Origin of the sequence: Burkholderia sp. S171 (genome assembly GCF_009766085.1) — a bacterium.
GTDB lineage: Bacteria > Pseudomonadota > Gammaproteobacteria > Burkholderiales > Burkholderiaceae > Caballeronia.
Genome location: NZ_LMUF01000015.1, coordinates 1 through 115343 on the forward strand (window position 1 = coordinate 1; position 115343 = coordinate 115343).

Here is a 115343-nt window from a genome sequence, read left to right on the forward strand (position 1 = left end):
TTTGTCCAAAGCGACAAAGAAACGAAGCAAAGAAAACGCTTTCACCGCTCTACCCTAAGTGTCCACAGCGTGCAGTTTTGATTCATAGGTGCCCCAAAAGCACGGTGCTCGCCAGAGCGCAGGATGTTTGAAGCCCTCCTTCTCGCGAATCCTGACATAGACACGCTTCGCCACCAGTGCTCTCGGGCAAGCACGAGTTGCTACGTACCAGCACGGCCTCACGCGCAGTTGAGGCTTCTTTTTAGTCAGTTGGCTGAACCGTGGCGTGGTCGGCGTGCGGCATACGGCTGAACGTATATTTACAGCTTAATTTTTGAGTGAATCGGCTGCTCGGCGTGCATGGTCGTTTTCATGGAATCCGGCTCACGCATGCTTGCGGCTTCGTTGCTTAGTCGCTAAGTGGGTTGGCGATGTGGTTCGTCATGCGTACTGATTTGGTGGGTGGTTCACGCGGATAGCGCGGGGTGAACCTTGGGCAGGTTCAATCACTGGTGGCGAAGCGTGTCAGAACCTGAGTTCGGAGAAGGAGGGTTTCACACATCCTTCGCTCTGGCCAGCACCGTGCTTTTGGGGCACCCATGAATCAAAACTGCACGCTGTGGACACTTAGGGTAGAGCGCTTAAAGCGTTTTCTTTGCTTCGTTTCTTTGTCGCTTTGGACAAAGAAATGACGTGCCGCCACGCACAGTGGCTAACAGCGATAAAGAGAAAATCCGACTCACGCGAACCACTAACACTGAAAGCAGCAACCCGGCATAAACTCCGACCGCTAACCCCGGAACCTAGCACCCCGGCATTGACCCCGACCGCTAACGCTGGGATTAGCACCCCGGCATCAACCCCAACCGCTAACCCCAAACCCCGCAACGCCCCAAACCCCGCACCGCCCCAAACCCCGTCCACTACCTCAGGGGCCTCGACGCTGCATCCCCCGCATCCTGCCGCCGCGCGCCCTTTCTCGACCTCGCGCTCGCCGATGCGCCGAACTCGCTCAAAATCTGCGTCCGTGCCCGGCTGGCAAACACCAGAACCCCAAACCCATTGGCTTCATACCAATAGCCACCATTTTCGAGCCCGTCGAGTGGCTGCTCCAGCGCGTTCGTAATACATTCAATGCACCGACGATGCAACTCGTCCACCGCCGGATACGGCGGTTGCGCGCCACGAACGCTGCAAAGAAGCACATCAAGACCTGGCAACACGTGCGCATACAACACCGGCTCATCCTGTGCACGAGCCCGCGCAATCTTGGTGTCAAGTTGACCGAACGGCTTGAAATGCCTCAGCACGGCGAGGAAAGACTCGTCGCCGTCGACCTTTGCGCGTCTACGCTTTTTCGGGAAGGACATAAAAATTCGCCTGAAAAAGAATTGCAAAAAACGCAGCGTCCTCATGCGGCCACTCCCGTCTGGCGGGCCGCTCGTTTGTCTGGACACGTCGATCTTTTATAGCACATCGAAGTGGTGGATTCACGGCGATTCAGTTTAGGACACCGCACGCCGGTCAGGCTCGACCGGCCTAGCGGTGGCGCACGAATCATGCCGATAACCCTGCTGCGGCTCGCATGGCATTCAGTCTCAATAATAGACCTACGAAACCCCGCTGCGATGAAAATTCACCAGGAAAATTCAAACGCGTGTCATGACGACCACCAACCCCCGGATTGCACCCAAAAATGAAAAAGCCCGCGATGTCCGTCGCGGGCTTTTCTGAATCGCTGCTGCCTCGCTGCTCACTTAGCGCCTCAGGTCAGACCCTAAGCTTCATCTCTCAGGTCAGACGCGCGGCGCAGTCTTCAGCGAATCTCGGATCTCACGCAGCAAAAGCACGTCTTCCGGCGTTACGACGGGCGGCGGTGCCGGCTCCTCGGCCTTGCGCAACTTGTTGATGAACTTGACCATCAGGAAAATGATGAACGCCAGGATGATGAAGTTGATCAGTACGGTAATGAACGAGCCATATCCGAACACAGCGACACCCGCCGTCTGCAAGTCCTTGTACGAGTCGGGATTTCCCTTGAAGGTGGGCGGGATGTTGCCGAGCTTGATGAACATGTTGGAAAAATCAAGCCCGCCCGTGACCAGCCCGACAATCGGCATGATCAGATCCTTGACGATCGAATTGACGATGGTCGAAAACGCGCCGCCGATAATCACACCGACAGCCAGATCCATCACGTTGCCCTTGAGGGCGAAGCTCTTGAACTCTTCGATCATGCTCATGCGTTGCTTCCTCCATTAAAGATCATAAGAATCGGCAGCAAGGGATGTGCCAATCGATGACGTCCGCAGTGCCTCGCGGTGCCTCATTTCCAACCGCCGTCCCGGCTTTGCGTATCTGTTCAGGCTCTGACTGTTTTTAAGCGGATAACGACAATGATAGCGAATCGGTAGCATTTGCGTCCCGGGTTTTTTGACGTCGTCGGCCGATCGGATAGGGTTTGGCGGATCGATTCTGCTCCTTCGCGCTCTCGTAAGCCCCATCGCACTGCTACGCTTTCTCGGGCGGTGCAGCGATCACGCGCCCTTGAGCGATCGCCTGGACGAACGCGGCGTGGTCGGCCACGGTCTGCGTACCATAGCTTTCGGCCCATCGTGCGTAGGCTGCGTCCAGGCGATCCGAGTTGCCGCAATAACCGGCGAGCAGCGCGGCATCGCCGGTTCGCGCATGAGCGCGCGCGAGCAGCAAGCCGAGGCACCAGGCGTAAAAATCGAAGGTCGCGCCGTGCAGCCAGTCGACCGGGATCGAGCCGCGTATGTTCTTCATCTGCCGGACGTAGAAGTCGCGGCCCGAAATGGTCGTCCAGCCGAGCAACGGGTCGGACGAGCTTTGCAACAGGCGCTGGCCGTGTACCACGCGCCGCCCCTGGTGGCTGAACGGTTCAGCGAGCGACGGCACGAACGGCGCGGCGGCCGGCACAATGCCCTCCTTGACCTGCATGAATAGCGGATCGGCATGCGCCCGTCCGAGCAGCAATAACAGATACGCGCGCGTCCCGACACTGCCCACACCGACCACGCGATGTGCGACATCGACTACATCGTAGCGTTCGAGCATCGTCCGCCACTCGCCCGCGATGGTCTGCAAGTAGCCGCGCAGCCCCTCTATCACGTGATTTTTCTGCGCTGCGTCAAGACGGGTGAGAATCGGCGGCTCGTTGCGAAAACGCCAGCTTTTGCCATCCGGCTCGGCGACACGTGCCAGCATCGTCGCGTGACTGCGCTTGGTCGAGCGTTCGACGGCCTTGGCAATGGTCGCCTTCTCCACAGCGTCGAGCGTGACCGGCGCTTCGATATGCAACACGCTCGCGTACGAGCGCATTTGCCACAACTCGTAGGCAGGAACCTGCGCCAGTGTCGACATCGTGGTCCGGTAGGCCGTGCAGGCGGAGCGCACGGCGCGCTCACGGCCGGCGGGGTCGACTCCGTTTTCGCGCGCCGCCACGTTGATACTGGCGGTGAGCCGCTTCAAATCCCATTCCCACGGAGCGACCAGCGTTTCATCGAAGTCGTTCAGGTCGAAGACCACATCCTGCCGAGGCGTGCGGAACAGGCCGAAATTGTTGAGATGCGCGTCGCCATCGATCATTACGTGATGACCAATGGACGGCGTGTGCGCGAGATCCCAGGCCATTACGCTCGCCGCACCGCGCAGGAACGTGAACGGCGACGCAGCCATGCGTGACATCCGCAGCGGGATCAGCCGCTCTTGCCGGCCTGCGTTGTTGGCGAGCACCCGCGCCACGGCGTCCGGTCGATCGTTTTCCGGCTGCCAGGTGGCGTGAGAGTCGAAGGGGACGGAATTTCGCAGCGATCGGCCAAGCACACGGCTTTCCTCAGCGCTGCCGATGGACGTACCGGACAGGCTGGTCGGCGAATTTGCAAATCCAGCGGGTTGGGTAGGCAAGACAGATGTCCTCGGTTAATCGATAACGATGCGGTGTGAGCGATCCCACGAACGCACCAGCTCGCAGAAGTAGGACGGTCGAGCAATGTAGTGACGCAAGAGCACGATGCACGCCAGCAGCGATTTCGTACAGTCTCAGGTTTCGCCAGAAGAGGCGGCCGGTTCTTTATCAGCAGGGAGCACGGGGCCGCGTCGTCATGCCGATACCGCATCCGCTGCAGCGGTCAGAAGCTGTCCGAAAAGGACGCCCGGCGATGGGCACGAAATCTGCTCTTTCCTTTCTTCTGCCCGTGGGCTCCGGACGACGTTGCACTCATGCGCCAAGAAGCTGTCGTCCGATCCCGGCCAACGAACCATCGATTCAACGACGAACGAATAACGATTGACCCGCAAATCCGCTAGCGGCTCGGCGGGTTGAAGCATCATTACATGCTGATTGAAGCATCCAACACCTGGACACACGCATACATGGCACACGATATCCGCATTGCCGAAGGTTCGCCGTTTCCCCTGGGCGCGACGTGGGACGGCGAGGGCGTCAACTTCGCCTTGTTCACCGCGCACGCCACGAAAGTCGAACTGTGCCTCTTCGATGACCTCGGCGAGAAGGAACTCGAACGCATCGAATTGCCTGAATACACCGACGAAGTCTTCCACGTTTATCTATTCGGTTTGAAACCGGGCGCGGTCTATGGGTACCGCGTGCATGGTCCTTATGAGCCGGAAAACGGGCATCGTTTCAATCCGAACAAGCTTTTGCTCGACCCGTACGCGAAGGCGCACGTGGGCGAGTTGAAGTGGGACCCGGCCGTGTTCGGCTACACGCTGAACGCGGACGGCGACGACCTCACGTTCGACGAGCGCGACAGCGCGCCGTTCATGCAAAAGTGCCAGGTCGTCGACCAGAGCTTTTCATGGGTCCACCCGACGCGCGTTCGCGTGCCTTGGGAACAGACCATCTTCTACGAAACCCATGTGCGCGGTTACACGAAACGCCACCCGGCTGTACCCGAGCATTTGCGCGGCACCTTCGAGGGATTGGGTACGAAGGAAGTGATCGAGCACATCAAGAGCCTGGGGGTGACATCGGTTGAATTGCTGCCCATCCAGGCGTTCGTGAATGACAGCCATCTCACCGACAAAGGTCTCACCAACTACTGGGGCTACAACACGATCGGCTTTTTCGCCGCCGATCCGCGTTTCTTCGCGCAAGGGCCGGGCGCGGTTGCGGAACTCAAGCAGATGATCGACCGCTTCCACGAAGCCGGCCTCGAGATCATTCTCGACGTGGTCTACAACCACACCGCCGAAGGCAATGAACGCGGGCCGACGTTGTCGTTCAAGGGTATCGATAACGCTTCGTACTATCGGCTGCCCGACGACAAGCGTTATTACATCAACGATACCGGCACGGGCAACACGCTCAACCTGTCGCATCCGCGCGTGCTGCAGATGGTCACTGACAGCCTGCGCTACTGGGTCACCGAGATGAATGTGGATGGTTTCCGCTTTGATCTTGCGACCATTCTCGGTCGCGAAACCTACGGCTTTGACGAGGGCGGCGGGTTCCTCGACAGTTGCCGCCAGGACCCGATTCTCTCCAGCGTGAAGCTGATCGCCGAGCCTTGGGATTGCGGTCCAGGCGGCTATCAGGTCGGTGGTTTTCCGCCGGGCTGGGCCGAGTGGAACGACAAATTCCGCGATACCGTACGTGAGTTCTGGAAAGGCGAGGAGGGCGTGGCGGCAGAGTTGGCGACGCGTATCACCGGTTCCGGCGACAAATTCAACCATCGGGGCCGCCGTCCGTGGGCGAGCGTGAACTTCATCACCGCGCACGACGGCTTCACGTTGAACGATCTCGTCTCGTACAACGAGAAGCACAATGAGGCGAACGGTGAGGACAATAACGACGGCAGTTCGGACAACCGCTCGTGGAATTGCGGTGCGGAAGGTCCGACCGACGACCCTGAAATCCGCGCACTGCGTGAACGCCAGAAACGCAACATGCTGGCGACGCTGCTGTTCTCGCAGGGCACGCCGATGATCCTTGCTGGCGACGAATTCGGCCGCACGCAGCAGGGCAATAACAACGCGTATTGTCAGGACGACGACATTAGTTGGGTCAACTGGGATATCGACGATGACGGCCGCGCGCTGAACGACTTCGTGCGCAAGCTCACGACCTTGCGGCACACGTTGCCGGTGCTGCGTCGCGGACGTTTCCTGACGGGCGAGTTCCACGAAGACCTGCAACTCTGCGACGTGAAGTGGCTGAGCCCATCGGGTCATGAATTGACGCCCGAACAATGGGACGATCCGGCGATGCGCTGCTTTGGGCTCGTGATTGACGGTCGCGCTCAAGCAACGGGCATTCGCCGCCCCGCATCGGACGCCACGTTGCTGATCGTGATCAATGCGCATCACGATGTGGTGGACCTGACGTTGCCCGAGATTCCCGGCAGCGATCAGTGGAGTTGCCTGATCGACACCAATGCGCCGATCCGCGAAGAGCTGGAAGACTTTGATTCGGGCGCGACCTACCAGGTGACCGGACGGTCGCTGCTGCTGTTCGCACTGCATGCGCGAGGGGCGACCAAGCGGATTTTCAAGCGGCTGGAAGAAGCGCTGACTGACGAAGTCGAACCGGAAGGCGGTAACGCGGGGTAAGGGGCGTTATCTACGGCAGTGATTTGCAACGGCTATCATGCGGGTCATGAACCTTGACCCGCTGCTTTGCTTACATTGCCCCTGTCCGTTTTTATCCGCGTCGCAGCCTTTCTTGCAGTGCACCCAGTCGACATGATCTTCGAGGCACTCATGCGTGTCGCGAACTGGGATCAACTCGAACGCATCTGGGAGTTTGTAGTGGGATTCTTCAAATTCCTCTGGGCGTTGCTGCGCTTTCTCGGGGGCGGATGAAGGCTGTATCGAGTTGAATAGACGCTGGATTTGCCGCCAATAAAAAAGCTCCGAACGAATCAATCAGATTCGTTCGGAGCTTTTTAACATCCAGCCGGCAGTCGGTTCAGGAACTCAGCTTCAGGAATTATCCCAGTTGCCGGAATCGTTGCTGCCCAAGTCGACGCCGCCACCGTTGTCGCTCCAGTCGTTCGAGCCGTTGCCGAAGTCCAGACCGCCGCCGTTGCTGCCGTCGTTACCACGACGACGGCGCAATTCGTCGTCATCGACCGGCACTTCGCGTTCAATGACCCGCTCGCGGTTTCCGCCGGACATTGCTTCACCCAGCAGCACGCCCGTCAGCAACCCGCCCATGCCGCCACCAAAACCACCCCCTTGTTGCACGATAACCGGTGGCTGTTGTTGCGGCGGATAAGGCGAATAGGGCGGCTGACCTTGCGGATTGCGCCCGAAGCGCTCGGCTTCCTGCGCATAAACTGACTGGCCGTCGGCACTTGCCGGCGCTGCTGCAGCAGTGCGTGGATCAGGCCGGCCTTCCGAGCGTGCCCGTACGCTCTCTATCTGATTCGCCAGATCTTCGATCGCGTAGGGAGGTACGGGATTCTTCGAGTTGGACAACGCTTCGACCATCTGGCGCAGTTGCGTCTCGATGCCTTCGACTTCCTGCAGCATCGCTTCGTGACCCGGTTGCGTCGATAACCGCACGTCGAGCTTCAGCGACCGGACGTCGTTGAGCAGTTCGGTCGCGCGCTTGAGCTGCGTGCGGCGATCGGCATCGGCCTGACCGTCGTCGTTCGAACGCGCGCGCTTCAGACCCCAGCGCAGAACCAGTGCAATGCCGACGAACAGGACTGCGAGCAATACCCACATGCCTATTGAAGGCCCGTGTCTTTCAGGCGCCGCGACGGCGCCCTGATTGAACGGGTTGCGGGTAACCGCGGTAGACGTCGAGTTAGACGTATTAGTCGATGAATTCACCCGGTTCGCGTCCGAGCGGATGCGCGCTTCCATGGCGTTGAAGCGCGATGGGTCGGTAAATTTGATGGCGGGGTCGAGTGTGCGTGCTTGCTGAACCTGAGCAAGCGCGTCAGATGAACGGCCCTCGCGGTCGAGCACTTGCGCGTACAAATAATGCGCCTTGGCGTTGTTTGGATGCGCCTGCAGCACTTCTTGCAACTGGGCGTCGGCCTGAGTCCAGTTGCCTTGCGTCATCGACTGCTCGATCTGGCCGGCGGTTGGCACAGCAGCAAAGGCCGTTGCCGAAACCAGCATCAGCGATGCAACTACAGCCATCACATATTTTTTCATCTGCGGACCGGGGCGTTCGCACCCGTCTCCATTCCATGCGACATTTCGATGCAATACCCCAATGCTGCCCGCAGCGAACCGCGCTATTGCGCCGTTCGCTGCGCCTTCGACCGCGCACAGACTTGAGGTTGCCCTCATTGCCGGTTCACGCTGTCAGGCGTTCGCCCCGAAGGGCGCAAGCCTTGGTCCCGCTCTTGATCCTGCTTAATCATCGGCCGGCGCGAAATCTCCGCGCCGGCTTAAAAACCAAGCGTCAGCCGGCACGTTACTGCGTCGGCGTATTGATCTGCTTCTTGAGCGCTTCCAAACGATCTTCGACAGACGGGCCACTCGTGAGCGCCGCGAGTTTGTCTTCGAGCGCCTTGCCGCTCTTCTGATCGGCCGAGTTCAGCCGTGCGTCCGAGCGGGCATTCGATAGCTGGACCTTGTCTTCCAGCTTCTGAAAGTCTTCCGACAGGTTCTTCCCGCCAATACCCCCCAGCGCTGTTGCCGCGACATCTTTCGCCGTTGCAATCTGCTGCTTGGCCTGAAGGATGTTCGAACGCGAGTTGAGCTCGTTGCGGCGCTGGCGCATGTCGTTGATCTGCTGCTTCAAATGATCCACCGACGGCACCAGCGTCACCAGTTCGCCAGCCAGTGCGTCGCGTTCTGTTTCGGCATTTGCCTGCGCACCCAGCGCTTCGCGGGCAAGCGCTTCGTCGCCGCTTTGCAGCGCGCGCTTGGCGCCGTCTTCATACTTCTTTGCTTTTTCTGCAGCAACATCGCGTTTGCTTTGTTGCGTAGCGACCTGCGCCTCGATTTCGATCAGCGAGTTCTCGGCCTTTGCGATGCTGTCGTCGAGTTCGCGCACGATCTGGCGAGCGTCCCGCGACGGGTCCTGCACGGTGTCGGCGGCGTCATTCAGCAAGCCCTTGACGGTGCGCGAGATGGAATCCAAAAGCGACATGAGTTTCCTCCTGGAAATGAAGTCGGCTGCCAGGCAGCAACGTTCGATGAACATTCTGTGAACGTTCGCCAACGTTTGATTAAGCGTGGCGCCCACGGCGTCACGCGTCGGATAAATCGGGCCGGGCGCACGGATTGCAAGCTCGCCGATACACTTTGTTGCGAAGCGGGAATCCGCGCATTGAAAGCAGGTTTAGCCGGCAGTGCACGAACGCTGTTCCGCCGACTTTCGTGCGCGCCGCGTCCAGATTTTGCCCGGGGTATTAAACCATGCAACGGCTTAAACCGGGCTTAATCGCTTTATCTTAACGGTACACCATGCGTTTGATTTAGCGAGCGCTCCTGCGGAAACGCACGTTTTTTTAACGAAATAAGAACGGATCAACCATGTCGAAAATGTTTGTCGTTGCGTTTGCCGTTACGGCCGTGGTTTTTCTGATCCTCGACGCCATCTGGCTCGGCGTGATTTCGCGGAATTTATATCAGCGGGAAATTGGCGAGCTATTGCTGCCCAAACCCAATTTCGTTGCGGCGGCGGCTTTCTATGTGATCTACATAGTGGGGCTGGTGTATTTCTGCGTCGTGCCGGGCGTCATCGGGCAGAGCGCCGTGCGCGGACTGGTGAACGGAGCGGTGTTCGGGATCGTCGCGTATGCCACGTATGACCTCACCAATCTCGCCACACTGAAAGGCTGGAGTACAACGCTCGTCTTCATAGACGTGGCGTGGGGCGCGGTAGCAAGCGCGATCGCGTCGGCCGTTGCGGTCGCCATTACTACGCGTGTGGTCCCGCTTGAGTGAACACGCGCGCCGGCCTATTGGAATGCCTTTCAAGCGCGCCCGGAAAACGACGCGTCTTCGTCCGATTTATCCGATGCCCCGAGGTCGTCCCCAGAATCGCAGGTTTGCGGCAGGACGTCGTCGGTTTCCGGATCAAGCGGAGCCGACGGTTTAGGTCCTTCTGCAGCCAATGTGCGCTTGCTGGCCACCCTGGCGACCTGTGCCGCGTCCCGCGCCTCGCGTGCGGCGGCCCGTTCGGCAACTTGCCGCAGCGCGACATTCAGTGGGTCGGGGGTTTTCGGCGCGCGCAAACGGTCGACGAGACTTGCCGCCTTCACCTGTTCGCTGGTCGCGTTGAAGCTCAATATGGCGCGTCGCATGAGCTCGCTGACACTGACGCCAAGAGTGTCAGCGGTGCTGGTGATCGCAAGTTTCTGCGCAGGAGTGACAAAAACAACGATGCGTTCGCTGGGTTTGGTAGTCATGAGCGCCTCGCTAAGCAGGGCTGGGCAAGTCCGACCGGCCGATATTCGGCACGGGCAACGCCATTTGATGCGCTTTTGGTACGCGCGGCGGTACGGCAAACCGCGCAACCAACGTTTCCATCATATCGGTTTGCCAACTTCTCGTGCGCGCGGACACGCTCCTCAAACGTTGCCTTGGACGCTACCCGCATCAACCGCTTGCAATATTGAGATAGTGGTGCTAAAGCCACCTCCGCGATAGCGTCCCGACGGACCGCCTTGACAGACATATCCGCCCATTTAGCCTATTACACGGGATTTACTTACAAAAAAATCGTGTCACTGCCGGTGCTCGGCGCTCGAATTCTTTAAAATGCGCTGTTATTCTGCGCGGGCCGCCAGTGTTGCAGTTTTTCTTACAATGCGATAACGGCCCATTCGCGGGAACGCGCAGCCAGTCCGGGGGGCAACGGCACGCGACGCAGCAGTCTGGAACGATTTCCATGGAAGTGCTTATTTGAGCGCCGCCATGTTTCTATCAGGTTGCTGCGCGACACATCGGCTACACGGCTTTCGCTCACCCCAACATTTATCGTTACGCGGTTTCATGGCGTTGCGCACCGGGCGCCTAAAGGGCGCGCCGTTCAATCCAAGTCATGCCAATCATCAAACGACCGAACTCCTCGAACGCTCCACGCGATGACCGGGATCAAGATGGTCCCAATCGTTACCGTCAAACTACCGCGAAGTCTTCAGCCGGACCGTCGATCGCATTGCGCATCGTGTTGTGGTTCGTCGGGCTGTTCGCCGTCGCGGCAATCATCGGCGCGCTGATCATTGGTTATGCGCTGGTCGTGATGGGGCCGAATCTGCCCTCGCTCGATGCAATCACGGACTATCAGCCGAAAGTGCCGTTGCGGATCTACACCGCGGATCACGTGCTGATCGGCGAATTCGGTGAGGAGCGGCGGCGGATCGCGCGCTTCGATGAGATTCCCGACCAGATGAAGAAGGCCGTCCTCGCGATCGAGGATTACCGCTTCTACGAGCACGGCGGTGTCGATTTCATCGGCATTGCGCGGGCAGGGTTGAGCGACATCATGCATGGCGGTGCGTCGCAAGGTGCCAGTACGATCACCATGCAGGTCGCGCGTAACTTCTTCCTGTCGAGCGAGAAGACCTACACGCGCAAGATCTACGAAATGCTGCTCGCGTACAAGATCGAACGCGCGCTGACCAAGGATCAGATTCTCGAGCTGTACATGAACCAGATTTATCTGGGCGAGCGGTCGTATGGGTTTGCATCGGCGGCGCGGGTGTATTTCGGCAAGGACCTCAAGGACCTGACGCTCGCCGAATGCGCGATGCTTGCGGGTTTGCCGAAAGCACCGTCGGCTTATAACCCTGTCGTCAATCCGAAACGCGCGAAGATTCGGCAGCAATACATCCTGAAGCGCATGCTTGAGCTGAACTTCATCACGCAAGCGCAATTCGACCAGGCCTGCGCCGAAGAAATACACGCACGCGTGTCGGGCACGGAATACAGCGTGCACGCCGAATATGTAGCGGAAATGGTGCGACAGATGATGTACGCGCAATACCGCGATGAGACGTACACGCGGGGCTTTTCGGTGACGACGACCATCGATTCCGCCGATCAGGAAGCGGCGTATGACGCCGTGCGCAAGGGCGTGATGGATTACGAGCGGCGCCATGGGTATCGCGGACCGGAAGGGTTCGTCAATCTGCCGACGACGGGCCAGGATGACCGCGACGAGGCAATTGACGACGCGCTCGCCGATCACCCCGATAACGGCGACCTGATCGCGGGCGTGGTGACATCGGTGAATGCGAAGCAGGTGGTCGTGACGTTCGTGAACGCTGACCCGGCGACCATTACCGGCGACGGCTTGCGTTTTGTCGCAGCCGGTTTGCGCAGCAATGCGTCGGCAGCGGTGCGGATCAAGCCGGGTTCCATCGTGCGCGTGATGCAGGACGCGAAGGGCAACTGGAGTATCACGCAGTTGCCGCAAGTCGAGGGCGCGCTGGTGTCTCTCGTGCCGCAGGACGGGGCGATCCGCTCGCTGGTCGGTGGCTTCGATTACAACAAGAACAAGTTCAATCACGTCACGCAGGCGTGGCGTCAGCCGGGATCGAGCTTCAAGCCGTTCATCTATTCGGCATCGCTGGAAAAGGGGCTTGGACCGGCAACGATCATCAACGACGCACCGCTGTATTTCCCGCCGACTTCACCGGGCGGTCAGGCATGGGAACCAAAGGACGACGATCAACCTGATGGTCCCATGTCGATGCGCACGGCCTTGCAGAAGTCGAAGAACCTTGTGTCGATCCGGATCCTTTCGTATATAGGCACGAAGTACGCACAGGATTACGTCACGAAGAACTTCGGTTTCGATGTCGATAAAACGCCGCCTTATTTGCCGCTCGCGCTCGGTGCAGGTCTCGTCACGCCGCTGCAATTGGCGGGTGGATATTCGGTGTTCGCCAACGGTGGTTCGCGGATCAATCCGTATCTGATCGGCGAAGTAGCCGATGCACACGGCACCGTGATCTCGCGTGCGAATCCGCTGATTGCCGGCAGCAACGCACCGCAAACGCTTGAGCCACGCAACGCGTACGTCATGAATAGCTTGCTGCATTCAGTCGCGACCGGTGGCACGGGCGCCGGCACCAATGTGCTCAAGCGTAACGACCTGCAGGGCAAGACCGGCACGACCAATGACGCAAAGGACGGCTGGTTCGCCGGTTACCAGCATCAACTCGTGGCGATCGCGTGGATGGGTTACGACCAGCCGAAGTCGCTCGGCAGCCGTGAGTTCGGTGCACAACTTGCGTTGCCGATCTGGGTCGAGTACATGCAACGGGCGCTCGCCAAGATCCCGCAGCAGCAAATGGTGATGCCGGATGGCTTGACGACCATCGATGGCGAGTTGTTTTTCGCCGATAAGACGCCGGGCACTGGGTTTGTCGCCAGCATCGGCGTGGATTCAGCGAATCCGCTTGAAGGTGCAAGCGACGCGGTGGGCGGTGTCGGTCCGGGCGGAATGACGCCTCCGAGCGTTCCGCCGCCCAACGTGAACCCGGCCGAGCGCCAGGAGATCATGGATCTCTTCAAGGGGCATTGATCGGGGTTTGGGATGTGCGACGCACTTGGCGCACGCATCAACTGCAACGGGCGCGTAATGTGCGCAACACCGTCCGTCTCGTTTGATCGCACGGTTAAGCGCAGTGCCATTCAACTGCGGCGCGCAGGGGCATCAGTTTCCGGTGCTCTTGCGCGCGCCTTTGCGACAAGATAACCGGTACTCGCGTTCATTATGATTGGAGGAAAAGCACGCTATGACGAAGACAAGCATCAAGTCCGTCGGCATCGCTGCGGATCATGGCAAGCCCAATTTGTCGAAAGGGCAAAAGGCTTTCAACGCGCTGATCAAGCAGATTGAAAAACGACGCGCACGGCTAAGTGCCTGGGAAGCTGTCGTTCCGACTTTCCACCAAAAATTTGCCGGCGAATATGCTCCACTCGAGCGGACCTTAACGGATTTGCAGATCCGGTTAGCGCACCGTCTCGATCAGGCGTGCGACCAGAAGGGCCTTACCAAAACAGAACGCGGCACGGCTTCGGGCCTGGTTGCCGAGATGGCCAGCGACCTTTTTGCGCAACGCGACGATGCAGAACTGAAGGCGCTATACAACAAGCACAGCGGATCCGACTACGACCGTGAGGCGGCCTCCGAACTGGAGGACATGAAATGGGTGCTGGAAGACATGCTTGGTGTAGAGCTGGGCGACGATCTTGATATGAGCTCGCCTGAAGCTGTGTATGAGCGTGTGCAGGCGGAGATGGAGCAGCGTCAGGCGGAGGATTTCGCTGAAAGCCAAGCGCGAGAAGAATATCGCGCCAAGCGGAAAAAGACGGCCAAGCAAATCGCAGCGGAGGCGCAAGCGGAGGCCGAGCAGGCGCAGCTCAGTCAATCTATTCGCGAGGTGTATCGCAAACTGGCTAGCGCGCTGCATCCCGATCGTGAGCCCGATCCGCAGGAACGCGACCGGAAAACCTCGCTCATGCAGCGTGTGAACCAGGCCTATGCAAACAACAATCTGCTGCAGTTGCTGGAGTTGCAGTTAGAACTGGAACACATTGATCAGAACGCGATCAATAACATCAGCGAAGACCGGCTAAAGCACTACAACACGATTTTGAAGGAACAAGTCGGCGAGTTGGATCAAGAGATCATGCACGTTGAATCCGCGTTCAAGAACAGCTATGGAATTGCGCCGTTTGCTATCGTCTCTCCGGGCACCATCGAGCGTAATCTGGCCAGTGATATTGCATCGGTGAGGAAGAGCATACGCGCGCTCGAAAAGGACCTGCTGGCGTTTGAGGATATCAAGCAACTCAAGCTTTGGCTAAGGCGCTTGCAGCATGAAGCGGCAATGAATCCTTTCGACGACATGTCGTTCTGATCATTCAATGCATTGGCTTACGGGCTTACGGGCTTACGGGCTTACGCTGCGGCGCGGAGAAATGAGCGTTTTCATTCACGAATCCAGTGGGCTCGCTTGTGCGAATTGTGAGGTGCTTTTGACGAGTGCAAGAAAAAAAGCGCGTCGCAATCTTGATTGCGGCGCGCCTTTTTTATTGCTGCGAGATTGACGAGCTTACTTACCGAGCGTAGACGCCGGCTGCACCATGCATGTCGTCTCGATGCTCGACTGATCCGCGAACGTCAGCTTCAACGGGACCGTTGACCCCACCTTCACCGGCTTGGGCGCGTCTTCGAGCATCAAATGGTAACCGCTGGGCGCGAACGCGAGCGTGCCGTGCGCGGGCACCTCGGCGGACTCGACCATCGACATGGTTGATGTGCTGCCATTACTCGTCGATTTATGCAGCATGGCCATGCCGAATGCGGGTGTTTCAGCGCCGGTCAGGGTAGCGGGTTTATCGCCGTTATTCGATATCACGAAGTAGCCCGAAGACGGCAGGTTTGCCGGCATCGAACGGATCCAGCAATCGTGCGCATCGAGCGTTGCGGCTTGTGCGCCGGACGCCACGAAGGCGCATAAGGAAAGCAAACCGGCGTGAATCAGTGTGTTGGTTTTCATAGTCAGCTCACTTTACGTTGAACAGGTAATGGCCTTGCGTGCGATGGCCGTCGTCGGCCACGGCAGTCCATTCCACTTGATAGGTGCCCGTCTTGAGATCGCCGAGCGCGACGCTCATATGCTTCTTGTTGTTCGCATCGACGGCCGATTTCGCGCTGTTGACCTGCGTGCCTGCTGCATCGATCACAGTCAGCGTGCTGAATGCCGGTTCGAGACCTTCCGTGAAATCGATAGCCACTTCATGCGGCGCTTCGACGGTTGCATCGGGCGCGGGCGTTTGCTGAGTCGGATGCGCATGCGCAAAAGCAAGTTGCGCCGTGGCGAGAAGCAGGGCGCTCAGGCCGCCATGCTTTGCCATGTTTATGAAGAACGTGTTCATGCTGATCCTGTTTGATCTGGGTGACGCGAATGATGAGTGCGAGCCATGCAACCGGCGATAGTGCGAAGAAGAGTCAGGCGAAGACTGGCGGTGCACGAGGCTGTGCAGCGAAGACCGGCGCATGAGGCGGGAAGGGCTGGGCAAGGGTGTTATCGGCTAACGGGTCCGAAGTAACACGCGCTTGATATGCGATTGCGCACGGTGGTGCCGCGGGTGAGTGCGCGGCGAGATTGCAGTAACCGCATGCGTCCCAATGACCCGCCGCCGAGTGCTGCGAACGAATGGGTTTCTCAGCACCGGTCTGTGCGCTCTGTGGGGTATGTGAGGTGGGTGCTCCCGCCGAACAGAACGCGCTCAGGATCGCGTCGGGCTGCGCGCTAGAGACAAGCGCTTGCGACACCGCCGGAGCGAGCGCGGTCATCAGGATCGCAAGCAATCCGATGAGGCTGCCGAACTTGCGGACGAGGCGACGGCGCATGAGACTGACGTTGACTTCCAAAGCGATCGAGTCGTCGATTATGCCATGCGTAGACAGGGGAATTTGTGCCCTTGCGTTGCAACCGCTGCGACCCATTGCGGCACATGAAAATAGCCTGCAGGGCACTGGATATGTACGCGGGGCATTACGCGTATCACGCTTCAGGCCCGCTAAAACAACATGCGCGCCTGAAAAGTTAAAAGCCCGGATAACCGGGCTTTTAACTTTTAATCTCTGGTTGCGGGGGTAGGATTTGAACCTACGACCTTCGGGTTATGAGCCCGACGAGCTGCCAGACTGCTCCACCCCGCGAAAAAGATTATAGGGCAACGGTGAATGCAGTGCAACATGTTTGTCATGTTTCACTGCTCGGGTGATTGGGTCGAGCGCACTTTAAGTTGATGGGTAACTTGATGAGTGGCGTCAACGCCGTTTGCGCTCACGTGTCTTAAGGTGCTGAAACGAACGCGCGAAGCGCCCGAGAGTACTTGCACCGTATTAATCCGCACATGAAAACACGGCCGCAAATCTCAATAGAGGTTTGCGGCCGTGTGTTTCAACTATGCTTTCAAGCTGCTCATACGCTCCTTAGAACCCGAATGCGAAACCTGCGCCGCCGGTGCTTTCTTCGCCGGTCGTCGAACCACCGACCGTGATGACCATGTTGGTGCCGAAGCGCTTCTGGAAGCCGACCGCAATAGCGGCCTTGTTACGATACACGCCCGTGCCTGCCGCGAAGCGATTGTCCTTATCGGCGACCGCCGCCGCGCTGCCTGCCATCATCGCCATTGCGCTGCTCATCGCGCCGACGCTGTTGATGTGGTTGTTGGCAAGCGAGAGGCCCGTGTCCATGTCGGAGCGCAGGGCGTCGGTATAGCCCTTAGCCGACTTCACACCCGTGTTCACCGATTGCTGCATCTGGTTCACGTTGACGGCGTCCGTCCCGTCCGTGCCCGCTGCAACGTTCGTGATTTGACGCTGCCCGCCTGCCGATGTCGTACCCACCGATACCGCGTTGGCGCGATCCGATACCGATCCTGCGCCCAACGCAACCGAGTTGCTCGCCGTCGCCGATGCATTCGCACCAACGGCAACCGCATTGTTCGCCGTAGCCGATGTGTTCGATCCCAACGCAACCGCATTCGCCCCGCTAGCCACCGATGTCGCGCCGGACGCCACCGCATTCACACCCGATGCCACCGCGTTCGCGCCCGATGCGACCGAGTGCGTGCCGGAGGACGTCGCGATTTCCGTGTCGCGATTGCCGTCGGCGGAGAACAGCGGGTTGTATGCGCCGTTCGCGAGGTTGGTGACCTGGCCCATCATGTCGTTCAACTGGCCGAGGTTGACCGCATCCATGTTGCCCGTGCCCGCGGCGACGTTATGCAGCGCGGTGCCCGTGGTGTTGCCGTTGCCGAGCGTTGCGTTGGCATAGTCCGGCGCGCCGTCAGCGTTGGTGTCGTACTTGATCGCGCTGGCGCCAAGCGTCGTCACGGTATTCGATACCGCGTTGAGTTGCCCGACGTTGACTGCATCCGTAGCCGCTGTACCCGCTGCCACGTTGGTCACTTGGCGCTCGCTGCCAACCGCGCCGACCGACACCGTATTGTCCCGATCAGCCACTGAGTTCGCACCGAGCGCCACTGAGTTCTTACCCGACGACAATGCCGCGCCGCCGATAGCCACCGAATCCGTGCCCGTTGCCGATGAATCGACAAGCGTGGAGTTGGAGTGGAAGTACTTGATGCCGCCGCCGTTGTTGACGTTGTTCGTGAAGCCTTGAAGCGCAGCGACATTCTGGTTCGTTGCATAAAGCTGCGATCCGTTGACGGCCTCCGTGCTGTCTGCTGCCAACTTTCCGTTGGCAACGTTCGTCAACAACGTAGGTTTCATAGCGCCCGCGCCGCCAAGCGTGATCTGCTCGTAGTTCGGCGTGCCGTCAGCGTTTGCGTCGTACTTGACCGCGGAACTGGAGAGCGTGTTCACGCTATTCGATACAGCGGTCAGTTGGCCGACATTGACCGCGTCGGTGGACTGCGTGCCTGCTGCCACGTTGGTGATCTGACGTTCCTTGCCGGCTGCACCGACGGACACGGAGTTGGGACGATCAGCAAGCGTGTTCGATCCAAGCGCAACCGAGTTGCTCGCCGATGCCACGGCAGCGCCACCGATTGCCACCGAGTCCGCACCCGTCGCCGATGAATCGGCAATCGTTGAGTTTGCGTGAAAATACTTGATGCCGCCGCCGTTGTTGATGTTGCCTTCGAACGTTTCGAGCGAGCCAACGCGCTGGTTCGTCGAATACAACTGCGAGCCGTTGATGGCATCAGTGCTGGTCGGAGACAGGTCGCCAATTTGCAGATTGGTGAGCTTGGTCGGCTGGGTTGCGCCCGCAGCGCCAAGTGTGGCGCTTTGATAGTTCGGCGTACCGTCGGCGTTCGCGTCGTACTTGACCGCAAAGTTGCCGAGCGCATTAGTGCTATTCGTTGCCGCGGTGAGTTGTCCGAGGTTGACCGCATCCGTTGACGCGGTGCCCGCTGCCACGTTGGTGATCTGACGTTCCTTGCCTGCTGCGCCAACGGACACGGAGTTGTCACGGTCCGCGACCGAGTTCGAACCTAGCGCCACGGCGTTCTTACCCGATGCGACTGCCGCGCCACCAATAGCCACCGAATCCGCACCCGTCGCCGATGAATCGGCAAGCGTCGAATTCGTATGGAAGAACTTGATGCCGCCGCCGTTGTTGATGTTGGTGGCGAACGTTTGAAGCGTGGAGACGTTCTGGTTCGTGGCATTCAACTGTGACCCATTGACTGCGTCGGTGCTAGTCGGCGTCAAATCAGCCGCTTTCACGTTCGTGAGTTTGACCGGAGCCGTAGCGGCCGTGCCACCGAGCGTCACTTGAGAATGGTCGACCGAGTCGTACGCTACCTTGCTGATCAATGCCGTGTCGATCTTGGTGACGGCATCTCCCACGGTATTGGCGGTTGCGCCTGCGACAGTGTAGGCGGGTGCGGTGACTGTGCCGTCGGCGTTCACTTTAGCGCCGCCGCCAAGCAACGTGGTGACGTTCTGAAGCTGAGTTACGTTGACGGCGTCGTTGGCGTCTGTCCCTGCGGCTACGCCTATTAGTTTGTTCGCCGTTCCAAACGTCGTGCCGTCGCTGAAGAGGCTGAGGCCGCCGTGGATATAGGCCGCTGGCGATCCAGCAGCTACGTTCGAGCCGAAAACTTCAAGACCGCCGTTGATGAACGCGCCGCTTTGATTGGAAATAAGGTTGGTTCCATTGGTCCCCGATCCACCGCCGTTCAGGCCGATGGACGTCGCGGATCCGGCGTTCCCCAAGCTCGGATTACAGGCGGCCCCGGTGTAAAGGCTAGTGCCGTGCATGGTGTCGCCGTCGTAGATCGCCGTGCAAGAACCGTCGGTGAAGTCATTAAAAAGGGCGGCTCGGTTCTCGCCGGCAAGAGTAGCCGTGGACGGCAATCCAAGGCTGGCACCCGCTAAGGCTATCGCGGAGAGGCCCAAGGGGGTGCGGGCTCTTCCTGTTGACTTTTTGCCACGCGCAGCGGCGGTTTCCGACACCGCAACCCAAGCACCGATGGATTCATTCCAGACCGACTTATAAACCTTATTCATTTTGCATTCCTGCATAGAGTTGACTCGGATCCTTGACGCCAACACGCAGATGGATGAAACGCGATCTGCATGTCGAGTCAGCGCCGTGTCGAATCCGGTTGGACCCGCCGATGGCTGCGTGGACAGGTTTCGAACTCTACGTAGCGAAACGAAATGCTCTAATGAGAAAGCTCCTAATTGGTTGGTGATTTGTAATAGAAACAACATATCAGCTACCCGAACTAATTTAATAGGCGCAGAGAATTAAGACAAACCAAGAATAATTAGGGTGGTGGACGATAAGTAAATCGACTTATGTCGACCCACTTAAACAACACACGCCCGTCGTCGCAGAGCAGTTAAATGACGCGCTTACGCAAGCCCCTTCGCCGAGGCATGTCACAATTTGTGTAATTCGCGTCGGGTGTCGAAAGACTTTATGATCGCGTCGCCCGGACTTGTTACTTGCCAGGAAATCATCGCTATGAACATTGCTCAAGACCTTCAGACCATCGTCCATCAGGAACAGACGCTTGTCTTCCCGCACTTCGATTCGGATCGCGCGTGGCAGATCGGCTCGCAGCTCCGCGAGATGGCGGTGGCGCGCGGCGCGGCCATGGTGATAGAAGTACGCACCTTCGGCCAGCCGCTATTTTTTGCCGCGCTCGACGGCACCACGCCAGACAACGTCCGCTGGGTGCAGCGCAAGGCGCGCACAGTCGAGCATTTTCGCCGCAGTTCCTATGCGATCGGTTTGAGCTTGCAGCAGGCATCCGCCACTCTCGCCGATAAATACAGTCTCTGCGCCACCGAATTCGCCTCGCATGGCGGCGCGTTTCCATTGACGGTAAAAGGCGCTGGCGTGATTGGCGTGGTGACGGCGTCGGGGTTGCCGCAACGCCAGGATCATGAATTCGTGGTGGAAGGGCTGTGCGCAGTGCTCGGCCACGACGCAAGCGCGCTCGCGTTTGCATCGGACAAGGCGTAATCCATGCGTTCATCCGCTTATGCGCTGCTTGCGGTCGCGATCGTTGCCGAAGTTGTGGCGACATCAGCCCTGCGGGCATCGGAGGGATTCTCGCGGCTCGTGCCTTCCGTCATTGTGGTGATCGGCTACAGCATCTCGTTCTACTTGCTCTCGCTGACGCTGAAGTCGCTGCCCGTCGGCATTGTGTACGCCGTGTGGTCAGGCGCGGGCATTGTCCTCATCACGCTCGTGGCCGCGTTGCTGTTCAAGCAGATTCCCGACCTGCCCGCCGTGCTCGGCATGGGCCTGATCGTGGCGGGCGTGGTCGTGCTGAACGTGTTTTCGAAGGTCAGCCCGCACTAGTGTTGCAGAGGGCTGGCGGGCGTTAGTTACACCGTATGACCATGGAGCGGTTTTTTACATTCGCCGATACCACGTTCGTGATGCTGCCGCCCGACGGTCCGCCTTCCTCATTGTCCTTCGATACGATCGTGTAGCCCGTCGCTCCGCATTTATCCCCGGCCATGACATAGCAGCTCGCCCATGTCGTGCTCGCATCGGCGCCGCTGCAGTTGATGGCGTAACCGCTCTGGCCGTCGGGAAGATGGATCAGCGATGCATCGGTCGACGATGCACATCCGCCGAGGCTTAAAACACCCGCGGCCGCCAAGATGAGGCCCGTGGCCTGTAGCGCCCGCGCCATGCGAAACGGGGAAGGGGTCGGCAAGCGCCGTGCAATTTTCTTCATCGTGTTCCTCTGGTGACAAACGCCGGATAACGCCGTTGAAGATCGGGCAGAACGCGCGGACGCTGTTCTCAACCCCGCCTCTTCAACCTACGTCTCCAACGTGTTTCGTGGCGGTATTTTCCCACACGCCGGTGAGCGCAGGAAAAAGCAGGCTTTTTGATCCAAATCAAACCCGCTCAATAAATGCGCCGTTAGCCACAGCTCTGGCGCGCGCCTTGCAATACCTTGCAAGCGGGCCGTCTTCGCGCGCCCCTGACCGCCCCAATTCCGGAAGAAAATGCAACAGGTTGCAACGGCCGAGAACTAATTGCCGGCGTTCAAACCTTACAGAGGCGTGGGTGACACACGAACACTTATAAAACATCGGAGAGAAACCATGGCAGAACGCGTTAGCGGACCGTATCGCGGTTATTACATCAGCGCGACGGCGCGCCTTACCCAGACTCCCGATCAGGCCGACGGAGAGCCGAATGCGCCCATCTACGTAGGCACCGTCAGCCTGGCCGAAGGCGGTCCGGACAACGTCCGCCGCTTCGAAGCACTGGTCGATGTCGGCGCTCAACAGCGCTTTGCGACCGAGGACGAGCGCTGGTCAATGTGGAGCAGGCGGCGCGCGCCTATATCGACAGATTGCTGCAAAATAGTTGATGCGCACGCTCAACATCCGTCACCCGGCGATGCGTTGCGTTGCCGAGGCGCTGCTCGATTTGTTCCCGAGCGGCGCGGATATCAGCGAGATCGGCACGGATCAGAAGCCGTGCCTGTTCGTAAGTTGGCGCACGAGCGGCATGGCCATTCATCCGGGCAATATTGCTTGGGGCGTGCACTACCGGTTCGAGGCAGAGGCATTGAGTCTTTTCGATCTCGCCACGGATCCGGTGCAGCAGCAATTTTGCGAACGGGTCAGGCACATGAGCCGGCATCTGAAGTTCGATTACGCCGATCCGGACGCGGTGTCCTTGCTGATTGTCGACGTGCCTGCCGGGCTGGTCCGGCTTAGCATGGAAGCAGCCGGATGACCGAGCTGGGTAGAGCGGATCGAGGTGCCGCGAGTAGGATCGTGCGTTACGCCCATTTCCTTGCTATCCGAGGCCGCCATGAACATCCTTTTTCCCGCCGATGCGCCGGCGTACCGCGACGCGAATCTCACGGTGGTATTTGCTGCGCTGGTCGATGGTGAGCGCGTTCCGTGTGCGATCTCGGTGGAAGCGCTGGAGGATCATTTTGGCGTGGAGAGCTGCGACAGCATCGGCTGGATACGTGCATTCGACGCTGCGCGCCCGAGAATTGAAGCGGTTGCGAGGGAGCATTTGCACATCAATAAGGGTGAGCCCGTGCTGTTGAAAAGCGGTCATTTTCCGCCGGGAATGGCGAGCTGATAGCGGGCATTAACAAGGCGGTCACGTTCAACGCTATTCAGTTTTGCATTGACTTGGCGGGTGTCATCCGGAAAATGCGCCGGATGGCAGGCTCAAAACTACATCTTTCAAATCAGCCCTTACTGCGCATCCAGATCCTGGATGCGGCGCGCGTGATTGTCGTGCGGGAAGGTTTTGACGCATTGTCAATGCGCAAGATTGCAGGGGTCGTCGGTTATTCGCCCGCTTCGCTATACCTGCACTTCGCCAGCCGCGATGCCATCGCCCAAGCGCTGTGCGCCGAGGGCCACGCGCAGTTGCTCGAGTCGCTGCACGCTCACGATGGCGCGGCGGAACCGGTTGAGCGGCTGAGGGCCATGGCGCATGCCTATGTCGCGTTCGGGCAGACACATCCCGCGGTGTATCGGCTGATTTTCATGCAGAATCCCGCTTATACCGATGCCGCTTTTAAGGACGCCGCGTCGGCCGGTGAGACGGTGCTTTCCATACTGACCCGGACGCTGGCCTTGGTTCATCACCCTGCAGCCCGCGCCGAGACGTTGTGGGCAGCGTTGCACGGTATCGTGTCGTTGAGCCTGACGGCCCCGGCCGTTTTTACCGTGTCAACCGATACGCTAATAGATGAAATGCTAGATCTGTATTTGCCCGCTGTCATCAAGAAAAAACCTGCTCGTCGACGGCCGTTTGCAAGCGCCGGTTGACATGCTTTCCGGTTCCATTTTCCACTCACACGAATAGAAACCTGCATTGCATATGACTGAATCCATCGATGAAATTCGTATCGAACGCGCGCAGGGTATTGGCTTCATTGCGCTAAATCGTCCGAAGGCGTTGAACGCGCTGTCCACGCCCATGCTGCACGCCATTCATCGGGCGCTGAATGCCTGGCGCGACGACCCTTTGGTGCATGCGGTGGTTATCTACAGTCCGCATCCGCGCGCGTTCTGCGCGGGCGGCGATATCCGGTTTTTATATCAATCGGCGAAGGAAGGCGAACACGCGGTCATCGAAGAATTTTTCACCGATGAATACCGCCTGAATCACGCGATTTTCACGTATCCGAAGCCGTATATCGCGTTGTTGAACGGCGTGGTGATGGGCGGCGGAATGGGCATTTCGCAAGGCGCGCGGCATACGGGCGGCGTGAGGGTGGTTACCGGTTCGACAAAGATGGCGATGCCCGAGACGCGTATCGGCTTGTTTCCGGACGTGGGCGTGAGCTGGTTCCTCGCGCGCACGCCGGGTGCGATCGGGCGTTATCTCGCAGCGACGGGCGCGACAATCGATGCCGCCGATGCACTCTACGCCGGCCTCGCCGACGCGTACATGGACGACGATGCGCTGCCCGCGCTGATCGATACGCTGAAGGAGAAGCCGTTCGCTACCGGCGCGGAGGTGGTGCGGTTTATCGAAACACAGTCGCGCTCGCTGGGCGGGAAGGCGAGCGAACTCGAGAAGGAACGCGGTTTTATCGACAAGCATTTTGCTACGGGCAATGGCGCGGCGTGCCTGAAGTCGCTGGAAAGCGTAACGAGTGATGAGGAGAGCGATTGGGCTGTCCGCACGGCGGCTGAGTTGCGTGAGCGTTCGCCGTTATCCGTCGATGTGTCGCTGGAACTGATTGACCGGGCCAAAACGTCGAGCATGGCCGAGACATTGCGGCGCGACCTCGGGCTCACGCGCGCAACGTTCGATCATGGCGATGTGATGGAAGGCATCCGGGCGCGCATTGTCGACAAGGACAATCAGCCGGTGTGGAAAGTGGCGCGAATGGAAGACGTGACGCGTGATGCAGTCGTGCGGATGTACGACAGTCCGTGGGCTGAGCGCGACCATCCGCTGGCCGCCCTGGCGGATTAGTCCGCGTCGCTGCCGGCCGTGAAGGCGCGCAGGAATACGAGCGCGCCCCAGCCCCACATTGCATTCGATGCAAAACCGAGCGCCAGCCGGGGCAGCATGTTGCCGCTCGGCCAGATACCGCGCAGCGGATCGACCACGAATACGCTCGCGGCCGTCAGCACGATGCCGCCGAACACCAGCGCGCCAACCCACGGCGCGGTGCGGTCGGGCGAGACGCGCAACAGCCACGCCATGAGGATGCCGAAAACCGCGCTCCATAAAGCGTTGCCGATGAATTCGGGAATGCCCAGCGGCAGGAATGGAACAGTCGAATAGCCGGCCGGATCAGCCACGCCGGCTGCGTGCAGCATCGCAATGGTCGCTTCACGAAAAAACAGGGCGGCGAGAAAACCCGCGACGAACGGCAGAATGACTTTTTGCATTGAAAACCACCGCTTGGGACGCGAGCCGCGGCTGCGCAAATATTTAAGGTGGCGTCATTATAGGGTCGGGTATGTCGCATTATGGTGCAATCGGGCGGGGCTTTGCGGTCTATGCAACGGGGTACTGGCTAATGCGCTAATCGGCTTGCGGTTTCGCGGCGTTGTTGGTTTCGATTGGGTTTGCAGGAGTTGTTGAAGAGGGTGCGCGGGGTGGTATCGCGGCTATGGTGGGGATCCGTTCCTTGCGTCAGGTGTGACGTGTCTTGATCGATCGGAAGGCGAATCAGCGGCGAATCCATGGCACGACCGGATTTCGCCGCTGATGCACATCGCAACGACATGATTTGCCGCCGCGGTTAGTTGTCCGGATTCCGCGAATGTGCTGTACAGCGGGCTCGCCGGTGCTATTTCGCAATCGCGTCGCTGGCCGGATTGTTGCGCAGCATGCGGTTGCTGTTGGGCGGCAGAGCGGGGCGCTTAGTTGGCATGTTGTCCGGATTGGCGGCTCGCGCGCCTCCTGCGTCCGGGGCGCTCGGCGAAACCGGCGGTTTAACCATCGACCCAGATTCGGCCGGTGCCGCGGTCTGGGCTTGCGCCCTTGTTTCCAATCCGATGCCGAGCAAGGCTGTCACGAAGGCAAGGGCGATGACGGTGCCGGCAAGCGTTTCAATCGCACGGGGTTTCATAGGTTTCTCCGGATCGGCAGCGCTTTTGGATTAAACCCAGCGAAGCGCTGTCATTTAGTTTTGTGACACCGGAGCGCGCTGAAAATTCGTTTTTTTGACGGTTGCCGGGTTTATGGCCGGGTGCGTGTTTATTTATTGCCGTCAAGGTGAGCTGGAACCGGCCTGAGAACAGTGATGCTGACATCGACCGACGGCGGCACGGAACGAAGAAAATACCGCGTGGCATCGATTCCCAACGCAGGCCGCTGATTTCACCGTAAAACCGATCGCAAGCGCCCAGTCCGTGGTTTTTCGAGCGTTACGGTAAAATTGCACATTGCCGCCCGAAAAGGCGCCCCACGCTCACAATCTGCAGTTCTTCATGTCGACAGCTTTAAAACCTAGCCCGCGCCGCGTCAGCGTTGCTCCAATGATGGACTGGACCGATAGGCATTGCCGGTCGTTTCATCGGATCTTGACGAAACACACGTGGCTTTATACCGAGATGGTCACGACCGGCGCGCTGCTGCACGGCGACGTCGCGCGGCATCTCGCATTCACTCCGGCCGAATCGCCCGTCGCGTTGCAGTTGGGCGGCAGCGAACCGGCTGATCTCGCCAAGAGCGCGAAGCTTGGCGAGCAATGGGGCTACGACGAGATCAACCTGAATTGCGGCTGCCCGTCCGAGCGCGTGCAACGCGGCGCGTTCGGCGCGTGCCTGATGAACGAACCGCAACTGGTCGCGGACGGCGTGAAAGCCATGCGCGATGCGGTATCGATTCCGGTCACGGTCAAACATCGGATCGGCGTGGACGCGGTTGAGGACTACGCCTACGTGCGCGACTTCGTTGGCACGGTCGCAGATGCCGGCTGTGAAGTCTTTATCGTCCACGCGCGCAATGCGATCCTGAAAGGCTTGAGCCCGAAGGAGAATCGCGAGATCCCGCCACTCAAGTACGAATATGCGTACCAGTTGAAGCGCGATTTTCCGCATCTGGAGATATCGATCAATGGCGGCATCACGACGCTCGACGAAGTGGAAGAGCATTTGGAACATGTCGATGGCGTGATGCTCGGCCGTGAGGCTTATCACAATCCTTACGTGCTGGCGGCCGTCGATTCACGTTTCTACGGCGCGGCCACGCCGGTGTTGTCGCGCGAGGAGGCTGAGGCCGGCTTGATCGACTACGCGCGTGAGGAGGTGGCGCGCGGGACGTCTCTAGGCGGCATTACGCGGCATGCGCTGGGTTTGTATCGAGGAGAGGCGGGTGCGCGTGGCTGGCGTCGTGTGCTCTCGGATAGCCGCCGTCTCGCTACGGGCGATATGGCCGTTTTCGATGAAGCACGCACTCATCTGCGTCAAGCCGCCGAATTCATCGAATAAGGGGCTAGGCAAAGCTAATCTTTGTTCGTATAATCTCGTTTCTCGATTCAGTAAGCCGGTTCCTGGCGAGCTAGAGAGGCAGTAAGAAGTAAGACAGTGGTGGCTGTAGCTCAGTTGGTAGAGTCCAGGATTGTGATTCCTGTTGTCGTGGGTTCGAGCCCCATCAGCCACCCCAAAAGATTCAAGCAAAAAGCCCGACTTTCAGAAGTCGGGCTTTTTGCTTTCTGGAATTCGCTTTGTCGCGTTGTCTTTGGATAAACAGGGTAGATAGCTTTTCCGGACTTCTCCTGATCCTCAGGCTCACCTTACCCCTTCCTTCCATGCCCACTCACCTGCGCGCCCGCATCGCGATGCAGGCTGAACAGATCCGCCACGCCCAGCAATCCCACCGCCCCCACGATCAAAAACGCGATACTGAAATCGGCCGGTACGACCGTCTGCGCGCCATGACCATGCATCCATTCCGCGAGCCTCAAAGCGATCGCTCCCAGCGCGACGCCGATCCCCATCGTCAACTGGAACAACGTGCTCGACAACGCCGATGCGCCGCTCATCTGCGCCTTCGGGACATCGGCGAAACTGAGTGTGTTCAGCGCCGTGAACTGCAGCGAGCGCGACAGCCCGCTCGCAAACAATACGGCGACGATGATCCAGGTCGGCGTCGTGGGCGATATCAAGCTCATCACCGCCAGCGATAAAGCCGCCAGGATCCCGTTCACGATCAGCACCGGACGAAAGCCGAAGCGCCGCATGACCGGTGTGGTGACGAGTTTCATCGATAAATTGCCGGCGAAGACCGACAACGTCAGCAGCCCGGATTCGAACGCGTTCAGCCCGAAGCCGATCTGGAACATCAGTGGCAGCAGGAACGGCGCCGCGCTGATGGCGATGCGAAACAGCGAGCCGCCGCCCATCGCTACCCTGAAGGTCTTGATCCGCAGCGCGTTGAGATCGAGCACCGGCTCGGCCGCGCGCCGCACATGCCACCACGCGCCCACGCCCGCGAGCACGCCGACCGCGATCAGCCCGCTGGCGAGAACCCAGGGCGTGTCGTTGCGGCCAATGAGTTCCATTGCGTAGAGCAGGGTCGTGCAGGCGAGGCCGCACAGCACGAAACCCATGAAATCGAAGCGGCGGCTGGCGTGCTCGCGGGTGTTATCGAGGTAACGGAGCGCCACCACCAGGCCGATCAAGCCGAGCGGCAAATTCAGATAAAAGATCCAGCGCCACGACGAATACGTGGTGATAAATCCGCCCAGCGGCGGCCCGATCACGGGCGCGACAAGACCGGGCCACGTGATGATCGAGATAGCGCGCATCAAGCCCTCTTTGGGCGTCGCGCGTAATACGGCAAGCCGTCCGACGGGGACCATCATCGCGCCGCCAATACCCTGCAGCACACGCGCCGCCGTGAACGTGGGCAGCGTCGACGTCATGCCGCACAGCACGGACGCAACCGTGAACAGGCCGATTGCGCTGCCGAACACGGTGCGCAGGCCGAAGCGATCGGCAGCCCAGCCGCTAATGGGGATGAATACGGCAAGCGTCAGCAGATACGACGTAATACCGAGGCTCAGGTCGACGGGATGAAGCCCGAAGGAGCGCGCCATCTGCGGCAGGGCCGTGGCGATGATCGTGCCGTCGAGGTTCTCCATGAAGAAGGTCGCCGCGACCAGCATCACGATAACGGAGGAACCGCGTGGGTTCGCCGCGCCGGACGTGGTGCGGGTGAGGTCGGGGGCCTGCATCGAAGACGTCTCTCTTGTTTGGATCTGAATGAACGCAGCGATATTGAAAAGCGAATGAAAGGCAGATCTCGCCGTATGCCGACAGCTTATCGGACTGGAGCGGCGCCGTGGCGATGGGCATCGATGCAGCATGGCCGGGGCTATGGTAGCTTCGGCACTCGGCTAGCGCCTTTAAAACCTGAACACGAACATGGGGAAGCAATCGATGGAGTACCGGAAACTCGGTGGAACGGATGTCAATGTCAGCCTGATCGGACTGGGGACGATGACCTGGGGCGAGCAGAACACAGAAGCCGATGCGCACGCGCAACTCAACGCCGCTCTCGATGCCGGCATCAACCTGGTCGACGCCGCCGAGATGTATCCGGTGCCGCCGCGCCCCGAGACGCAAGGGCGCACGGAGGCGTATATCGGCACGTGGCTGGCAGCGAACCCGGGTGTACGCGAGAAGATCGTGCTCGCGACCAAGATCGCGGGGCCGGCTCGCCAGCCGCATAACCCGCGGCATATTCGCGGCGCGGGCAACCAGTTCGACCGGAAAAACCTGACCGAAGCCGTCAATACCAGCCTCGCTCGGCTGCAGACGGGTTACATCGATTTATACCAGCTCCATTGGCCCGATCGCAGCACGATGACGTTCGGACGCGCGAATTATCCGTGGATAAAGGACGAATACACGGTGCCCATTGACGAGACGCTGGCGGTGCTCGGCGATCTCGTGAAGGCGGGCAAGATCCGCTACGTCGGGGTATCGAATGAAACGCCTTGGGGTGTCGCGCAATTCTTGCAGGCTGCCGACAAATTCGGCCTGCCGCGGATCGTGAGCATCCAGAATCCGTACAGCCTGGTGAACCGCACGTTCGAAGCGGGTCTCTCGGAATTCACGCATAAGGAAGACGTTGGCCTTTTGGCGTATTCGCCGCTGGCTTTCGGCTGGCTGTCCGGCAAGTACGAGGGCGGCGCGCGTCCGGAGGGCGCTCGCATCACGCTGTTCGAGCGATTTGCCCGTTACAGCAAGCCGCACACGGTCAAGGCCGTCAGCGGCTACGTGGAACTGGCGCGGCGTCACGGCCTGAGCCCGGCGCAACTCGCGCTCGCGTTCGTGAACAGCAGGCCGTTCACGACCAGCACGCTGATCGGCGCTACGTCGCTCGAACAATTGCACGAGAATATCGGCAGCGTGGACGTGAAATTGTCCGATGAGATCCTCGCCGAAATCGAGGCGCTTCACGAAGCCCAGCCGAACCCGGCGCCCTGATCGTTTCGCTGAAAACTGTCATGCGCTACCGTTACGCTAATCGAAAACAGCCACGATTTTTTACCCATTGCGTTCGTTTTTGCATGGTTTCAAGCGTAAAGTTGTTGTCTCGGTTGATGTCGTAATCGTCTGTCATAAGCCGCGCCGTGCTTGGTTGGCGCGCGCTTCGCTGCTCTTTGGTGACGCGCCAGTTGTCATGGCACTACACTTGCTCGAAGGTCCCGGTTGCCGCTGTGGTGCCTCTCGTGCCTCAGCGCGCCCTACGCAAAGGAGTCGTCGCTCATGCCGCAATCCCCCTCGAAGTCCTCTTCCGATCTCGACACCCTCGCCATCAACACCATCCGCACGCTGTCCATGGACGCGGTGCAAAAAGCCAATTCCGGTCACCCGGGTACGCCCATGGCGCTCGCACCGGTCGGCTTCCATCTGTGGCAAAACCACCTGCGCTACGACCCGACCGAGCCGCTGTGGCCGAATCGCGACCGCTTCGTGCTGTCGGTCGGCCATGCGTCCATGCTGCTGTATTCGCTGCTGCACCTGACCGGTGTGAAAGCCGTCGATCACGCCGGTAAGCCAACGGGTGGTCCGGCAGTGTCGTTGGATGACATCAAGCATTTTCGGCAGCTCGACAGCAAGACGCCGGGCCACCCGGAATACCGCATGACAACCGGCGTTGAAACTACCACCGGTCCGCTCGGGCAGGGGCTGGGAAATAGCGTCGGCATGGCGATGGCCGGGCGCTGGTATGAGTCGCACTTCAACAAGCCGGATGCACAGATTTTCGACTATCACGTGTATGCGCTGTGCGGCGATGGCGACATGATGGAAGGTATCTCGCATGAAGCTGCGTCGATGGCGGGGCACTTGAAGTTGTCGAATCTGACCTGGATCTACGACAGCAACCGCGTGACCATTGAAGGTCACACGGATCTCGCGTACAGCGACGACGTGGAAACGCGCTTCAAGGGCTACCACTGGAACACGTTGCACGTTGACGACGCCAATGACGCCGGCGCGCTCGAAGCCGCGCTGAACCAGGCGAAGGCCAACACCGACGGTCCTACATTGATTGTGGTGAAGAGCATTATCGGCTGGGGTGCGCCGCATAAGCAGGACACCTCCGCGGCGCATGGCGAGCCGCTGGGCGTTGACGAAATCAAGCTCGCGAAGAAGTTCTACGGCTGGCCGGAAGACTCGAGTTTCCTCGTGCCGGACGGCGTGTATGAGCACTTCAACGAGGGCATCGGTGCGCGTGGCAGGTCGGCCCGAGAAGCGTGGCAAAAGAGTTTCGATGACTACGCGAAGAAGTATCCGGACCTGGCGAAAGAATTTGCGCAGATCGAAGCGCATGAGTTGCCGGAAGGTTGGGACTCGGCCATTCCTACCTTCGATGCCGATGCCAAGGGCATGGCGTCACGGGAATCGTCGGGCAAGGTGCTGAACGCCATTGCGCAGCATTTCCCCTGGATGATCGGCGGTTCGGCGGATCTGTCGCCATCGACGAAAACCGATATGAAGTTCGAAGGTGCGGGCAGTTTCGAGTTCGATAACTACGCCGGCCGCAACCTGCACTTTGGCATCCGCGAGCATGTGATGGGCGCCATTTGCAATGGCCTCGCGTTGTCGAACCTGCGGCCTTACGGCTCCACGTTCCTGATTTTCAGCGACTACATGAAGCCGCCTATCCGACTCTCGGCCATCATGGAAGTGCCGGTGATCTACGTGTTTACGCACGATTCCATCGGCGTGGGCGAAGACGGTCCAACGCATCAGCCGATCGAACAATTGGCTTCGTTGCGTGGCGTGCCGGGTCTCAGCACGTATCGTCCGGGCGATGCGAACGAGGTGTCCGAATCTTGGCGTGCCGCGTTGGCCGAGCCGCAACGGCCGGCGTGCATCGTGGTGTCGCGTCAGCCTATGCCGACTTTTGACCGGACAAAATATGCGTCGGCGAAGGGCGTTCACAAGGGCGCGTATGTTCTCGCCGATGCTGAAGGTGGCAAGAAGCCGGAAGTCATCCTGATGGGGACGGGCACGGAAGTGTCGGTATGCGTTGATACTTATGAGAAGCTCAAGAGCGAAGGGATTGCGGCGCGGGTTGTGTCCATGCCGTCATGGGATCTGTTCGAACGGCAGGACGCAGCCTACAAGGATTCCGTGTTTCCGCCGGATGTCGACGCGCGTGTTTGCGTGGAGCAGGCCGGCACGCTCGGCTGGGATCGCTACGTCGGTCGTCTCGGTTCGCAGATCGTGATGCATACGTTTGGGGCGTCGGCTCCGCTTTCCGACCTGAAGAAGAAATTCGGCTTCACGCCGGAACACGTCTACGACGAAGCTAAAAAGCAAATCGAACGCGTCAAAACCAGCCACAAGGAGTAAGCCATCATGCAGATCGGAATCGTGGGACTAGGCCGTATGGGCGCGAACATTGCACGCCGGTTGATGCGCGGCGAGCAGACGTGCGTGGTGTACGACCACGCGCCCGAAGCGACGCAGGCGGTCGTGGCCGACGGCGCAACCGGCGCGAGCGACTTGGGCGATCTGGTTAAGAAGCTTGCAGCGCCGCGCTCGGTCTGGCTGATGTTGCCGGCAGGCAAGATCACGGAAGACTCGCTGAACGATCTCTACGAGATCCTGGAAGCGGGCGACACGATCATCGACGGCGGCAATAGCTTCTACAAGGACGACATCGTCCACGCGGCGAAGCTGAAAGAGAAGGGCATCCATTTCATCGATGTCGGCACCTCAGGCGGCGTGTGGGGACTCGAGCGCGGCTATTGCATGATGATCGGCGGCGAAAAGGACGTGGTGCAGCGGCATGATCCGATCTTGTCCGTACTGGCACCCGGACGCGGCGATATTCCCGCCACGCCGAACCGCGAGGGCCGCGATACACGCGTGGAAAACGGCTATATGCATGTGGGACCGGTGGGGTCGGGTCACTTCGTGAAGATGGTGCATAACGGGATCGAATACGGCTTGATGCAGGCGTATGCGGAAGGGTTCGACATCTTGAAGCACAAGTCGTCGACGGATCTGCCCGAGGCGCAACGCTACGATTTGGATATAGCAGACGTTGCCGAGGTGTGGCGTCGGGGCAGCGTGGTGTCGTCGTGGTTGCTGGATCTGACCGCGGGTGCGCTGGCCGGTAACAGCACGCTCGATAAATACTCCGCAGAAGTGGCCGACAGCGGCGAAGGGCGCTGGACTATCGAAGCGGCGCTCGAGGAGGCGGTGCCGGCGCAAGTGTTATCGGCTGCGCTGTATGCGCGGTTCCGGTCGCGAGAGGAGAATTCGTTCGCTGACCGGATGCTGTCGGCAATGCGCTTCGGGTTTGGTGGGCACAAGGAGTTCAGCCCTGGTTTGAAGTGAGCTGAATTTCCGCTGAGTTTTACGCAGCGAGCGGATTGAAGGACGTTAAAAAGCCCGTTTCAACTCACGGTGGAACGGGCTTTTTTGAGTACAACGGGTTCGAGCGGTCTATATCTCAGTCCTTTCACTTAACGCATCATCCGTCGACGGAACAACACCGCGCAGATGAAAAACGGCACGATGGCATACGCCGCGAGCACGGCCACATGCAACACCACATGTTCCGCCGGCCGGTCGAGCATCGCGGGCCGGATTAGCGCGACCGCGTGCGACAGCGGCAACAACAGCGAGACGTTTTGCGCCACTGCCGGTAACTGCGTGAGCGGGAAAAACACGCCGGAGAGCAGCAACATGGGCGTGAGGGCGAGCGTCTGGTAGAACATAAAGAAGTCGTAGCTCGGCGCCACTGCGGTCACGATCATCGCCGTGCTCGAAAACGCCAATCCAGTCAGGATAATCACGGGCAACGCATAAAGCATTGTCGGAAAACTCGCGTAGCCGAGCACGCCGGCCACCAGCATGATCGCGACGCCGGAGAGCATTGATTTGCTCGCGGCCCATACAATTTCTGCGAGCACAATATCGCCCAGCGTGAGCGGCGTATGCATGATCGCTTCCCACGTGCGCTGCACATGCATGCGCGAGAAGCCGGAGTACATGGCCTCGAAACTCGCCGACATCATCACGCTCGACGCCACCGTTCCTGCGGCGAGAAACGCGATGTACGAGACGCCATCCACGTGGCCGACCATCAGGCCAAGCCCGAGGCCCAGGCCGAATAGATAGATCATGGGGTCGGCGAGGTTGCCGAACATCGACGCAATCGCGAGCTTTTTCCAGACGAGATAATTTCGCCGCCAGACCGACATCCAGTTCGATGCGTTCGCGGGCATCGCACTCAGGAAAGGCTCGTGATAAGGCTTGCGTCGCGGCTTGAGTTGAGGCTTGAGTTGAGACTCACCCACCGTGCCGGTTGCGCGCGGCGGCGTAGTCGGGGACTCCGGGGACTCAACGGTGTTCACATTCGGTTCACTCGACATGGATCAGTCCACCATCTCGCGCCCGGTCAGGCGCAAAAACACATCTTCCAGATTCGCCGGCCGGTGCAGATAACGCACGCCAGGCCGTCCCTTTACCCGCGCATGCACGGGGGCGGGGTCATCGACATAACAAAACAGCGTCTCGCCGCTGATCTCCATGCGACCGACGAACGGCAAAAGCTCGTCACGAAGCGCTTGCGGATCGGGACCGTAGATCTCGATCACATCGCATCCGATGACCCGCTGGATCAGTTCGTCGGGCTTGCCTTCGGCCACCTTGCGGCCTTCCTCGATCACGCACAGCCGATCGCAAAGCCGTTCGGCCTCCTCCATGAAATGCGTGGTGAGCAGGATCGTCTTGCCGCGTGCAAGCAGCGAACGCAGCCGTTCCCAGATCAGATGCCGCGCTTGCGGGTCAAGCCCGGTGGTCGGTTCGTCCATGACCAGCACGTCGGGATCGTTGACCAGTGCGCGCGCGAGCGTCAGCCGCCGCTTCATGCCGCCCGACAACTCGCCGACCCGCGCGTTCGCCTTGCTTTCCAGTCGCGCAAATTCGAGCAGCGACGGCACCACGGCTTCAATCTCGCTGCCGCTCATGCCGAAATACCGGCCGAATACGAGCAGGTTTTCGCGGACCGTGAAGTCCGGGTCGAGGTTGTCGAATTGCGGCACCACGCCTACACGGCGCCGGGCGTAACGAGCACGCGAGGGGATCGGTTCATCGACGAGACGGATCGTGCCCGCATCCGGCGCGGTCAGGCCGAGCAGCATCTTGAGCGTGGTCGTTTTGCCCGCGCCGTTGGGCCCAAGCAGGCCGAAACACTCGCCGGGCTGGACATGGAACGACAGGCCGTTCACGACCGTCTTGTCACCGTAGTGTTTTTCGACGTCGATAAACTCGATCGCCGGATTTCCCGGCGCGGGGGTCGTGCGGGTCGTATCGCTGGATAGCACTGCTGAATCTGACATGCGCAAACTCGGGTGTTGGGTCGGTAGTGGGTCCGACGTTGGGTCTGACGACAAGCTAACTAGTTTAATCGATTGCACCAACGAGGCGCGTCCCGCACCGTGACCTGCACTGCGGGCGCGCATGCAGGCTATTTTGCGGTCACCGGACGCCTTCGCGGCGCTCGGATTAACCGCTAGAAAGCCCGCCCATCAAGGGATTTACGTTCCTGGCACGGTGTCCGCTTGGCGTTTCGCGAGCGACCGCGCCGCATTAGCGTTTTCCATCGTTGCCACCGGTTCAGCGACGCACCATGATGAAGGCAACGCGGCCCGGGTTTTGTCGCCCGCCCGGCCCACGGGGCAGAATCTGCACGACTATGACGACCGTTTTTTTGATTGCCCTTTGCTGCCCTCGTGCAGCGCGGAGAACCACCATGGCGAGCTACCGAAAAATCCTGTTGTGTTACGACGGCTCCCGCGAAGGGCGTAAGGCGTTACGGGACGGCGCGAATCTGGCGCTCGACCTGAAAGCCGAAACGCATGTGCTTGCCGTTGTCGACATGCGTTCCAGTATTGCTCAAAGTGCAGGCCTTCTCACCGATATGGCGTGCGGCCGTTTCGAAGACGCCGCCCGGGACATCCTGCGCGAAGGCGTGGAATGGCTGACCGAGCGAGGCGTGCCGGCGCAGGGCCACTTTGCATTCGGCCATCCTATCGATGAAATTGCCGGGCTCGCTCAAAGCTTGCAGGTGGATCTGGTGGTGGTGGGACATCGGTGCCGCACGGGTCTTGCGCGCTGGTGGATGGGTGCGGGCAACACGCCGCTGATGGATCGCGTGTCTTGCAGTATTTTGGTGGCGGTGTCGCCGACGGGTACATCGGCTGAGCAGGAAGACGCCGCGCATGCGGCGATGCCAGCGAAAGCCGAGGCCAGTGTTTGATAGGGACTCAGGTTTGCCAAGAGGTTCGATGCGGCGACGCGGGGCTGCTGATAGCGGCGGCCGGCTAAGCGGGTGCTGGTGAGTGTCGCTATCAGCCAGCCAGCAAGCAAGGCAGCAAGCCAGAAGCAACTGGTCGGACAGCCCCTTTGCTGTAGGAAAACCCACGCCTCCCTTATCCGTCGTTCAACTCCACAGCGACCAGCTTCCACGAGAACAACCCGTAGCGCCGGAGAATGGCTGAATAGCGTGCATCGCCGGTGCCATGCTGATAATTCACCGCGAAAGTATCGAAACTTCGATACCCCGCCGTGGTTTGCGGCGGCGGTTTCGGTGCTGACGGCGAAGCGACGGCAGACGCCGGTTCGGCGGGAGCGATCGGTTGGGGCGGTTGGGGCGCTTGCACGGCTCCCGGAGCCGCGACAACGGCGCCGCTTGCCTCGGGCGGAACCGGCGGTTTCTCGCCCGGATTACCCTTTGGCGGTATGCCATTGAGAATAGCCGCCACGCCGTCGGGCGTTGCATACGAATCGACCAATGGGCCGATTAGCGCCGCGCCAATCATGGCGCCGATCATCGCTAACGGATTGCCGCTCTTCTGTATGTCGATCTTTCGGGTCAGCAACTGCCCCACCTGGTCTTTCAGGCTTTCACGCAGCAGCGGAAAGTCGACGTACTGGTTCACGGTTTGAGCGTCGCGAGCGTCGGCGGCGCGTTTCAACCGGTCGAGCGCGATATACGGCGATGCATAGATCACACCGAGCAAAGCCACGACAACAACAATCAACAACGCAATGACAACGGATCTGCTGGTACGGGACATACGCTAAGGCGCCTTTGGGCTGATAAGGTAAATGCGGCTCGAATTCGAGAGTTGATGCCATGTGCGAAGACCGGAAACACAACGGCCAGAAACACGGCGACCAGACACGACTCAACTCTTAAATGGACCGCAACGGCGCCAGAATTATCCCCGCGTTATCCCTGTAAATTTCATTGCTTCTTAAAATCAGGCGAGCAATCCGCCTTCAACGCCTGCCCGCTCCTCGTCGATGCATCGGTCGATCATGCGCGACACAGCCTCAATATTGCCGACCATGATGACCCGCGACTCACTGCGATAAACCCTCACCGGCGCGCGTTGCTCGGCCCGCGCATGCACCGATGCGCTCAGCGATACCCGCGCGAACGCTGGCTGCCGCGAGGGCAGGACGGGTAGATCTTTGAAGAGATCGGGGGTGTCAGCGGGCTTCGGTGTCTTGCAGGAGATCAGCGAGCGCAGATGCCGCAAACGGCCAAATTCGCGGAATTGCCGAAACGAAAGCGGCGCGCGTGCAGTCGGCGCGAACGATGCGGATAAAAATGAAGCAGAAAACAGCCGGGCGAATCGTTCCATGATGTTTCTCCGATGACCGATGACAATAGGACGCGCACCGGTTCATCACGGTTGCGATGTCCGTCACGCTTTATAGGGCCGGAATTCAAGCGCAGTGCGGCTGGAGGCAGAAGTACCCGGAACGCCCGGGATCACTTACCGCCGCGCTGCAAATCAGAAATCAACAAACAGAAATCAAAGCTCGCCGGAACGAATCAATCCGACCGCGATACCTTCCAGTGCAAAGTCGTCGCTGCCTGACGCGACGAAGATGTTTTCGTAATCAGGATTTTCAGCGATCAGTTCAACACCATCTGGGCGACGCTTCCAGCGTTTCACCGTGACGTCGTCGCCGATTCGCGCCACGACGATCTGCCCGTCCTTAGCCTCGTTTTTCTTCTGCACGGCGAGCAGATCGCCGTCGAAGATGCCTGCGTCGCGCATGGAGAGACCGCGCACCTTCAACAGATAGTCCGGTTTGCTGGAGAACAGCGCCGGGTCGCAGGCGTAATGCTGGGAGATGTGTTCCTGCGCGAGGATCGGGCTACCCGCCGCCACGCGCCCGACCAGCGGCAATTGCATGATGCTGGCGTGCGGCAGCGTGAACTGATGCGGCCCTTCGTCCATGCTGCCGTTGGTCAGCAAGCGAATGCCACGCGATGAACCGGCCGCCAGTTCAATCACCCCCTTACGCGCCAGCGCCCGAAGATGCTCTTCGGCGGAGTTAGCAGAGCTAAAACCAAGCTCGGCTGCGATCTCGGCGCGCGTGGGCGGAAACCCCGTGCGTTCGATCGCGCGCTGGATCAGTTCGAAAACTTCTTGCTGCCGCGCAGTCAGTTTGCTCATTTTGGTCACGTGCTTTTGCCCCTTGTATGGCTGGTCGTCCACTGTATGGATGAACAGATGCCTGTAGTTTTATACAGTATTCGGCGCTTTTCAAGCTTTACTTTAAGTTCGACGTCGTCAGAACCACACAGAGGCCACAAACGCGGTGCTCCAGCGGCTGTTTGATGGCCGCAACGCCGCTTGCAGCCGTCATTAGCACTTTTTGATCTAAAAGAATGAATAACAATTATTTTTAATAATGAAAGCTCGTCGATAGACTCGGCTGCTCAAACACAAAAGACGGGGAACGGGGCAATGCTGAGTCGGAATTCGGGGTGGGGCGCACGTGCAAGGAAGCTATTTGCCACGGCAGTGATCGGGGCAGCGTCAGTGACTGGAATGACCGCGGGAATGATCGCGCAAGCGCGCGCCGATACGTCGTTCCTGAACGTGTCATACGACCCGACGCGTGAGCTGTACCAGGAATTCAATCAGGCTTTCGGCAAGAAATGGAAGGCCGAAACCGGAGAGACCATCACGTTCAAGCAATCGCACGGCGGCTCGGGTGGTCAGGCGCGCTCGGTCCTCGACGGCTTGCAAGCAGATGTGGTGACGCTGGCGCTGGCTTACGACATTGATGCGCTGGCAGGCAAAGGACTGGTCGCCCAGGATTGGCAGAAGCGCTTGCCGGACAACGCGTCGCCGTACACATCGACCATCGTGTTCCTCGTGCGCAAAGGCAACCCGAAGCAGATCAAGGACTGGCCGGATCTGCTCAAGCCGGGCGTGTCTATCGTGACGCCGAATCCGAAGACGTCTGGCGGCGCGCGCTGGAATTACCTCGCGGCGTGGGCCTACGCAGAACATCTGCCAGGCGGCAACGCAACGACTGCCAAGGACTTCGTGACCAAGCTCTATAAGAATGCCGGCGTGCTGGATTCGGGCGCACGCGGCGCCACCACCAGTTTCGTGCAGCGCGGACAGGGCGACGTGCTGATTGCGTGGGAAAACGAGGCGTTCCTGTCGTTGAAGGAATTCGGTTCGGACAAGTTCGAGATCGTGGTGCCGTCGGTGAGCATCCTGGCAGAGCCGCCGGTCGCGGTGGTCGACAAGGTCGTGGATCGTCATGGCACGCGCAAGCTGGCTGAGGCGTACCTCAAGTATTTGTATAGCGAGGAAGGCCAGGAGATCGCGGCACGCAACTTCTATCGGCCGCGTTCCACAGCAGTTCCGGCTGCGCTGACGAAGCAGTTTCCAAAGATCAAGCTCTACACCATCGACGATTCGTTCGGTGGCTGGACCAACGCACAAAAGACGCATTTCGCCGATGGCGGCGTGTTCGATTCGATCTATCAGCCGCAGTGAGCCGGGCAGTACGTAGAGCAACAAGCAGGGCGGCATGAAGAGCAGCATCGCCGGCGCTTATGCGCTCGCGGTGCTGTAGTCGTAAAGAAGCTTGAAACAACACTACGGCCGCATAGACGGCCATGAAACCAACCCGAAGCTCGACCCCGAAGCGCCGTCCCCGCGGCGCGACGGAACTGGATGATTCACGCATGACGACTTTCACTTTCCGCAAGCCCAGCGCACTGCCGGGCTTCGGCCTGACGCTTGGCATCACGGTGGCGTATTTGAGCCTCGTGGTGCTGATTCCGCTCGCCGCGACCTTCGCCAAGACGGCTACGCTCGACTGGGCGACGTTCGTGCGCGCGGTCACGTCGCCGCGCGTGCTGGCGTCGTATCGGCTGACGTTTACGGCGGCTCTCGGTGGCGCGCTGATCAACGCCGTGTTTGGTTTCCTCGTGGCGTGGGTGCTCGTGCGTTATACGTTCCCGTTCAAGCGTGTGGTGGATGCCGTCGTCGATCTGCCGTTTGCGTTGCCGACGTCCGTTGCGGGCATCGCGCTGGCCGCGGTGTATGCGCCGAATGGGTGGATCGGCCAGTTCCTCGCGCCGCTTGGGATCAAGGTGGCGTTCACGCCCTTGGGCGTGCTCGTGGCGTTGACGTTTATCGGTTTGCCGTTCGTCGTGCGCACCGTGCAGCCCGTGCTGGAAGATTTCGAGCGCGAGCAGGAAGAAGCGGCTGCGTGCCTGGGCGCTACCCGCTGGCTAACGTTTCGCCGCGTGGTGCTGCCGTCACTGTTTCCCGCGATCCTGACCGGTTTCGCGCTCGCGTTTGCGCGTGCGCTCGGCGAATACGGGTCCGTGATTTTCATCGCGGGTAATGTGCCGATGAAGTCCGAAATCACGTCGCTGCTGATCATCACGAAGCTCGAACAATACGACTATGCCGGGGCGACCGCGATCGCCGTGGTGATGTTGTGCGTTTCGTTCCTGATGCTGCTGCTGATCAACACGCTGCAATGGTTCCTGCAACGACGCACGAGCCGCGGTGGTTCGGGTCCTGCGCCCGCTTCGGCCGGTGCATTGCATATTGACGGGGCGAAAGCATGAGCGCCGTCAACCAGAAAACTGAGGATGTCACCACGGCCCGCGTGACTGAGCACAGGCTTGATCCTGTTACCGAACCCCGTGTCGTGCGCTGGGTCCTGACGGCCATTGCGTTGATTTTCCTGGCGCTGTTTCTTGTCGTGCCGCTCGTTGCCGTGTTTGCACAAGCGTTTGCGAAGGGCGTGGACTATTACTTCGATTCGCTGAAAGACCCCGACGCGTGGTCGGCCATCAAGCTCACGCTGATTGTTGCCGCGATTGCGGTGCCGCTGAACGTGGTGTTCGGGTTGACCGCGTCCTGGTCCATCGCGAAGTTCGAATTCCGCGGCAAAGCCTTCCTCACGACGCTGATCGATTTGCCGTTTTCGGTGTCACCGGTCGTCTCGGGCCTGATCTATGTGCTGATGTTCGGCGCGCAAGGCTGGTTCGGTCCCTGGCTCATCGACCACAACGTGCAGATCATCTTCGCGGTGCCCGGCATTGTGCTCGCCACTGTCTTCGTCACATTCCCGTTCGTTGCACGCGAGTTGATCCCGCTGATGCAGGCGCAAGGCAACGACGAAGAAGAAGCCGCGCACGTACTTGGCGCGTCGGGCTGGCAGATCTTTCGACGCGTGACCTTGCCGAACGTGAGATGGGGTTTGCTGTACGGCGTGATTCTTTGTAATGCACGTGCGATGGGTGAGTTCGGCGCGGTATCGGTGGTATCGGGCCATATCCGCGGACAGACCGACACCATGCCGCTTCATGTAGAGATTCTCTACAACGAATACAACTTTTCGGCGGCGTTCGCCGTGGCGTCGCTGCTTGCGCTGCTCGCGCTCGTCACACTCGGCCTGAAGCTGCTCGCTGAGCGCCGCATGTCGCAATCGATTGAAGCAGTGCAGGCACGACCCGCCGATGTGCAGGCTGCGTCAGTGTCAATCCAGAACTAGAAGGCGAAAATCACCATGAGCATCATCGTTCGCAATTTGCAGAAGCGCTTTGGCGATTTCGTCGCACTGGATAACGTCTCGCTCGACTTTCCGTCGGGCGAACTCGTCGCGTTGCTCGGACCGTCGGGCTGTGGCAAGACCACGCTGCTGCGCGTGATCGCGGGGCTGGAATACGCGGACGCCGGCTCGGTCGTGTTGAACGGCGAGGATGTGGCGGCCGTGGGCGCGCGCGAGCGGCAGGTCGGCTTCGTGTTCCAGCATTACGCACTGTTCCGCCATATGACCGTGTTCGAGAACGTGGCGTTCGGCCTGCGCGTGAAACCGCGCAAGGAGCGGCCGTCGGAAGCGGTCATCCGCGAGAAAGTGCATGAATTACTGAAGCTGGTGCAGCTCGACTGGCTGGCACAAAGGTTCCCCTCTGAGCTTTCAGGTGGGCAGCGGCAACGGATCGCGCTGGCCCGCGCGCTTGCAGTTGAACCGAAGGTGCTGCTGCTCGACGAACCGTTCGGCGCACTCGACGCCAAGGTCCGCAAGGAACTCCGTAGCTGGCTGCGGCGTCTGCACGATGACCTGCATATCTCGACTATTTTCGTCACGCACGATCAGGAAGAGGCGCTTGAGGTTGCGGACCGGATCGTGGTGTTGAATCGTGGGCATGTGGAGCAGGTCGGCAGTCCGCAAGACGTCTATGATCATCCGCAGACATCGTTTGTGTACGAGTTCCTTGGCGCTGCAAACCGGCTCAAGGGCAGCGTGGATGCGAACGGTTTTGTGGCGCAGGGCGCCGCGCAGCCGATCGCCACGGAAGCGAATTTCACGGGGCCGGCGTTCGCGTACGTGCGGCCTCACGACCTGACGCTGTTCCCGACCGCTTCGGGTCATCGCGATGGCATCGTAGTCGATGTCCGCCGTGTCGTGACGCTGGGCGGTTCGGTGCGCGTGGATCTGGAAGGCGCTGAAGGCAACGTGCTGGAAGCGGAACTGGATCGCGAAACGTGGCGTGGATTGAATCTGAATATCGGCGACGGCGTGACCGCCGTGCCGCGTGTTCTGCGCGTGTTCCCGGCGCATTGAGCTTACTGAACGAGCTTACTGAGCAAGCATACTGAAAAGAGAGGCTGACATGAACTTCCAGCAATTGCGTTTCGTACGTGAAGCCGTCCGGCAGAACATGAATCTGACCGAGGTAGCGAACGTGCTCTATACGTCCCAATCGGGTGTATCGAAGCAGATCAAGGATCTCGAGGACGAACTTGGCGTCGATATCTTCATTCGACGCGGCAAGCGTCTCACGGGCCTCACCGAGCCGGGCAAGGAAGTGCATCAGGTGATCGAGCGCATGCTGCTCGATGCCGAGAATCTGCGCCGCGTGGCTCGCCAATTTGCCGATCAGGACAACGGCCATCTGGTGGTGGCAACCACGCACACGCAGGCGCGTTACGCGCTGCCCAAGGTGATCCGCCAGTTCACCGAGGTATTCCCGAAGGTCCATCTCGCACTGCGTCAGGGCAGTCCGCAACAGATCGCGCAGATGATCATCAACGGCGAGGCGGACATCGGCATTTCGACGGAAGCGCTCGACAGGTACCCGGATATCGTCACGTTCCCGTGCTATTCGTGGCATCACACGGTGGTGGTGCCAAAGGGGCATCCGCTGGTCGGCCGCGAGAACATCACGCTCGACGAGATCGCCGAATATCCGATCGTCACGTATGACCATGATTTCACCGGCCGCTCGCATGTGGATCAGGCGTTTGCGAAAGCGGGCGCGCTGCCGGACGTGGTGCTGACCGCTATCGATGCCGACGTCATCAAGACGTACGTGGAACTGGGCATGGGCATCGGCATTGTGGCGGCAATGGCCTTCGACGAAAAACGCGATACCGAACTCGTCGCGCTCGACACGCAGCATCTGTTCGAAGCGAGCACCACGCGCGTGGGTTTGAGGAAGGGTGCTTTCCTGCGGGCGTATGCGTACAGGTTGATCGAGATGTTCGCGCCGCAACTGGATGAAGCGCAGATCGCGGCGCAATTGCGGGAAGCTGCATAGAGCTTACAAAATCAGCCGGTCACCGCTCCGCTACAATTACGGCCATGAACTCATCACACATTTCATTGCCGCGGATCGCGGTGCTGGCCACCGGCGGGACCATTGCGGGCGAGGCCGGCGATGCCTCGAAAACCTCGGGTTACAAGGCCGGCGTGGTCGGCGTCGATAAACTGCTCGGCGCCGTGCCTTCGCTCTCGCAAGTCGCGCAGATCCAGGCCGAGCAAGTAGCGAGCATCGACAGCAAGGACATGACACCTGCGCTGTGGGCCACGCTTTGCACGCGGGTGAATGCGTTGCTGGCGCAGGACGATATCGACGGCATCGTCATCACGCATGGCACGGACACCCTTGAGGAAACTGCCTACCTGCTGCATCTCACTGTTAAAAGCGAAAAACCGGTCGTGCTCACGGCGGCCATGCGGCCCGCGACGGCTTTATCCGCCGATGGCCCGCTGAACCTCCTCAACGCGGTAACGGTAGCGGCGAGCCGGGCATCGTGGAAGCAGGGCGTGCTGGTCGCGTTCAACAACCAGATCCACTGTGCCCGCGACGTGACCAAGACAAGCACCTATGCCGTCGATGCGTTCCGTTCGCCCGAAGGTGGTGCGCTCGGCTGGGTGCAGGACGGGCAGGTAGAATTCCAGCGTTCAGTGGTTAGGCCGCATACGCTGCATAGCCCGTTCCAGATGCCCGCCGAACTGCCCGCGGTCGAGATCGTGACGAGTTACGCGGGGGCGTCGCGAGCGGCTATCGATGCACTCGTTGCCACGGGTGTCAAAGGGCTCGTGATGGCAGGGACGGGCAACGGCTCGATTCATTCGACGCTGCAACAGGCGGTTGCCGATGCCATCAAACAAGGCGTTGCGGTGGTCCGGTCGTCGCGGGTTGGGGCGGGGCATGTAATGCGTAATGGCGCTGCGCCCGACGATGCGCTCGGCTCGATCACAGCAGGCGCTTTGAACCCGTACAAGGCGCGCGTGCTGCTGATGCTGGCGCTGGCGGCGGGCACTGCGTCGGCAGATTTGCAACGCGTCTTCGATACATATTGACGCTAGATAAACGCCGGATCTCCGGCGTTAGAGTTCTATCCGCCCAGCATCTTCCGATACTGCACAAAGCCCGACCGGTCCGCGATGCGGTCATACAACTGCATCGCGTCGGTATTGGTTTCATGAGTCAGCCACCAGACTCGCGAGCATTGCGCTTCTTCGGCCTTGGCATAGACATGCTCGATGAGCTTGCGTCCAATCCCGGCTCCGCGAATATCCGGTTCCACGTATAAGTCCTGCAGATAACAGTAGTCGCCTGCAGTCCAGCATGACCGATGCATGATCCAATGCACGATTCCGACTATGCGGCCGTCCATGACTGCGACTGCAGCGAACACGGGCTCAGCAGGATCGAGCATACGCACCCATGTGCGCAGGGTGGTATCCATGGGGATATCGGTCTTGTAGAACGCCTGATAGCCGCGCCATAGCGTCAACCATGCGTCGAAGTCAGGAATGGCCGCCGATCTGATCTGAAGCGGAGATGTTAAGGTCATGGATGGGGCTTTTCGTGGCGTGAGGAGAGGGTGAGGGAGATCATAGAGCGCCTTTACGTAGCCCAAAAGAGCCAGCGTCGCTTGTTTGCAGGGAGCCACGCGGGGTTCGCCGATGCAATAAAAAACGCGACCCTCGAGTCGCGTTTTCATTCAAGCATCCAAGCATTCCACCGGCGTTGATCAAGCCAGCGCGGGAATCCGCAGAACCTGTCCCGGGTAGATCTTGTCCGGGCTCTTGAGCATCGGTTTGTTGGCTTCGAAGATAACGTCGTTCTTCGCGCCGTTGCCGTAGTATTTGTCGGCGATCTTCCAGAGATTGTCGCCGGAAGCCACAGTATGAAATTGCGAAACGGGTGTGGGGGTGGGTACGGTCAGTTGATCGTCGACCTTGTCCACATGCTGAACGTTACCCGCTGCCACGACGATCTTTTCCTTCGTCGCCTGATCCGCGGCCTGGCCGCTTACCGTGACCGTATGCGACGCGCCATCGAAGCTGACTTGCAGGTTGTCGGCGTTCAAGCCTTGCGTGCGGATATACGCCGCGATTGCATCGCCGGCCGTTTTGTTGAGAGCCGCGATATCCGGTGCCGCTGCTGCGGGTGCTGCTTTAGCCGTGGTCGAAACAGCGCCGAATAACTTCTCGCCAGCGTCCTTGATGAAACTGAGAATGCCCATGTTGCAACTCCTGTAATAACCGGGTAGATCGGCCTGATAGAGCCGAGCCATTTAGTCTCCAGAACTAAGCGATAGTTCTCGGATTTCCCCGATGGAATTGTCAAACTGTGTAGGCAGGCATTTTGATGCGCATAAGGCAACAAAGCAAAAAAGATCCGGCAAGGCGGACACCCGGCAATGACGTCTGACCGACCAAGGCTTCCACGTCACCACCGGGCGCCGCTTGACGGACCCCGCTTTATTGCACTTTCTGCAACCGGCTATGCGTATAGGTACATTACAGATGCGCGTATAAATTAGCCGGTTTTCAAGCAGTTCATTCGGTAACCTGATGATTCGACATCAGTTCCAGCGCCCGCACCATTCCCGAGTGATCCCACTCACGGCCGCCGTTCGCCACGCACACGCTGAACAACTGCTGCGCGCTCGCGGTATGCGGTAAAGCAAGACCCAGTTTCTTCGCACTTTCCAGCGCGAGGTTCAGATCCTTCTGATGCAATTCGATCCGAAAGCCCGGATTGAACGTGCGCTTCGTCATGCGCTCGCCGTGAACTTCCAAGATCCGCGATGCGGCGAAACCGCCCATCAACGCACGCCGCACGCGCTCGGGATCTGCACCGGACTTAGACGCGAACAGCAACGCTTCGGCCACCGCTTCAATGTTCAACGCCACGATGATCTGGTTAGCGACCTTGCACGTTTGTCCCGCGCCGTTATCGCCGATAAGCGTCACGTTCTTGCCCATGACATCGAAGAGCGGCTTTGCACGTTCGAACGCCGCTTCCGGGCCGCCGACCATGATCGTCAACGAGGCTTCACGCGCCCCGACTTCACCGCCTGACACCGGCGCATCAAGATAATCGCAGCCCAGCGCGTTGATTTTCTTCGCGAACGCTTGCGTTTCGAGCGGTGAGATGGAGCTCATGTCGATCACGAGCTGGCCTTTCTCGAGTCCCTTCGCCACGCCGTCTTCAGCAAAGAGGACGTTAGCGACATCGGGGGTGTCCGGCACCATGATGACGACGATCTCGCTTGCTCGCGCGACGTCAGTCGAGCTGTCGACCAATTTGCCCAGTGAGCGCAGGTCGTCCGGCACGGGAAACGCGCCGTTCAGCACCAGCGAATGGCCTGCTTTCTTCAAATTGCGCGCCATGTGCGCGCCCATGATGCCAAGGCCGATAAATCCGATTGTTGCCATTGCGTGTGTCTCCTCCAGTTATGCCACTGCGCGCGCAGTCTTCAGGCCAGCGATTTCCTGCAGCCAGACAAGGCCGGCTACGGTCGTGCCGCGCGGTTTGTATTCGCAACCGATCCAGCCGTCGTAGCCGATTGAGTCCAGCAGCGAGAACAGGAACGGATAGTTGATTTCTCCCGTGCCCGGCTCGTTGCGACCCGGGTTATCGGCCAGTTGAATATGGGCAATTGACGGCAGGTTGCGCTTGATCGTGGCAGCCAGTTCGCCTTCCATGCGCTGCATGTGATAGATGTCGTATTGCAGGAACAGGTTGTCCGACCCTACGTCGCGAATTACATCCAGTCCTTCTTGCGATTTGTTCAGCGCGAAGCCGGGGATATCGAAGTGATTGCACGGCTCGACCAGCAGCCTGATGCCTTCTTTCTTCAACGCAGCGGCCGCGAACTTCAAATTTTCAACGATGGTCGCCCGCGCTTCCTCACGGCTCACCGATGCCGGCGGAATGCCGACGAGACAGTTCAGCTGCGGCACGTTCAACGCCTTCGCGTACTCAATCGCGCGCGCCACGCCCTCACGGAATTCTTCCTTCCGATCGGGCAGGCAGGCGATGCCACGCTCGCCGCCTTCCCAATTTCCAGCCGGCAAGTTATGCAGGACGAGCTGGAGATTGTTGGCGTCCAGACGTTGACGCAAGTCTGCCGCCGAGTACGGATACGGGAACAGGAACTCGACCGCTTCAAAGCCCGCATCGGCGGCCGCTGCAAAGCGGTCGAGGAACGGCACTTCGTTGAACAGCATGGTCAGGTTGGCAGCAAATTTCGGCATGATCTTTGTTCTCTCTCAGGCGTTGTACGCAATGGCCGTCGGTGCGTCCTGCTCGCTTTCGGCGAGTGGTTCGAATTCGTTGATCGCATCGATCTCCGTGCCCATCGCGATGTTCGTCACACGCTCGAGGATCACTTCAACAATGATCGGCACGCCGAATTCAGCGAGCATTCCCTGCGCCTTGCGAAGGGCGGGAGCGAGGTCTTCGGGATTGAAGACGCGCACTGCCTTGCAGCCAAGTCCTTCGGCCACTGCGACGTGATCGACGCCGTAACCGTTCAAATCGGGCGCGTTGATGTTCTCGAAGGCGAGCTGGACGCAGTAGTCCATATCGAAGCCGCGCTGTGCCTGACGGATCAGGCCAAGGTACGAGTTATTCACGACCACGTGGATATACGGCAGCCGGAATTGCGCGCCAACGGCGAGCTCTTCGATCATGAACTGGAAGTCGTAATCGCCCGAGAGCGCGACGATCGGCCGTTGCGGGTCCGCTGCACGAACACCGAGCGCCGCCGGAATGGTCCAGCCGAGCGGGCCGGCCTGACCGCAATTGATCCAGTTGCGCGCTTTATACACATGCAGGAACTGAGCGCCGGCGATTTGCGAAAGACCAATCGTCGAGACGTAGCAGGTATCGCGGCCGAAGACCTTGTTCATCTCTTCGTAGACGCGTTGCGGCTTCATCGGCACGTTGTCGAAGTGCGTCTTGCGATGCAGCGTGCGCTTGCGTTCCTGGCACTCGCCGACCCACGTGCCGCGATCCTTCAGCTTGCCCGCGGCCTTCCATTCACGTGCCACTTCGACGAACAATTCCAGCGCGAATTTAGCGTCGGAGACAATGCCGAGATCCGGGCCGAACACGCGGCCGATCTGCGTCGGCTCGATATCGACGTGCACAAACGTACGGCCCTTCGTATAGACCTCGACGCTGCCCGTGTGACGATTAGCCCAGCGATTGCCGATACCGAGCACGAAGTCGGACGCGAGCATCGAAGCGTTGCCGTACCGGTGCGCCGTTTGCAAACCGCACATGCCGGCCATCAGCGGATGGTCGTCGGGGATCGCGCCCCAGCTCATCAGCGTGGGGATCACCGGCACGTTCATGATTTCAGCGAACTCGACCAGCAGATCCTCGGCCGCTGCATTCAGCACGCCGCCGCCGGAAACGATCAACGGCCGCTCGGATGCGTTGAGCATCGCCAAGGCCTTTTCGACCTGACCACGCGAAGCTTTCGGCTTATAGACGGGAAGCGGTTCATACGTGTCGATATCGAATTCTATTTCCGCGAGCTGCACATCGATCGGCAGATCGACCAGCACCGGACCCGGACGGCCTGAGCGCATCAAGTGGAATGCTTGCTGGAACACGCGCGGCACGAGCGCCGGTTCGCGCACGGTCACCGCCCACTTGGTCACCGGCTTGGCGATCGATTCAATATCGACGGCCTGGAAGTCTTCTTTATAAAGACGCGCACGCGGTGCCTGACCCGTAATGGCCAGAATAGGAATGGAATCAGCCTGGGCGGAATACAACCCGGTGATCATGTCCGTTCCCGCCGGTCCCGACGTGCCAATACACACGCCGATATTTCCCGGCGCCGCCCGCGTATAACCCTCGGCCATATGCGACGCGCCTTCTACGTGGCGTGCCAGCACATGTCCGATGCTGCCGGCCCGTTGCAGGGCGGAATAGAACGGGTTGATCGCCGCGCCCGGAACGCCGAACGCCATTTCGATCCCTTCTTTTTCCAGCACGAGAACGGCTGCGTCGACTGCTCGCATTTTTGTCATGAGTGTCTCCTTCCATTGTGTTCTGCTGCATTGCGCCGTTGCGCAATGTCGTTGAGGTGACTTTATGCGTATGCCAGAGTGTTGATAAGATCAGCCAGAGTCGTTTGATCCGATACAAAAAGTACGGAATGGAGGCAAGACAATGGATCGCTTCAGGCAGATTGAGACGTTCGTAAAGGTCGCCGAGGCCGGCAGTCTGGCCGCGGCGGCGCTGGAGGAGGGGGTGTCGCCAGTGATTTTGGGGCGGCGTATTGATGCGTTGGAGAAGCGTCTGGGCGTCAAGCTGATGTACCGCTCCACCCGCCGGCTAGTGGTAAGCGAGGAGGGCGCGGCGTTCCTTGAGCGCTGCCGTGGACTGCTGGCCGACTGGAACCAGGCGGAAGACGAACTCGCCGATGGCCAGCGCACCGTCGACGGCCACTTGATTGTCTCCGCGCCGGCGGCCTTTGGACGAATGCACGTGGCGCCGCACGCGCCGGCTTTTCTCGTCGATAAACCCGCGTTACAGATGTCGTTTAACCTCAACGACCGCGTAGCCGACCTGATCCGCGAGGGTTACGACCTGTCGATCCGCATAGGCGGGGCGGTTGATCAGAACTTCGTTGCCGTGAAACTCGCCGATAACCGCCGCGTGGTCTGCGGCACGCCGGCGTATTTCAAGAAGCACGGCAAGCCGAAATCACTCGATGACCTGCCGCGCCACAACTGCCTCGCGTTCAATTTGCAGGGCGGGCAGAATCGCGGCTGGTATTTCCGTCGCAACGGCAAACTCGCGACGGTGCGTGTCGCGGGCAACCTGGATTGCAACGACGGCGAATTGCTGCATCGATGGGTATCCGAAGGGCATGGGCTCGGCTGGCGCTCGACGTGGGAAATCCAGCGTCAACTGGCGACGGGCGAGCTGGAAACCGTGCTGGACGAGTTCGCGCTACCCGATTACGACATCCTCGCGGTCTATCCACAGCAGCGCTACGTGCCCGCAAAAGTGCGCTACTTCATTGATTATTTGAAGAAAATCTACGCACAGCCGGATTATTGGAACCGCGAACGGTGACTTTCAAGGCTTAGCGGACATACAAAACCGCTAAGCCATTGAAAACACAGCGGAAGTAATACGCGAAGTGCGTAAATCAGTTGTGTGGCCGGCCGTATCTCGCTATAATCGCTGGCTTCTCTCTTGCCGCACCGGTCCGACGCCCGGGTGGCTTTATATCCTCAAGGAGTAACAATGCGTCATTACGAAATCGTATTTATCGTGCATCCGGATCAAAGCGAGCAAGTGCCCGCCATGATCGAACGGTACAAAACCACGATCACCACACACGGTGGTTCGATCCATCGCATCGAAGACTGGGGCCGCCGTCAGCTGGCTTACATGATCGAGAAGCTTGCGAAGGCTCACTACGTGTGCATGAACATTGAATGCAGCCAGGAAACGCTCGAAGAACTGGAACACGCGTTCAAGTTCAACGACGCTGTGCTGCGTCACCTCATCGTCAAGCTGAAGAAGGCCGAAACCGGCCCGTCGCCGATGATGAAGGAAGTTCACCGCGAAGAAGCCAAGAAGGCGGCCAGCCAGCCGTCGACTGAAGCTCATGCAGCTCCGGCCGCAAGCTCGCAGGCAAACTAATCAAGAAGGCGACTTTTGAAGTCGTCGCGTCACCAGGAATCAAGTGAACCGGCTGCAACTGACAGCAAGCGTTGTGGAGCGAGAACCGGTGCGGTACACCCCCGCCGGCGTCCCCATAGCGAGTTGCACGTTGCATCACCGTACGGAAGTTGTCGAAGCGGGCATTGCCCGGCAAATCGAACTGACTCTCCCGGCGGTCGCGGCCGGTGCTGCGAGCGGCAAGCTGGAAGGCCTCGTCATGGGCGTAGAAACGCTCTTCACGGGCTTCATGGCAAAGAAAAGCCGCAACGCGCGAACCCTGGTGTTTCACATCACAGAATTGCAGGATATTGGAAAGGACTGAACATGCCCCGCCCGACTGGTAAGAAATTCGACAAACGTCGTCAGCAACAAAACCCGCTCTTCAAGCGCAAGAAGTTCTGCCGTTTCACCGCGGCCAATGTCGAGTCTATCGACTACAAGGACACGGAAACGCTGAAGGACTTCGTTGGTGAGAACGGCAAGATCACGCCGGCTCGTCTGACAGGAACGAAGGCTCACTACCAACGTCAGCTCGATACGGCTATCAAGCGCGCTCGTTTTCTCGCGCTGCTGCCGTACACCGACCTGCACAAGGCCTAATCAGACGACGCAATAAGGAAAAAGCCAAATGCAAATCATTCTTTTGGAAAAAGTCGTCAACCTGGGCAACCTGGGCGACATCGTTCGTGTCAAGGACGGTTACGCACGTAACTTCCTGATCCCGGGCAAGAAGGCCCGCCGTGCAACGAAGGACGCAATCGCGGAATTCGAAGTGCGCCGTGCTGATCTGGAAAAAGTGGCCGCTGAAAAGCTGGCAGCGGCTACGGCCCTGGGCGAAAAGCTGAGCGGTGCAACCGTTCAGATCTCGCAAAAGGCTGGCGTCGACGGTCGTTTGTTCGGTTCGGTGACGAACGCGGACATCGCCGAAGCGCTGAAGAAGCAAGGTCTGGCCGAAGTCGAAAAGTCGCAAGTGCGTCTGGCCGACGGCCCGCTGAAGCTGGTTGGCGATCACGCCATCCAGATCGCACTGCACACCGACGTAGTTGTCGACGTGACGGTGTCGGTGCTCGGCGAACACGCTTAAGCGTATTTCGCTCGCCTTGACGGCCGGGCTTAGTCCCGCCGTCGATGCAAAAGCAATACCGCAGTAAAAGAAAGGCGGGAACCGCGAGCGGTTCCCGCCTTTTTGTTTTTCCGGCCTCGCCGCCGCCCGTCATTTCGCCGATAATTCCTCCCCATGAACGCACCGTCGAAAGATCCCCAACTGGATGCGCTGAAGGTCCCGCCGCATTCCATCGAAGCCGAGCAGTCCGTCATTGGCGGTTTGCTGCTGGATAACGCCGCATGGGACCGTATTGCGGACGTGATGTCGCACGGCGACTTCTACCGCTACGACCATCGGATCATTTACGAGGCGATCGGCAAGCTGATCGCGACCACGCGCCCAGCCGACGTGATCACCGTCTACGAGGCGCTGACGAATACCGGCAAGGCTGAGGAAGTCGGCGGCCTGGCGTACCTGAACGCGCTCGCGCAGAACACGCCGAGCGCCGCGAATATCCGCCGATACGCGGAAATCGTGCGGGATCGCGCGGTGTTGCGCCGTCTGGTGTCAGTCGCCGATGAAATTTCCGCCGATGCCTTTAATCCGCAAGGCAAGGAAGTGCGCCAGTTGCTGGACGAGGCCGAGGCGAAAGTGTTCTCGATCGCGGAAAGCGGCGCGCGCGGCACGCAGGGTTTTCTTGAGATTGGGCCGCTGCTGACGCAAGTGGTCGAGCGTATCGACACGCTTTATCACACCGCGAATCCAAGCGATGTGACGGGCACGCCAACAGGTTTCGTCGATCTGGACCGCATGACGTCAGGTATGCACGGTGGTGAACTGATCATTGTGGCGGGGCGGCCGTCGATGGGTAAAACCGCGTTTTCCATGAATATTGGCGAATACGTGGCCGTGGAATATGGCCTTCCGGTCGCTGTGTTCTCGATGGAAATGCCGGGCACGCAGCTCACCATGCGGATGTTGGGCTCGGTCGGTCGTCTCGATCAGCACAGAATGCGTACCGGCCGTCTCACCGACGAAGACTGGCCGAAGCTCACGCACGCGGTGCAGAAAATGAGCGAGGCGCAGATTTTTATCGATGAAACGGGTGGTCTGAACCCGATGGAATTGCGCTCGCGCTCGCGCCGTCTGGCGCGGCAATGCGGCAAGCTGGGCCTGATTATCGTGGATTATTTGCAGCTCATGTCCGGCTCCGGATCGGCCGGTGAAAACCGTGCGACCGAAATTTCGGAAATCTCGCGTTCGCTTAAAAGCCTTGCGAAGGAACTGGATGTTCCGGTGATGGCCCTGTCGCAGTTGAATCGCGGGTTGGAGCAGCGTCCGAATAAACGCCCGATCATGTCCGACTTGCGTGAATCCGGCGCTATCGAACAGGACGCGGACGTGATTCTTTTCATCTATCGCGACGAAGTCTACAACCCGGACAGCCCCGACAAAGGCACGGCCGAGATCATCATCGGTAAGCAGCGTAACGGGCCGATCGGTCCTATTCGCCTCACGTTCCAGGGTCAATACACGAAGTTCGAGAATTTTGCCGGTGCGCAGAATTTCTACGGCGACTAAGGGAATCTAGCAGGAAATTTGTTCGCCGCTGCTCCCGATTTGACGCCGGTCAGGGTGCGGCGGTGGTCCCGCGAAGGTACAATGTGGCAGTTTTATGTCAGCGCCATTTTGAGCCACTTTCCGGGATTTTCATGTTCGGTCGATTCATGCCCACTGAGGGCAAATTTTTCGAAATCTTCAATGCGCACGCAAAGTGCATCGTTGACGCCAGTCACGAACTCGAACTGCTGATCGACAACATGGACCAGATGGAAGTCCATAAGCAGAACGTCCAGACCAACGAAAAACGTGCGGACAAGCTCACGCACGAAACCATCGACCTGCTTCACAAGACCTTCATCACGCCGCTCGATCGCGACGAAATCCACAAGCTCATCACGACGATGGACGACATTCTCGACCTGATGGAAGACGTCGCCACGGCCATCTCGCTTTACGACGTGCGCGAATCGACCGCGGAAATGAGCCAGCTCGCGCATATCTGTACGGCCACGTCCGAGCGCGTGCAGCAAGCCGTCAAGCTGCTCGCCGACATGAAGCGCGCCAGCGAAATCCTCAAGATTTGCGAAGAAATCGACCGTCTGGAATCGGACGCCGACCGCGTGCTGCGCTCGGCCATGTCGAAACTCTTCCGCGAAGAGGACAACGTCAAGACGCTGATCAAGCTCAAGGCAATCTACGAATTGCTCGAGACGATCACCGACAAATGCGAGGATGTCGCGAACATCATCGAAGGCATCGTGCTGGAAAACGCCTGATTTCAGCCGCGCCACTCACTCGATAAACGATGCATTCGATTCAACTCGCCCTCTGGGCCGTTATTACGCTCGTCGTGGTCGCACTCGTGTTCGACTTCATGAACGGCTTCCACGACGCCGCCAACTCCATCGCAACCGTTGTGTCCACGGGCGTGCTGAAACCTCAGCAAGCCGTGGCGTTCGCCGCCGCGTTCAACGTCATTGCGTATTTCGTCTTCCATTTGAAGGTCGCCGCCACCGTTGGCAGAGGGACGATTGACCCAGCTATTGTCGATCAGTATGTGATCTTCGGCGCGCTTGTCGGGGCGATCGGCTGGAACATCATTACGTGGCACTACGGCATTCCGTCGAGTTCGTCACACGCGCTGATCGGCGGCCTGGTCGGCTCGGCGTGGGCGAAGTCAGGGTGGGGCTCGCTGAATATGGAGGGCTTGCTCAAGACCGTCTCGTTTATCTTTATCTCGCCGGTGCTGGGTTTTGTGCTCGGATCGCTGTTCATGCTGATCGTGTCGTGGATGTATTTCCGCACGCCACCGTCCAAGGTGGACCGGCGATTCAGGCGCTGGCAGCTGATATCGGCGGGGTTGTATAGCCTTGGGCACGGCGGCAATGATGCGCAGAAAACAATTGGCGTTATCTGGATGCTGCTGATTGCGGCGGGTTATTGGTCAGCTTCGGCCGATGCGCCACCACTCTGGGTGATCGGCGGATGTTATCTGTCGATGGGACTCGGAACACTGTTCGGCGGCTGGCGCATCGTGCGCACCATGGGCCAGAAGATCACGAAGCTCAAGCCCGTCGGCGGATTTTGCGCGGAGTCGGGCGGGGCGATTACGTTGTTCGTCGCGTCGTTTCTCGGTATTCCCGTGTCGACCACGCACACGATCACAGGCGCGATTGTCGGCGTCGGTGCGACGCAGAAGTTCAGCGCTGTGCGTTGGGGCGTGGCGGGGAACATCGTCTGGGCCTGGATCCTGACCATTCCGGCGTCTGCCGTCATGGCCGCCGCCGCATGGTGGCTCGGACATCGCTTTCTTTGAACGAACCACTCGCGGGTGACTTGTTTTTAAGTCACCCGGGCTTCGTGCGTCAAATCAGTGGCGCGCTGACACCGTCCATCGGAATGATCGCGCCCGATACGTAACTCGCCCGGCGGCTCGCCAGAAACAGCGCAACGTCTGCGATCTCCTCGGGTTTCGCGTATCGCCCAAGCGGCACCTTTGCCTGACTTAGCGCCAGCGCTTCATCTCGCGTGACACCCAGTCTCTGCGCCTCGAGCGCCAGCGATTCCTCCACACGTTCCGTCAACGTCGCGCCCGGATTGATCGCGTTGATGCGAATGCCCAGTTTCGCGTAATGATGCGCGAGACCGACAGTTGCCAGCATCAGCGCCGCATTTGCCGCGCCGCCCGCGATATGAATATCGCTCGCGAATTTCCCTCCCATCCCGATGATGTTCACGACCGCACCCGGCTCGGCCTTGGGGTTCGCTTTCAGCCGTTCGGCCATTTGCTTCAGCACGGCTTGCTGGGGGTAGATGCAGGGGAAATATTTCGCGTCCATCGCGGCCTTGTAGCCCGCGGCATCGAGAAGATCGGGATCGTAGCGTTTAGCGGCGCCCGCGCAATTTACAAGAATATCGATCGGGCCTAACGCGCCTGTCGCTTCCTCCACTACGTCTTGCGCGCTGTGCGCTTCGTGCAGATCGGCACGCGCGAGATGCACGTGAAAACCATCTTTCGCGAGTTCTTCGCGCGCGCGGGCGAGGTTTGCCGGATCGCGTGAAACAATCGCGACGCGCGCGCCTTCCGCTGCAAATGCCCGCGCGCACGCGAAGCCAATCCCCTTGCTGCCGCCCGTGATGAGCACGATCTTGCCGGCGAGTCCCAAGTCCATGAAGTTCACTCCTGTCGAGGCCGATGGTCGATTCGACGGTCAATTCGATGACGCGTGAAATCGTGATCGAGACACGATAGCAGACGCTGGGAAGTGTGTGCGGTTCGGGAAAGCGCGCTGGAAGCGAGTTGAACGCGAGCGACGGATAACGGCTCAGTAGCTGCCGTTGGCAAACTTCGCGATGGGGTCGTCGGCGGCAGCGGGACGCGTGGGCGTGAGTGAATTGGTGGAGGCGCGCATCACGTGTGCGGATGGGTCGGTCGCGGGAATCCGGCCAACCGATGAGGGTTGCTGCGCTTGCACTGAGCGCACCTGCTGCGCGGCGAGGCGGGCGGTGGGCGGCGGCGGTTCGAAGGCATCGGCAGCGGCTGCGATTGGATCAGGCGCATTCGATGCCGCAGCCACTGCATTCGATTCAGCCTGCGATTCAGCCTGCAATTCGCGCGGCGGCGAGATTGCGTTTGCTGCTTGCGATTGACGCTGTGCGGCGGAAAGCGAGGATGGCGGCGGTTCGAACGGATCGGCGCCGGAGCGGGCCGTGGCGACGGCCGGCGACACCGCACCCGCCGATTGCGCTTGCCGTTGTGCGGCTGACAACGCGGGCGGCGGCGGTTCGAACTGATCGGCGGCGGTACGGTAGGAGCCTGCGGGTGGTGCCGTCATTGGCGGAGCGCGCGGCGGTTCATAGCGCTCGGCGGTGGTCGCTCCGTTGGCCGTCGCTGCAACCTGCGTCGATGACCGGCTTGACGCGCCATCCACCGGGACGGGGACTGGCGAGGCTAGGTAAGTGGGTGCATCGAACGGAGCCGGCGCGGCTTTCGGCGGCGCGACGCGCCGGATGCCATCGAAACGCTTGGCCCAATAAGGATTGGTGAGGTAATCGAGCCGCACGGTGCCGCCTGTCGACGGCGCGTTCACGAAGCGCAGCTTACCCACGTAGATGCCGACGTGCGAATGCGGCCGGCCTGTAGTGTTGAAGAAAATCAGGTCGCCAGGGGCAACTTCGTCAGGCTCGATCGACTCGCCGCGCACACTCATGTCCGCGGTCGTGCGCGGCAGATTCACCGATGCCGCCCGATCCACCACATAGCGCACCAGCCCGCTGCAATCGAAACCTGCCTCCGGCGTGTTGCCTCCCCATCGATACGGCACGCCCACAAGCGACATAGCCTGAATGGAAATTTCCTCGCGCCCGACGCTGTGATCGACGAAATTCGGGAAGCCGGACGGTGTGGCAAACGTGCGATTAGACGCGGTAGCGTTCGATGCAGCCGGCGCACGCGACACCCGCGTCGGCGCGCTGGAGCACGCGGCAACGAGGAGGGTGAGGAGCAGCAGTGACCAGAGTCGACGCATTCGGCGGGGCGAGCGGAGGGTGAACGTGAACGCTCGCCATGATGGCGGTCTCGCGATACTAGCCCGTCAGACGGGGCGCGAGCAAGTTTTCTTGATAAGTCACTTGAGGTTTACGCTGTAAGTGTTGCTCCGGAGAAACGTATTTTCAGGCTCAAAACGCGCTGAAAAGACATAAAAAAGCCCGGCAAGCGATGCTTGCCGGGCTTTCAAGCGTGTCGAAAATTTAAAGAATCTCGGACGCGTAATCCGCCAGACGTGAGCGTTCGCCGCGCGCGAGCGTGACGTGACCACTATGCGTCCAGCCCTTGAAGCGGTCGACCACGTACGTCAGGCCCGAACTGCCTTCCGTCAGGTACGGCGTGTCGATCTGCGCGATATTGCCCAGACACACGATCTTCGTCCCCGGACCGGCGCGCGTGACGAGCGTTTTCATCTGCTTGGGCGTTAAATTCTGCGCCTCGTCGATGATCACGTACTTGTCCACGAAAGTCCGGCCGCGCATGAAGTTCATGCTCTTCACCTTCAGGCGCGATCGGATCAGTTCCTGCGTGGCGGCGCGGCCCCATTCGCCGGCGGCATCGTCGGTCTTTTGCAGGACTTCGAGGTTGTCGTCGAATGCGCCCATCCACGGCTGCATTTTTTCCTCTTCCGTACCCGGCAAGAAGCCGATGTCTTCGCCAACCGGAACCGTCGCACGCGTCACGATGATCTCGTTATAACGCTTGTCGTCCAGCACTTGCGCGAGGCCGGCGGCCAGCGCCATCAAGGTCTTGCCGGTACCGGCCTGACCCAGCAGCGTAACGAAATCCACGTCGGGGTTCATCAGCAAATTCAACGCGAAATTCTGCTCGCGATTGCGCGACGTAATGCCCCACACATTGTTCTTGTGGTGGCTGTAATCGCGCAGCGTTTGCAACAGCGCTGTCTTGCCATTCAACTCGCGCACGATGCCGTAGAACGAAGGTTCGCCGTTCTGCGGTTCGAAATAAACGAACTCGTTCACCAGCATGGACGCGCATTGCGGACCGGTCACACGGTAATACGTCGTGCCCGTCTTCGTTTCTTGCCAGCTTTCCATGCCCTTCGCGTGCTTCGTCCAGAAGTCCGAAGGCAACGCGCGTACGCCGGAATAGAGCAGGTCCTTGTCTTCCAGCACCTGGTCGTTGAAATAATCTTCAGCGGGCAGGCCGAGCGCGTGTGCCTTGATGCGCATGTTGATGTCTTTCGACACCAGCACGACCTGGCGATCCGTGCGTTCCTTTTGCAGCGCGCGAACTACGCCGAGAATCTGGTTGTCGGCCTTGCCGACCGGCAGGCCTTCGACCGGCTCAATGTCGGTCAGCGTGGTCTGGAAGTACAGGCGACCGGTCGCATCGCGATTGCCCAGCGCGGACAATGGCAAGCCTGCCGACATCTCGCCAACATGGGCGACCAATGCATCCAGCGTGCGGCTCACCTGACGCGCATTGCGCGCCACTTCCGACATGCCCTTCTTGTGGTTATCGAGTTCCTCGAGCGTCATCATCGGCAGATAGACGTCGTGTTCCTCGAACCGGAACAGCGATGACGGATCGTGCATCAGCACGTTCGTGTCGAGCACGAACAGCTTGCCGATCTCGTTTTCCGGCTGACCGCGCTGACGGCGTTTCTGCTGGCCGCGCGGTTGACTTGCAGCGGCCACGGGCGCAGCCGGTGCTTCGGCGCGCGACGGCGAGCGTGCCTCGACCGGCGCACGAGCGACAGCCGGCGTGGTTTCGACCTGTTCGGCAGGCGCCGCAGCGGGTTGCAGCAACGCCGCCGTTTGTTTCGTGCGGCGGGTGCGCGAGGCGGGCGCTGAGTCGGAGGCTTCCACCGCCGAGCCTTTGGCCGCGTTCGCCAGTGTCTCGCTTGCTATGGCGCGTAGCGTATTGGCGGTGTTCGCGGCAGCAGGCCGCGAAGCACCGACGCTCGCGCCAAAATCGTTTTCGGTTTCAACTGGATCGCCGTCGCTTGCCTGCTTTTTCGATGTTCGGGCAGGCCGGGCTTTGGCTTTGTATTCTTCAGACGGCAGGAGGTTGCCGAGCTTGACGGGTGCGGTAGGCAAAGGCATGGTTTTCCTCGATAGGATTCGGATCGTATGTCGTGCGTCGCCTGTCGCATCCTGCGTGGATCTTTCAGGCCCTAGGCTTTCAGTCGGAGGCCGGACGTCGATGCAGTTTGCGCCCGGAGACGCGCTTCGGTTTCGAAAACGCCGGTTCGCCTAGATTTCGATCGGCTCCTTGGAAGTTGCGTCCTGAAGAAAACGGGCATGAAACACACGGACGGCGCGGGACGCCCAGAGGGCGCACGCTGCGGGAAAGGAAGCGTCCGCAAACAAAAAAGCCGCCGTCCCGGACGATGGGACCAGCGGCTCGACAGCGCCTGCTTCAAAGCGCCTTTCAGCTTCCGCCACGCCCCAGAATTGCTGGCGTGGCGTGTAGCGGGACCCCGTGCCGGTCGCGGGGGAAACCGCGAAACACCGGACGCTACGCAAAGAGAAATGGAGAGAAGGGCAAGCGCTCATTGCGAATCAATATAACGTGCCTCAAAGCGCTTGTACAGCTTCCACAATCTGCTCGACGTGGCCTGGAACCTTTACGCCACGGAACTCGCGGCGAAGCACGCCGTTCGCGTCCAGCAGGAAGGTCGAACGCTCGATTCCGCGTACTTCCTTGCCATACATTTTCTTCATTTTGATGACACCAAAGAGCGTGCAAATCGCTTCGTCAGAGTCGGAAACCAGCGTGTACGGCAGTTCCAGCTTGGCCTTGAAATTGTCGTGCGACTTCACGCTGTCACGCGAGATACCGATCACCTCAGCGCCTGCCTTCTTGAATTGCGCATAAAGATCACGGAACTGCAGGCTTTCCGTCGTGCAGCCGGGCGTGTTGTCTTTCGGATAAAAAAACAGCACGACTTTTTTGCCTCGCAGACTAGACAGCGAAAAGTCGCCGCCGGTTGCGGGCGCGGTGAAATCGGGAACGGGTTGATCGACTGCGATCGGCACGAAGTTTCTCCTTTGTCGACCGGAGTGGGCGTGTAGAACAGGGTTGGCGCTTTAGCGCTTACCTGGTCCTATAGCGCTGGCTCCGGTCCCATGAAAGATGGTTGTTGTTGTCGGGTGATGCGTGTCCGTACTCCGGTTTCTGGAGAGCGAGCACTTTGGAACGGTAGTGCGGATCCGGGGGAAGCTTGAGGCGTCGGGGTAAGGCGTGGTCCGGCTGGGTTTGATCTGACTTGGCACCTGCGTGCCCGGTTCGGCAGAGCCGAATCGGCCGAATCGGCCGCCCGAGTTTGAAAAATATCTTGCTCGGTCGAGCCTAAAACAAGCGTCAGACGTGCACGTGCTTCAATCCGCCCGACGTGTATTAATCCGGCTGCAATATCAGCTCGCCCGCGCGGCCTGGAATCTCGCCCCACGCGACAGGGTACGTGGGCAGCGTCGCGCGGTCCAGCGTCGCATGATAGTCGCCCATCGTGCAGAAGCTGTGACCTTGTGCGCTCCAGCCGGCCAGCAATTGCTCGAATACGCCGGCCAGCTTTTGTCCCTCAAGTTCGGCGTGCAGCGTGTACACCTGGTCCTGCGCCTGCTTCGACGTCAGCCCCAGCAAATGCGCGGCCACGTTGCTCACGTCCACGCCATCCACACCGAGGATTTCATCCAGCGTAGGCAGCGTGGTTGGCATCTGGATGTGATTCAGCGTCCGGCCGTCGAGCACGGGAATGTAGGGCGTATGGCCACGGCCGTCGGACGCGTATTTCATGCCCCAGGCGTCGATCTGTTCGAACGCGTAGCCGTTCATCTGCCAGCCTGCCGCGCCGTGCGTAACAGGCGGCGTGCCGAAGATCTCGGCGAAACGTGCATGGCTGCGCTGCATCTGGCCGGCTGTCCACTCGCGATCGCCGGCACGGACATTGTCCTGCCAGTACACGTGATCCCACGTGTGGATGCCGCACTCGAAGCCCGCTTCGTGAATCGCGCGCATTTCGGCAACCGCACGGCGGCCGATATCCGGCCCCGGCAAGAGCACGCCGTACATCAGCGTCTTGATGCCGTAATGCTCGACCACCGACGTCCGCGACACCTTCTTGAGAAACCCCGGGCGAAACACGCGGCGCAATGCCCAGCCGGTGTGATCGGGTCCGAGGCTGAACAGGAACGTGGCGCGGGCGTGGTATTTGTCGAGCAGGCGTGCCAGATTCGGCACGCCTTCACGCGTGCCGCGCAGGGTGTCGACGTCGATTTTCAGAACGATGCGAGCCACGCGCCGTCCTTAAGACTGATCTTCGACAAGGCGCCGCGCCGTGCCTACATCGCCGCGATAGGCTTCGAAAATCTTGCGCAACGCGTCGTCCATGGTCGCAACCGGCTTCCAGTCGAGTTCCTGGATCGTGTTGTCGATCTTCGGCACGCGGTTCTGCACGTCTTGGTAACCCGAGCCGTAGTAGTCGCCCGAAGACGTCTCCACGAGTTGAACCGTCTTCGCGCTCTCTGCGTATTCGCTGATCTCGTTCGCCAGCTTCAACATCTTGTGCGCGAGTTCGCGGACCGAGAAGTTATTGCTCGGATTGCCGATGTTATAGATCTTGCCCGTCGCCACGCCGTTCTTGTTTTCGATGATCTTCATCAACGCGCCGATGCCGTCATCAATGTCCGTGAACGCACGCTTTTGCGCGCCGCCATCGACGAGGCTGATGTTTTCACCGCGCACGATGTGACCCAGGAATTGCGTCACTACGCGTGAGCTGCCTTCCTTTGGCGTGTAGATCGAGTCGAGGCCCGGGCCGATCCAGTTGAATGGGCGGAACAGCGTGAAGTTCAGGCCTTCCATGCCGTAACCCCAGATCACGCGGTCCATCAACTGCTTCGAACACGCGTAGATCCAGCGCGGCTTGTTGATCGGGCCGTAGGTCAGTTGCGATTCTTCGGGATCGAATTGCTCGTCGGTGCACATGCCGTACACCTCGGACGTCGACGGAAACACGAGGTGCTTACCGTATTTCACGGCCGAACGCACGATAGGCAGGTTCGCTTCGAAGTCGAGTTCGAACACGCGTAGTGGCTGCTTGACGTAGGTGGCTGGCGTGGCGATAGCAACCAGCGGCAGGATCACATCGCACTTCTTGATGTGATACTCGACCCACTCTTTGTTGATCGTGATGTCGCCTTCGAAGAAATGCATGCGCTCGTGGTTGGCGAGGTCGCCGAGACGGTCGCGTTGCATGTCCATACCGAAGACTTCCCAGTCGGTCGTCTCGAGAATGCGCTTGGAGAGGTGGTGGCCAATGAAGCCGTTGACACCCAGGATCAGGACTTTTTTCATGAATGAGGAAGTGATTGAGTGAGTCGGCCGAATTCGGCGGGACTGACGACGCGTTCGCCGCCGGCTGGAGTCTGGCTTTCGTCCACGAATGGTTGCCGTAATTCACGGATGGCGACCACGCGGCTGTCGCCGCATACGCCAAACAGGGCATTATCCTTCACGTGCAGGCCAGGGGGCAAATTCGAAACCTCACGCAGGGTCTCGGCAGTGATACCCGGCAGGCCGTTTTCGGGCACGAGACGAGCCCGCGCGACGATAAACCGCTGCTGGCCGATGTCCGTAAAAGCCCCGGGATACGGCGGCGCGACGGCGCGAATCAGGTTGTAGACCTGCAGCGCCGTTTGCGACCAGTCGATGCGGCCATCCTCCGGCTTCCGGCCGCCGAAGTAGCTGCCTTTGGTGAGGTCGTTCGGCAAATGCGGCGCTTCGCCCGCAATTAAAGCCGGCAAGACACGCCACAGAGTTTGTTCCGCGGCGACGGTGGTTTTGTCGAAGACTTGCGCCGCGGTGTCGTCGGGGAGAATGGGCACGGGCGTCTGGGCGAGGATCGCGCCTGCGTCGGGCTTTGCGGCCATCTCGTGCAGCGTCGCGCCCGTTTCTGTTTCTCCGTTCAGCACGGCCCAATTAGTGGGCACGCGTCCTCGATACTTCGGCAACAACGAACCGTGCATGTTGTACGCGCCGCGCGCGGCGAGCGCGAGCAGGCCGACCGGCAGCATGTGCCGGTAATAGAACGAGAAAATGAAGTCGGGCGCGAGCTCGCTAATTGCGTCACGCAGTTCGGGCGACTTGGGATCGGCCGGCGTGATGACCGCGATGCCATGATCCGCCGCGACCGACTTCACGCTGCCGAACCAGATGTTTTCGTCCGGATTGTCTTCGTGCGTGACAACGAGCGCGACTTCCACGCCGCGCGCGAGCAGGACCTGCAGGCAGCGCACGCCGACGTTGTGATACGCGAACACGACCGCACGGGGTTTTGCGCGCGGTGCGCTTGCCGCGCTTGTAACGCTGGCCGCCGGGTTCATAGCGACCTCATAGCGGATCGACCTCGCGGGTGATTGCCGCTACCGCTTCCTGGCGCGGCATGGTCCGCGCAAGCTTGCCGTCGCGCTCTTCCAGGATGGTCTGCACCAGGTAACGCGGTCGCGCGCGCACTTGCTGATAAATCCGGCCGATATATTCGCCGAGCAGTCCAAGCGCGAAGATGATCACGCCAAGCATGAAGAACGTGATAGCGAACAGCGTAAACACACCCTGGACTTCCGCGCCGAACATGAAGCGTCGAACCAACAGCAGCAGGAACAGGCCCGCGGACCCCACGGACAGGATCACGCCGATGAACGACAACCACTGCAGCGGCACGACCGAAAATCCGGTCACCAGGTCGAAATTCAGGCGGATAAGGCTGTAAAGCGAGTACTTCGATTCGCCGGCGAAGCGCTCTTCGTGCGCGACATCGATTTCAATCGGGTTCTGCGCGAAGGTATAAGCCAGCGCAGGAATAAAGGTATTGATCTCACCGCAGCGGTTGATGGTGTCAATGATGTGCCGGCTGTAACCGCGCAACATGCAGCCCTGGTCGGTCATCCTGATGCGCGTGATGCGCTCGCGCAGCCGGTTCATCAGGCGCGACGCCTTCTTGCGCCAGAAGCTGTCCTGGCGTTGCTGGCGAATCGTGCCGACGTAGTCGTAACCATCCCGCATTTTTTCGAGCAGCTTGGCAATTTCCTCGGGGGGATTCTGCAAGTCGGCGTCGAGCGTGATGACGCTTTCCCCGCGCGATTGTTCGAAGCCCGCAAGAATGGCCATGTGCTGGCCATAGTTGCCGTTCAGCAGGATCACGCGGGTGGTGTCCGGCCGCGCGCGAAACTGCTGGGCGAGCAATGCCGCCGACTTGTCGCGGCTGCCGTCGTTGATGAAGATCACTTCATACGTTGCGCCGAGCGCGTCAAGCGCGGGATACAGGCGGGAGAAGAGGGCTGCGAGGCCTTCTTCTTCGTTGTACACCGGGACCACGACCGTTAATTCGGGGCCGGTCGGCAGAAAATCCGTTTGACTCATGTTGACGATGGTTCCGCTAGGTGTCCGTGGTGAAAAATGTGGTTCTTGTTTTGCCGTGCCATCCGCGTGGCGTGCCTGCTTTGCGCTGCTTTAAGTGCCTGCCGTGCCTTAAATGGCGTGCGCCGCACAGATTTCGTTCACTGCATGCACGACGCGTGTCACGTCGTCCTGGGTCATCTGCGTGAAAAGCGGCAACGTGACCGTTGATGCGCCGTATTGTTCGGCGTGCGGGAACATGCCTTCGTGAAACCCGCGTGCACGATACAACGTGAACAGGTGCAGCGCCGGGTAATGCACGCCTGTGCCAATGCCGCGTTCCTTCATCAGACCCATGAACGCCGAGCGGGTAAGCGACAAGCGCTCGAGCGGCAATGCGATCTGGAACATGTGCCAATTGCTGTCGGTGACATTCGGCACTGGCAACTGCACGCCCGTTTGCACGGCCGCGCCGTTCGCGAAACTCTCAAAGTATGCGCGCGCCAGCCCGCGGCGTTGTTCCGTGAAGCGTTCGACATGTTTGAGCTGGCCGAGGCCGACGCGCGCGGCGACATCGGTAAGATTGTATTTGCCGCCGAGGAGATCGCAGTCCATGCCGTCAAAGCCGGTGCGCGTGATGCCTTGCAGCCGGTACTTTTGTGCGAGCACGGCTTCTTCCTCGTTATTCAGGACGAGCGCACCGCCTTCAATCGACGTGACATTTTTGTTCGCATGAAAGCTAAACGAAATAATGTCGCCGAACGAACCGATCTTCCGGCCGCGCCAAGACGATCCAAACGCCTGGGCCGCGTCCTCGATCACGCGCAAGCCATGCTCGCGCGCAATGCCGTACAGCCGGTCCATATCGACGGGCAGACCCGACAGATACACCGGCAGGATTGCCTTGGTGCGCGGCGTAATGGCTTTTTCGAGCAGATCCAAGTCGATATTACGGGTGACCGGGTCAATATCCGCGAACACCGGTGTGGCGCCTGTTTCAATGATCACATTGCTGGTCGAGACCCAGGTCATGGGCGTGGTAATGACTTCGTCGCCTTCACCCACGCCCGCGATCCGCAAGCCAATCTCCATGGTCGCCGTGCCGGAATTGAACGTCCGTACCGGGCGGCCGCCGCAATAGGCAGACAGTTCGGCTTCGAACTGCTGGTTTTGCGGGCCGGTCGTGATCCAGCCCGAACGCAGCACGTCGACGACGCCCTGAATCGTCTCTTCGTCGATCTCGGCGCGTACGAAAGGCAGAAAGGGAAGCGTATTAGAAGGCACGTTCTGGGTCATGGAATCTCTGCGAAGGAAAGGAACGGTGAGATCTTTGATGCACAGTCGTTGATATACAGTCTTTGACACACAGTGTCAGCCGGGTTCAGGCTTGTTTGGTTGCGCCTGACCTCTCAACCGCGCGTCAGCACCACGACGCCGATCAGGATAATGCCGATGCCTACCAGCCGTTGCAACGACAGGATTTCGCCAAACAAATACCACGCCGCGAACGCGTTCACCACGTAGCCGAGCGAGAGCATGGGATAAGCGATGGAGACGTCGACCCGCGACAATCCCACGATCCACACCACCACGCTGAACACGTAGCATGCCAGTCCGCCGATGATCGGCCATTGCGTCGCGATCTTGAAACCGATCGGCACGATGTTTGCCGGCGTGAATTCGAAATGACCCACGGCGTTCACGCCTGCTTTGAGCAGCAACTGCGCGCCGGCGTTCAGCATGACGCCGGTGATGATGCAAATGAAGGATATCGGGTTCATCGTTGGCCGCAATAGGGTTTTTTTACGGAGCGCGGCGAGGCGGTAAGACTTCGTGGCGTCTCCGGGTTTCGTATTTGCTGTCGACCACTGCTTCGGTCAACACGCGGCGCCATTGTTTCAAGGCTGTGGTTTCTCCACAATCACCCGTCGGTCATCCCTCGCAATGACCTGCATGGGCACGTGCTTCGCCAGCATCTCGTCATACCGGCCGGGCGGCATCAGCGCAAGACCGTAGGGTTGTGCGTCCCAGCGCTGGATCCACTCGTCGATGGTCGGTACCCACTTCTGGGGTTCCGTCGTGACACCGAACTTCAGTTCGTCCGGCTCCTGGACCATGATCATGGTGTGGCCAAGATAGAACGGCATGGTGTGATCGAGCTTGGCGACGGAGTAGAACGGCGTGTCGGCGGGCAACCGGGCCATGGCGGCTTTCACCGCCGGCACCAACTGCACGCCTGAGCTTTCGCGGCCGAACACATCGTGGCCGGTGCCGGCGATCGTGCCCATGAGCAGCCACGCAGTTCCCAGCAACACCACGCCGCCCATCGAACTGCGCCGGTTCAGCCAGATGGCAGCCAGCGTGACCATGAAGGCCACGGCGAGCGCGGCGTACACCCAGACCTGAAATTCCCTGTATAGCGCATTGGGCGTGTGACCACCGCCCATCCGGCCCAAAAAGATCGCGCCAAAAGCCGCCACGACAAGAAACACCGCGTATCCGGTCAGGTGCTTGTGCCATTGGGCGCGCGTGAGCAGCGGCAGGTAGATGGCGATCAGCAACGCAATGGAAGGCGCGATTGGCAGCGTGTATGACAGCAGTTTCGAATGCGACGCGCTGAAGAACAAGAAGATAAACGCCGACCAGACCAGGAGCAGCATGACCGGCGCGAATCCGTTCGGCTGGCGCGGTACCTTCAGCGCATGCCGGACGCTCTGGAACGTCACTGAGAGCCAGGGCAGGAATCCGACGATCAACACCGGCACGAAGTAATAAAACGCACCCGGACGATTCTGCTCGGGGGTTAGATATCGCTCGAACTGCTGCACGATGAAAAAGAAATTCAGGAACTCAGGGTTCTTGATCTGGACCAGAACGAACCAAGGCACGGCAATGATCAGGAACAGGATCAGCCCGCTGCCTATATAAAGCCGACGCCACAGCGCCCAGTCACGCGCGATCAAGGTGTAGAGCACCAGCACTGCGCCCGGGAGGATCAGGCCTACCAACCCTTTTGACAGCAGCGCGAGCGCCATGCCGGCCCAGCAAAGCCACATCCAGAGGCGAACTTGGGGCGCCGGCAGGTTCGGACGCTGCGCTAGCAGCAAGCTGCAGAGCGTGAGTTGCATCCAGAACGCCAGGCCCATATCGAGGGTATCGAAATGGCCCATCAGGTTCCAGTACGGCGAAGTCGCAAGCACGACGGCCGCGCAAAATCCGGTTACGCCGTTGAACACTCGCGCGCCGGTGTAGCCGATCAGCAGCACGCCGGCAAAGCCCGTCAACGCGGTATAAAGCCGCGCCTGCCATTCACCGATACCAAACCACGCAAACGTCAGCGCGTTCGCCCAGGTTTGCAGCGGCGGTTTTTCGAAATATTTGTAGCCGTTGTAACGCGGCGTGATCCAGTCGCCGGTCACGAACATCTCACGCGCCATTTCGGCGTAACGGCCTTCGTCACTTGGGACAAGATGGCGCAGGCCCAGCGGCGCGAACCAGATCACGGCGAGTGCCGCGATCAGCAATAGGAGTGAGAGGCGGGTGAGCGGTAGCCGGGAGGCCGTATCGTTCATGAGAGTCGACCTGTCCGATGCCGCTTTCGCGGCGCTAGCAAAATCCATGGGGGGCTCGAGTGTGGCGCATTGAGGCTTAAGGCCGGCTTATGGGGCGCGTTTGGGGCGAGCATCGCCGCGAATGCGTCGCGTATTCGTTGCGGATCGGCCTCGTACCCAGCGCGCGGCCAGCCCAGGCAGATTCCGCTGTTTCGACAACGCGCACAAGCCAGCCAAACGGCCAGTCCTTGTGCGTTTCGCCGTGCGGCGGGCCGTCGCGGGCAAACGCGTCATCCTGCGGTGGGCAGAAACCAGGCGTTGCGAACGCCAATTGCCGTTCCGATATCGGCGCCGGGCGGCAGTTTATCGTACTGGCGAGTGAAATCCGCGCCGGCGCGTTGCCGCGGCGTTTGTACGGGCTTGCGCCAGTAAGCCGGGATCACGCTTCGATCAGCAGCGCAGCTGCCACCCGGCGGCCTTCCGACATGAGAATGTTGTAAGTACGGCATGCGGCGCCGAAATCCATTGTCTCCACGCCAATGCGTTGCTGGGCGAGCTTCGCGATGAGCCGCGGGTGCGGAAAACGCAGACGCGTGCCGCTGCCGAACACGACGACTTCAGGTGCGATCGCGATCAGCGCGTCAAAATCTTCCGGCGTCAGCGCCTCGAACGACGAAACAGGCCACGCGATCACCGGCGTTTCCGGCATCACGATGAGGCTGCCTTCATGGCGTTGCAGATTGATCGCGACGTAATCGGCGCCGTAACTCGTGATGGTATTGAGCGCGCCGCTGGCTTCCTGGTGTAATTTCAAATCGATATTCCGACAGGCAAGTTGATGGCGAGATGTGACTGCGCGAGAGGCCCACGACAACCGGATGGCGTGGCGCGCAATGCAGCTTTCATCGGCTCGCGCGGGCACCTGGATGAAGCCAATGTGCACGCGTTTGCCGGTGGCGCATTGCGAAAGTCACGGATAATCCGCTAAATTATAACTTTTCGTGCGACACGCACGCTCGTGTCCGTTAGCCCACGTTACGGGCATCGACCTGTCGGTATCAGTTGGGGGTCTATTCCCGACTGCGCTGCCGACCATTTGTTGGCACCTTGAGGCCGACGCTTTGTAGTGAAGCGAGACCCAGTAGGGCATTTTAGGGTTTCGCCACCGGCGATTCTCTGTATGCCGTCCGTACCGGGAATCGCATTGTAATTGCCTGACTACCGTCAGGTACCGCCCTGTCAGCGGCTTCACCTCCGCCGACAAGGCGGAGTGATGTTTGCAAGTCCCGCGCGTCAAGCAACGGATTCGCTACGCGATACGAGCGAAAGCTCGGTGTGTCATGGTTCGGCTCGTTCCCGCAAGTTGGGGACGGGTAGTGAACCTGCTATACGACTAGCAGTAGCCTAGGAAGACATGCGTCACTGGTAACGGTGGGGTTTGAAGCTCTTCTGACAACGTAGCCCCCGGACGTTCGGGCGGATGGGTGCCGCGAGGTGCTCAGCCGGAGACTCCTAGCAGTGAGGGGGTCGAGGAGCAAGGCTGATTGGTAAGGTTAATGTAAGTGAACTGCTGATAAACCTCGTTAATAATGCGGTGCCTAAGCTGCTGAGCGGCATTTACCAAACGGTGCGCGGTCGGACAATCCGTTGAAAGGTCGGATTGCGTCGTCATCAGACCGCCGGGGAATAGGCAGAACCTAAGCCAGTCGTGTGACATGCCGGGAACGTGGTAAGCCCGTATGGTTGCCAGTGCGGTTTGACTGGCAGGCGGACCGTAAGGAACGCTGTTGATTGTGCGGGTATGGGAGGACGGAAAAAGCGAACGTCGGGCTGTAATGGTCCGGATAGGAGTTGAGACATTACTCCACGCGAAAGCGGGCAGACTTCCGTCTGGTCTACCGTCGCAAGACGGCTGACTACCCTCTGTGTCTTGGTTAGGTACGGGTGCATGCGCCCGTACTGAGGTGTTTGTTGTTCCCCAGCGGGGTGTATCTACCCCGCTGGGGGATATGCGCCTTCTGCTCGGGGACTTTTCCAAGTAGGAGAGCAGCATGAAAGTATCTAGTCGGAAGACTGGATCTGCGCTTTCCCACGCGCCGGATGACTGGTACGCCGTAGATTGGCGTCGGGTTGAACGGAACGTGAGAGGGATGCAGATTCGAATTGCGAAGGCGACGCGGGAAGGCAAATGGCGCAGGGTGAAAGCCTTGCAACGGATGTTGACCCGCACGTTGTCCGCCAAGTTGCATGCGGTACGACGTGTTACGCAGAACCAGGGTGCGCGAACGGCTGGAGTCGATCGTGAACTATGGGATTCGCCTGAAAGTCGACGGCTTGCTGTCGATCGGTTGAAGCGGCGTGGATACAGGCCTCTGCCTTTAAGGAGGGTCTTTATCCCCAAGGCCAATGGGAAGGAGCGCCCTCTGGGCATTCCGACCATGCATGACAGAGCGATGCAAGCTCTGTATTTGCTGGCCTTGGAGCCCGTGGCGGAGTCAACGAGCGACCCGAACTCATATGGGTTCAGGAGTCATCGCTCGACGGCTGATGCCATGTCTCAGCTATTCAAATCATTGCATGACAAGGGCTCGGCTCCTTGGGTGCTGGAGGCGGATATCAAGGGTTGCTTTGACCACATCGATCATGATTGGCTGGAGCGCAATGTTCCAATGGACACGGCGATTCTCCGAAAGTGGTTAAAGGCTGGCCTGATATATCAAGGTCAGCTGCAGGCGACGGAGGCCGGTACGCCGCAGGGGGGCATCATTTCCCCGACATTGGCCAACGTGACGTTGAACGGGCTAGAGCGAGAACTGATGGCGCACCTCGGTGCGAAATTTGGAATCGCGAAGGCCAAGAAGCTGAAGGTTCATGTGGTGCGGTACGCGGACGATTTCGTCATCACCGGCGACTCGCAAGAGGTGCTAATCAACGAAGTCCGACCTTGGATAGAAACCTTCCTCGCGGTTCGAGGCTTGCAACTATCTGAGGAGAAAACGCGGATCACCCACATTGATCAAGGCTTTGATTTCCTTGGATGGAATTTCCGGAAGTACTCGGGAAAGCTGCTCATCAAGCCGAGCAAGAAAAACGCACAAGCGTTCTATCGCAAGGTGGCGGAAACGATCAGCGGTAACAAGACGGTAAAGCAGGAGGATCTGATCCGCCTGTTGAATCCGATGCTTCGGGGCTGGGCGCAGTACCACAGTCCCGTGGTAGCCAAGCAGGCGTACAGCCGCATGGAGTATCTGGTTTTTCGGAGGCTCTGGTGGTGGTCGAAGAGGCGGCACCCGCAAAAGAACGCGAGCTGGGTGAAGACGAAATATTTTCACTCTGTTCGTAACCGACAGTGGGTGTTTGCTGCTCCTGTAGTTCGGAAAGATGGTGATAAGGGGTTGTTTGAGCTGTACCAAATCAGCGGTACAGTCATCAAACGACACACGAAGCTCAAGGGGGATTTCAATCCTTTTGATCCCAAGTGGGAGCAGTACGGCGAGAAATTGCGGCAGGATCGCACGTGGGAGTCGATGCGCTATCGCAAGCAGTGGGCGAAGCTGTACATGTCACAGGGTGGATTGTGTGCACACTGTGGCACCGGTCTGACGGACGAAACGGGTTGGCACGACCATCATCTGGAATATCGGATGCATGGTGGTAAAGACACGTTGTCCAACAGAGTTTTGCTTCACCCGCATTGCCACCAGCAAGTACACGCTGGCAAACTTGTTGTAACGAAGCCGGTCCTGTATTAGGTAGGGCTTTGAATGTAGGCTTGAGCTGTATGCGGGGAAACTCGCACGTACAGTTCTTAGGGGGCCCTTCATCCGAGAGGATGGGGGGCTACCCTACAGCCGCCAGCGGGTCGCGAGCCCGGGCGGCGCAATGCATCGCGTGCCGCCATAAGCTGCTTGCCGACACGCAATCGGGCGTTTTGCCTTGGCCTGATGGCCATAAGCTCACACGATTGCGCCCAAACCTGCCTCTATCCGACGCATTTTCGCTAGACTGCCTGTTCCGCGTCGCTACTTAGGGTTTCTGCGTGGTGTCCGGTCCGTTGGCCGGTGCGCTTGCGGTCTCGGTCTGACGTGTCAACTTTATTTGCTGATTTTTCCTGATCCAGAGCCTGATTTCCAGTAACCCAGTGAGTCCAGTGAGCTTTCCCGCCGTGAAACCGATTCTAAAATCCAATAAATTACAGAACGTCTGTTATGACATTCGGGGGCCCGTGCTCGAGCACGCGAAGCGGCTGGAGGACGAGGGCCACCGGATCATCAAGCTCAATATTGGCAACCTGGCCTCGTTCGGCTTTGACGCGCCGGACGAGATCATTCAGGACATGATCCGCAACCTGCCGACCTCGTCGGGTTATTCGGACTCGAAAGGCGTGTTCGCCGCCCGCAAGGCCATCATGCATTACAGCCAGCAAAAGGGCGTGGCGGGCGTCGAGCTGGACGACATCTACATTGGCAACGGCGCGTCCGAGTTGATCGTGATGGCCATGCAGGGCCTCCTCAACGACGGCGACGAAGTGCTCCTGCCGGCACCGGACTATCCGCTGTGGACGGCTGCAGTGAGCTTGTCGTCCGGCACGCCGGTGCACTATCTCTGCGACGAATCCGCCGGCTGGATGCCCGATCTCGACGACCTGCGCTCGAAGATCACGCCGAACACGAAGGCGCTCGTGATCATCAACCCGAACAATCCGACCGGCGCGCTGTATTCGGACGAGTTGCTCAAGGACATGATAGAGATCGCCCGCAAGAACGGCCTGATCATTTTCGCTGATGAGGTCTACGACAAGATTGTCTATGACGGCGTCAAGCACACGGCCGTCGGGGCGTTGTCGGAGGACGTGCTGACGGTCACGTTCAATAGTTTGTCGAAGAGTTACCGGGCCTGCGGGTATCGTGCCGGCTGGATGTATATCTCCGGCCTCACGGGTGAAAACCGTCGCATTGCCCATGACTATATGGAAGGGCTTGGCATCCTGGCCTCCATGCGCCTGTGCGCCAACGTGCCGGGGCAGTACGCCATCCAGACGGCGCTCGGCGGTTACCAGAGCATCAACGACCTGATCGTGCCAGGCGGACGGCTTTTCAAGCAGCGCGCTCTCGCCTACGACATGCTCACCGCCATTCCCGGCGTGAGTTGCGTCAAGCCGCAGGCGGCGCTGTACATGTTCCCGAAGCTCGACCCGAAGATGTATCCGATCGTCGACGACCAGCAGTTCATTACCGATCTGTTGCTCGAAGAGCGCACGCTGCTTGTGCAGGGCACCGGGTTCAACTGGCCGACGCCGGATCATTTCCGCGTGGTGTTTCTGCCGAACGTGGACGATCTCGCCGACTCCATCAACCGTATCGCGCGCTTTCTCGATGGTTATCGAAAACGTCACTCTGTCTAAACCTCTCTTATAAGACTCACGCTGCAATGGAACCGATCAAAGTTGGCCTGCTGGGCTTCGGCACCGTCGGCAGTGGCACCTTCACGGTGCTGCGCCGCAATCAGGAAGAAATCAAACGGCGCGCCGGACGGGGCATCGAAATTACGCGCATCGCGGTGCGCACGCCGTCGAAGGTGCAGGGCGCCGAAGGTATCGACGTCACGACTGACTTCAACGCCGTCGTCGACGATCCTTCCATCGACATCGTGGCCGAGATGATCGGCGGCACGGGCATCGCGCGCGAAATGGTGCTGCGCGCCATTGCCAACGGCAAGCATGTGGTGACGGCGAACAAGGCGCTGCTCGCCGTGCACGGCAGCGAGATTTTCGAAGCGGCGAGCAAGAAGGGCGTGATGGTCGCGTTCGAAGCGGCGGTCGCGGGCGGTATTCCGATCATCAAGGCGCTGCGCGAAGGGCTGACGGCGAACCGGATCCAGTACATCGCGGGCATCATCAACGGCACGACGAACTACATTCTCTCGGAGATGCGCGACCGCGGACTCGACTTCGCGACCGCGCTGAAAGCGGCCCAGGAACTGGGTTATGCCGAAGCCGATCCGACCTTCGATATTGAAGGCGTAGACGCGGCGCACAAGGTCACCATCATGAGCGCGATCGCGTTTGGCGTGCCCGTGCAATTCGACCGGGCTTACGTAGAAGGGATCAGCAAGCTCGACGCCATCGATATCCGCTATGCCGAGGCGTTGGGTTATCGGATCAAGCTGCTCGGTATCGCGCGGCGCACGGAGAAGGGCATTGAGTTGCGCACGCATCCCACGCTGATTCCGGCAAAACGCTTGCTGGCGAACGTGGAAGGCGCGATGAACGCGGTGGTCGTACATGGCGATGCGGTCGGCACCACGCTTTATTACGGCAAGGGTGCGGGCGCTGAGCCGACCGCATCGGCCGTGGTCGCCGATCTCGTGGACGTCACGCGCCTGCATACTGCCGACCCGGAACATCGCGTGCCGCATCTGGCGTTCCAGCCGGACAGCCTCGCCAACACACCGATCCTGCCGATCGAGGAAGTGACGAGCAGCTACTACCTGCGTCTGCGCGTGGCGGATGTCACCGGCGTGCTCGCCAACATCACGCGGATTCTTGCCGACAAGGTCATTTCCATCGACGCGTTGCTGCAAAAGGAATCCGAGCACGTCGACGGTGAGGACAAGGGCGAGACCGACATCATCCTGCTGACGCACGAAACGGTCGAACGGGAAATCAACGCGGCGATCACGCAGATCGAGGCGCTTTCCACCGTGGTCTCGAAAGTGACGAAGCTGCGCATGGAAGGATTGAACTAGGGCTTTGAAATGAACTACATCTCTACGCGCGGCGCCGGTTTCGGCGAGCGCCATACTTTCTCCGACATCCTGCTCGGCGGTCTCGCGAAGGACGGCGGCCTGTATTTGCCCGCTGAATATCCGCGCGTCACGGCAGACGAACTGACTGCGTGGCGCGCGCTTTCGTACGCGGATCTGGCCTACGAAATCCTGCGCAAATTCAGCGACGACATTTCCGACGAAGATCTGCGCTCGCTCACGCGCCGCACTTATACGGCCAGCACGTACAGCAATGTCCGCGATCACGAGAGCGCGTCGCAGATTACGCCGCTGAAAACGCTGGGCGAAGAGGGCGGCACGACGGTGTCGCTGCTGGAATTGTCGAACGGTCCCACGCTCGCGTTCAAGGACATGGCCATGCAGTTGCTCGGCAACCTGTTCGAGTACACGCTGGCCAAGCAGGGGCAGACGCTGAACATTCTTGGCGCGACCTCGGGCGACACCGGCAGCGCGGCCGAATACGCCATGCGCGGCAAGCAGGGCGTGCGTGTTTTCATGCTGTCGCCGCATCAGAAAATGAGCGCGTTCCAGACGGCGCAGATGTTTTCGCTGCAGGACCCGAACATCTTCAATCTGGCGGTGATCGGCAACTTCGACAATTGCCAGGACATCGTCAAGGCGGTGTCGAACGATCACGCGTTCAAAGCAGCCAACAAGATCGGCACGGTCAATTCGATCAACTGGGCGCGCGTGGTGGCGCAGGTTGTCTATTATTTCAAAGGCTACTTCGCCGCGACGAAGTCGAACGCCGAGCGGGTGTCGTTCACGGTGCCATCGGGCAATTTCGGCAATGTCTGCGCCGGGCATATCGCGCGGATGATGGGTTTGCCGATCGAGCAACTGGTCGTCGCCACGAATGAAAACGACGTGCTCGACGAATTTTTCCGCACCGGGATTTATCGCGTGCGCACGGCGGCCGAGACGTACCACACGACGAGCCCGAGCATGGATATCTCGAAAGCGTCGAATTTCGAGCGTTTCGTGTTCGATCTGCTCGGCCGCGATCCCGCTCGCGTGCTGCAGTTGTTCCGCGATGTGGAAGAAAAGGGTGGATTTGACCTCGCGGCCAGCGGCGACTTTGCGCGCGTGAAGGAGTTTGGTTTCGTGTCGGGACGCAGCAGCCACGCGGACCGGGTGGACACCATTCGCGACGCGTTCAAGCGTTACGGCACCATGATCGATACCCACACGGCCGACGGCCTGAAGGTCGCGCGCGAGCATCTGAGCCCGGGCGTGCCAATGATCGTGCTGGAAACCGCTCAGCCGATCAAATTCGGCGAAACCATCCGCGAAGCGCTCGAACGCGAACCGGAGCGGCCGGCGGCGTTTATTGGTATCGAAGAGTTGCCACAGAAATTCGATATCGTGGAGGCCGAGGCGGGTCTCGTGAAAGCGTATATCGCGGAGCGCATCTAAGCTCGGGACGAGTGGTATCGGGCAGAGTCGGGTAGCCCCGAACGCCCGTCGTGGCGCCGTTTGCGGCGTCATCGCGGCGTAATTCGCTGACGGCCGGAAGCGCGGCCGACTCACTCGCGCGTGCAGCTTTCCGCTGCGATGCCGCAATTCGTCCCAAAAACTGCTAAAATTGCAGGTTTTTCGCCGTACATCATTCAAAAGGACGCGCTGTGCTGTCTACTGCCAACATCACCATGCAATTCGGGCCGAAGCCCCTCTTCGAGAACATTTCGGTCAAGTTCGGGGAAGGAAATCGCTATGGCCTGATCGGGGCGAACGGCTGCGGCAAATCCACGTTCATGAAAATTCTGGGCGGCGACCTGGAGTCGAGCGCCGGCACGGTAATGCTCGAACCGAACGTGCGTCTGGGCAAGTTGCGTCAGGATCAGTTCGCGTATGAAGACATGCGCGTGATCGACGTCGTGATGATGGGCCACACGGAAATGTGGAACGCGATGTCTGAGCGCGATGCCATTTACGCGAATCCCGACGCCACAGACGACGACTACATGCACGCCGCCGAGCTCGAAGCGAAGTTCGCCGAATACGACGGCTATACGGCTGAAGCGCGCGCAGGCGAGCTGTTGCTGGGTATCGGCATTGCGATCGAAGACCATGCCGGCCCGATGAGCAATGTCGCGCCGGGCTGGAAACTTCGCGTATTGCTCGCGCAGGCGCTGTTTTCGAAGCCGGACGTGTTGTTGCTCGACGAGCCGACCAACAACCTGGACATCACCTCCATTCGTTGGCTCGAGGACATACTGAACCAGTACAACTCGACCATGGTGATCATTTCCCATGATCGACACTTTCTGAATCAAGTCTGCACGCACATGGCAGACATGGATTTCGGCACGTTGAAGGTCTATCCGGGTAATTACGACGACTACATGCTGGCGTCCGCTCAGGCGCGCGAGCGTCAGGCGAACGCGAATCAGAAGGCGAAAGACAAAGTGTCCGATTTGCAGGACTTCGTGCGCCGGTTCTCGGCCAACAAGTCGAAGGCACGCCAGGCGACCAGCCGTGCAAAGCAGATCGAAAAGATCAAGATCGAGGAATTCAAGCCGTCGTCACGGCAGAATCCGTTTATTCGCTTCGACTTCGAGAAAAAGCTGCACAACATCGCAGTGGTGGCGACCAACATCACCAAGAAATATGATCGCACCATCTTTAACCACTTGAGCCTGAGCGTTCAGCCGGGTGAGCGGATTGCGATCATCGGCGAGAACGGCGCGGGCAAGACCACCTTGCTGCGCGCGCTGAAGGGCGCAATCGAACTGGATGGCGGCACGGTCAAGTGGGCGGAAAACGCGCTGGTCGGTTATATGCCGCAGGACACGTATGAAGAGTTTCCGAAGGACGAGACGCTGACCGACTGGGTCGACCAGTATCGTCAGGACGGCGACGACGACCAGATGGTCCGTGGCACGTTGGGCCGTTTGCTGTTCAACGCCGACGACATCAAGAAATCGGTCAAGGTGCTGTCGGGTGGTGAGAAAGGCCGCATGATCTGGGGCAAGCTGATGCTCGGACGCCCGAACGTGCTGTTGATGGACGAGCCGACCAACCACATGGACATGGAATCGATCGAGTCCTTGCAGATCGCGTTGGAGAAATACGAAGGCACGCTGATCTTCGTTTCACATGACCGGGAGTTCGTGAATGGACTGGCGAATCGGGTTATCGAAGTGAAGAACGACGGTACGCTGCGCGACTTCGGCGGTACGTACGAGGAATTGCTGGCGAGCCAGGGCGTTCAGTAACACGGCACGCGTTACATCCGTCGTAACGCAGCACGTAGCAAACAGAAACAAGCAGTCAAGCAAACGGCCCGCTTCTCACGAAGCGGGCCGTTTGTTTTTCCGGGCACGGTGCATGTTCAAAAAACTGAAATACAGCACAGTCGAACTTGCTTGATAAAAAGCAACGTGTGTTTGTCCAACCTCCTGCAAGCTCAAAACTTTGACTCTGGAGACGATCCTTTCATGACCCCTCTTACCCCCCTGACCATCCGCGGCCGCATCTTGCTCCCTATTGTGCAGGGAGGCATGGGCGTGGGTGTGTCCGCGCACCGGCTGGCCGGCGCCGTAGCCCGGGAGGGTGCGATGGGAACAATCTCGAGCATCGACTTGCGGCATCACCATCCCGACCTGCTTGAGATCTGCAAACAGAATCCGGATCAGGCGACGCTCGAAGCCGCCAACCAGACGGCGTTGCGGCGCGAGATCATTGCAGCGAAGGCCCTTAGTGAGGGCCGCGGCATGATTGCCGTGAATGTCATGCGCGCGGTCTCATCCTATGCTGCAGCAGTACAGACGGCGTGCGAGAGCGGCGCCGACGCCATCGTCATGGGGGCCGGGCTGCCGCTGGATCTGCCGGACCTGACGCAAGGCGTCGATATCGCGCTGATCCCGATCCTGTCGGATAGCCGTGGCATCGCTTTGGTACTGAAGAAGTGGCTCAAGAAGAATCGTTTGCCCGATGCCATCGTGATCGAGCATCCGGGTCATGCGGGTGGTCATCTTGGCGTGGCAAGCGTGGCGGACATTCCAAGCGAGCGTTTTGACTTCGCTCGCGTGATCGAGGAAACGATGCTGACCTTCGATACCCTCGGCATCGGCCGTACACAGATTCCGCTGATCGTGGCGGGGGGCATCGACGGGCATGCGGCGGTGCGTCGCTGGCTGGCGGCCGGCGCGTCCGGCGTGCAACTCGGCACGGCGTTCGCGGTGACCGAAGAGGGTGACGCGCATCCTGAATTCAAGCGGATTCTCGCTGATGCAACGCCGGAAGATATCGTCGAATTCGTGAGTGTGACCGGCCTGCCGGCGCGCGCGGTGAAAACACCTTGGCTCGATCGGTATATGCGCAATGAGCAACGGATTCGCGACAAGATCGGCGCGCGCGCGCAAAAGTGCCCCACGGGCCTAAATTGCCTGGTGGCGTGTGGTTTGCGCGATGGTATTGAAAAGTTCGGGCACTTTTGTATCGATACCCGTTTGGCCGCGGCCCTGCGTGGAGACCGTGCGAACGGGTTGTTTTTCCGGGGGCGCGAGGCGCTGCCGTTCGGATCAGCGATTCGCAGCGTGCGCGAATTGCTGGACTTGCTGGTCGCAGATATCCGGCCCACGGCGGTTTCTTGAACCAGGCAAGCGAACAAGCGGCGTTATACGGTTGCGGTCGATGTAACGAGGCTTCGCTTCAAGCCAGTGGTCAAATTGGATTGAGCGCAACAACCCGCGTCACATCTTGCGTTCATCGGGGCCAGTTTCAAACCAACGCCACATGCGCCTGAGGCAGACGGTCGGCGCAAAGTCGCGTTTCGCTACGATCCCCAAGCGCCCCGCGTTCAAACCTTGTCGCGGGTAAAACGCATGGCGGTGCCTTCGCGGGTAATGCGTTCCCAGATCGCGCGCTTCTCGTCGTCGCTGAGAAACACCCAGTTGGAGACTTCGCCGGCCATGCGGCCGCAACCTTTGCAGACATCGTCGAAGAGGGTCGAGCAGACGCCGATGCACGGGCTGTCGGGCAAATCATGAAGGTTCGATGCCATAAAACGCCTGTAGTCGAGCGCGGCATGCAGTGGAAACCGCCGCGCCCGTGCAAAAGCCCTCAGTTTAACGCGCGATGCTGTATCCGATCCGGGCGATCCAGTGTTGCCGCTGGTTGTAATCGAGGATGTCCTCGCCGTAGCCGTTGAAATAGCCCACCCACAAGTAGCCGCCCCACGCGCTGTTGATCAGCTTGGCGAGCGGATAGGTGAATTGGGCGTCAACGCTGCCGTATGCGTGTTTTGTGCCCTTTCGCAATGTCGTCGCGAGTTGCCAGCTGTCCGGGCTGCCGTACTTCACGAGCAGGTCGACGTAACCGCGATAGTCCTGGATGTCCTCGTTGCCGCTCTTCGTGATGTAGTAATAGATTTTCGGCGCTATGGTCAGGTGGTTCGAATTGACATCGCCGAAATCCCAGCTCGGACGCACGAAAGCGATATTGATCCCGCGCGAATCCGCGCCGCTCTTGCCGTTCGACTCATGTCCAATACCCGCTGTCACGCCCATGCGCGAAAACAGCGCGCTTTTCCAGCCCGTGTCCTCCAGGTAGTAGAACAGTTGCGGCTCGTAACTTGTGTCGCGGAACGGCGCCGATTCAGCCGACAGATCCCAGATCGACGTTTGCGTGTAGGCGAAATACAGGTTGTCGAGGAAACTGCGCGAGCGCGGATCGTCCGGCATGATCAGACGGTACTTGAAGCTGAACTGGAATTTGGCGAGGTTATCGCCGTTCTGGCCATCGGCGAAATACATGGGTTCGAAGGTCGACAACCGGCCGCTAAACATGCGATCACTGGTGGTCGTCGGCACGGCTGACGTATTTGCCGCGGCTTCCGCGCTCGCCAGTTGCTGCGGTGTCCTCGCCTTCGTCTCAGCGGTTTCCGCGGCCACCACTTGCGTTTGCGACTTGCCGCGGTTCAGCGTAATCAGCATGGGCGATGAATCGAAGCCTACCGGATCGACTTTCATCACGCCGCGCGCTGCGTCGGGCCAGGGGGCGGCATAACGAATTTTTCGATACTGACCGGGGCGCAGCGTCAGCTTGTCGGGGACGTTGGGTTCGCGCTGCAGCGCGAGTGGCCGTGGCGGCAGGTCACCATTGGTCAGCGTGACGTTGAGCGCTTTGGGCACATCGATGGTGAGCGGCTGCTTGTCGTCATCGCTATAAAGCAGTGTCAGTTCGAGCGGCTGTTCCGCGGCGGCCTCGCGCACCGGCTGGAGCACGGAAACCGTGGCGCAGGCGGCGCTGGTCCAGCCGAGGCCGATAGCGCTCGCGAGCATGGCCAGGCGGTAAGCCGTTGCGACGTCGCGTCGCCGGAAGGGCGTGAGGGAGCGGGTGGAAAACGGCGGGAAGCCTCGGGCCATGAAAACGATCGTCCTTGTTGCGTTGAGTAGCGTCGTGTGCGGGCGGAGCGAGACGGCAGGAACGCCTGTCCCTTTTCGTCCCGAATGCGCCGTGTGCGATCGCATGTTTAGCGACTAACTGAGCGACAAACTGATCGATTAACTGCCCGCTCGCCAACCGACGATATTCGCGAAACGCATAATTTTAAGCGGGCGGCAGGATCATCTCGAAAAGCTGTGCCGAACGGGGAGCAATAGCAAAATTCGATCCCGACCCGTACCGATCCACTTATTCCGTGATGAGCGAGCCGGGATCAGCGGGGTTTTCGTTTGCTTGTATCGACATGCGAGCGTGGTATGGCGAAACGCGCATTACCGTGTGCCGATGCGTGCGTCCGGACGTCAAGACAGGAAGGCCTGAAGCACCGGCAAAAGCCCCTTGTACACTTCACGCGACAAAACTCGCTGATTGTTTTTTGCGAAGCCCCCTTTTGATGATAGTTTTCGTTTTTTTGAGATTGTCTCGGAATCGTTTCGATCAAGCAGGGGAGAAAGGGCGAATCGAGACGTGGAAACCAACGGTCGGCAAGTCGAAAGGACGGAGAAACTGAAATGACAGAAAAAGTGGCGGACCGGTTGTCGAAGCGTTCGGGGGCATCGGGCGCGGCTGCACGGATACCGGCGTGCTTAAAGACGATCACCCTGGCTATCGCGGGCGTGGCGGCGTTATCGGCACCGCTGGCGGCATCGGCGAAAGACACTCAGCTCAACGTATACAACTGGTCGGACTACATCGCGAAAGACACGATTCCGAACTTCGAGAAGCAGAGCGGCGTCAAGGTCAAGTACGACAACTACGACAGCGACGACACGCTGCAAGCCAAGCTGCTCACCGGCAATTCGGGCTATGACATCGTGGTGCCCACCAGCAACTATGCCGGCAAGCAGATCACGGCAGGCATCTTCGCCCCGCTCGACAAATCCAAACTCCCCAATCTCAAATACCTCGACCCTGAACTGATGAAGCTGGTTGCCGGCGCCGATCCGGGCAACCAGTACACGGTGCCGTGGGCATATGGCACCACCGGCCTTGGCTACAACGTCACGAAGGTCCAGCAGATCCTCGGCAAGAACGTGCCGCTGGATAACTGGGACATCCTGTTCAAGCCGGAAAACATCTCGAAGCTGAAGGCCTGCGGTGTATCGGTACTCGACGCCCCTGACCAGATGTTTGCCGCCGCGCTGCACTACATCGGGAAGGATCCGATGAGCACGAACCCGGCCGACTACCGCGCCGCGCTGGCGATGCTCAAGAAGATCCGTCCGTACATCACTCAGTTCAACTCGTCGGGTTATATCAACGACCTGGTCGGCGGCGACGTCTGCTTCGCCTATGGCTGGTCGGGCGACGTGGTGATTGCCAAGCATCGGGCGGAAGAGGCGAAGAAGGCGTACAAGATCGAGTACTACATCCCGAAGGGCGGCGCGCCGGTGTGGTTTGACGTGATGGCGATTCCGAAGGACGCGAAGAACAAGGAAGCCGCGCTGGAGTGGATCAACTACATCGAGACGCCGCAGGTTCACGCTGCGATCACGAACGAGGTGTATTACCCGAGTGCGAACAAGGAAGCACGGAAATACGTATCAAAGGATGTTGCCGACGATCCCGCCGTGTATCCGCCGCAAGATGTGATCAAGACGCTGTTCCTGCTCAAGCCGTTGCCGCCGGAAATCCAGCGTTTGCAAACGCGGCTCTGGACGGAATTGAAGTCCGGACGCTGATCGTGATTCCGGTAAGTTGCTAAAGTCGCATCAGGCAGTCGACAAACGCGAAGCCCCTGGTTATCCGGGGGCTTTGTTCGTGGCCGTGTCGAAAGAATAAAGTTAAAAGTGCCGCTGAAAAAAGCAGCACGAATGCGCGTAGCGCAGGAGCAGGGCAGCAGATCATGAGTGAGCAGCAGTCGAGCGCAGTGCCCGCCGGACCGGGCAATCAAGGTGGTCCGGGTGGCCGCAATGGCCGCAGGCCGGAACCGGGTTTGCGGGACCCGGACTGGGCGGGGGATAACTTCGTGCGGATCGTCGATGTAGTCAAGAAATTCGATGAAACCGTTGCAGTGAAAGGCGTGAACCTGTCGGTGAAAAAGGGCGAACTGTTCGCGCTGCTCGGCAGTTCCGGCTGCGGCAAGTCCACCTTGCTGCGCATGCTCGCGGGGCTGGAGTCGGTCACCTCGGGCCAGATCGTGATCGATGGCGAGGATCTCGCGAGCATGCCGCCGTATCGGCGACCGGTGAACATGATGTTCCAGTCGTATGCGCTATTTCCGCATATGACGGTGGAGGCGAACGTGGCGTTCGGGCTCAAGCAGGAGGGCATCAAGGGCGCCGAGCTCAAGGAGCGCGTGCTCGCAACGCTCGATCTCGTGCAGATGGCGAAGTACGCGCAGCGCAAGCCGCACCAGTTGTCGGGCGGGCAGCAGCAGCGCGTGGCGCTGGCCCGCAGCCTGGTCAAGCGTCCCAAGTTGCTGCTGCTCGACGAGCCCATGTCCGCGCTCGATAAACAGATTCGCCAGCGCACGCAGATCGAGCTGGTGAATATCCTCGATAAGGTCGGCGTGACCTGCATGATGGTCACGCACGATCAGGAGGAAGCAATGACCATGGCCGGCCGGATCGCGGTCATGAGCGAAGGCGAGATCGTGCAGATCGGCACGCCGCACGAGGTCTACGAATATCCGAACAGCCGGTTCACCGCTGAGTTCATCGGCTCGACGAATCTGTTTGACGGCATCGTAGTGGAAGACGAACCGGATCACGTGTTCGTAGAGACGCCAGAGTTGCCGTCGCGGCTGTATGTGAATCATGGCATCACGGGCCCGCTCGGTATGCCGGTCACCATCTCGGTCAGGCCCGAGCGCATAGCGTTGACGCGCAAGCCGCCCGACGGTGCGTACAACTGGGGCCACGGCACCGTGGCGAACATTGCGTACATGGGCGGCTACACGCTGTATCACGTGAAACTTGACAGCGGCAAAGTGGTCGTGGCGAACCTGTCGAGCCTGGCGATTGGCCAGATCGATTCGCCCACTTGGGACGACGAAGTCTTCGTGCGCTGGACAGCGTCGGCAGGCGTGGTGCTCACCGCATGAAAACGCCGCATTTACCGAGTTTGCTCAAGCAACGCTTCGGCCTGTCAGGCAGGACGGCCGTTATTTTCGGGCCGTATTTGTGGCTCGTGCTGCTGTTCCTCGTGCCGTTCCTGCTGGTCGTCAAAATCAGTTTCTCCGATTCGCGTCTCGGCATTCCGCCTTATACGGAATTGACGGCGATGAAAGACGGCGTGCTGAGTATCGCACTCGATTTTTCGCATTACGCGTTTCTCGTGACGGACAGCCTGTACTTCGCGACCTACCTGAATTCGCTGCTGGTGGCGGGGGTGTCCACGCTGTTGTGCCTGCTGATCGGTTATCCGATGGCGTATTACATCGCTCGTTCAAATCCGGCGACCCGTAACCTGCTGATGATGGCCGTCATGCTGCCGTTCTGGACGTCGTTCCTGATTCGCGTGTATGCGTGGATCGGGATTCTGAAGAACAATGGCTTGCTGAACAACTTCCTGATGTGGACGGGGATTATTCATTCGCCTATCGAGCTGTATCACACGAATATCGCGGTTTATATCGGCATGGTGTATTCGTATTTGCCGTTTCTTGTCATGCCGCTTTACGCCCATCTGGTGAAGATGGATCTCACCCTGCTCGAAGCCGCTTACGATCTCGGCGCGAAACCGTGGAAGGCGTTTTTGCAGATCACGCTGCCGTTGTCGAAGAACGGGATTATCGCGGGGTGCCTGCTCGTGTTTATTCCGGCGGTGGGTGAATACGTGATTCCGGAATTGCTGGGCGGCGCGGATACCCTGATGATCGGCCGCGTGATGTGGAATGAATTTTTCGATAACGCCGACTGGCCGATGGCTTCCGCCGTCACCTGCGCCATGGTGCTGCTGCTGCTCGTTCCTATGGCGCTGTTCCAGCATTACCAGGCGAAGCAACGGGAGGACAGGCGATGATTGAACCCAGTCGCTCGCTCCGGTTCACGTTTTTGGGTCTCGGATTTCTGTTTCTCTATATTCCGATCGTGAGTCTGGTGGTGTACTCGTTCAACGAGTCGCAACTCGTGACCGTGTGGACGCAATTTTCATTGAAGTGGTACGCGGCGTTATTGCACGACGATGAACTGATCAATGCCGCATGGTTATCGATGCGAATCGCGGTGTTCACGGCGTGCGCGTCGGTCGTGATTGGGACATGGGCGGGATATGTGCTCGCCCGCATGGGACGGTTTCGCGGCTTCACGCTTTATGCCGGCATGATCAACGCGCCGCTCGTGATACCCGAAGTGATCCAGGGGATTTCGCTGTTGCTGCTGTTTGTGGAAATGGCGAAATTATTCGGCTGGCCGGCAGGGCGCGGTCTTTTCACGATCTGGATCGGCCATGTGATGCTGTGTATTTCCTATGTGGCAATCATCGTGGAATCGCGGGTCAGGGAATTGAATCCATCGATTGAAGAAGCCGCACTCGATTTAGGCGCAACGCCCTTGAGGGTGTTTTTCTCGATTACGCTGCCGCTGATATCGCAAGCGCTGGTGGCTGGGTGGCTACTGTCGTTTACGCTATCGATTGATGACCTCGTGTTATCCGCGTTTTTGTCGGGGCCGGGATCGACGACGCTGCCGCTTATTGTGTTCTCGCGCGTCCGGCTGGGCTTGAATCCCGAGATGAACGCGCTCGCCACGCTGTTCATTGCGTTCGTGACAATCGGCGTGATTGCCGCGAACTACTTCATGCAACGCAGCGAGCGCAGGCGGCTGATGAATGTGTTGTAGCTGCAGCCGGAGCGTGTACGAGCCGCGCTCAGTCGTCTTGAGCCGCCGTGGCGAGATGTTTGGCGAGCGTGGCCGAGTCGGTGTTCGTGCCGCACAGCAATACGCCGACGCGCTTGCCTTGCAAGGTCTCGCGTAACGGCCCGAGCAACGCGGCGGTCGCGGCGGCGCATGCCGGTTCAACCGCCAGCTTCAGCTCATTGAACAGATGCAGCATGGCGTGACGCAGTTCGGTGTCGGAGACCGTCACCAGACGGTCGATATGCCGCCTGCACAATTCGTAGCTGTAGTCCTCGGTGTGCGGCGCCATCAATGAATCCGCAATGCTGTGCATCGCGCCCATCTTCACGGTGTGGTTCGCGGCGAAACTCTGGCCCATGGCATCGGCGCCAGCGGGTTCAACGCCATACACGTGGATCGATGGATTCGCGAGCCGGAATGCCAGCGATACCCCCGCCGCCAGCCCGCCGCCGCCGATCGGCAGGATCACGGCGTCCAGATCGGGTGCTTGCGAGGTCCATTCGTATCCGAGCGTCGATGTACCCAGGATCGTCCGGTAGCTGTTGAACGGATGCACGAAGTAGCGGCCTTCCTCGGCTTCTATGCGACGCACGATCTCGAACGCTTCCGCGCCGTTTTCCGCCATGACTATCTCCGCGCCGAAACGGTGACAGAGCGCCAACCGCGCCGGACTGGCGGTCTTGATCATCACGACCTTTGCGCTGATCCCGAGCCGCATCGCGGTGTACGCGACCGCCACCGCGTGATTGCCCGCCGATACACACGTCACGCCCGCGTCGCGTTCGCTTTCCGTGAGCGCCAGCAGATGCGAAAACGCGCCGCGCGTCTTGAACGTGCCGCCGACCTGCAGCAGCTCGAACTTGAAGTTGACCGGCGTGCCTTCCAGCGTGGGAAAGTCGTGACGCTCGAAGGTCGGCGTGCGCGCGACCCACGGCGAGAGCGTCATGTGCTGGCTGGCGATATCGTCGAGTGTGGGAATCGGCGTACCGTCGATGGTGCTATCGGAGTGATGGGCGGTGGACATGGATTACCTTGTGACCTCAACGAGCAATTTCAACCGACATCAACGCACTTGCGCCTCAACCGACATGCTGTGAATGAACTTGCTCAAAAACGCTTCGCACGCCGCAAGCTGCTCCAGCGACACATATTCGTTCGCCTTATGCGCCTGCTCGATATTCCCCGGCCCGCACACAATACTCGGCACGCCCGCCAGCTGGAACAAGCCCGCTTCCGTCCCATAGGCCACCTTGCGCTTTTCCTGATTCGCGGTCAGCGCGCGCACGAGTTGCGTGATGGCCGCCTGCTCGGACGCGTCGAGCCCCGGCGCTGAAGCAATCTTCGAGAACTCGATCGCCGCGTTCGCGTGTTCCTTCTGCATCTTCGGCAACAACTCTTCCCGCGCGTACTTCTCGATGCGCTGATAAATCGGCTCGGGATCAAGCGTCGGCAAATTGCGGAATTCGAACGCGAAATTGCATTCGGCGGGCACGGTGTTGATCGCGTTGCCGCCGTTGATCGTGCTGGTTTGCCCGGTCGTGAAGGGCACGTCGTACTGTTCGTCGAACGGGCCTTGCGCACGGAATTCATCGACGACGTCGCGGATGTAGCAGATCAGCCGCGCTGCGTATTCGATCGCGTTCAAGCCCTTAGGCGTCAGCGACGAATGCGCCGCAAACCCGCGCACGCAGCAGTTGTACGCGTTGATCCCCTTATGCGCGATGACCGGCCGCATGCTGGTCGGCTCGCCCACAATGCAGCCGTCCGGCCGCAGCCCGCGCTTTTGCAGGTCGGTGATCATCAGCGGCGCGCCGGCGCAGCCGACTTCTTCATCGAAGGAGAGCGCGAAGTGGATTGGCCGCGCGAGTTTCGTGGCCTGCATCTTTGGCAATAAACTCAGCGATGCGCCGATAAACCCCTTCATGTCGCACGTCCCGCGACCGTACAACAGGCCATCGCGGATTTCCGGCTTGAACGGATCGCTGTCCCATTTCTGGCCATCGACCGGCACCACATCCGTATGCCCCGACAGCACGATGCCGCCGTTTGTTGCGCCGTCGTGCGCGGGCACGGTCGCGAACAGGTTGGCCCACTTGCCGGATGGATCGGTGCTGAGCGTGCTTTCGATACCGGCCGCGCGCAATTCGTCGCGTACGGTTTCGATCAAGCCCATGTTCGGGTTGCGGCTGACGGTGTCGAAGGAGACGAGCTTCTTGATCCACGGCAACGACGCCGGCTCGACATTTGACGATGCATTGGACGAGGGTGTTTGCGCGACGGAAGCCGTCGATTCAGCGATCTGTGACATGGCGCTCTCCTTGGAATTTTTCACTTTCGATCATACCGAAAAAACCGGCCACGCACCGCCGGACAAGGCAATGCGCGGATGTGTCTGGTTCAGCGTAAAGGCAAAGACGCGGTTGCTGGTTTCTGCTGCCGCACCGGTGCGCCAAGCGCACGCAGCGTTTCCTTGACCGTCGAAATCCGCACGGCAAGATCCGGACTGCGCACTTCTATGCGCAGCTTGTCCTGCCCCGCGAGCTTGATGTGCTTGTTCTTCTGCACCATCTCGATGATCTTCATGGCATCGACGGGTGGGTTCGGAATGAACTGCAATGCAATCGCGTGCTCGGCCGCGTCGATCTTGATAATGCCCAGCGGCTTGGCCGCGAGGCGCAGCTTATGCGTCTCGACCAGCGCGCTTGCCTGGGGCGGCAGTTTGCCGAAACGGTCGATCAACTCTTCCAGGATGCTGTCGATAGAATCGCTCGTTTCGCAATTCGCCATGCGTTTGTACAGCGACAAACGTTCCTGAACATCGCCGCAATAATCGGCGGGAAGGATGGCCGGCGCGTGCAGGTTGATCTCGGTCGTGGCGGCGAGCGGCGAGTTCAGATCGGGCTCGCGGCCTTCCTTCAGCGCTCGCACGGCGTCGTTGAGCATGTCGGTGTAAAGCTGGAAACCGATCTCGTGGATTTCGCCCGATTGTTTGTCGCCGAGCACTTCACCCGTGCCGCGAATTTCCAGATCGTGCATCGCGAGATAGAAGCCGGAACCGAGTTCCTCCATCTGCTGGATCGCTTCCAGCCGGCGCTGCGCCTGTTTCGTGAGCGCGGCCGGATCGTGAACGAGCAAATACGCGTAAGCCTGATGGTGCGAACGCCCGACGCGCCCACGCAACTGATGCAACTGCGCGAGACCGAATTTATCGGAGCGATGGATCAGGATCGTGTTTGCGCTCGGCACGTCGATCCCCGTTTCGATAATCGTCGTGCACAGCAGCACGTTCGCGCGCTGGCCGACAAAATCGCGCATCACGCGTTCGAGTTCGCGTTCGTGCATCTGCCCGTGCGCGACCGCAATACGCGCTTCCGGCACGAGCGCTTCGAGCATCGCGCGACGGTTGTCGATCGTCTCGACTTCGTTGTGCAGGAAATAAACCTGTCCGCCGCGCTTCAGTTCGCGCAGCATTGCCTCGCGGATCACGCCGTCTTCTTCACGTCGAACGAAGGTCTTGATCGCCAGGCGCTTTTGCGGCGCGGTGGCGATGATCGAGAAGTCGCGCAGCCCCTCCAGCGCCATGCCCAGAGTACGGGGAATGGGCGTAGCGGTGAGCGTCAGCACATCGACTTCCGCGCGCAGCGCCTTGAGTGCCTCCTTCTGCCGCACACCGAACCTGTGTTCCTCGTCGATGATCACCAGCCCGAGCCGCTTGAACACGACATCGGTGGAGAGCAGCTTGTGCGTGCCAATGACAATATCGATTGTGCCTTCATTGATTGCCGCAATCGATGCCGCGACTTCCTTCGTGCTCTTGAAACGCGAGAGTTCAGCGATCTTCACGGGCCAGTCTGCGAAACGGTCGGTGAACGTGTTCGTATGCTGTTCGGCGAGCAGGGTGGTCGGCGACAGAATTGCCACCTGCTTGCCGCCCATCACCGCGATAAACGCCGCCCGCAGCGCCACTTCCGTCTTGCCGAAACCAACGTCGCCGCAAACCAGCCGGTCCATTGGCTTGCCGCTGGTCATATCGCCGATCACAGCGGTGATTGCCGCGGCCTGATCGGGCGTTTCTTCGAAGCCGAAACTCTCCGCGAACTTCGCGTAATCACGCGCTTCGAGTGGGAACGAATGACCTTCGCGCAGCGCCCGGCGTGCATAAAGATTGAGCAGTTCGGCTGCCGTATCGCGGATTTGCTGCGCGGCTTTGCGCTTGGCTTTGTCCCACTGGCCGGAGCCGAGCGCGTGCAACGGCGCGCTTTCCGGGTCGGCGCCGCTGTAGCGCGAGATCACGTGAAGCTGGGCGACCGGCACGTACAGCTTGCTTTCGTTCTGGTATTCGAGATGCAGGAACTCGGTTTCACCTTCGCCCAGATCCATCGATACCAGGCCCATATAGCGCCCAATACCATGCTGCGTATGCACGACCGGATCGCCGATTTTCAGCTCGGAGAGGTCGCGCACCATCGAATCGACGTTGCTCGCCTGCTCCTGGCGACGCCGTCCGGCGCGCCGCGTGAGCTGTCCGTATAGCTCGGTCTCCGTGATGATCGAGATGCCTTCTCCGGGCAGCGCAAAGCCGTTCGCAAGCGGCGCTACGCCCAGCGAGAATTTGTGATCACCGGTGAGCCATTCCTGGAAGGTGTCGTCGAGCGACGCGCGCAGGCCGTTATCGGCGAGCAATTGCTGGATCGTCTCGCGTCGTCCGGCGGATTCGGTCGCGAACAACACGCGATTCGACGTTTGTTCCAGGTAATGGCGCAGCGCGAGCAACGGCTCTTCAGCGTGACGATCGATGGCCAGACCGGGCAACGGCACTGCCCAGCCGCCCTCTGGCGTGGCCGGAAACTTGATCTGCGCGAAGGGTTTGGCGAACGAGAAAAAGTCGTCGTCGCTGAGAAACAGGCGTTGCGGTTCAAGCAGCGGCCGCTCACGGTCATGCGACAAGAAGTTGTAGCGCTGCCGCGTGTCGTTCGTGAAGCGCTTGATGGCCGCGTCCATGTCACCGACGAACGCCAGTTGCGCGTCTTGCGGCAAGTAATGGAACAGCGTGGCGGTTTCGTCGAAGAACAGCGGCAGGTAATACTCGATCCCCGCTGCCGGCACGCCATTGCCGATGTCCTTGTATATCGATGAGCGGCTTGGATCGCCCTCGAACACCTCGCGCCAGCGACTGCGGAAGGCCGTGCGCGCGGGTTCATCGAAGGGAAATTCGCGGCCGGGCAGCAGGCGCACGTCGCGCACCGGATACAGGCTGCGCTGCGTGTCGGGATCGAAGGCGCGGATGGAATCGACCTGATCGTCGAACAAATCGATCCGGTACGGCAGCGGCGAGCCCATCGGATACAGATCGAGGAGCGAACCGCGCACGCAATATTCGCCGGGGCGCACGACTTGGCTCACATGCTCGTAGCCCGCGAGCGTCAACTGGCTCTTCAGTTTTGCCTCGTTCAGCCGCTCGCCCTGCGTGAACGAAAACGTATACGCAGCCAGAAACGATGCCGGCGGCATTCTGTAAAGCGCAGTGGTCGCGGGCACGAGCAGGATGTCGCAGCGTCCTTCGCCCAGGTCGTGCAACGTCGCCAATCGCGCCGAAACCAGGTCCTGATGGGGCGAAAACGTGTCGTAGGGCAGCGTTTCCCAGTCGGGCAAAAGCCTTACGCGGGCGTCCGGCGCGAAAAACGGAATTTCGACCGCAAGACGTTGCGAATCGACGGCGCTCGCGCACATGACGACCAATAACGGGACTTTTTCGCGAAAAGCCAAGTGGTAGCGTGCCAGGGCGAGGGCGTCGGAGGAACCGGTGGCGCCATCGAAGGCAAAGCGCTGACCAGCTTTGACGAGTGCGATAGGGGACGTTGACTGCAAACTGACGGCTTTTGAAGGCATAAAGTGTGCGGGGAACCGTTCGCGTGCGAAAGTGCGCGCGGGACCGGCATGGTCGCGATGGTCCTATTATAAAATCCGGACTTCACTTTTGACTTGGGCGTTTTCAACTCGTGACTTCCCGCCTGTTCGCCCTCATTCCGTGCGCCGGTTCTGGCAGCCGTTCTGGCGCACCGATGCCGAAGCAATACCAGACTGTCGGCCGCCATCCGATGCTGCGTTATTCGCTCGCCGCCTTTGACGCCTGTTCCGAATTTGCCCAGACGCTGGTCGTGCTGGCGCCGGGCGATCATCATTTCGATGACCGCCGTTTCGCCGGTTTGCGCTTCGCCGTGCAACGCTGCGGCGGCACGACGCGGCAGGCGTCGGTGTTCAATGGTCTCGCGGCGCTGACCGGTTTCGGTGCGCGCGACGATGACTGGGTGCTGGTGCACGACGCAGCGCGCCCCGGGCTCACACCGGAGATGATCCGGCGGCTGGTGAGCGAATTGAAGAACGATCCGGTTGGCGGAATTCTGGCGCTGCCGGTGGCTGACACGCTCAAGCGGATCGAGGCTGAAGGCGTCGCGCACGACGAAGGGCGCATTGCCCGCACGGAGTCGCGTAACGGCTTGTGGCAGGCACAGACGCCGCAGATGTTCCGCCTGGGCATGCTGCGCGATGCCATCACGCGGGCGCAGCAGGACGGCCACGATCTCACCGACGAAGCCAGCGCTATCGAGTGGCTCGGACATGCGCCAAGGCTGATTCAGGGAAGCCTGCGCAATTTCAAGGTGACGTATCCGGAAGATTTCGCACTGGCGTCGGCTATGCTCGGCGGTGCTTGATTCAGTGGTTTGATTCAGTGGTTTGATTCAGTGGTTTGATGCAGCGGTTTGATGCAGTGCCCTTTACTTTCTAGGACTATCGATGGATTTCAGAATCGGACAAGGCTACGACGTTCACCAACTGGTCGAAGGCCGGCCGCTCATCATCGGTGGCGTCAGTATTCCCTACGAGCGCGGGCTGCTCGGCCATTCGGACGCTGACGTGCTGCTGCACGCGATTACTGACGCGCTGTTCGGCGCTGCGGCTATGGGCGATATCGGCCGGCATTTTCCGGATACGGACGCGGACTTCGCTGGCGCGGATAGCCGGGTGCTGCTGCGCGAGGCTTTTGCACGCGTCTCGGAAGCCGGTTTCGCGATCATGAATGTCGATTCGACCGTCATCGCGCAGGCGCCAAAGCTGGCGCCGTATATCGAAGCGATCCGGGCGAACATTGCTGAGGATCTTGAGCTGCCGCTGACTCGCGTGAACGTGAAGGCCAAGACCAATGAGAAGCTGGGCTATCTGGGGCGCAAGGAAGGCATCGAGGCGCAGGCTGCCGTGTTGCTGATGCGTACGGGTATTGACGCTTGAGCGCCTGCGTGTGAAAACGCAAATAAAAACGCCACGCTCGGATCAAAGCGTGGCGTTTTTGGGTGCTTGAACCTGAAACGGCTTAATGACCTTCAGCGGCAATCGCCAACTGAGCGGCGTTGATTACCGCAGCAATTCGCCCCACATCCCGCAATTGCGTTGTGCTCATTCCCTCGCCAACGAGATTCTCATAGTGCGACTTCACGCAGAAGTGGCACTTTCCAACAATCGATGCCGCCAGCGCATACATCTCGAAGCGCCGTTTATCGACGCCGCCATGCGTCGCGTATGCGTTCATGCGAAGTGCAGCGGGCTGCGTCTTCAGATCGGCGTTATCGGCCATTTCCAGGTACGGATACCAGACATTGTTCATGCCCATCAACGCGGCTGCGGTCAACGCGCCATTCGTTTCTTCAGCCGACAAAACGCCCGACGAGCGGATCAACGCGACAATCTTCGTCGCCTTCGCCGCATAGGCGGCAGCCAGCGCAACGCCCACCGCGTCATTGCCTTCCAGCGATGAACGCGCGATCGTGCCATCCACGTTCAGCCGGATGTCCTTGGCATAGTCGGGAATGAGTTCTTTAATCGATGCGAGGAATTCCATAAATTTCTCCTATCTGATCAGCGATAAAAAAGCCCGTCGGCTCGAGCTTAACTCGGAAAGCTGACGGGCTAGGGCGAAAGCCATGAGGCTCTCGCCGATACAACTTACAGCGTCGAACCGCCGACAGCGCGATTGCACGGGCACAGTTCGTCCGTTTGCAGACCGTCGAGAATACGGAGGATTTCTTCCGGATTACGGCCCACGTTCAGGTTGTTCACCGACACGTGCTGGATCACATTGTCCGGATCGATCACGAACGTTGCGCGCAGCGCCACGCCCGCTTCCTTGTCACGAATTCCGAGCTGGTCGATCAACTCGCCCTTCACATCGCCGAACGAATAGTGGTTCAGCTTGCTCAGATCCTTGTGCTCCCGGCGCCATGCCAGTTTCACAAATTCGTTGTCCACGCTGCCGCCGAGCAACACTGCATCGCGATCGGCGAAATCGCTGTTCAATTTGCCGAATTCGACGATTTCCGTCGGGCAAACGAACGTGAAATCCTTCGGGTAGAAGTACAGGATCTTCCACTTGCCAGGGAACGACTGTTCGGTGATGTCTTCAAACGCCGATACGCCATTTTCTTCGTGATGATTGAAACCCGGCTTTGCAGCAGTAACGGTAAACGCTTCAACTTTATCGCCCACGGTCTTCATATGAATACTCCTGTGTTCGTTGGAAGAAAATCCAGCCTAACTGATCGCTGTAACGCTCACATGACGCAGCATCAAACTCTCGATGAGAAGCTGATGAACGCGTTGAACGATCCTCATTATAACTCTATTGACTATCAATTTCAATAGATTTTGACTAACGATCTGGATAGCTTTTAACGAATGGACCGATAGCATCCGGACGAGATCGGGTTAGCGGAAAGTGCGTTTTTCCATCGCCGGGAAGTCGATGGTCACCTCAAAACCCGCGTGCGGATGGCGATTGCGCAATCGCAATGTGCCGCGCTGCCGGGTGACCAGCCGTTGCACGATGGCCATGCCAAGCCCGGTGCCGTTGGCCTGCGTGCGGGCTGTGTCCACGCGATAAAACGGCCGCGTAATCAACGCGACCTGATCTTCGGGAATGCCGCCCCCCTCATCCATCACCGACAACTCCACGCGCCCGTGATTGACCTTCGTTTGCAGCGTGATCCGGGCGATATCGTCCACAGCGCTGCGCCCGTACTTGCGCGCGTTTTCCAGCAAATTGCCGATAACCCGCCGCACGTCGGTCGGGTCCCCTTCTACGATAGCGCCCTGGGCCAGATCGGTTTTCATCAGCACGCCGTCTTCCGCGTAGAAACGCGCGGCCATTTCACCGCCGATCAGCGATAAATCGACCGCTTCGGCCATGCGCTGCACCGGCCGGGCGTAGTCGAGGAAACGCCCGATGATCATGTCCATCTGTTCGATGTCATCGACCATCGCAAGTTTCGTCGCTTCATCCGACGGACTCATTTCCGTTTCGAGCCGCAAGCGTGCAAGCGGCGTGCGCAAATCGTGCGAGATGCCCGCGAGCATCAGTGCACGGTCGGCGTCGAGCTGTTCGAGGTCCTGCACCATCTGGTTGAAACTGCGATTGGTTTCGGCGGCCACGCCCATGCCACGCTCGGGCAACGGCTCAGGCGATTGCCCCGAACCGACCCTGCGCGCCGCCAGGGCAAGGCGCGCGAACGGCCGATTCACAAGACTGGTAATGAACGCCGCCCCGAATAGCGATAGCGCCAGCGCAAAGACGCCCCAGCCGGCCCATTGCAGGCCGGTGACGTTATCGAGTTGATCGCGGTCGAGCGCCACCCAGTAATCATCGTCGTCGATCTTGAAGCTGATCCAGACGCCCGGAATGTCGTTGACCGATTGCGCGATCACCGTGTCGTTGCCGAGCCGGCCGCGCACGTCATGCTCGATCAGGCGGTTCAGCGACTCGTCGGGCTGAAGGCGATATTTATCGGTGGTTTCACGCGGGTACACGCGCACCCCTTCATTGCTCTCCAGATCCTGCAGCAAAGCACGGCGCAGGTCAGGGTCGGAATAAAGGAGGGCGGTACGGGTGAGCTTGACGACCGCGACGAGTTGAAGCGCCACGCGCTGCGCGCGCGGTTCGCGTTCGATCACCCGGAAGCTCTGGAACCATGCGGCGATGCTGACCGCAATCAACAACGCGATCAACGCGAAGGTCCGCCAGAACAGGCCACCGAACGCGTGCGTCAGTAGCCGCCTGTCAATCCGCATGGTTCGCTAATGCTCTTGCTTGTGGCGCGCACGGGGCGCGTTTGTCAGAACTCAATCAGAACTCAAATCTCAGGCCGCGCCGTCGGGAATGAAGACGTACCCGAGACCCCACACCGTCTGGATAAAGCGCGGGCTGCTCGGGTCCGGCTCGATCAGCTTGCGCAACCTTGAGATCTGCACGTCGAGACTGCGGTCGAAGACTTCGTATTCACGGCCGCGCGCCAGTTCCATGAGCTTTTCACGCGACAACGGCGCACGCGGATGTCGCGCGAACACTTTGAGCACCGAGAATTCGCCGGTGGTCAGCGGAATTTCCTGGCCGTTCTTGGTCAGCGTCCGCGTGGCGAGATTCAAGGCAAATTCGCCGAACTCAAAGACTTCAGTGGTTTCGGACGGCGCGCCCGGCAGTTCCGACGGCGACTGGCGACGCAGCACCGCGTGAATCCGCGCGACGAGTTCGCGCGGGTTGAACGGCTTTGGCAAATAGTCGTCCGCGCCCATTTCCAGGCCCACGATGCGGTCGACGTCTTCGCCTTTCGCGGTGAGCATGATGATGGGCGTACGGTCGTTGCTGCCCCGCAGACGGCGGCAGATCGAGAGTCCGTCTTCCCCCGGCAACATCAGGTCGAGCACGAGCAGGTCGAAACGTTCGCGTACCCAGAGCTTGTTCATCGACGGCGCATTTTCAGCGACATAGACATTAAAGCCCTGTTCGCCGAGATAACGCCGCAAAAGATCGCGCAAACGGGGATCGTCGTCGACTACGAGTATTTTTGAGGGATTTTTGGTTTCCATGCCCGCATCTTAGCGCGATTAGAAAGAGCTGCTAGTTTGCTCCATTTCCAAGGTAACAGATAGTTACAAAATTTACGGCGAGTGTGGCACGACGTAAAGGTTCTATGCGTACACTCCTTTACCTAAGCCCGTCATTCGGTGGATACTCCATTAGTACAACGATTGCGCGTCAGTTTTATGGCGGCATTAACCGTCGATTCTGGCATGACACGCAAGCACGCCAAAGAGCCTGAGACTGTCCGGTTGTCGAGCAACGAAGGGAACAACATGAAGGGAGCGCGGCGGCGCATACCTGTGCGCACCAAGCGCATCATTCGACTAACGCTAATTGCTAGCGCGTTTTATGCCGTGTTCGCCGCGCGCACCGCTCTTGCGCAAGCTTCGCAATCCTCCAATCGCAGTTCGTCGGCGTTCGATCGTCCTGATTCGTCGATGTCTTCGACTTCATCTTCGTCATCAACTTCATCCTCGCCCTCCGCGTCCCGGTATTCGAATCCCGCAGGCGACAGTTCTGATTTCAATTCGCAACAGCCCAGAAAGCGCTTCGATGGCCGTTTCATGCGTGCGCAACATCGAATGCAGAAGCCGCTCAACGGTAATCGCGACCCGCAAGTGATGCCGGCCATGCCCCCGCCGCCAATCGATCCGCAACCGCCCGAGCGGCCTCCGCGACACGGCGTGATGACCGCAGATGAACGGCGGCTGCTGCGTCAGCACATTGAGGAAGCGGTCAGGGACCTCTATAAGCGTTGAGGCTCGGCGGAGGCGGTGCCTTTGTGCGGCCCAACTTCCGGTTTTGGCCAAAGCCTTCCGGCGCTTAACGGATACCGAACGACATCGGTGGTCAACGGGCACCGGTAGCGCGCCGTTGATTGACTTGGCACGGCCACCGGACTCGCTCCTTGATGCAACCCTTCAGCTACCCTGATTCCCACGATGCTCGCGGTTCGCTGGATCGGCGCGAGCGCGGTGTGAGTATTGTTACGCTTGTCATCGCGTTATGTTTGATGTTGACCAGCGCGCTGACGGCTCAGGCAGCGCAAAACAACGCGCCGCGCCGCGTGCGCACGGTGCATCGGACGGAAGCGGCGGCGGTCGACGCCGATCCCCTCGATGCCACCGATGCCCGCTTCCTGCTCACGCGTACGGGCTTTGAAGCAAACGCGAGCGAGGTAGCCCCGTACATTGGAATGACCCGAGAGCAGGCCGTTGATGCGTTGCTTGCCGGCGCCCGGACTGAAGCGTCTACCGCGCCGCCCGCGTGGGTCACGGAGCCGATCCCACCAGTTGAAGTGCGCCGTGCGTGGACGCAGGACGAACGCCGTGACGACCAGCGCGAACAAAGCCGTCGCTACGATGAGTTGCGCGGCTGGTGGGTACGCGAAATGGTGACCACGCGCTCGCCGCTCACCGAGCGCATGACGCTCTTCTGGCACGATCACTTTCCGTCCGGCGAAGACAAGGTTCACTATCCACAGCTCATGTTCCGCCAGAACGCGCTGCTGCGCCGCGACGCGCTTGGCAATTTCGGTGACCTGCTGCATGCAGTCTCTAAAGATCCGGCGATGCTGCAATACCTCGATGGCGCCGGCAGCCGCAAGGGGCGTCCCAACGAAAACTTCGGTCGCGAGGTCATGGAATTGTTCACGCTCGGCGAGGGACATTACTCGCAGCGTGACGTGACCGAAGCTGCACGGGCGTACACCGGTTGGACGCTCGATCCGAATACGCTTGCTTATCAATTCAATCCAAAGATCCACGATGATGGCGACAAGACCGTCCTCGGCCAGACGGGTGTTTTCGACGGCGATCAGGTTCTCGAGATCCTCTTGGCTCAACCGGAAACGGCCACCTTCATCACGACCGAGCTGTGGCGCGAGTTCATCTCCGAGACGCCGGACCCGGCTCAGATCGCACCGATTGCCGACCGTTTTCGCGCGTCGCATCACGACATCAAGACAGCGTTGCGGGGACTGTTTTTATCGGATGCGTTCTGGGATGAGCGCAACCGCGGCGTGCTGATCAAGTCACCCGCGGAATTCGTGGTTGGCGCTGTGCGCGAGTTTGATATCGGTTATGCCGATCAGGACGTGACCGCGCTCGCTGTCCAGGTTCGTAACTTCGGTGAGAATCTCTTTTATCCCCCGAACGTAAAGGGCTGGCCGGGCGGTGAGAACTGGATCAACAGCTCCACGCTGCTTGCGCGCAAGCAGTTCATCGAACAGTTATTCCGCGCGACCGAAGCGCATGGCATGCACCCGGCAGCGACTAATGCGAAGGCGAGCGCGATGTCAGGTTTGATGTCGGGTTCTATGTCAGCGCCAATGCCCAGCATGATGACCAACGCCGCCATGAAACCTGCGGCGATGCAACGGCCGCATCCGGGTTTGCGTTTCGATCTTGATGCATGGCTCGCGGGATACAACACGACGCCTGACGCGCGCCCGGACTTGTCGACGCAATTGCAACTGCAGCGCGCGGTGCTGGCGGTTTCTCCCGCCGACGCCATTGAACCCGATGTCACCAGCAGCGCCTATCTGCGGGCATTGCTGATGGACCCTGCGTACCAGTTGAAATAGGCGGCCCCATGAACCGACGCGATTTCCTTTCGATGACCGGCGCAGCCGGCGCCTTCGCGCTTGCGCCCTCGGTATTTGCCGCAGTGAGCCCGCTTCCGGTCGAGATGCGTTCGAGCGGATACGGCAACGTGCTGATCCTGGTCGAATTGAAGGGCGGCAACGACGGCCTGAATACCGTGATCCCGTTCGCCGACCCGGCTTACGCTGCATTGCGCCCGGGCATCGGCATCAAGCGCGAGCAGGTCATCCAGCTTGACGAGCGCACGGGCCTTCATCCCGCCATGCAGCCATTGATGCCGCTCTGGAAAGACCGGCAACTCGCGATCGTGCAGGGTGTCAGTTATCCGCAACCGAACCTCTCGCATTTTCGATCCATCGAGATCTGGGATACCGGCTCGCGCTCCGATCAATATCTGCACGAAGGCTGGCTCACGCGCACATTTCGCGCGCAACCCGTGCCGGCAGGATTTGCTGCCGATGCCGTGGTGATCGGCAGCGCGGAAATGGGACCGCTCGCGAACGGCGCACGCGCCGTTGCGCTCGTGAATCCGGCGCAGTTTGAGAAACAGGCGCGGCTTGCGACGCCGGTATCGCTGAAGGAGCGCAACCCTGCGCTCGCGCATATCCTGGATGTGGAAAACGAGATCGTGAAGGCCGCTGACCGCCTGCGTCCGCGTGCCGGCCAGTTTGCGCTCAAGACGCAATTTCCGGGCGGCGCATTTGGTACATCGATCAAGACGGCCATGCAAGTGCTGGCCGCGACCGATACTCCTGCCGGCGTGCCGCAAACGGGGCAGGGCGTTGCGGTGATCCGCCTGACGCTCAATGGTTTTGATACCCATCAGAACCAGCCGGGTCAGCAGGCGGCGTTGCTTAAGCAGTTATCGGAGGGAATGGTTGCGATGCGCTCGGCGCTGGTCGAATTGGGCCGATGGAACGAGACGCTCATCATGACCTACGCCGAGTTTGGCCGACGGCCGCGCGAGAACCAGAGCAACGGGACGGATCACGGCACGGTCGCGCCGCATTTCGTGATGGGCGGCCGCGTGAACGGCGGCTTGCATGGTGTGGCGCCGGAATTGGCGCGGCTGGACGGCAACGGCAATCTGCCGGTCGGCGTGGACTTCAGGCAGATGTACGCAACTGTGTTGGGGCCGTGGTGGGGCATGAATTCCACCGCGGTCCTCGGGCAGAAGTTCGAGACACTGCCGTTACTGCGGGTGTAGTTCGCCCGCGTTGGGGGGCGGGGTTAATGCCGGATTGCCAGGTTCGCGCCTGAGTTTTTTGGCCGGTTGTCCGCGGATAGCGCGGGGTGATCCTTGGGCAGGTTCAGTCACTGGTGGCGAAGCGTGTCAGAACCCGTGTTCGGAGAAGGAGGGGTTCAAACATCCCTCGCTCTGGCGAGCACCGTGCTTTTGGGGCACCTATGAATGAAAACTGCACGCTGTGGACACTTAGGGTAGCGTGGTTGAAAGCGTTTTCTTTGCTTCGTTTCTTTGTCGCTTTGGACAAAGAAATGACGTGCCGCCACGCACAGTGGCTAAAAGCGATAAAGAAATTAGCAAACCTAAGCAGGCCGCTAAGGCCGAAAGCAGCAACCCGGCATTGACCCCGACCGCTACCCCCAAAACCGCCCAAACCAAAACCCGTCCACCGGCGCGAGCGAACCTATCTGACGCGCCAACTAATCCACAGTTTGCGAATAGGTGTCAGCGCAATCCGCTGATGAAGCACCTGGAAGTTTTCGCGCTCTATCTCGTCCAACAACGCCAACGACAAAGCCGCTTGCGTCCGCAGCACACGCTGTGTCGAACGCTCGTCCGAGGGGATCGCGTCCAGCGACTGCTTAAGCGCCTCGCGCGCCCGCCCGATCTGAAAACGCATGAGATCAGTAAACGCATCGCTGTATTTGCGATTGATGAGATCGGCCGCGGTGACATTGAAGCGCTGCATCTCATCGATGGGAAGATAAATGCGCCCGTGACGCGCGTCGTCACCGATTTCCGCGATGCGCTCCGCCAGCATCAACGCCGTGCCAAGCGAGTTGGCCCAACCCGCTGCATCATCCGGACGGTGTGCACTCGCGCGCGCGATGATCAACGCAAACGCGCCGCCGACGTTATCCAGATAGCGCCGCAGATCGGTCCAGTCGAGATACCGTGCCTGATCGAGATCCATGCTGAATCCATCGACCAGATTGTCGATGGATTCCCGTCCTTGCTCATCAAGAACCGGCGTGTTCGCCTGATGCGCGGCAATCGCTTTCGTCACGGGATGGGCAGGCTCGCCGCCGAACAAGCTGGCCAGTTCCTTTTGCCACCAGGCGTGCTTGGTCCGGCCGATGGTCGGGTCGCTGGTTTCCTTGACGGTGTCCTCCAACTCCCGGCGCAATGCGTAAAACGCTGTCAGGAGCGGCTGTCTGGCCGCGGGCGCACGGCGCAGCGCGTAGTACGTGCTGGAGCCATCGGGTGCGGCTTTTTGCTGGCAGTAGTCGTCGAAGTTCACGGCAATGGAAGGTGATGACGGCGTAAGCCGATCGGTCCAGGCCAGAAAAAAAGCCATTGAAATTCAATGGCTCGCGCGTGTTCTGGAGACTGGACAGGTAAGGGAGGATGCAGCATTGTCTTTTTCGGTGCAGGTCGAATCTGGCTTACTGCGCTGACTCACTGCACACGATATTCAGCCGTAATTATCCTCCGGATGGGAATGTGCTGCAAGGCGGGGCGAAACGGATGCCGCCACGCGGTGGTATGAGCTCATTCCGCGCGGCGTGATCTAAGTTAGATATCCGAAGTAAAACCGCTCGTTATTGCGCCTCGCAAACCACATCGAATTTGAGCAGCTTGGTGGGGCCGAAGGTATTGCTGATGGCGACATCGGCGGCATCGCGGCCTCGCGCCATCAACACGCGGCCCATCCGCGGGACGTTGTTGCGCGCATCGAAGGTCTGCCAGCTTCCGCCGAGAAAAGCCTCGAACCACGCGGCGAAATCCATTGCGGTGTAGGGCGGCGGCATACCGGCGTCGCTGATATACCCTGTGCAATAGCGCGCCGGAATATTCATCGCGCGGCACAACGTGACGGCGAGATGCGCGAAGTCGCGGCATACGCCCTGACGCTCGTTATACGCTTCCCACGCGGTCTTGGTCGGCCGCGCGTGCGCGTAATTGAACACAATGTGGTTGTGCACGAAGTCACAGATAGCCTGTACGCGCGGGCGTCCCAGTGGCGTATTGCCGAACGTTTTCCAGGCGAAGTCTGAAAGCAGGTCCGTTTCGCAATAACGGCTGCCGAGCAAAAACACGAGGCATTCGTTGGGCAGGTTTTCAACCGGATGCTGCTCGCCTTGCGGCCCGGGTTTTTCGAACTCATCCGGCACCTCGAGCAACGCCGATGTCGACAGCGCTATCTGGCCCTCGGGCGCGACAATCCGGCTGCACAGGTTGCCGAAGCCATCGCGATACTGCGAGATCGGCACCGGCGGATCAACGACCAGCAGATCCGCGAGCAAGACCTGGGGGGCGAACGAGAAATGCGTGTTCAGCATGAGAAGCATGGGTGTCGGCTGCTGACACTCGTAGACCAGCTCGTAACCAACGCGGAGTTTCATGGGAGTGGCCTTTCTATGGAAGAGGACATCAGCGGTTCTCGGTCACGCTGACCTCGACATCGAGGCTGCGGAACGAGCCGGGCTCGCCGTTCCAGGTTCCCCATAGCGGGAGGGCCTGATGGTGGTCCCATGCAACCGCGACGCGGATGAGATGACGGTTGCCGATAATGCTGTTGGTCGGGTCGAAATCGACCCAGCCAGCACCGGGAAGATAAATTTGCAGCCACGCGTGCGTGGCGCCGCCACCGCGCGTGGCGTCACGCTTGGTTTCCAGCGGAACGTCCAGTTCAGGCACGAAGATGTAGCCGCTGACGAAGCGCGCGGCCAGACCCAGCGAGCGCACCACGTCCATCATGAACACAGCGAAGTCCCGGCAACTGCCGGTGCGCAGGCGCAACGTATCGGCGGGACGATTCACGCCTTTTTCCGTGCGCCGAACGTACTTGAAGTCGTCGTTGATCGCCTGGTTGATCTTGCGCAGCAGCGCCATCGTGCCCATGGGTTCGCCGGGCGTGACAAAGCGTTTTGCCCAGGCATCGACATCGCCGTCCGGCTCTGGCCGGTTGCGCGCGTTGACCAGGTCCGAGGCCTCCTCATTCGTGTACGCAAACGGAAACGTGGCGGCGTAGCGCTCGAGCGCGTAGTCCGGCTGCGGTGCTTCGAAGTGCTCGAGCGTGACTTCGCTTTCGAACGTCAGCTCCGCGGCCTGGCTATCGAACGTGGCGACGGCCACCGAATTGTCGAAGATATCGTGCAGCCAGCGCAAGCGCGCCGGCTCCGGCGTGATCTTCAATTGCATGGTGACGAGGCGCAGATCGTGACTGGACCTCGGCCGGAACATCATTCGATGCTCGCCGAAATCCACCGGTTCCGAATACCGGTAGATGCTCGTGTGCCGTACGGTAAAGCGTTGTGGCTCGTTCACCTGACTGCCCCGTGCAAGCGAAAACCAACAGGCAGGAGGCCGCTGGTAATCATGCTCCGCGACCCTACCGCGACAGTCGCGGCCTGATTGTTGAAAGCCATTGTGGATCCTTGATCGAGGTGCCTGGACTCTCCAGACACCAGTTTTCAGGATACACGAGACGCATCAAGTGAAAGAATTCGTTTGCGGCTTGACCAGCGGCCTCGTGCGGGTTTTTCCCATCGATTGACCGCAGTCGTCGCGCTAAAGCGTCAGACGGCCACGAGGGAGGATGCGCGCTCGCCGGTAACGGTTGACTGCAAGTCGATGCGGCCGATCCGCAGCCGTGCGATCAACGCGTGTGTCAGCAGGACCGCCTGCTGCTCGGCGATAGCCGTCGCAGAGACTGGAGCGACTGGAGCAAACGCCGGCGACGGGACCGACGCCGTGGCAAGCGTCAGCGCGACCAGGGCGCTGACATCCTGACGCGCGATGGCATCGAGTAATGGTTCGATCGCGTCTTCTCCATGCGCCGTATGCGTTGCCTCGTTGGATTTCCGATCGTCACGCACCCGGTCTTTCGCGCGATGCACCATTTGCCGGCAATGCGCGGCGCTCCGGTTAAGGATCTTCGCGATACTCGCGTAGTCCGCTTCGAACGCCTCGCGCAGCAGGAAAGCTGCCCGTTCCTCCGCCGACAGCCGGTCGAGCACGAGGCGCATTCCATAGAACAGATCCGATGCCTGTTCCGCGAGTGTCTGGGCCGACGGAGCGTGATCGATGGAATCGAAACCGTCGAGATTGTCGAGATTGTTGATCCCGCCCGGCAACGGCGCCTCATGTTTCAGGCGCCGCAAGCGGTCGATGGCCGTCCGTTTTGCGACCGTCGCGAGCCATGCTGCGGGTGTGTCCAGCGCATTGTGTCCCGCGTCACCCGCCGTGCGCTGATGCAGATGCCACTTCACGAACGTGTCCTGGACGACGTCCTCGGCGTCCGCGCGCACGCCGAGAATCCGGTAAGCCAGCGAAAACAGCCGCGCGCGCGACGCCTCGAAGAGGGCGAGTTGCGCCGTGTCGCGATCGATATCCGTATCACCAGTCATGGGGGTTCCCCTCATTAATCGTGCTTTTGCCCTGTATCGGCCTGACGGCTGGCGCCACGTGAATGTGACAGCCACCGGCAAAAATATATCGCGTGAGCGCGTGTCACGCACGGATGGCGTTGTGCGTCATATCGGCTGAAGGCATCCACAGTGAGCAAAAACCAAGGAACCGCAACGCCATGAATCCCCACAGCCTTGGCCTCGTGCCGACTGTCATTGAACACTCCGGACGCGGCGAACGCGCTTACGACGTCTATTCGCGGCTGCTGCGCGAACGCATCATTTTCCTGGTGGGGCCGGTGACGGACCAGACGGCGAGCCTGATCGTCGCGCAACTGCTGTTTCTCGAAGCGGACAACCCCGAGAAGGACATCGCGCTGTACATCAACTCGCCGGGCGGGTCGGTCTACGACGGCATGGCGATCTTCGACACCATGCAGTTCATCCGGCCGGACGTGTCCACGCTTTGCACCGGATTCGCCGCGAGCATGGGCACATTCCTGCTCACCGCGGGCGCGAAGGGCAAGCGTTTTGCGCTACCCAACGCGCGCATCATGATTCACCAGCCTTCGGGCGGGTCGCAGGGCACCGCGGCCGATATCGCCATCCAGGCCAAAGAGGTGCTGTATTCGCGCGGACGCTTGAACGAGATCATGGCGGAGCGCACGGGGAAGAGCGTGGAGCAGATTGCGGCGGACACCGACCGCGATAATTTCATGTCGGCGGATCAGGCGCGGGATTACGGCTTGATCGATGAAGTGCTGACTCAGCGCGCTGCATGAGTCGAGCGGCAGCTTCAGCCTCAAAAAACCGGCCGTGCAAATGACGAAGCCTCGCAGTTTTCACTGCGAGGCTTCGTTTTCAGCTTGGTGCGTGAGGTCGGACTCCAGCGGCTTTACTTGACAAGGGCTTCAGGCTTTCGTGTGCATTTAATGCAACATTTGAGCACGCTTTCGCGGATTAGGATAATCGCTATACCAATAATCATATGCGGCCGCTTTCAAAAGGCACATTGCGAAAAAGTTAGCCATCTCTGAATTCAACCGCGTATCTGTCGGGGTGCTGATAGGCAACTTTGAATTCGGGATTGAAGCCGTTAGCCAAGATAAATTCTTTGTGTCGTTCACGAACCTCCGGTTCCATCCTCATTCCGAACAAGACTGACCTCAACGAATCTTTTTCAAAATTAAGGATTTTTGAAGATCCCAGCTCAACCGGATGTTTATGGCTTTTATAATGTTGTAACTCGAGCCGCTTAATGAGATTCTTTGGGAGACCTATGGATTTTGTCGCGATTGTCGCAATCGTCTTGATGATAGCCGGATCGGGATTGGTAGTGCGCCACTCGAAAACCGTAGGATTTGTAGATCGGTATTCCCTCTCATAACTCCAGTCAACTGATTTTTGATAAAGTGCAATGATCGCAAGCTCGTCCTCGGTGTGTGCCCAGAAACGGACCTTCCTGTAGTTCGTTGCGTATACCATTTCGGTAACTGCGGGAAGTCCTGTCTGTCCCCAATCAAATTCAAGACAAAGACCTTTGTGGTTCGCTGCGTAATGTGCCCAGAGAAGTAAGTTATGCTTTTCAGCCGACAATGCCAGGACGCCGTAGTAGTCCATTAAATCCCTGTAATATCTTGCATTGTCCCAATACGTTCCCGTAATAGTTCTATCATACATTTCGTCGACAGTTCTTTTAGCTTCCTCGTAACGGAGGTCTACCGGTATGTCCCTACCCCGGCTGCGATGTTGGTAGCCAAACGAACGAAACACGTAGTCAATTGCTTCCTCTTTGGACGCGGAATAATCGAAGTTAAGCATGCCATCGAAAGGGTCATTGAAGGTTGATGGCTTTGCGTAGAAAAGGCCTGCCTCACTAAAAATTTTCGCCGTATTGCTTGTGCCGATATTATTGAAGTCAATCGGTCCGCGATATTTATATAGCATAGTGTTTTACGTTTCTCTTTGTGGAAGTTCCAAAGTATTCTACACTTGCTAGAATCGTTATGATCTGCGTGAACCGCCAAGTTGCAGACGAAAATACTCAGCGGATACGAAAATCAACACCGCTTCACAGTTAGGTACGTTTTTCTGCCGACATAAGTTGCGGAGCTTCTACAGCTAACAAAGTGCGGCGACCCTCTCCTGACCAGACACGCGCAACTATCTCCCGGTATATAATCACTCTCGGAACTGACGAGGAAGGGCTTTGCCGCTGTATTTTAATATTGTATTTTGGCGACTATCGGAAAAATGGAATTTTCTAACCTTTTGCCAGTGTCTTCAAATAATTGACAAAGGACGTGCATACAAGCAGGAAATACTTTGCGTCGGCCGCTGTGAGGTTTGGCTCGTCCATTAAGGCGTGCCTAATCCCCTGTGCATCGCTCGTGTAGGCGTACAAAAATGTATAGCTTTTCTGCAATGCACCATGCAGTTTCCCCGATTTCTCCAAAATTGCTAATGCCTCTTTTAAGTCTGCCTTTTCCTTTCCGCTCACGATCTTTGCTGCAGCTTCTACAGCGGATATAGACTCCTTGATACAGTTTCTGTAATCAGGATTGTCCCTGTTAGAAAGCATCGCCAGTGCGACAGAGATATGCCTGGTTGCTCCGGCAAAGCTATCATTGTTCGCTGTAAGAGCAGCTTCGAGCGCGCTAATTTCAAGCGCGTCCGTTATTTGGACAAACTGTCCATCAACTATACGATAGGCTGCTAGCTCTTGCTCCAAAACGCGACTTACAAGCCATGCTAGTTTTTCGCCGGCGTACCTAAACCGCATGCAGAATTCGAGGAAGTCGTAAACGAAATGCCACTCGTCCTTGAAGAATTGCTCCCTAATTCGATCCCAAGCGCGCCTGTAGGAAGTCCCGCCGTATCCACCCACAGAGGGTATGGAGTCGATAGGTTCCTTGAAAAAGTCACGCCAAAGCACCGCCAAGAATTCATATTCCGAGGTTGGATACTCCCACGCGTCAAAAGCATTCCATAGGGAGTTGCGAAGGGGCGCAGGCATACCGTCCGGCTTAATGCTTTCGGGTATGGGAGTAAGCCCGTTTCGTTGACTGAATCGCATATTGCAGGTGTTCGTAGGAAAAACTTTGGTTAGTGTCCGGAATGATACCGCGCCTTAACGGTCGATAATCCTCGACTTCTCCGTTTCAAAAGCACCACCAGGGCACGAGGCCCCGGCGGCGACACGTTCACCTAAGCAATTTCGAGCGCATAGCTAGCCCAATCAACGAATTGGAGTACGTACACTCTGCACTGCAAACCGGCACGCAGTCCCGCTTGCGCGGCTCTCGTGGCGCGGTCTCGAACTTGCTGCGTCGCTTCCGCGCTTACGTGGACATACTCGGCTGGAGGCAAGTGATATCGACTACCGTTTGCTGCGACGATGGCGGTAGCAAACCCTTGTGCTCGCATTCGGGCATGCAGTCGTTCATAGTCGTTGCCATCTGCACGATGAAGCAGTTCAATGCGTACATTAAACATGGACATAGTTGTTACCCTATGAAGCGTCCAGGCGCGTTGACACTACCTTTTGGATAGTTATACTTGCGCCCGTACAGTTGGAAACCGGCCGCTTTTCACTTGGCAGAGAGGGCAGCCGGAGATGCAAATAGAGGCTGCACCTTTTACGGTGTGGCCTTTTTCATTGCAGGTAAACATTACCATCAATTCAATGGTCTAACGAAGCCGGAACACAAAATCTGGTGTGCGAAAACGTTTAGAGTGCTACAGGTTGTATCCATGCATACTCTGTCGATCTTGGGACATGGTTTTACCGAATAGGGATCGCGTCCTGCGTAGTGTGTGTGATAGCATGATGCAATACGCTTAGGAGCTATCTGTGAAATACGATCCCGATTCCAATGTCCGTAGCCAGCGAGAGAACATGCAGGCGTTCCAACTAAGGCTCCCAAAGGAGACTATTAAGGACCTGCAAATACTTCGCGTGTTCGCTGGCGTCAAGGTTTCCGAGGAGCTTAGGGACCTAATCGTAGGATACGTCGAGACTAAGCGTCCGCTAATTAAGCAGGCTGCAGCAGATTCACTCGGCGCTCCCACCGAGCTAACTACGGAAGAGCAGGTTCTTGCTGCGAACGCATTAGCTAAGCGTGGGGAAGTCGATCTGTATCACGTGGTGCCTGTGCTTAACATGACGAAAAACGCGGATGGGACGGTAACGCGGAGCGAGCCAGCGGACAAGACACCAAGGCCTGCAGCCAAGCGGAAATGAAACAGTACGCCAAAGAATGAAAATACAGCTTGCGTAGTGGTTTTAAGCGCAGTACATTCTGTCCAGTGGTAAGAAAGGGCGGTAGATGCAGAAGTCTCCGCCCTTTAAATGGTGTCTACGTAGTGGTTTTAAAACACTATCGTAGCGAAACAGCCTCAGGTAGTCGGACACAGCGCTCCGGTCTACAGTAGCAAAGCTCTTTAACAACCCAGTGCGTAGGCCTCCAGCAGCAACGGACCCGCCTACCGGCCTTAATCAGGTCGTGACGTAGTGAGCGGTAGCGACGGCGGAGGATAAGGCCTCCTCGTTGCATTCCGGATAGCAGCTACGAAAGGATTACCAAGGCGCATTCCTACGAGTGTTCCTTGGTAGCGCATGGAGCAACAACTAACTAGGAAATGAAAAATGAAACGAGTTCTGCATGTAACGCTTGCCCGTAACGATAACAAGCCTGATAACAAAATTCTGGCTATGTTCGATTCGATCAAGGCTCACGGATTCCATATTACTAAGGCCGGTGCTTACATAGACGGCACGTTCTCCGCTACCTGCGAATGGCGGTGCATCGCTCCTAATCGTACCCGTGCATCTCTGCCTCCCGTCATCCTGCGTAACCGTGCTGAGGCTCTAGCTGCGTTGGCTATCGACCTTGGGCAGCACGCGGAGCGGCTAAAGTTTGGCTCAGTAGAATTGATGGCGGCATGAGCAGCTTTAAATTTAACCAGTCTACCTTTAGGACTACCTATTTATGACCCCCTGGACATACGGGAGCTATCCCCGCGTCTCCATACTCGGAGGCACGTGTACTGAGCACTAAAGTTAGTCCGGACTTGCACAAGCGGATTCGGACTTTCGCAGTAGAAGTAGACGCCACGGTATCCGCCGTGATTAAAACCGCTGTATCGCAGTACCTTACCTCACAGGGGCACAAAATGAAGATTGGCAGAATCACGAGTAAGCTCACGCACGCTAGCCTTGAGGCTCACTGATTGAGCACGTCGAACAACAACAGCACTATCGTAGTTTCGGTAGATGCTACTGGGTTTGAAGCTGGCGTTAATAAGATCAAAGCAGGGTCGGCTACTGTTAGCGCGGCACAAGCGCAAATGGCCCAGCGTGTCCAGCTTGTAGACGCAGCGATGAAGGAAGCTGCTGCGAACGGGTTTGAGTTGAACGCACGGGCAGCTAATAAGCTTGCTGCGGAATATCAACGGTTAGCGGCAACGGTAGGCAAAACCCAAGCGGAAATCCTTGCCCAGCGTGCAGCAGCTACCGGGGTCTCCAGCACGTTCGCTAGCATGCAGGCGCAGATTGCCTCAGCATCCACTGAGACTCACGGTTTTAGCCTCGCCACGGGCGCAGCACGGCGGGAGCTTGCGGTGCTAGCTCACGAGGCCGGTACGGGCAACTGGTCCCGGTTTGGTGGCTCGCTAGGCGTGCTCGCGGAGCGTACAGGCGCTATCAACTTGCTTTTCAGTGCCACGGGTGCATCCCTGATCGCTGCTGCGGCTGGCATCGCTGCAGTCATTTACGAGATTGCCAAGGGTGCGGAATCATTCAACGCGCTCACCAAGGCATCCGGCGCTACCAACGATTACATCGGGATGACTAGCGGACAGCTTAAACAGATGGCTGTGGATTTAGCTGGCATGGGCGGTAGCATCACTGACGCCTCGGCCACGCTCACCGCACTTATCAGTTCCGGCAGAGTATCCGGAGACACGCTGTTAGAAGCGGGACGGGCTGCGCAGGCCTTCGCACAGCAAACGGGCTTGGCTGCGGATAAAGCTGCTGAGGCTATGATCGCGTTCGCAGCGAACCCATCTAAAGCGCTGCAGGAATTGCAGGAGCATTACCACGAGTTTAGTGCTGCCCAGGTCAATGTGATCGAAGGGTACATTAAAGAGGGTAATGTAGCTGCTGCCACCGCTGCGGCTTACGCGGACATCGCTGCGCATCATAAGGAGATGACTTCCGCAGTGCTCGCAGATATGGGCTTGATTGTAGGCTCGTATGAGGGATGGAAGATCAAACTTGAGTCCGTTGCTAACTGGCTTGGGAATATCGGCCGTGCGAGTACGCAGGCTGAGAATTACGCCAGCGCAGTAGCTGCTGCTGCGAAGGCACAGGAAAATTATAATCAAGCTGCGATGATGCCATTCGGTAACACGGCATCGGCGAAGGCGGGGCTTGATGCAGCAAATGCACAGCTTGCCGTTCAGAAGAAACTACAGGATGCGGCTACGGCTGCAGCAGCAGCGGATAAGAAACGTGCAGCAGGCGGGGATGCTCAGGTTAGGCTCAATAGCTACCTTAACGACACTACGGGCGCAGGGCCTGCGGCTGAGCAAAAGGGCAAGCTCGACAAGGAAGCCCAAAAGTTTGCGGAGGATACGAAGGATGTCGATACTGCATCTGCTGGCTATCAAGCTGCGCTTAAGCTGCACTATGAACGAGTCGCTGAGATCAACGCACAGTATGCGAAAAAGACGCGCGTCAAGTCTCCCAACGAGGACGGCATCAATGCTGCGATAAAAGCCCTCAATGCACAGACCGATCAACTCAAGGCCGTCTATCAACAGCAGAACGATGCAGCTAAGGCATCCTACGCCACGGGTGCGATTGATGCACAAACGTTCATTGCGCTGCAGCTTCAATATCAGGAGCAGGAGTTAGCTGGTGAAGCAGCCATCGCGCAGAAGCAAGCGGACATTGCTAAGGGTAAGAAGCAAACTGTAGCCATGACGGAATATCTCAATACCGTAAAGAAGATTTATGGTGAGATGGACTCTGCAGCTTCTAAGGCCGCTGAGGGAATTATTGCAGCGAACCAGAAGCAGGCCGATGCTATTGCTAAGTTTTCGACTGAGCAGAATAGCAAGACTAAAACGCAGCAGCAGGGCTACGACGACTTCAACGCAACTCAAGGCATGACTTCCGATGATGCAGCTAAAGCTAACGCCAAGCTCGCTATTGTCCGCGATTACTACAAAACGCTGGAAAATCTTGAGGCCAATCATAACGCTAATCAAATTACCCTTGGTGTGTATGACTCGGATAAGCAGGCAGCAGCTACGGCCTATACGGATCAGCTTCAGCAGTTGCAGCAACAGCAGGATAAGCAGCTTGCCGTGCAAAATGATTATTACACGCAAGTCAAAAATGCAATGACCGCTTCCACGGGTAACGCGCAGACCAACGCGCAGCTTATGGGGTCTGCGTTTAGCTCTGCTTACTCTACGATGTCCTCGCAGCTTGAAACATTTATCACTACGGGTAAAGGTAGCTGGGCGAGCTTCACGGAATCCATCATTGCGGACTTCGCCAAGATTGCACTTAAGGCAGCGGAACAGCAGATATTCACATCGGCTATTTCCATGTTCTCAGGTGGTGGTGCGGTGCATGCTGCTACGGGTGGTGCAATCACTGGTGCAGGCAGCGGCACAAGCGACTCAATCCCCGCGATGCTTTCTAACGGCGAGTACGTTATCAATGCAGCTTCTACTAAGAAATACGGAAGCCTGCTGGACTCAATAAATAGCGGGACCATGAGCCACTACGCTACGGGCGGTGCTGTGGGTTCTGTATCGCCAAGCTCTAGCAGCGGATCGGGCAGCAACATCTCACTATCGCTCGGTGCTGGTAACCAGGGCTTAACTATGGCTGATCTTCAGGCAATCGCTCCGCATATACAGACACTCGTAGATAAACGTATGGCTCAAAAAATGGGTGGACAGGGGGGCTATAGCGACATGATTCGACAAGGGAAAATCTAATGGGTGCTGGTCTCCAATGCTGGGACAGTAGTGGTAATTTGACAGTAGACATTACTAGTAGGCTCGCCCGAGTCGCGGGTTCCATACCCATAGACCCTACGCTGCCCACTCGTTCTATAGTAATTCCCTCTGGCGGTTCTGCGTTCTACAACTTCCAGCCTACCTTCGTTTGGGGGTTCATCAATATGGATGTATCCCGGCCTATTTTCACTCTTACAGGTAATACCCTGTCGTGGGCTTGGTCCGTTGGCGCTGGAACAAACAACAAACAAATTACCGGGACTTTGTTCTACGGTATTTACTAGTGAGGGATATAGCTATGAACTACTCAAATATGGGACGGGTCTAGTGTCTACATATGGCCTCCGTGTATGGAGTGCATCAGGTAATTTAATCTGTGATGTCTCGTCTAGGTTAGGTCGCTTCGTCGGGTCTTACACGATAGATACCACACAGGCTAGCGGGTCACTAACGGATGCTGGCCTCCTGCATGGAGATGTCTGGTATCAGTTCCAGCCCACGCAAATTTGGGGGTTCATTAACATGGACGTTAGTAGACCGGTATTCGCGGTATCCGGCGATACGATTTCGTGGGCATACTCTGCAGCAAACGGAACTAACAATATGCGAATTCCA

97 protein-coding genes, 2 tRNA genes and 3 pseudogenes are annotated in these 115343 nt (G+C 59.2%); 50 read left to right on the forward strand and 52 right to left on the reverse strand.

Features of this window, described 5'->3' with window-relative positions; genetic code table 11:
* Window positions 1-902: 902 nt before the first annotated feature.
* From GSQ93_RS09120 to GSQ93_RS09130, 3 genes are all read right to left on the reverse strand, one after another.
* Window positions 903-1394 (reverse strand): hypothetical protein, encoded by a 492-nt coding sequence (locus GSQ93_RS09120; RefSeq protein WP_158935348.1) that lies wholly within the window; start codon window positions 1392-1394, stop codon window positions 903-905.
* A 381-nt stretch (window positions 1395-1775) separates the two neighbouring features.
* On the reverse strand, window positions 1776-2222 hold the full coding sequence (mscL, locus tag GSQ93_RS09125) for a large conductance mechanosensitive channel protein MscL (RefSeq protein WP_158935349.1): 447 nt from the start codon (window positions 2220-2222) through the stop codon (window positions 1776-1778).
* Window positions 2223-2490: 268 nt separating this feature from the next.
* Entirely contained in the window at window positions 2491-3906 is a 1416-nt protein-coding gene (locus GSQ93_RS09130; protein WP_158935350.1) for a DUF2252 domain-containing protein, read from the reverse strand.
* Window positions 3907-4374: 468 nt separating this feature from the next.
* Here GSQ93_RS09130 and glgX point away from each other — a divergent pair, with 468 nt between their 5' ends.
* A complete protein-coding gene (gene glgX, locus GSQ93_RS09135; protein ID WP_158935450.1) occupies window positions 4375-6573 on the forward strand; it encodes a glycogen debranching protein GlgX in 2199 nt (732 codons plus the stop codon).
* Window positions 6574-6945: 372 nt separating this feature from the next.
* Here glgX and GSQ93_RS09140 read toward each other — a convergent pair whose 3' ends face one another.
* Together GSQ93_RS09140 and GSQ93_RS09145 are read right to left on the reverse strand one after the other, a co-directional pair.
* Window positions 6946-8133: a tetratricopeptide repeat protein gene (locus tag GSQ93_RS09140; protein WP_158935351.1), complete on the reverse strand. Its 1188-nt coding sequence runs from the start codon at window positions 8131-8133 to the stop codon at window positions 6946-6948.
* Window positions 8134-8398: 265 nt separating this feature from the next.
* Window positions 8399-9079 carry a PspA/IM30 family protein gene (locus tag GSQ93_RS09145; RefSeq protein ID WP_158935352.1) on the reverse strand — a complete coding sequence of 227 codons (681 nt, stop codon included), beginning with the start codon at window positions 9077-9079 and terminating at the stop codon, window positions 8399-8401.
* A 386-nt stretch (window positions 9080-9465) separates the two neighbouring features.
* Between GSQ93_RS09145 and GSQ93_RS09150 the strand changes: the two genes are divergently transcribed.
* Complete coding sequence (locus tag GSQ93_RS09150) at window positions 9466-9879, forward strand: DUF2177 family protein (RefSeq protein WP_158935353.1); 414 nt, start codon at window positions 9466-9468, stop codon at window positions 9877-9879.
* A 236-nt stretch (window positions 9880-10115) separates the two neighbouring features.
* Here GSQ93_RS09150 and GSQ93_RS09155 read toward each other — a convergent pair.
* Window positions 10116-10343, reverse strand: a pseudogene (locus GSQ93_RS09155) (hypothetical protein); the annotation flags it as partial.
* A gap of 635 nt (window positions 10344-10978) precedes the next feature.
* Here GSQ93_RS09155 and GSQ93_RS09160 point away from each other — a divergent pair.
* Both GSQ93_RS09160 and GSQ93_RS09165 read left to right on the forward strand, forming a co-directional pair.
* A complete protein-coding gene (locus GSQ93_RS09160; RefSeq protein WP_158935354.1) occupies window positions 10979-13468 on the forward strand; it encodes a penicillin-binding protein 1A in 2490 nt (829 codons plus the stop codon).
* Between the two features lie 214 nt (window positions 13469-13682).
* Window positions 13683-14810: a J domain-containing protein gene (locus GSQ93_RS09165; protein ID WP_158935451.1), complete on the forward strand. Its 1128-nt coding sequence runs from the start codon at window positions 13683-13685 to the stop codon at window positions 14808-14810.
* 195 nt (window positions 14811-15005) lie between these two features.
* Here GSQ93_RS09165 and GSQ93_RS09170 read toward each other — a convergent pair whose 3' ends face one another.
* The 5 genes from GSQ93_RS09170 to GSQ93_RS09190 all read right to left on the reverse strand — a co-directional run bounded on the left by GSQ93_RS09170 (window position 15006) and on the right by GSQ93_RS09190 (window position 19948).
* Window positions 15006-15452: a copper chaperone PCu(A)C gene (locus tag GSQ93_RS09170; RefSeq protein WP_158935355.1), complete on the reverse strand. Its 447-nt coding sequence runs from the start codon at window positions 15450-15452 to the stop codon at window positions 15006-15008.
* Between the two features lie 7 nt (window positions 15453-15459).
* Window positions 15460-15831: a copper homeostasis periplasmic binding protein CopC gene (copC, locus tag GSQ93_RS09175; protein ID WP_174254597.1), complete on the reverse strand. Its 372-nt coding sequence runs from the start codon at window positions 15829-15831 to the stop codon at window positions 15460-15462.
* Between the two features lie 73 nt (window positions 15832-15904).
* Window positions 15905-16309 carry a DUF2946 domain-containing protein gene (locus tag GSQ93_RS09180; protein ID WP_158935356.1) on the reverse strand — a complete coding sequence of 135 codons (405 nt, stop codon included), beginning with the start codon at window positions 16307-16309 and terminating at the stop codon, window positions 15905-15907.
* Window positions 16310-16544: 235 nt separating this feature from the next.
* Window positions 16545-16621 (reverse strand) — tRNA-Met (locus GSQ93_RS09185).
* 276 nt (window positions 16622-16897) lie between these two features.
* Window positions 16898-19948: an ESPR-type extended signal peptide-containing protein gene (locus tag GSQ93_RS09190; protein WP_158935357.1), complete on the reverse strand. Its 3051-nt coding sequence runs from the start codon at window positions 19946-19948 to the stop codon at window positions 16898-16900.
* Window positions 19949-20411: 463 nt separating this feature from the next.
* Here GSQ93_RS09190 and GSQ93_RS09195 point away from each other — a divergent pair, with 463 nt between their 5' ends.
* Together GSQ93_RS09195 and GSQ93_RS09200 are read left to right on the forward strand one after the other, a co-directional pair.
* Window positions 20412-20915, forward strand: coding sequence for a heme-degrading domain-containing protein (locus GSQ93_RS09195; protein ID WP_158935358.1), 504 nt, complete (start codon window positions 20412-20414; stop codon window positions 20913-20915).
* A gap of 3 nt (window positions 20916-20918) precedes the next feature.
* Window positions 20919-21257 (forward strand): SMR family transporter, encoded by a 339-nt coding sequence (locus tag GSQ93_RS09200; RefSeq protein WP_158935359.1) that lies wholly within the window; start codon window positions 20919-20921, stop codon window positions 21255-21257.
* Window positions 21258-21279: 22 nt separating this feature from the next.
* On the opposite strand, the gene GSQ93_RS09205 is transcribed toward GSQ93_RS09200, so the two are convergent.
* A complete protein-coding gene (locus GSQ93_RS09205; protein ID WP_254073823.1) occupies window positions 21280-21597 on the reverse strand; it encodes a hypothetical protein in 318 nt (105 codons plus the stop codon).
* Between the two features lie 421 nt (window positions 21598-22018).
* On the opposite strand from GSQ93_RS09205, the pseudogene GSQ93_RS38040 reads away from it, so the two are divergent.
* From GSQ93_RS38040 to GSQ93_RS09225, 5 genes and pseudogenes are all read left to right on the forward strand, one after another.
* Window positions 22019-22290: pseudogene (locus GSQ93_RS38040) on the forward strand (hypothetical protein).
* Entirely contained in the window at window positions 22290-22661 is a 372-nt protein-coding gene (locus GSQ93_RS09210; protein ID WP_254073817.1) for a hypothetical protein, read from the forward strand. Before GSQ93_RS38040 ends, GSQ93_RS09210 begins: the two are co-directional and overlap by 1 nt.
* Before the next feature lie 78 nt (window positions 22662-22739).
* Complete coding sequence (locus GSQ93_RS09215) at window positions 22740-23021, forward strand: DUF1488 domain-containing protein (protein ID WP_158935362.1); 282 nt, start codon at window positions 22740-22742, stop codon at window positions 23019-23021.
* An 83-nt stretch (window positions 23022-23104) separates the two neighbouring features.
* Window positions 23105-23722 carry a TetR/AcrR family transcriptional regulator gene (locus GSQ93_RS09220; protein ID WP_158935363.1) on the forward strand — a complete coding sequence of 206 codons (618 nt, stop codon included), beginning with the start codon at window positions 23105-23107 and terminating at the stop codon, window positions 23720-23722.
* Window positions 23723-23774: 52 nt separating this feature from the next.
* The gene (locus tag GSQ93_RS09225; RefSeq protein WP_158935364.1) at window positions 23775-24881 is read left to right on the forward strand and encodes an enoyl-CoA hydratase/isomerase family protein; all 1107 of its coding nucleotides are present in this window, start codon (window positions 23775-23777) and stop codon (window positions 24879-24881) included.
* Here the strand turns inward: GSQ93_RS09225 and GSQ93_RS09230 are convergent.
* Window positions 24878-25303, reverse strand: coding sequence for a hypothetical protein (locus GSQ93_RS09230; RefSeq protein WP_158935365.1), 426 nt, complete (start codon window positions 25301-25303; stop codon window positions 24878-24880). The two genes, GSQ93_RS09225 and GSQ93_RS09230, sit on opposite strands and share 4 nt — an antisense overlap.
* A 404-nt stretch (window positions 25304-25707) precedes the next feature.
* A complete protein-coding gene (locus tag GSQ93_RS09235; protein WP_158935366.1) occupies window positions 25708-25989 on the reverse strand; it encodes a hypothetical protein in 282 nt (93 codons plus the stop codon).
* Window positions 25990-26350: 361 nt separating this feature from the next.
* Here GSQ93_RS09235 and dusA point away from each other — a divergent pair, with 361 nt between their 5' ends.
* Window positions 26351-27352 (forward strand): tRNA dihydrouridine(20/20a) synthase DusA, encoded by a 1002-nt coding sequence (gene dusA, locus GSQ93_RS09240; protein ID WP_158935367.1) that lies wholly within the window; start codon window positions 26351-26353, stop codon window positions 27350-27352.
* A gap of 99 nt (window positions 27353-27451) precedes the next feature.
* Window positions 27452-27527 (forward strand) — tRNA-His (locus GSQ93_RS09245).
* A 130-nt stretch (window positions 27528-27657) separates the two neighbouring features.
* Here GSQ93_RS09245 and GSQ93_RS09250 read toward each other — a convergent pair.
* Window positions 27658-29100 (reverse strand): DHA2 family efflux MFS transporter permease subunit, encoded by a 1443-nt coding sequence (locus GSQ93_RS09250; protein WP_158935368.1) that lies wholly within the window; start codon window positions 29098-29100, stop codon window positions 27658-27660.
* Between the two features lie 205 nt (window positions 29101-29305).
* Between GSQ93_RS09250 and GSQ93_RS09255 the strand changes: the two genes are divergently transcribed.
* The 3 genes from GSQ93_RS09255 to gnd all read left to right on the forward strand — a co-directional run bounded on the left by GSQ93_RS09255 (window position 29306) and on the right by gnd (window position 33730).
* Entirely contained in the window at window positions 29306-30358 is a 1053-nt protein-coding gene (locus tag GSQ93_RS09255) for an NADP(H)-dependent aldo-keto reductase (protein WP_158935453.1), read from the forward strand.
* A gap of 282 nt (window positions 30359-30640) precedes the next feature.
* Entirely contained in the window at window positions 30641-32737 is a 2097-nt protein-coding gene (gene tkt / locus GSQ93_RS09260; protein WP_158935369.1) for a transketolase, read from the forward strand.
* 6 nt (window positions 32738-32743) lie between these two features.
* Complete coding sequence (gnd, locus tag GSQ93_RS09265; RefSeq protein WP_158935370.1) at window positions 32744-33730, forward strand: phosphogluconate dehydrogenase (NAD(+)-dependent, decarboxylating); 987 nt, start codon at window positions 32744-32746, stop codon at window positions 33728-33730.
* Between the two features lie 128 nt (window positions 33731-33858).
* On the opposite strand, the gene GSQ93_RS09270 is transcribed toward gnd, so the two are convergent.
* Together GSQ93_RS09270 and nodI are read right to left on the reverse strand one after the other, a co-directional pair.
* Window positions 33859-34632: an ABC transporter permease gene (locus GSQ93_RS09270; RefSeq protein ID WP_367889744.1), complete on the reverse strand. Its 774-nt coding sequence runs from the start codon at window positions 34630-34632 to the stop codon at window positions 33859-33861.
* A gap of 141 nt (window positions 34633-34773) precedes the next feature.
* Window positions 34774-35739, reverse strand: coding sequence for a nodulation factor ABC transporter ATP-binding protein NodI (nodI, locus tag GSQ93_RS09275; RefSeq protein ID WP_158935371.1), 966 nt, complete (start codon window positions 35737-35739; stop codon window positions 34774-34776).
* Window positions 35740-36152: 413 nt separating this feature from the next.
* Here nodI and GSQ93_RS09280 point away from each other — a divergent pair, with 413 nt between their 5' ends.
* A complete protein-coding gene (locus tag GSQ93_RS09280; RefSeq protein ID WP_089159069.1) occupies window positions 36153-36659 on the forward strand; it encodes a universal stress protein in 507 nt (168 codons plus the stop codon).
* A 172-nt stretch (window positions 36660-36831) separates the two neighbouring features.
* Here GSQ93_RS09280 and GSQ93_RS09285 read toward each other — a convergent pair whose 3' ends face one another.
* The 3 genes from GSQ93_RS09285 to lexA all read right to left on the reverse strand — a co-directional run bounded on the left by GSQ93_RS09285 (window position 36832) and on the right by lexA (window position 38877).
* A complete protein-coding gene (locus GSQ93_RS09285; RefSeq protein ID WP_158935372.1) occupies window positions 36832-37479 on the reverse strand; it encodes a DUF2939 domain-containing protein in 648 nt (215 codons plus the stop codon).
* 186 nt (window positions 37480-37665) lie between these two features.
* On the reverse strand, window positions 37666-38052 hold the full coding sequence (locus GSQ93_RS09290) for a hypothetical protein (protein ID WP_254073818.1): 387 nt from the start codon (window positions 38050-38052) through the stop codon (window positions 37666-37668).
* A gap of 174 nt (window positions 38053-38226) precedes the next feature.
* Complete coding sequence (gene lexA, locus GSQ93_RS09295) at window positions 38227-38877, reverse strand: transcriptional repressor LexA (protein ID WP_158935373.1); 651 nt, start codon at window positions 38875-38877, stop codon at window positions 38227-38229.
* Window positions 38878-39171: 294 nt separating this feature from the next.
* On the opposite strand from lexA, the gene GSQ93_RS09300 reads away from it, so the two are divergent.
* The 6 genes from GSQ93_RS09300 (at window position 39172) to GSQ93_RS09325 (ending at window position 45340) form a co-directional block, all read left to right on the forward strand.
* Window positions 39172-40221 carry a sulfate ABC transporter substrate-binding protein gene (locus tag GSQ93_RS09300; protein WP_158935374.1) on the forward strand — a complete coding sequence of 350 codons (1050 nt, stop codon included), beginning with the start codon at window positions 39172-39174 and terminating at the stop codon, window positions 40219-40221.
* 191 nt (window positions 40222-40412) lie between these two features.
* Complete coding sequence (gene cysT, locus GSQ93_RS09305) at window positions 40413-41309, forward strand: sulfate ABC transporter permease subunit CysT (protein WP_158935375.1); 897 nt, start codon at window positions 40413-40415, stop codon at window positions 41307-41309.
* The gene (cysW, locus tag GSQ93_RS09310; protein ID WP_158935376.1) at window positions 41306-42241 is read left to right on the forward strand and encodes a sulfate ABC transporter permease subunit CysW; all 936 of its coding nucleotides are present in this window, start codon (window positions 41306-41308) and stop codon (window positions 42239-42241) included. Before cysT ends, cysW begins: the two co-directional genes overlap by 4 nt.
* Window positions 42242-42256: 15 nt before the next feature.
* Window positions 42257-43315, forward strand: a complete 1059-nt coding sequence (locus tag GSQ93_RS09315; protein WP_158935377.1) for a sulfate/molybdate ABC transporter ATP-binding protein — start codon at window positions 42257-42259, stop codon at window positions 43313-43315.
* 49 nt (window positions 43316-43364) lie between these two features.
* Window positions 43365-44291, forward strand: coding sequence for a CysB family HTH-type transcriptional regulator (locus GSQ93_RS09320; RefSeq protein ID WP_062090223.1), 927 nt, complete (start codon window positions 43365-43367; stop codon window positions 44289-44291).
* A 35-nt stretch (window positions 44292-44326) separates the two neighbouring features.
* Complete coding sequence (locus GSQ93_RS09325; RefSeq protein WP_301952054.1) at window positions 44327-45340, forward strand: asparaginase; 1014 nt, start codon at window positions 44327-44329, stop codon at window positions 45338-45340.
* 35 nt (window positions 45341-45375) lie between these two features.
* On the opposite strand, the gene GSQ93_RS09330 is transcribed toward GSQ93_RS09325, so the two are convergent.
* From GSQ93_RS09330 to gcl, 5 genes are all read right to left on the reverse strand, one after another.
* Complete coding sequence (locus GSQ93_RS09330) at window positions 45376-45837, reverse strand: GNAT family N-acetyltransferase (RefSeq protein ID WP_158935379.1); 462 nt, start codon at window positions 45835-45837, stop codon at window positions 45376-45378.
* A gap of 180 nt (window positions 45838-46017) precedes the next feature.
* A complete protein-coding gene (lysM, locus tag GSQ93_RS09335; RefSeq protein ID WP_158935456.1) occupies window positions 46018-46512 on the reverse strand; it encodes a peptidoglycan-binding protein LysM in 495 nt (164 codons plus the stop codon).
* 316 nt (window positions 46513-46828) lie between these two features.
* Entirely contained in the window at window positions 46829-47710 is an 882-nt protein-coding gene (gene glxR / locus GSQ93_RS09340) for a 2-hydroxy-3-oxopropionate reductase (protein ID WP_158935380.1), read from the reverse strand.
* An 18-nt stretch (window positions 47711-47728) separates the two neighbouring features.
* A complete protein-coding gene (gene hyi, locus GSQ93_RS09345; protein ID WP_158935381.1) occupies window positions 47729-48532 on the reverse strand; it encodes a hydroxypyruvate isomerase in 804 nt (267 codons plus the stop codon).
* A 15-nt stretch (window positions 48533-48547) separates the two neighbouring features.
* Window positions 48548-50323, reverse strand: a complete 1776-nt coding sequence (gene gcl, locus GSQ93_RS09350) for a glyoxylate carboligase (RefSeq protein WP_158935382.1) — start codon at window positions 50321-50323, stop codon at window positions 48548-48550.
* Window positions 50324-50465: 142 nt separating this feature from the next.
* Here gcl and GSQ93_RS09355 point away from each other — a divergent pair, with 142 nt between their 5' ends.
* From GSQ93_RS09355 to GSQ93_RS09390, 8 genes are all read left to right on the forward strand, one after another.
* Window positions 50466-51377: a LysR family transcriptional regulator gene (locus GSQ93_RS09355; protein WP_158935383.1), complete on the forward strand. Its 912-nt coding sequence runs from the start codon at window positions 50466-50468 to the stop codon at window positions 51375-51377.
* Between the two features lie 174 nt (window positions 51378-51551).
* Window positions 51552-51953 carry a 30S ribosomal protein S6 gene (gene rpsF / locus GSQ93_RS09360; protein ID WP_031359789.1) on the forward strand — a complete coding sequence of 134 codons (402 nt, stop codon included), beginning with the start codon at window positions 51552-51554 and terminating at the stop codon, window positions 51951-51953.
* A 43-nt stretch (window positions 51954-51996) separates the two neighbouring features.
* Window positions 51997-52296, forward strand: a complete 300-nt coding sequence (gene priB, locus GSQ93_RS09365; RefSeq protein ID WP_031359788.1) for a primosomal replication protein N — start codon at window positions 51997-51999, stop codon at window positions 52294-52296.
* A gap of 2 nt (window positions 52297-52298) precedes the next feature.
* Window positions 52299-52574 carry a 30S ribosomal protein S18 gene (rpsR, locus tag GSQ93_RS09370; protein WP_158935384.1) on the forward strand — a complete coding sequence of 92 codons (276 nt, stop codon included), beginning with the start codon at window positions 52299-52301 and terminating at the stop codon, window positions 52572-52574.
* 28 nt (window positions 52575-52602) lie between these two features.
* On the forward strand, window positions 52603-53058 hold the full coding sequence (rplI, locus tag GSQ93_RS09375; RefSeq protein WP_158935385.1) for a 50S ribosomal protein L9: 456 nt from the start codon (window positions 52603-52605) through the stop codon (window positions 53056-53058).
* Between the two features lie 153 nt (window positions 53059-53211).
* Window positions 53212-54600: a replicative DNA helicase gene (locus tag GSQ93_RS09380; RefSeq protein WP_031359785.1), complete on the forward strand. Its 1389-nt coding sequence runs from the start codon at window positions 53212-53214 to the stop codon at window positions 54598-54600.
* Window positions 54601-54731: 131 nt separating this feature from the next.
* On the forward strand, window positions 54732-55358 hold the full coding sequence (locus GSQ93_RS09385) for a DUF47 domain-containing protein (protein WP_089159053.1): 627 nt from the start codon (window positions 54732-54734) through the stop codon (window positions 55356-55358).
* A 29-nt stretch (window positions 55359-55387) separates the two neighbouring features.
* Window positions 55388-56398 (forward strand): inorganic phosphate transporter, encoded by a 1011-nt coding sequence (locus GSQ93_RS09390; protein WP_158935386.1) that lies wholly within the window; start codon window positions 55388-55390, stop codon window positions 56396-56398.
* Window positions 56399-56447: 49 nt separating this feature from the next.
* Here GSQ93_RS09390 and GSQ93_RS09395 read toward each other — a convergent pair whose 3' ends face one another.
* The 12 genes from GSQ93_RS09395 to GSQ93_RS09450 form a co-directional block, all read right to left on the reverse strand.
* Window positions 56448-57254 (reverse strand): SDR family NAD(P)-dependent oxidoreductase, encoded by an 807-nt coding sequence (locus GSQ93_RS09395; protein ID WP_158935387.1) that lies wholly within the window; start codon window positions 57252-57254, stop codon window positions 56448-56450.
* A gap of 153 nt (window positions 57255-57407) precedes the next feature.
* Window positions 57408-58610 (reverse strand): NlpC/P60 family protein, encoded by a 1203-nt coding sequence (locus GSQ93_RS09400; RefSeq protein ID WP_158935388.1) that lies wholly within the window; start codon window positions 58608-58610, stop codon window positions 57408-57410.
* Window positions 58611-58833: 223 nt separating this feature from the next.
* A complete protein-coding gene (locus GSQ93_RS09405; RefSeq protein ID WP_158935389.1) occupies window positions 58834-60699 on the reverse strand; it encodes a PhoH family protein in 1866 nt (621 codons plus the stop codon).
* 474 nt (window positions 60700-61173) lie between these two features.
* Window positions 61174-61635 (reverse strand): peroxiredoxin, encoded by a 462-nt coding sequence (locus GSQ93_RS09410; protein ID WP_158935390.1) that lies wholly within the window; start codon window positions 61633-61635, stop codon window positions 61174-61176.
* A gap of 361 nt (window positions 61636-61996) precedes the next feature.
* Window positions 61997-62893: a polysaccharide deacetylase family protein gene (locus GSQ93_RS09415; protein WP_158935391.1), complete on the reverse strand. Its 897-nt coding sequence runs from the start codon at window positions 62891-62893 to the stop codon at window positions 61997-61999.
* A gap of 9 nt (window positions 62894-62902) precedes the next feature.
* A complete protein-coding gene (locus GSQ93_RS09420; RefSeq protein ID WP_158935392.1) occupies window positions 62903-63952 on the reverse strand; it encodes a bifunctional UDP-4-keto-pentose/UDP-xylose synthase in 1050 nt (349 codons plus the stop codon).
* On the reverse strand, window positions 63949-64980 hold the full coding sequence (locus GSQ93_RS09425) for a formyltransferase (RefSeq protein ID WP_158935393.1): 1032 nt from the start codon (window positions 64978-64980) through the stop codon (window positions 63949-63951). The genes GSQ93_RS09420 and GSQ93_RS09425 overlap by 4 nt, the downstream gene beginning before the upstream one ends.
* A 7-nt stretch (window positions 64981-64987) precedes the next feature.
* Window positions 64988-66016: a glycosyltransferase gene (locus GSQ93_RS09430; RefSeq protein ID WP_158935394.1), complete on the reverse strand. Its 1029-nt coding sequence runs from the start codon at window positions 66014-66016 to the stop codon at window positions 64988-64990.
* A gap of 108 nt (window positions 66017-66124) precedes the next feature.
* Window positions 66125-67288, reverse strand: coding sequence for a DegT/DnrJ/EryC1/StrS aminotransferase family protein (locus tag GSQ93_RS09435; RefSeq protein WP_158935395.1), 1164 nt, complete (start codon window positions 67286-67288; stop codon window positions 66125-66127).
* 113 nt (window positions 67289-67401) lie between these two features.
* On the reverse strand, window positions 67402-67773 hold the full coding sequence (locus GSQ93_RS09440) for an SMR family transporter (RefSeq protein WP_158935396.1): 372 nt from the start codon (window positions 67771-67773) through the stop codon (window positions 67402-67404).
* Window positions 67774-67890: 117 nt separating this feature from the next.
* A complete protein-coding gene (locus GSQ93_RS09445) occupies window positions 67891-69564 on the reverse strand; it encodes a glycosyltransferase family 39 protein (protein ID WP_158935457.1) in 1674 nt (557 codons plus the stop codon).
* Window positions 69565-69982: 418 nt separating this feature from the next.
* Window positions 69983-70357 (reverse strand): Mth938-like domain-containing protein, encoded by a 375-nt coding sequence (locus GSQ93_RS09450; RefSeq protein WP_158935397.1) that lies wholly within the window; start codon window positions 70355-70357, stop codon window positions 69983-69985.
* A 1237-nt stretch (window positions 70358-71594) separates the two neighbouring features.
* On the opposite strand from GSQ93_RS09450, the gene ltrA reads away from it, so the two are divergent.
* The 6 genes from ltrA (at window position 71595) to GSQ93_RS09480 (ending at window position 80927) form a co-directional block, all read left to right on the forward strand.
* Window positions 71595-73295: a group II intron reverse transcriptase/maturase gene (ltrA, locus tag GSQ93_RS09455; protein ID WP_158935398.1), complete on the forward strand. Its 1701-nt coding sequence runs from the start codon at window positions 71595-71597 to the stop codon at window positions 73293-73295.
* 413 nt (window positions 73296-73708) lie between these two features.
* Window positions 73709-74947, forward strand: a complete 1239-nt coding sequence (locus GSQ93_RS09460) for a pyridoxal phosphate-dependent aminotransferase (protein ID WP_174254598.1) — start codon at window positions 73709-73711, stop codon at window positions 74945-74947.
* A 26-nt stretch (window positions 74948-74973) separates the two neighbouring features.
* A complete protein-coding gene (locus GSQ93_RS09465; RefSeq protein ID WP_158935400.1) occupies window positions 74974-76290 on the forward strand; it encodes a homoserine dehydrogenase in 1317 nt (438 codons plus the stop codon).
* A 9-nt stretch (window positions 76291-76299) separates the two neighbouring features.
* Complete coding sequence (gene thrC, locus GSQ93_RS09470; protein WP_158935401.1) at window positions 76300-77745, forward strand: threonine synthase; 1446 nt, start codon at window positions 76300-76302, stop codon at window positions 77743-77745.
* A gap of 209 nt (window positions 77746-77954) precedes the next feature.
* Window positions 77955-79547: an ABC-F family ATPase gene (locus GSQ93_RS09475; RefSeq protein WP_158935402.1), complete on the forward strand. Its 1593-nt coding sequence runs from the start codon at window positions 77955-77957 to the stop codon at window positions 79545-79547.
* Window positions 79548-79769: 222 nt separating this feature from the next.
* The gene (locus GSQ93_RS09480) at window positions 79770-80927 is read left to right on the forward strand and encodes a nitronate monooxygenase family protein (RefSeq protein ID WP_158935403.1); all 1158 of its coding nucleotides are present in this window, start codon (window positions 79770-79772) and stop codon (window positions 80925-80927) included.
* 206 nt (window positions 80928-81133) lie between these two features.
* Here the strand turns inward: GSQ93_RS09480 and GSQ93_RS09485 are convergent, their stop codons facing one another.
* Together GSQ93_RS09485 and GSQ93_RS09490 are read right to left on the reverse strand one after the other, a co-directional pair.
* Window positions 81134-81337, reverse strand: a complete 204-nt coding sequence (locus GSQ93_RS09485; RefSeq protein WP_047896852.1) for a DUF1289 domain-containing protein — start codon at window positions 81335-81337, stop codon at window positions 81134-81136.
* Window positions 81338-81401: 64 nt separating this feature from the next.
* Window positions 81402-82616, reverse strand: a complete 1215-nt coding sequence (locus GSQ93_RS09490; RefSeq protein WP_254073824.1) for a phospholipase A — start codon at window positions 82614-82616, stop codon at window positions 81402-81404.
* Window positions 82617-83291: 675 nt separating this feature from the next.
* On the opposite strand from GSQ93_RS09490, the gene GSQ93_RS09495 reads away from it, so the two are divergent.
* The 4 genes and pseudogenes from GSQ93_RS09495 (at window position 83292) to GSQ93_RS09510 (ending at window position 87563) form a co-directional block, all read left to right on the forward strand.
* On the forward strand, window positions 83292-84461 hold the full coding sequence (locus tag GSQ93_RS09495; protein WP_254073819.1) for a polyamine ABC transporter substrate-binding protein: 1170 nt from the start codon (window positions 83292-83294) through the stop codon (window positions 84459-84461).
* 278 nt (window positions 84462-84739) lie between these two features.
* A pseudogene (locus tag GSQ93_RS09500) lies at window positions 84740-85825 on the forward strand (ABC transporter ATP-binding protein); the annotation flags it as partial.
* Entirely contained in the window at window positions 85822-86745 is a 924-nt protein-coding gene (locus GSQ93_RS09505) for an ABC transporter permease subunit (protein WP_158935406.1), read from the forward strand. The pseudogene GSQ93_RS09500 and the gene GSQ93_RS09505, both read left to right, overlap by 4 nt.
* Window positions 86745-87563 (forward strand): ABC transporter permease subunit, encoded by an 819-nt coding sequence (locus tag GSQ93_RS09510; RefSeq protein ID WP_158935459.1) that lies wholly within the window; start codon window positions 86745-86747, stop codon window positions 87561-87563. The genes GSQ93_RS09505 and GSQ93_RS09510 overlap by 1 nt, the downstream gene beginning before the upstream one ends.
* Window positions 87564-87591: 28 nt before the next feature.
* Here the strand turns inward: GSQ93_RS09510 and GSQ93_RS09515 are convergent, their stop codons facing one another.
* From GSQ93_RS09515 to mfd, 3 genes are all read right to left on the reverse strand, one after another.
* Window positions 87592-88605, reverse strand: coding sequence for a threonine/serine dehydratase (locus tag GSQ93_RS09515; protein ID WP_158935407.1), 1014 nt, complete (start codon window positions 88603-88605; stop codon window positions 87592-87594).
* Between the two features lie 39 nt (window positions 88606-88644).
* Window positions 88645-89889 (reverse strand): acetylornithine deacetylase, encoded by a 1245-nt coding sequence (gene argE / locus GSQ93_RS09520; RefSeq protein WP_158935408.1) that lies wholly within the window; start codon window positions 89887-89889, stop codon window positions 88645-88647.
* Between the two features lie 89 nt (window positions 89890-89978).
* Complete coding sequence (gene mfd / locus GSQ93_RS09525; RefSeq protein ID WP_158935409.1) at window positions 89979-93470, reverse strand: transcription-repair coupling factor; 3492 nt, start codon at window positions 93468-93470, stop codon at window positions 89979-89981.
* Between the two features lie 110 nt (window positions 93471-93580).
* On the opposite strand from mfd, the gene ispD reads away from it, so the two are divergent.
* Together ispD and ispF are read left to right on the forward strand one after the other, a co-directional pair.
* The gene (gene ispD, locus GSQ93_RS09530; protein WP_158935410.1) at window positions 93581-94294 is read left to right on the forward strand and encodes a 2-C-methyl-D-erythritol 4-phosphate cytidylyltransferase; all 714 of its coding nucleotides are present in this window, start codon (window positions 93581-93583) and stop codon (window positions 94292-94294) included.
* An 82-nt stretch (window positions 94295-94376) separates the two neighbouring features.
* On the forward strand, window positions 94377-94868 hold the full coding sequence (ispF, locus tag GSQ93_RS09535; protein WP_158935411.1) for a 2-C-methyl-D-erythritol 2,4-cyclodiphosphate synthase: 492 nt from the start codon (window positions 94377-94379) through the stop codon (window positions 94866-94868).
* A gap of 82 nt (window positions 94869-94950) precedes the next feature.
* On the opposite strand, the gene GSQ93_RS09540 is transcribed toward ispF, so the two are convergent.
* The 4 genes from GSQ93_RS09540 to ompR form a co-directional block, all read right to left on the reverse strand.
* Complete coding sequence (locus tag GSQ93_RS09540; protein WP_158935412.1) at window positions 94951-95475, reverse strand: carboxymuconolactone decarboxylase family protein; 525 nt, start codon at window positions 95473-95475, stop codon at window positions 94951-94953.
* A 104-nt stretch (window positions 95476-95579) separates the two neighbouring features.
* Complete coding sequence (locus tag GSQ93_RS09545; protein ID WP_031359747.1) at window positions 95580-96128, reverse strand: peroxiredoxin; 549 nt, start codon at window positions 96126-96128, stop codon at window positions 95580-95582.
* Window positions 96129-96338: 210 nt separating this feature from the next.
* Window positions 96339-97697, reverse strand: coding sequence for an ATP-binding protein (locus tag GSQ93_RS09550; RefSeq protein WP_158935413.1), 1359 nt, complete (start codon window positions 97695-97697; stop codon window positions 96339-96341).
* A gap of 69 nt (window positions 97698-97766) precedes the next feature.
* Entirely contained in the window at window positions 97767-98492 is a 726-nt protein-coding gene (ompR, locus tag GSQ93_RS09555; protein WP_031359745.1) for a two-component system response regulator OmpR, read from the reverse strand.
* 432 nt (window positions 98493-98924) lie between these two features.
* Between ompR and GSQ93_RS09560 the strand changes: the two genes are divergently transcribed.
* The 3 genes from GSQ93_RS09560 (at window position 98925) to GSQ93_RS09570 (ending at window position 102297) form a co-directional block, all read left to right on the forward strand.
* Complete coding sequence (locus GSQ93_RS09560; protein WP_158935460.1) at window positions 98925-99245, forward strand: hypothetical protein; 321 nt, start codon at window positions 98925-98927, stop codon at window positions 99243-99245.
* Between the two features lie 152 nt (window positions 99246-99397).
* Window positions 99398-101071: a DUF1800 family protein gene (locus GSQ93_RS09565; protein ID WP_254073820.1), complete on the forward strand. Its 1674-nt coding sequence runs from the start codon at window positions 99398-99400 to the stop codon at window positions 101069-101071.
* An 8-nt stretch (window positions 101072-101079) separates the two neighbouring features.
* Window positions 101080-102297 carry a DUF1501 domain-containing protein gene (locus GSQ93_RS09570; protein WP_158935414.1) on the forward strand — a complete coding sequence of 406 codons (1218 nt, stop codon included), beginning with the start codon at window positions 101080-101082 and terminating at the stop codon, window positions 102295-102297.
* A 442-nt stretch (window positions 102298-102739) separates the two neighbouring features.
* On the opposite strand, the gene GSQ93_RS09575 is transcribed toward GSQ93_RS09570, so the two are convergent.
* From GSQ93_RS09575 to GSQ93_RS09590, 4 genes are all read right to left on the reverse strand, one after another.
* A complete protein-coding gene (locus tag GSQ93_RS09575; protein WP_174254599.1) occupies window positions 102740-103633 on the reverse strand; it encodes a squalene/phytoene synthase family protein in 894 nt (297 codons plus the stop codon).
* Between the two features lie 244 nt (window positions 103634-103877).
* Window positions 103878-104681, reverse strand: coding sequence for a transglutaminase family protein (locus tag GSQ93_RS09580; RefSeq protein ID WP_158935415.1), 804 nt, complete (start codon window positions 104679-104681; stop codon window positions 103878-103880).
* A 28-nt stretch (window positions 104682-104709) separates the two neighbouring features.
* On the reverse strand, window positions 104710-105606 hold the full coding sequence (locus GSQ93_RS09585; RefSeq protein ID WP_158935416.1) for a transglutaminase family protein: 897 nt from the start codon (window positions 105604-105606) through the stop codon (window positions 104710-104712).
* 251 nt (window positions 105607-105857) lie between these two features.
* Window positions 105858-106688 (reverse strand): sigma-70 family RNA polymerase sigma factor, encoded by an 831-nt coding sequence (locus GSQ93_RS09590; protein WP_158935417.1) that lies wholly within the window; start codon window positions 106686-106688, stop codon window positions 105858-105860.
* A 179-nt stretch (window positions 106689-106867) separates the two neighbouring features.
* On the opposite strand from GSQ93_RS09590, the gene clpP reads away from it, so the two are divergent.
* A complete protein-coding gene (gene clpP, locus GSQ93_RS09595) occupies window positions 106868-107470 on the forward strand; it encodes an ATP-dependent Clp endopeptidase proteolytic subunit ClpP (RefSeq protein ID WP_158935418.1) in 603 nt (200 codons plus the stop codon).
* Between the two features lie 241 nt (window positions 107471-107711).
* On the opposite strand, the gene GSQ93_RS09600 is transcribed toward clpP, so the two are convergent.
* Both GSQ93_RS09600 and GSQ93_RS09605 read right to left on the reverse strand, forming a co-directional pair.
* Complete coding sequence (locus tag GSQ93_RS09600) at window positions 107712-108635, reverse strand: DUF2971 domain-containing protein (protein ID WP_158935419.1); 924 nt, start codon at window positions 108633-108635, stop codon at window positions 107712-107714.
* Window positions 108636-108951: 316 nt separating this feature from the next.
* Entirely contained in the window at window positions 108952-109764 is an 813-nt protein-coding gene (locus GSQ93_RS09605; protein ID WP_158935420.1) for an AbiJ-NTD4 domain-containing protein, read from the reverse strand.
* Window positions 109765-110541: 777 nt separating this feature from the next.
* Here GSQ93_RS09605 and GSQ93_RS09610 point away from each other — a divergent pair.
* The 3 genes from GSQ93_RS09610 (at window position 110542) to GSQ93_RS09620 (ending at window position 114707) form a co-directional block, all read left to right on the forward strand.
* On the forward strand, window positions 110542-110931 hold the full coding sequence (locus GSQ93_RS09610; protein WP_158935421.1) for a hypothetical protein: 390 nt from the start codon (window positions 110542-110544) through the stop codon (window positions 110929-110931).
* 405 nt (window positions 110932-111336) lie between these two features.
* On the forward strand, window positions 111337-111636 hold the full coding sequence (locus tag GSQ93_RS09615; protein ID WP_158935422.1) for a hypothetical protein: 300 nt from the start codon (window positions 111337-111339) through the stop codon (window positions 111634-111636).
* Between the two features lie 284 nt (window positions 111637-111920).
* On the forward strand, window positions 111921-114707 hold the full coding sequence (locus tag GSQ93_RS09620; protein ID WP_158935423.1) for a phage tail length tape measure family protein: 2787 nt from the start codon (window positions 111921-111923) through the stop codon (window positions 114705-114707).
* Window positions 114708-115343 lie beyond the last annotated feature (636 nt).

What these genes read in the sequence shown, in the direction of transcription:
- GSQ93_RS09120 (WP_158935348.1), bottom strand. Translation starts at nt 1,394, where the DNA reads ATGAGGACGCTGCGTTTTTTGCAATTCTTTTTCAGGCGAATTTTTATG.
- mscL (WP_158935349.1), bottom strand. Translation starts at nt 2,222, where the DNA reads ATGAGCATGATCGAAGAGTTCAAGAGCTTCGCCCTCAAGGGCAACGTG.
- glgX (WP_158935450.1), top strand. Translation starts at nt 4,375, where the DNA reads ATGGCACACGATATCCGCATTGCCGAAGGTTCGCCGTTTCCCCTGGGC.
- GSQ93_RS09140 (WP_158935351.1), bottom strand. Translation starts at nt 8,133, where the DNA reads ATGAAAAAATATGTGATGGCTGTAGTTGCATCGCTGATGCTGGTTTCG.
- GSQ93_RS09145 (WP_158935352.1), bottom strand. Translation starts at nt 9,079, where the DNA reads ATGTCGCTTTTGGATTCCATCTCGCGCACCGTCAAGGGCTTGCTGAAT.
- GSQ93_RS09150 (WP_158935353.1), top strand. Translation starts at nt 9,466, where the DNA reads ATGTCGAAAATGTTTGTCGTTGCGTTTGCCGTTACGGCCGTGGTTTTT.
- GSQ93_RS09160 (WP_158935354.1), top strand. Translation starts at nt 10,979, where the DNA reads ATGCCAATCATCAAACGACCGAACTCCTCGAACGCTCCACGCGATGAC.
- GSQ93_RS09165 (WP_158935451.1), top strand. Translation starts at nt 13,683, where the DNA reads ATGACGAAGACAAGCATCAAGTCCGTCGGCATCGCTGCGGATCATGGC.
- GSQ93_RS09170 (WP_158935355.1), bottom strand. Translation starts at nt 15,452, where the DNA reads ATGAAAACCAACACACTGATTCACGCCGGTTTGCTTTCCTTATGCGCC.
- copC (WP_174254597.1), bottom strand. Translation starts at nt 15,831, where the DNA reads ATGAACACGTTCTTCATAAACATGGCAAAGCATGGCGGCCTGAGCGCC.
- GSQ93_RS09180 (WP_158935356.1), bottom strand. Translation starts at nt 16,309, where the DNA reads ATGCGCCGTCGCCTCGTCCGCAAGTTCGGCAGCCTCATCGGATTGCTT.
- GSQ93_RS09190 (WP_158935357.1), bottom strand. Translation starts at nt 19,948, where the DNA reads ATGAATAAGGTTTATAAGTCGGTCTGGAATGAATCCATCGGTGCTTGG.
- GSQ93_RS09195 (WP_158935358.1), top strand. Translation starts at nt 20,412, where the DNA reads ATGAACATTGCTCAAGACCTTCAGACCATCGTCCATCAGGAACAGACG.
- GSQ93_RS09200 (WP_158935359.1), top strand. Translation starts at nt 20,919, where the DNA reads ATGCGTTCATCCGCTTATGCGCTGCTTGCGGTCGCGATCGTTGCCGAA.
- GSQ93_RS09205 (WP_254073823.1), bottom strand. Translation starts at nt 21,597, where the DNA reads ATGGCGCGGGCGCTACAGGCCACGGGCCTCATCTTGGCGGCCGCGGGT.
- GSQ93_RS09210 (WP_254073817.1), top strand. Translation starts at nt 22,290, where the DNA reads ATGCGCACGCTCAACATCCGTCACCCGGCGATGCGTTGCGTTGCCGAG.
- GSQ93_RS09215 (WP_158935362.1), top strand. Translation starts at nt 22,740, where the DNA reads ATGAACATCCTTTTTCCCGCCGATGCGCCGGCGTACCGCGACGCGAAT.
- GSQ93_RS09220 (WP_158935363.1), top strand. Translation starts at nt 23,105, where the DNA reads ATGGCAGGCTCAAAACTACATCTTTCAAATCAGCCCTTACTGCGCATC.
- GSQ93_RS09225 (WP_158935364.1), top strand. Translation starts at nt 23,775, where the DNA reads ATGACTGAATCCATCGATGAAATTCGTATCGAACGCGCGCAGGGTATT.
- GSQ93_RS09230 (WP_158935365.1), bottom strand. Translation starts at nt 25,303, where the DNA reads ATGCAAAAAGTCATTCTGCCGTTCGTCGCGGGTTTTCTCGCCGCCCTG.
- GSQ93_RS09235 (WP_158935366.1), bottom strand. Translation starts at nt 25,989, where the DNA reads ATGAAACCCCGTGCGATTGAAACGCTTGCCGGCACCGTCATCGCCCTT.
- dusA (WP_158935367.1), top strand. Translation starts at nt 26,351, where the DNA reads ATGTCGACAGCTTTAAAACCTAGCCCGCGCCGCGTCAGCGTTGCTCCA.
- GSQ93_RS09250 (WP_158935368.1), bottom strand. Translation starts at nt 29,100, where the DNA reads ATGCAGGCCCCCGACCTCACCCGCACCACGTCCGGCGCGGCGAACCCA.
- GSQ93_RS09255 (WP_158935453.1), top strand. Translation starts at nt 29,306, where the DNA reads ATGGAGTACCGGAAACTCGGTGGAACGGATGTCAATGTCAGCCTGATC.
- tkt (WP_158935369.1), top strand. Translation starts at nt 30,641, where the DNA reads ATGCCGCAATCCCCCTCGAAGTCCTCTTCCGATCTCGACACCCTCGCC.
- gnd (WP_158935370.1), top strand. Translation starts at nt 32,744, where the DNA reads ATGCAGATCGGAATCGTGGGACTAGGCCGTATGGGCGCGAACATTGCA.
- nodI (WP_158935371.1), bottom strand. Translation starts at nt 35,739, where the DNA reads ATGTCAGATTCAGCAGTGCTATCCAGCGATACGACCCGCACGACCCCC.
- GSQ93_RS09280 (WP_089159069.1), top strand. Translation starts at nt 36,153, where the DNA reads ATGGCGAGCTACCGAAAAATCCTGTTGTGTTACGACGGCTCCCGCGAA.
- GSQ93_RS09285 (WP_158935372.1), bottom strand. Translation starts at nt 37,479, where the DNA reads ATGTCCCGTACCAGCAGATCCGTTGTCATTGCGTTGTTGATTGTTGTT.
- GSQ93_RS09290 (WP_254073818.1), bottom strand. Translation starts at nt 38,052, where the DNA reads ATGGAACGATTCGCCCGGCTGTTTTCTGCTTCATTTTTATCCGCATCG.
- lexA (WP_158935373.1), bottom strand. Translation starts at nt 38,877, where the DNA reads ATGAGCAAACTGACTGCGCGGCAGCAAGAAGTTTTCGAACTGATCCAG.
- GSQ93_RS09300 (WP_158935374.1), top strand. Translation starts at nt 39,172, where the DNA reads ATGCTGAGTCGGAATTCGGGGTGGGGCGCACGTGCAAGGAAGCTATTT.
- cysT (WP_158935375.1), top strand. Translation starts at nt 40,413, where the DNA reads ATGACGACTTTCACTTTCCGCAAGCCCAGCGCACTGCCGGGCTTCGGC.
- cysW (WP_158935376.1), top strand. Translation starts at nt 41,306, where the DNA reads ATGAGCGCCGTCAACCAGAAAACTGAGGATGTCACCACGGCCCGCGTG.
- GSQ93_RS09315 (WP_158935377.1), top strand. Translation starts at nt 42,257, where the DNA reads ATGAGCATCATCGTTCGCAATTTGCAGAAGCGCTTTGGCGATTTCGTC.
- GSQ93_RS09320 (WP_062090223.1), top strand. Translation starts at nt 43,365, where the DNA reads ATGAACTTCCAGCAATTGCGTTTCGTACGTGAAGCCGTCCGGCAGAAC.
- GSQ93_RS09330 (WP_158935379.1), bottom strand. Translation starts at nt 45,837, where the DNA reads ATGACCTTAACATCTCCGCTTCAGATCAGATCGGCGGCCATTCCTGAC.
- lysM (WP_158935456.1), bottom strand. Translation starts at nt 46,512, where the DNA reads ATGGGCATTCTCAGTTTCATCAAGGACGCTGGCGAGAAGTTATTCGGC.
- glxR (WP_158935380.1), bottom strand. Translation starts at nt 47,710, where the DNA reads ATGGCAACAATCGGATTTATCGGCCTTGGCATCATGGGCGCGCACATG.
- hyi (WP_158935381.1), bottom strand. Translation starts at nt 48,532, where the DNA reads ATGCCGAAATTTGCTGCCAACCTGACCATGCTGTTCAACGAAGTGCCG.
- gcl (WP_158935382.1), bottom strand. Translation starts at nt 50,323, where the DNA reads ATGACAAAAATGCGAGCAGTCGACGCAGCCGTTCTCGTGCTGGAAAAA.
- GSQ93_RS09355 (WP_158935383.1), top strand. Translation starts at nt 50,466, where the DNA reads ATGGATCGCTTCAGGCAGATTGAGACGTTCGTAAAGGTCGCCGAGGCC.
- rpsF (WP_031359789.1), top strand. Translation starts at nt 51,552, where the DNA reads ATGCGTCATTACGAAATCGTATTTATCGTGCATCCGGATCAAAGCGAG.
- rpsR (WP_158935384.1), top strand. Translation starts at nt 52,299, where the DNA reads ATGCCCCGCCCGACTGGTAAGAAATTCGACAAACGTCGTCAGCAACAA.
- rplI (WP_158935385.1), top strand. Translation starts at nt 52,603, where the DNA reads ATGCAAATCATTCTTTTGGAAAAAGTCGTCAACCTGGGCAACCTGGGC.
- GSQ93_RS09380 (WP_031359785.1), top strand. Translation starts at nt 53,212, where the DNA reads ATGAACGCACCGTCGAAAGATCCCCAACTGGATGCGCTGAAGGTCCCG.
- GSQ93_RS09385 (WP_089159053.1), top strand. Translation starts at nt 54,732, where the DNA reads ATGTTCGGTCGATTCATGCCCACTGAGGGCAAATTTTTCGAAATCTTC.
- GSQ93_RS09390 (WP_158935386.1), top strand. Translation starts at nt 55,388, where the DNA reads ATGCATTCGATTCAACTCGCCCTCTGGGCCGTTATTACGCTCGTCGTG.
- GSQ93_RS09395 (WP_158935387.1), bottom strand. Translation starts at nt 57,254, where the DNA reads ATGGACTTGGGACTCGCCGGCAAGATCGTGCTCATCACGGGCGGCAGC.
- GSQ93_RS09400 (WP_158935388.1), bottom strand. Translation starts at nt 58,610, where the DNA reads ATGCGTCGACTCTGGTCACTGCTGCTCCTCACCCTCCTCGTTGCCGCG.
- GSQ93_RS09405 (WP_158935389.1), bottom strand. Translation starts at nt 60,699, where the DNA reads ATGCCTTTGCCTACCGCACCCGTCAAGCTCGGCAACCTCCTGCCGTCT.
- GSQ93_RS09420 (WP_158935392.1), bottom strand. Translation starts at nt 63,952, where the DNA reads ATGAAAAAAGTCCTGATCCTGGGTGTCAACGGCTTCATTGGCCACCAC.
- GSQ93_RS09425 (WP_158935393.1), bottom strand. Translation starts at nt 64,980, where the DNA reads ATGAACCCGGCGGCCAGCGTTACAAGCGCGGCAAGCGCACCGCGCGCA.
- GSQ93_RS09430 (WP_158935394.1), bottom strand. Translation starts at nt 66,016, where the DNA reads ATGAGTCAAACGGATTTTCTGCCGACCGGCCCCGAATTAACGGTCGTG.
- GSQ93_RS09435 (WP_158935395.1), bottom strand. Translation starts at nt 67,288, where the DNA reads ATGACCCAGAACGTGCCTTCTAATACGCTTCCCTTTCTGCCTTTCGTA.
- GSQ93_RS09440 (WP_158935396.1), bottom strand. Translation starts at nt 67,773, where the DNA reads ATGAACCCGATATCCTTCATTTGCATCATCACCGGCGTCATGCTGAAC.
- GSQ93_RS09445 (WP_158935457.1), bottom strand. Translation starts at nt 69,564, where the DNA reads ATGAACGATACGGCCTCCCGGCTACCGCTCACCCGCCTCTCACTCCTA.
- ltrA (WP_158935398.1), top strand. Translation starts at nt 71,595, where the DNA reads ATGAAAGTATCTAGTCGGAAGACTGGATCTGCGCTTTCCCACGCGCCG.
- GSQ93_RS09465 (WP_158935400.1), top strand. Translation starts at nt 74,974, where the DNA reads ATGGAACCGATCAAAGTTGGCCTGCTGGGCTTCGGCACCGTCGGCAGT.
- thrC (WP_158935401.1), top strand. Translation starts at nt 76,300, where the DNA reads ATGAACTACATCTCTACGCGCGGCGCCGGTTTCGGCGAGCGCCATACT.
- GSQ93_RS09480 (WP_158935403.1), top strand. Translation starts at nt 79,770, where the DNA reads ATGACCCCTCTTACCCCCCTGACCATCCGCGGCCGCATCTTGCTCCCT.
- GSQ93_RS09485 (WP_047896852.1), bottom strand. Translation starts at nt 81,337, where the DNA reads ATGGCATCGAACCTTCATGATTTGCCCGACAGCCCGTGCATCGGCGTC.
- GSQ93_RS09490 (WP_254073824.1), bottom strand. Translation starts at nt 82,616, where the DNA reads ATGCTCGCGAGCGCTATCGGCCTCGGCTGGACCAGCGCCGCCTGCGCC.
- GSQ93_RS09495 (WP_254073819.1), top strand. Translation starts at nt 83,292, where the DNA reads ATGACAGAAAAAGTGGCGGACCGGTTGTCGAAGCGTTCGGGGGCATCG.
- GSQ93_RS09505 (WP_158935406.1), top strand. Translation starts at nt 85,822, where the DNA reads ATGAAAACGCCGCATTTACCGAGTTTGCTCAAGCAACGCTTCGGCCTG.
- GSQ93_RS09515 (WP_158935407.1), bottom strand. Translation starts at nt 88,605, where the DNA reads ATGTCCACCGCCCATCACTCCGATAGCACCATCGACGGTACGCCGATT.
- argE (WP_158935408.1), bottom strand. Translation starts at nt 89,889, where the DNA reads ATGTCACAGATCGCTGAATCGACGGCTTCCGTCGCGCAAACACCCTCG.
- mfd (WP_158935409.1), bottom strand. Translation starts at nt 93,470, where the DNA reads ATGCCTTCAAAAGCCGTCAGTTTGCAGTCAACGTCCCCTATCGCACTC.
- ispF (WP_158935411.1), top strand. Translation starts at nt 94,377, where the DNA reads ATGGATTTCAGAATCGGACAAGGCTACGACGTTCACCAACTGGTCGAA.
- GSQ93_RS09540 (WP_158935412.1), bottom strand. Translation starts at nt 95,475, where the DNA reads ATGGAATTCCTCGCATCGATTAAAGAACTCATTCCCGACTATGCCAAG.
- GSQ93_RS09545 (WP_031359747.1), bottom strand. Translation starts at nt 96,128, where the DNA reads ATGAAGACCGTGGGCGATAAAGTTGAAGCGTTTACCGTTACTGCTGCA.
- GSQ93_RS09550 (WP_158935413.1), bottom strand. Translation starts at nt 97,697, where the DNA reads ATGCGGATTGACAGGCGGCTACTGACGCACGCGTTCGGTGGCCTGTTC.
- ompR (WP_031359745.1), bottom strand. Translation starts at nt 98,492, where the DNA reads ATGGAAACCAAAAATCCCTCAAAAATACTCGTAGTCGACGACGATCCC.
- GSQ93_RS09560 (WP_158935460.1), top strand. Translation starts at nt 98,925, where the DNA reads ATGTCTTCGACTTCATCTTCGTCATCAACTTCATCCTCGCCCTCCGCG.
- GSQ93_RS09565 (WP_254073820.1), top strand. Translation starts at nt 99,398, where the DNA reads ATGCAACCCTTCAGCTACCCTGATTCCCACGATGCTCGCGGTTCGCTG.
- GSQ93_RS09570 (WP_158935414.1), top strand. Translation starts at nt 101,080, where the DNA reads ATGAACCGACGCGATTTCCTTTCGATGACCGGCGCAGCCGGCGCCTTC.
- GSQ93_RS09575 (WP_174254599.1), bottom strand. Translation starts at nt 103,633, where the DNA reads ATGGCTTTTTTTCTGGCCTGGACCGATCGGCTTACGCCGTCATCACCT.
- GSQ93_RS09580 (WP_158935415.1), bottom strand. Translation starts at nt 104,681, where the DNA reads ATGAAACTCCGCGTTGGTTACGAGCTGGTCTACGAGTGTCAGCAGCCG.
- GSQ93_RS09590 (WP_158935417.1), bottom strand. Translation starts at nt 106,688, where the DNA reads ATGACTGGTGATACGGATATCGATCGCGACACGGCGCAACTCGCCCTC.
- clpP (WP_158935418.1), top strand. Translation starts at nt 106,868, where the DNA reads ATGAATCCCCACAGCCTTGGCCTCGTGCCGACTGTCATTGAACACTCC.
- GSQ93_RS09600 (WP_158935419.1), bottom strand. Translation starts at nt 108,635, where the DNA reads ATGCTATATAAATATCGCGGACCGATTGACTTCAATAATATCGGCACA.
- GSQ93_RS09605 (WP_158935420.1), bottom strand. Translation starts at nt 109,764, where the DNA reads ATGCGATTCAGTCAACGAAACGGGCTTACTCCCATACCCGAAAGCATT.
- GSQ93_RS09615 (WP_158935422.1), top strand. Translation starts at nt 111,337, where the DNA reads ATGAAACGAGTTCTGCATGTAACGCTTGCCCGTAACGATAACAAGCCT.